Origin of the sequence: Pseudoalteromonas sp. NZS71 (assembly GCF_015864715.1) — a bacterium.
GTDB lineage: Bacteria > Pseudomonadota > Gammaproteobacteria > Enterobacterales > Alteromonadaceae > Pseudoalteromonas > Pseudoalteromonas arctica.
Genome location: NZ_JADYWS010000013.1, coordinates 1 through 115,343, shown reverse-complemented (window position 1 = coordinate 115,343; position 115,343 = coordinate 1). Strand labels below are relative to the sequence as shown.

Annotated in this window: 94 protein-coding genes and 3 pseudogenes (1 of these 97 running past the window's edge); 52 read left to right on the top strand and 45 right to left on the bottom strand. The window is 40.0% G+C overall.

Annotated features, from left to right (window positions below):
• The 3 genes from ubiD to I6E85_RS10535 all read left to right on the top strand — a co-directional run.
• Positions 1-1,023, top strand: partial view of a 4-hydroxy-3-polyprenylbenzoate decarboxylase gene (gene ubiD / locus I6E85_RS10545; RefSeq protein ID WP_024589659.1) — the 3' portion only. The gene continues 444 nt to the left of window position 1, outside the view; the window shows 1,023 of its 1,467 coding nt (coding positions 445-1,467); the start codon falls outside the window, past its left edge; its stop codon occupies positions 1,021-1,023.
• Positions 1,024-1,132: 109 nt separating this feature from the next.
• Positions 1,133-1,846 carry an NAD(P)H-flavin reductase gene (gene fre, locus I6E85_RS10540; RefSeq protein ID WP_024589658.1) on the top strand — a complete coding sequence of 238 codons (714 nt, stop codon included), beginning with the start codon at positions 1,133-1,135 and terminating at the stop codon, positions 1,844-1,846.
• 168 nt (positions 1,847-2,014) lie between these two features.
• Positions 2,015-2,425, top strand: a complete 411-nt coding sequence (locus tag I6E85_RS10535) for a CBS domain-containing protein (RefSeq protein ID WP_024589657.1) — start codon at positions 2,015-2,017, stop codon at positions 2,423-2,425.
• A gap of 58 nt (positions 2,426-2,483) precedes the next feature.
• Here the strand turns inward: I6E85_RS10535 and add are convergent, their stop codons facing one another.
• From add to cyaY, 8 genes are all read right to left on the bottom strand, one after another.
• Positions 2,484-3,485, bottom strand: a complete 1,002-nt coding sequence (gene add, locus I6E85_RS10530) for an adenosine deaminase (protein WP_007580566.1) — start codon at positions 3,483-3,485, stop codon at positions 2,484-2,486.
• Between the two features lie 130 nt (positions 3,486-3,615).
• Positions 3,616-6,303, bottom strand: a complete 2,688-nt coding sequence (locus tag I6E85_RS10525) for a CHASE domain-containing protein (RefSeq protein ID WP_024589656.1) — start codon at positions 6,301-6,303, stop codon at positions 3,616-3,618.
• Positions 6,304-6,354: 51 nt separating this feature from the next.
• On the bottom strand, positions 6,355-7,464 hold the full coding sequence (locus I6E85_RS10520) for a heme biosynthesis HemY N-terminal domain-containing protein (protein WP_024589655.1): 1,110 nt from the start codon (positions 7,462-7,464) through the stop codon (positions 6,355-6,357).
• Entirely contained in the window at positions 7,461-9,302 is a 1,842-nt protein-coding gene (locus I6E85_RS10515) for a uroporphyrinogen-III synthase (RefSeq protein ID WP_024589654.1), read from the bottom strand. Before I6E85_RS10515 ends, I6E85_RS10520 begins: the two co-directional genes overlap by 4 nt.
• The gene (gene hemC / locus I6E85_RS10510) at positions 9,303-10,241 is read right to left on the bottom strand and encodes a hydroxymethylbilane synthase (RefSeq protein WP_010554568.1); all 939 of its coding nucleotides are present in this window, start codon (positions 10,239-10,241) and stop codon (positions 9,303-9,305) included.
• A gap of 35 nt (positions 10,242-10,276) precedes the next feature.
• Positions 10,277-11,254: a DUF2914 domain-containing protein gene (locus I6E85_RS10505; RefSeq protein WP_024589653.1), complete on the bottom strand. Its 978-nt coding sequence runs from the start codon at positions 11,252-11,254 to the stop codon at positions 10,277-10,279.
• Positions 11,255-11,276: 22 nt separating this feature from the next.
• Positions 11,277-11,933 carry an alpha/beta hydrolase gene (locus tag I6E85_RS10500; RefSeq protein ID WP_024589652.1) on the bottom strand — a complete coding sequence of 219 codons (657 nt, stop codon included), beginning with the start codon at positions 11,931-11,933 and terminating at the stop codon, positions 11,277-11,279.
• A complete protein-coding gene (cyaY, locus tag I6E85_RS10495; protein WP_002960979.1) occupies positions 11,930-12,253 on the bottom strand; it encodes an iron donor protein CyaY in 324 nt (107 codons plus the stop codon). Before cyaY ends, I6E85_RS10500 begins: the two co-directional genes overlap by 4 nt.
• A 341-nt stretch (positions 12,254-12,594) precedes the next feature.
• Between cyaY and I6E85_RS10490 the strand changes: the two genes are divergently transcribed.
• The 8 genes from I6E85_RS10490 to I6E85_RS10455 all read left to right on the top strand — a co-directional run bounded on the left by I6E85_RS10490 (position 12,595) and on the right by I6E85_RS10455 (position 18,719).
• Entirely contained in the window at positions 12,595-12,789 is a 195-nt protein-coding gene (locus I6E85_RS10490; RefSeq protein WP_024589651.1) for a lipoprotein, read from the top strand.
• On the top strand, positions 12,790-14,043 hold the full coding sequence (gene lysA / locus I6E85_RS10485) for a diaminopimelate decarboxylase (RefSeq protein ID WP_024589650.1): 1,254 nt from the start codon (positions 12,790-12,792) through the stop codon (positions 14,041-14,043).
• Positions 14,044-14,107: 64 nt separating this feature from the next.
• Positions 14,108-14,938 (top strand): diaminopimelate epimerase, encoded by an 831-nt coding sequence (gene dapF, locus I6E85_RS10480; RefSeq protein WP_033017114.1) that lies wholly within the window; start codon positions 14,108-14,110, stop codon positions 14,936-14,938.
• Complete coding sequence (locus I6E85_RS10475; protein WP_197236941.1) at positions 14,935-15,549, top strand: DUF484 family protein; 615 nt, start codon at positions 14,935-14,937, stop codon at positions 15,547-15,549. Before dapF ends, I6E85_RS10475 begins: the two co-directional genes overlap by 4 nt.
• Positions 15,546-16,490: a tyrosine recombinase XerC gene (locus I6E85_RS10470; RefSeq protein ID WP_197236940.1), complete on the top strand. Its 945-nt coding sequence runs from the start codon at positions 15,546-15,548 to the stop codon at positions 16,488-16,490. Before I6E85_RS10475 ends, I6E85_RS10470 begins: the two co-directional genes overlap by 4 nt.
• A 10-nt stretch (positions 16,491-16,500) precedes the next feature.
• On the top strand, positions 16,501-17,208 hold the full coding sequence (locus I6E85_RS10465) for an HAD-IA family hydrolase (protein WP_121954373.1): 708 nt from the start codon (positions 16,501-16,503) through the stop codon (positions 17,206-17,208).
• Between the two features lie 28 nt (positions 17,209-17,236).
• The gene (locus I6E85_RS10460; RefSeq protein ID WP_024607736.1) at positions 17,237-18,340 is read left to right on the top strand and encodes a retroviral-like aspartic protease family protein; all 1,104 of its coding nucleotides are present in this window, start codon (positions 17,237-17,239) and stop codon (positions 18,338-18,340) included.
• Positions 18,341-18,362: 22 nt separating this feature from the next.
• Positions 18,363-18,719, top strand: a complete 357-nt coding sequence (locus I6E85_RS10455; RefSeq protein ID WP_024607735.1) for a HopJ type III effector protein — start codon at positions 18,363-18,365, stop codon at positions 18,717-18,719.
• Between the two features lie 12 nt (positions 18,720-18,731).
• On the opposite strand, the gene I6E85_RS10450 is transcribed toward I6E85_RS10455, so the two are convergent.
• Positions 18,732-19,139 (bottom strand): GNAT family N-acetyltransferase, encoded by a 408-nt coding sequence (locus tag I6E85_RS10450; protein WP_024607734.1) that lies wholly within the window; start codon positions 19,137-19,139, stop codon positions 18,732-18,734.
• Between the two features lie 40 nt (positions 19,140-19,179).
• Complete coding sequence (locus tag I6E85_RS10445; protein ID WP_024607733.1) at positions 19,180-19,485, bottom strand: DUF6482 family protein; 306 nt, start codon at positions 19,483-19,485, stop codon at positions 19,180-19,182.
• 90 nt (positions 19,486-19,575) lie between these two features.
• Between I6E85_RS10445 and I6E85_RS10440 the strand changes: the two genes are divergently transcribed.
• From I6E85_RS10440 to I6E85_RS10430, 3 genes are all read left to right on the top strand, one after another.
• A complete protein-coding gene (locus tag I6E85_RS10440; RefSeq protein ID WP_197236939.1) occupies positions 19,576-20,268 on the top strand; it encodes a pseudouridine synthase in 693 nt (230 codons plus the stop codon).
• A gap of 102 nt (positions 20,269-20,370) precedes the next feature.
• Entirely contained in the window at positions 20,371-20,745 is a 375-nt protein-coding gene (locus tag I6E85_RS10435; RefSeq protein WP_007580531.1) for a BlaI/MecI/CopY family transcriptional regulator, read from the top strand.
• 9 nt (positions 20,746-20,754) lie between these two features.
• On the top strand, positions 20,755-21,966 hold the full coding sequence (locus I6E85_RS10430; protein ID WP_197236938.1) for a TonB family protein: 1,212 nt from the start codon (positions 20,755-20,757) through the stop codon (positions 21,964-21,966).
• A 73-nt stretch (positions 21,967-22,039) separates the two neighbouring features.
• Here I6E85_RS10430 and I6E85_RS10425 read toward each other — a convergent pair whose 3' ends face one another.
• Positions 22,040-22,423 carry an MAPEG family protein gene (locus I6E85_RS10425; protein ID WP_002961011.1) on the bottom strand — a complete coding sequence of 128 codons (384 nt, stop codon included), beginning with the start codon at positions 22,421-22,423 and terminating at the stop codon, positions 22,040-22,042.
• A 239-nt stretch (positions 22,424-22,662) separates the two neighbouring features.
• Here I6E85_RS10425 and I6E85_RS10420 point away from each other — a divergent pair, with 239 nt between their 5' ends.
• Positions 22,663-23,541: a DMT family transporter gene (locus tag I6E85_RS10420; protein WP_197103186.1), complete on the top strand. Its 879-nt coding sequence runs from the start codon at positions 22,663-22,665 to the stop codon at positions 23,539-23,541.
• Positions 23,542-23,611: 70 nt separating this feature from the next.
• On the opposite strand, the gene I6E85_RS10415 is transcribed toward I6E85_RS10420, so the two are convergent.
• The 4 genes from I6E85_RS10415 to I6E85_RS10400 all read right to left on the bottom strand — a co-directional run bounded on the left by I6E85_RS10415 (position 23,612) and on the right by I6E85_RS10400 (position 28,774).
• The gene (locus I6E85_RS10415; protein WP_007580521.1) at positions 23,612-23,929 is read right to left on the bottom strand and encodes a multidrug efflux SMR transporter; all 318 of its coding nucleotides are present in this window, start codon (positions 23,927-23,929) and stop codon (positions 23,612-23,614) included.
• Positions 23,929-25,461 carry a bifunctional GNAT family N-acetyltransferase/carbon-nitrogen hydrolase family protein gene (locus tag I6E85_RS10410; RefSeq protein WP_010554553.1) on the bottom strand — a complete coding sequence of 511 codons (1,533 nt, stop codon included), beginning with the start codon at positions 25,459-25,461 and terminating at the stop codon, positions 23,929-23,931. Before I6E85_RS10410 ends, I6E85_RS10415 begins: the two co-directional genes overlap by 1 nt.
• A 99-nt stretch (positions 25,462-25,560) precedes the next feature.
• Entirely contained in the window at positions 25,561-26,409 is an 849-nt protein-coding gene (locus I6E85_RS10405) for an MBL fold metallo-hydrolase (RefSeq protein ID WP_007580517.1), read from the bottom strand.
• 79 nt (positions 26,410-26,488) lie between these two features.
• Positions 26,489-28,774: a penicillin acylase family protein gene (locus I6E85_RS10400; RefSeq protein ID WP_197236937.1), complete on the bottom strand. Its 2,286-nt coding sequence runs from the start codon at positions 28,772-28,774 to the stop codon at positions 26,489-26,491.
• A 156-nt stretch (positions 28,775-28,930) separates the two neighbouring features.
• On the opposite strand from I6E85_RS10400, the gene ycaO reads away from it, so the two are divergent.
• From ycaO to folX, 7 genes are all read left to right on the top strand, one after another.
• Positions 28,931-30,691: a 30S ribosomal protein S12 methylthiotransferase accessory factor YcaO gene (ycaO, locus tag I6E85_RS10395; protein WP_024589636.1), complete on the top strand. Its 1,761-nt coding sequence runs from the start codon at positions 28,931-28,933 to the stop codon at positions 30,689-30,691.
• 115 nt (positions 30,692-30,806) lie between these two features.
• Entirely contained in the window at positions 30,807-34,169 is a 3,363-nt protein-coding gene (locus I6E85_RS10390) for an ATP-binding protein (protein WP_197236936.1), read from the top strand.
• Between the two features lie 43 nt (positions 34,170-34,212).
• Positions 34,213-34,842: a YceH family protein gene (locus tag I6E85_RS10385; RefSeq protein ID WP_007580511.1), complete on the top strand. Its 630-nt coding sequence runs from the start codon at positions 34,213-34,215 to the stop codon at positions 34,840-34,842.
• Positions 34,843-34,910: 68 nt separating this feature from the next.
• Positions 34,911-35,741, top strand: a complete 831-nt coding sequence (nadE, locus tag I6E85_RS10380; RefSeq protein ID WP_197236935.1) for an ammonia-dependent NAD(+) synthetase — start codon at positions 34,911-34,913, stop codon at positions 35,739-35,741.
• A 224-nt stretch (positions 35,742-35,965) separates the two neighbouring features.
• Positions 35,966-36,685 (top strand): dihydromonapterin reductase, encoded by a 720-nt coding sequence (gene folM, locus I6E85_RS10375; RefSeq protein ID WP_197236934.1) that lies wholly within the window; start codon positions 35,966-35,968, stop codon positions 36,683-36,685.
• A 22-nt stretch (positions 36,686-36,707) separates the two neighbouring features.
• Positions 36,708-37,262, top strand: a complete 555-nt coding sequence (gene folE, locus I6E85_RS10370) for a GTP cyclohydrolase I FolE (RefSeq protein WP_007377310.1) — start codon at positions 36,708-36,710, stop codon at positions 37,260-37,262.
• Positions 37,263-37,266: 4 nt separating this feature from the next.
• On the top strand, positions 37,267-37,623 hold the full coding sequence (gene folX / locus I6E85_RS10365; RefSeq protein WP_007377309.1) for a dihydroneopterin triphosphate 2'-epimerase: 357 nt from the start codon (positions 37,267-37,269) through the stop codon (positions 37,621-37,623).
• A 16-nt stretch (positions 37,624-37,639) separates the two neighbouring features.
• On the opposite strand, the gene I6E85_RS10360 is transcribed toward folX, so the two are convergent.
• Positions 37,640-38,074, bottom strand: coding sequence for a YqaA family protein (locus tag I6E85_RS10360; protein WP_024605954.1), 435 nt, complete (start codon positions 38,072-38,074; stop codon positions 37,640-37,642).
• A gap of 228 nt (positions 38,075-38,302) precedes the next feature.
• Positions 38,303-38,668, bottom strand: a complete 366-nt coding sequence (locus I6E85_RS10355) for a DUF4870 domain-containing protein (RefSeq protein WP_007580507.1) — start codon at positions 38,666-38,668, stop codon at positions 38,303-38,305.
• Between the two features lie 184 nt (positions 38,669-38,852).
• Between I6E85_RS10355 and I6E85_RS10350 the strand changes: the two genes are divergently transcribed.
• The 4 genes and pseudogenes from I6E85_RS10350 (at position 38,853) to I6E85_RS10335 (ending at position 42,484) form a co-directional block, all read left to right on the top strand.
• On the top strand, positions 38,853-39,554 hold the full coding sequence (locus I6E85_RS10350; RefSeq protein ID WP_007580506.1) for a spondin domain-containing protein: 702 nt from the start codon (positions 38,853-38,855) through the stop codon (positions 39,552-39,554).
• 10 nt (positions 39,555-39,564) lie between these two features.
• Positions 39,565-40,299 carry a spondin domain-containing protein gene (locus I6E85_RS10345; protein WP_101163827.1) on the top strand — a complete coding sequence of 245 codons (735 nt, stop codon included), beginning with the start codon at positions 39,565-39,567 and terminating at the stop codon, positions 40,297-40,299.
• A gap of 62 nt (positions 40,300-40,361) precedes the next feature.
• The gene (locus I6E85_RS10340) at positions 40,362-41,087 is read left to right on the top strand and encodes a response regulator transcription factor (protein ID WP_007580488.1); all 726 of its coding nucleotides are present in this window, start codon (positions 40,362-40,364) and stop codon (positions 41,085-41,087) included.
• Positions 41,088-41,097: 10 nt separating this feature from the next.
• Positions 41,098-42,484 (top strand): annotated as a pseudogene (locus I6E85_RS10335) (sensor histidine kinase).
• A gap of 43 nt (positions 42,485-42,527) precedes the next feature.
• Here the strand turns inward: I6E85_RS10335 and I6E85_RS10330 are convergent.
• The gene (locus I6E85_RS10330) at positions 42,528-44,702 is read right to left on the bottom strand and encodes a S9 family peptidase (RefSeq protein ID WP_101163829.1); all 2,175 of its coding nucleotides are present in this window, start codon (positions 44,700-44,702) and stop codon (positions 42,528-42,530) included.
• A gap of 191 nt (positions 44,703-44,893) precedes the next feature.
• On the opposite strand from I6E85_RS10330, the gene I6E85_RS10325 reads away from it, so the two are divergent.
• Complete coding sequence (locus I6E85_RS10325; RefSeq protein WP_024589627.1) at positions 44,894-45,364, top strand: DUF2721 domain-containing protein; 471 nt, start codon at positions 44,894-44,896, stop codon at positions 45,362-45,364.
• A 74-nt stretch (positions 45,365-45,438) separates the two neighbouring features.
• On the opposite strand, the gene I6E85_RS10320 is transcribed toward I6E85_RS10325, so the two are convergent.
• Entirely contained in the window at positions 45,439-45,972 is a 534-nt protein-coding gene (locus I6E85_RS10320) for a hypothetical protein (protein WP_101163830.1), read from the bottom strand.
• 11 nt (positions 45,973-45,983) lie between these two features.
• The gene (locus I6E85_RS10315) at positions 45,984-48,317 is read right to left on the bottom strand and encodes a S8 family serine peptidase (protein WP_101163831.1); all 2,334 of its coding nucleotides are present in this window, start codon (positions 48,315-48,317) and stop codon (positions 45,984-45,986) included.
• A 225-nt stretch (positions 48,318-48,542) separates the two neighbouring features.
• Between I6E85_RS10315 and I6E85_RS10310 the strand changes: the two genes are divergently transcribed.
• On the top strand, positions 48,543-48,995 hold the full coding sequence (locus I6E85_RS10310) for a cytochrome c (RefSeq protein ID WP_197236933.1): 453 nt from the start codon (positions 48,543-48,545) through the stop codon (positions 48,993-48,995).
• A gap of 90 nt (positions 48,996-49,085) precedes the next feature.
• On the opposite strand, the gene I6E85_RS10305 is transcribed toward I6E85_RS10310, so the two are convergent.
• Both I6E85_RS10305 and I6E85_RS10300 read right to left on the bottom strand, forming a co-directional pair.
• Complete coding sequence (locus tag I6E85_RS10305) at positions 49,086-52,208, bottom strand: efflux RND transporter permease subunit (protein WP_197236932.1); 3,123 nt, start codon at positions 52,206-52,208, stop codon at positions 49,086-49,088.
• A 12-nt stretch (positions 52,209-52,220) separates the two neighbouring features.
• Positions 52,221-53,399, bottom strand: a complete 1,179-nt coding sequence (locus I6E85_RS10300; protein WP_007580481.1) for an efflux RND transporter periplasmic adaptor subunit — start codon at positions 53,397-53,399, stop codon at positions 52,221-52,223.
• 287 nt (positions 53,400-53,686) lie between these two features.
• Between I6E85_RS10300 and I6E85_RS10295 the strand changes: the two genes are divergently transcribed.
• A complete protein-coding gene (locus tag I6E85_RS10295; protein ID WP_197112618.1) occupies positions 53,687-56,194 on the top strand; it encodes a zinc-dependent metalloprotease in 2,508 nt (835 codons plus the stop codon).
• 69 nt (positions 56,195-56,263) lie between these two features.
• Here the strand turns inward: I6E85_RS10295 and I6E85_RS10290 are convergent, their stop codons facing one another.
• Positions 56,264-57,052, bottom strand: a complete 789-nt coding sequence (locus tag I6E85_RS10290; protein ID WP_197236931.1) for a PhzF family phenazine biosynthesis protein — start codon at positions 57,050-57,052, stop codon at positions 56,264-56,266.
• Positions 57,053-57,124: 72 nt separating this feature from the next.
• Positions 57,125-57,739 carry a PQ-loop repeat-containing protein gene (locus I6E85_RS10285; RefSeq protein ID WP_024589621.1) on the bottom strand — a complete coding sequence of 205 codons (615 nt, stop codon included), beginning with the start codon at positions 57,737-57,739 and terminating at the stop codon, positions 57,125-57,127.
• A 290-nt stretch (positions 57,740-58,029) separates the two neighbouring features.
• Between I6E85_RS10285 and I6E85_RS10280 the strand changes: the two genes are divergently transcribed.
• Positions 58,030-59,163 (top strand): PepSY domain-containing protein, encoded by a 1,134-nt coding sequence (locus I6E85_RS10280; protein ID WP_024589620.1) that lies wholly within the window; start codon positions 58,030-58,032, stop codon positions 59,161-59,163.
• 75 nt (positions 59,164-59,238) lie between these two features.
• Positions 59,239-60,399: a lipopolysaccharide assembly protein LapB gene (locus tag I6E85_RS10275; protein WP_197236930.1), complete on the top strand. Its 1,161-nt coding sequence runs from the start codon at positions 59,239-59,241 to the stop codon at positions 60,397-60,399.
• A gap of 16 nt (positions 60,400-60,415) precedes the next feature.
• Here the strand turns inward: I6E85_RS10275 and I6E85_RS10270 are convergent, their stop codons facing one another.
• The 4 genes from I6E85_RS10270 to I6E85_RS10255 all read right to left on the bottom strand — a co-directional run bounded on the left by I6E85_RS10270 (position 60,416) and on the right by I6E85_RS10255 (position 66,313).
• Complete coding sequence (locus tag I6E85_RS10270) at positions 60,416-63,232, bottom strand: hypothetical protein (protein ID WP_197236929.1); 2,817 nt, start codon at positions 63,230-63,232, stop codon at positions 60,416-60,418.
• 122 nt (positions 63,233-63,354) lie between these two features.
• Positions 63,355-64,902 (bottom strand): PH domain-containing protein, encoded by a 1,548-nt coding sequence (locus I6E85_RS10265; protein ID WP_024607264.1) that lies wholly within the window; start codon positions 64,900-64,902, stop codon positions 63,355-63,357.
• A complete protein-coding gene (locus tag I6E85_RS10260; RefSeq protein ID WP_024589616.1) occupies positions 64,895-65,428 on the bottom strand; it encodes a PH domain-containing protein in 534 nt (177 codons plus the stop codon). Before I6E85_RS10260 ends, I6E85_RS10265 begins: the two co-directional genes overlap by 8 nt.
• Before the next feature lie 36 nt (positions 65,429-65,464).
• Positions 65,465-66,313 (bottom strand): D-hexose-6-phosphate mutarotase, encoded by an 849-nt coding sequence (locus I6E85_RS10255; protein ID WP_101163835.1) that lies wholly within the window; start codon positions 66,311-66,313, stop codon positions 65,465-65,467.
• 427 nt (positions 66,314-66,740) lie between these two features.
• Between I6E85_RS10255 and I6E85_RS10250 the strand changes: the two genes are divergently transcribed.
• The 11 genes from I6E85_RS10250 to I6E85_RS10200 all read left to right on the top strand — a co-directional run bounded on the left by I6E85_RS10250 (position 66,741) and on the right by I6E85_RS10200 (position 82,447).
• On the top strand, positions 66,741-67,223 hold the full coding sequence (locus tag I6E85_RS10250; RefSeq protein WP_024589614.1) for a MarR family winged helix-turn-helix transcriptional regulator: 483 nt from the start codon (positions 66,741-66,743) through the stop codon (positions 67,221-67,223).
• 99 nt (positions 67,224-67,322) lie between these two features.
• Positions 67,323-68,648 (top strand): carbohydrate porin, encoded by a 1,326-nt coding sequence (locus I6E85_RS10245; RefSeq protein ID WP_197236928.1) that lies wholly within the window; start codon positions 67,323-67,325, stop codon positions 68,646-68,648.
• 128 nt (positions 68,649-68,776) lie between these two features.
• Positions 68,777-69,172 carry a YbaN family protein gene (locus I6E85_RS10240; RefSeq protein WP_197236927.1) on the top strand — a complete coding sequence of 132 codons (396 nt, stop codon included), beginning with the start codon at positions 68,777-68,779 and terminating at the stop codon, positions 69,170-69,172.
• A gap of 124 nt (positions 69,173-69,296) precedes the next feature.
• Entirely contained in the window at positions 69,297-69,929 is a 633-nt protein-coding gene (locus I6E85_RS10235; RefSeq protein WP_197236926.1) for a PepSY-associated TM helix domain-containing protein, read from the top strand.
• Complete coding sequence (locus I6E85_RS10230; protein WP_007580449.1) at positions 69,929-70,438, top strand: DUF2271 domain-containing protein; 510 nt, start codon at positions 69,929-69,931, stop codon at positions 70,436-70,438. Before I6E85_RS10235 ends, I6E85_RS10230 begins: the two co-directional genes overlap by 1 nt.
• Before the next feature lie 38 nt (positions 70,439-70,476).
• Positions 70,477-71,322: a DUF4198 domain-containing protein gene (locus I6E85_RS10225; RefSeq protein WP_197236925.1), complete on the top strand. Its 846-nt coding sequence runs from the start codon at positions 70,477-70,479 to the stop codon at positions 71,320-71,322.
• A 532-nt stretch (positions 71,323-71,854) separates the two neighbouring features.
• Positions 71,855-74,386 carry a TonB-dependent siderophore receptor gene (locus I6E85_RS10220; RefSeq protein WP_197236924.1) on the top strand — a complete coding sequence of 844 codons (2,532 nt, stop codon included), beginning with the start codon at positions 71,855-71,857 and terminating at the stop codon, positions 74,384-74,386.
• A gap of 288 nt (positions 74,387-74,674) precedes the next feature.
• A complete protein-coding gene (locus I6E85_RS10215; RefSeq protein ID WP_182672113.1) occupies positions 74,675-76,678 on the top strand; it encodes a methyl-accepting chemotaxis protein in 2,004 nt (667 codons plus the stop codon).
• A gap of 203 nt (positions 76,679-76,881) precedes the next feature.
• On the top strand, positions 76,882-77,775 hold the full coding sequence (locus tag I6E85_RS10210) for a DUF4097 family beta strand repeat protein (protein ID WP_024589607.1): 894 nt from the start codon (positions 76,882-76,884) through the stop codon (positions 77,773-77,775).
• 222 nt (positions 77,776-77,997) lie between these two features.
• Positions 77,998-80,394, top strand: coding sequence for a PKD domain-containing protein (locus I6E85_RS10205; RefSeq protein ID WP_197236923.1), 2,397 nt, complete (start codon positions 77,998-78,000; stop codon positions 80,392-80,394).
• Between the two features lie 163 nt (positions 80,395-80,557).
• Complete coding sequence (locus tag I6E85_RS10200) at positions 80,558-82,447, top strand: monovalent cation:proton antiporter-2 (CPA2) family protein (RefSeq protein WP_197236922.1); 1,890 nt, start codon at positions 80,558-80,560, stop codon at positions 82,445-82,447.
• Between the two features lie 119 nt (positions 82,448-82,566).
• Here the strand turns inward: I6E85_RS10200 and I6E85_RS10195 are convergent, their stop codons facing one another.
• The 8 genes from I6E85_RS10195 to I6E85_RS10160 all read right to left on the bottom strand — a co-directional run bounded on the left by I6E85_RS10195 (position 82,567) and on the right by I6E85_RS10160 (position 96,684).
• Complete coding sequence (locus tag I6E85_RS10195) at positions 82,567-84,522, bottom strand: ATP-dependent endonuclease (RefSeq protein ID WP_024589604.1); 1,956 nt, start codon at positions 84,520-84,522, stop codon at positions 82,567-82,569.
• Between the two features lie 288 nt (positions 84,523-84,810).
• On the bottom strand, positions 84,811-85,524 hold the full coding sequence (locus tag I6E85_RS10190) for a hypothetical protein (RefSeq protein WP_024589603.1): 714 nt from the start codon (positions 85,522-85,524) through the stop codon (positions 84,811-84,813).
• A gap of 139 nt (positions 85,525-85,663) precedes the next feature.
• Entirely contained in the window at positions 85,664-87,454 is a 1,791-nt protein-coding gene (locus tag I6E85_RS10185; protein WP_024589602.1) for an alkaline phosphatase, read from the bottom strand.
• Positions 87,455-87,465: 11 nt separating this feature from the next.
• Complete coding sequence (locus I6E85_RS10180) at positions 87,466-89,055, bottom strand: alkaline phosphatase (protein ID WP_024589601.1); 1,590 nt, start codon at positions 89,053-89,055, stop codon at positions 87,466-87,468.
• Between the two features lie 210 nt (positions 89,056-89,265).
• Positions 89,266-91,701, bottom strand: coding sequence for a TonB-dependent receptor (locus I6E85_RS10175; protein ID WP_024589600.1), 2,436 nt, complete (start codon positions 91,699-91,701; stop codon positions 89,266-89,268).
• Positions 91,702-91,906: 205 nt separating this feature from the next.
• Complete coding sequence (locus I6E85_RS10170) at positions 91,907-93,646, bottom strand: solute:sodium symporter family transporter (RefSeq protein WP_024589599.1); 1,740 nt, start codon at positions 93,644-93,646, stop codon at positions 91,907-91,909.
• A 102-nt stretch (positions 93,647-93,748) separates the two neighbouring features.
• Positions 93,749-95,809: an alpha-xylosidase gene (locus I6E85_RS10165; protein WP_197236921.1), complete on the bottom strand. Its 2,061-nt coding sequence runs from the start codon at positions 95,807-95,809 to the stop codon at positions 93,749-93,751.
• A 107-nt stretch (positions 95,810-95,916) separates the two neighbouring features.
• Positions 95,917-96,684, bottom strand: coding sequence for a sulfite exporter TauE/SafE family protein (locus I6E85_RS10160; protein ID WP_024589597.1), 768 nt, complete (start codon positions 96,682-96,684; stop codon positions 95,917-95,919).
• Between the two features lie 180 nt (positions 96,685-96,864).
• On the opposite strand from I6E85_RS10160, the gene I6E85_RS10155 reads away from it, so the two are divergent.
• The 8 genes from I6E85_RS10155 to I6E85_RS10120 all read left to right on the top strand — a co-directional run bounded on the left by I6E85_RS10155 (position 96,865) and on the right by I6E85_RS10120 (position 102,703).
• Positions 96,865-97,614 (top strand): GntR family transcriptional regulator, encoded by a 750-nt coding sequence (locus I6E85_RS10155; protein WP_024589596.1) that lies wholly within the window; start codon positions 96,865-96,867, stop codon positions 97,612-97,614.
• 215 nt (positions 97,615-97,829) lie between these two features.
• Positions 97,830-98,792 (top strand): aldo/keto reductase, encoded by a 963-nt coding sequence (locus I6E85_RS10150; RefSeq protein WP_024589595.1) that lies wholly within the window; start codon positions 97,830-97,832, stop codon positions 98,790-98,792.
• A 9-nt stretch (positions 98,793-98,801) separates the two neighbouring features.
• Positions 98,802-99,797 (top strand): TauD/TfdA family dioxygenase, encoded by a 996-nt coding sequence (locus I6E85_RS10145; protein WP_024589594.1) that lies wholly within the window; start codon positions 98,802-98,804, stop codon positions 99,795-99,797.
• On the top strand, positions 99,797-100,801 hold the full coding sequence (locus tag I6E85_RS10140) for a YeiH family protein (RefSeq protein WP_024589593.1): 1,005 nt from the start codon (positions 99,797-99,799) through the stop codon (positions 100,799-100,801). The genes I6E85_RS10145 and I6E85_RS10140 overlap by 1 nt, the downstream gene beginning before the upstream one ends.
• A 425-nt stretch (positions 100,802-101,226) precedes the next feature.
• The gene (locus I6E85_RS10135; RefSeq protein ID WP_006792548.1) at positions 101,227-101,436 is read left to right on the top strand and encodes a cold-shock protein; all 210 of its coding nucleotides are present in this window, start codon (positions 101,227-101,229) and stop codon (positions 101,434-101,436) included.
• A gap of 180 nt (positions 101,437-101,616) precedes the next feature.
• Complete coding sequence (locus I6E85_RS10130; RefSeq protein ID WP_010554515.1) at positions 101,617-101,826, top strand: cold-shock protein; 210 nt, start codon at positions 101,617-101,619, stop codon at positions 101,824-101,826.
• 187 nt (positions 101,827-102,013) lie between these two features.
• Positions 102,014-102,223: a cold-shock protein gene (locus I6E85_RS10125; protein WP_010554515.1), complete on the top strand. Its 210-nt coding sequence runs from the start codon at positions 102,014-102,016 to the stop codon at positions 102,221-102,223.
• A gap of 231 nt (positions 102,224-102,454) precedes the next feature.
• Positions 102,455-102,703: a DUF3297 family protein gene (locus tag I6E85_RS10120; RefSeq protein ID WP_002963088.1), complete on the top strand. Its 249-nt coding sequence runs from the start codon at positions 102,455-102,457 to the stop codon at positions 102,701-102,703.
• A gap of 298 nt (positions 102,704-103,001) precedes the next feature.
• Here I6E85_RS10120 and I6E85_RS10115 read toward each other — a convergent pair.
• Both I6E85_RS10115 and I6E85_RS10110 read right to left on the bottom strand, forming a co-directional pair.
• A pseudogene (locus I6E85_RS10115) lies at positions 103,002-103,875 on the bottom strand (alpha/beta hydrolase).
• Positions 103,876-104,021: 146 nt separating this feature from the next.
• Positions 104,022-104,438: a MerC domain-containing protein gene (locus tag I6E85_RS10110; protein ID WP_024589667.1), complete on the bottom strand. Its 417-nt coding sequence runs from the start codon at positions 104,436-104,438 to the stop codon at positions 104,022-104,024.
• A 140-nt stretch (positions 104,439-104,578) separates the two neighbouring features.
• Between I6E85_RS10110 and I6E85_RS10105 the strand changes: the two genes are divergently transcribed.
• Positions 104,579-106,987 carry a TonB-dependent receptor gene (locus I6E85_RS10105; protein ID WP_024589668.1) on the top strand — a complete coding sequence of 803 codons (2,409 nt, stop codon included), beginning with the start codon at positions 104,579-104,581 and terminating at the stop codon, positions 106,985-106,987.
• 32 nt (positions 106,988-107,019) lie between these two features.
• The gene (locus I6E85_RS10100; protein ID WP_024589669.1) at positions 107,020-108,435 is read left to right on the top strand and encodes a hypothetical protein; all 1,416 of its coding nucleotides are present in this window, start codon (positions 107,020-107,022) and stop codon (positions 108,433-108,435) included.
• Between the two features lie 97 nt (positions 108,436-108,532).
• Here I6E85_RS10100 and I6E85_RS10095 read toward each other — a convergent pair whose 3' ends face one another.
• From I6E85_RS10095 to I6E85_RS10070, 7 genes and pseudogenes are all read right to left on the bottom strand, one after another.
• Positions 108,533-109,834, bottom strand: coding sequence for a DEAD/DEAH box helicase (locus tag I6E85_RS10095; RefSeq protein ID WP_024589670.1), 1,302 nt, complete (start codon positions 109,832-109,834; stop codon positions 108,533-108,535).
• 77 nt (positions 109,835-109,911) lie between these two features.
• Positions 109,912-110,049 carry a hypothetical protein gene (locus I6E85_RS10090; protein WP_231388427.1) on the bottom strand — a complete coding sequence of 46 codons (138 nt, stop codon included), beginning with the start codon at positions 110,047-110,049 and terminating at the stop codon, positions 109,912-109,914.
• Between the two features lie 280 nt (positions 110,050-110,329).
• Positions 110,330-111,409, bottom strand: coding sequence for a hypothetical protein (locus I6E85_RS10085; protein ID WP_024589671.1), 1,080 nt, complete (start codon positions 111,407-111,409; stop codon positions 110,330-110,332).
• A 262-nt stretch (positions 111,410-111,671) separates the two neighbouring features.
• Positions 111,672-112,709 carry a virulence RhuM family protein gene (locus I6E85_RS10080; RefSeq protein WP_196812459.1) on the bottom strand — a complete coding sequence of 346 codons (1,038 nt, stop codon included), beginning with the start codon at positions 112,707-112,709 and terminating at the stop codon, positions 111,672-111,674.
• A 476-nt stretch (positions 112,710-113,185) separates the two neighbouring features.
• The gene (locus tag I6E85_RS21155; protein WP_269208787.1) at positions 113,186-113,308 is read right to left on the bottom strand and encodes a hypothetical protein; all 123 of its coding nucleotides are present in this window, start codon (positions 113,306-113,308) and stop codon (positions 113,186-113,188) included.
• The gene (locus tag I6E85_RS10075; RefSeq protein WP_024589673.1) at positions 113,305-113,709 is read right to left on the bottom strand and encodes a DUF6088 family protein; all 405 of its coding nucleotides are present in this window, start codon (positions 113,707-113,709) and stop codon (positions 113,305-113,307) included. The genes I6E85_RS21155 and I6E85_RS10075 overlap by 4 nt, the downstream gene beginning before the upstream one ends.
• 263 nt (positions 113,710-113,972) lie before the next feature.
• Positions 113,973-115,157 (bottom strand): annotated as a pseudogene (locus tag I6E85_RS10070) (alpha/beta hydrolase-fold protein).
• Positions 115,158-115,343 lie beyond the last annotated feature (186 nt).

Genomic DNA, 115,343 nt, shown 5'->3' with positions numbered 1-115,343 from the left:
CCAGGTGATGCAGCGCCATTAATTACTTGGGGCCTTACAGTTACTAAAGGGCCTTATAAAAAGCGCCAAAATTTAGGTATTTATCGCCAGCAATTATTAGGCAAAAATAAAATAATTATGCGTTGGTTGTCGCATCGTGGTGGCGCGCTTGATTTTCAAGAATGGTGTAAAGAAAACCCAGGGCAGCCTTACCCTGTCTCGGTAGCACTAGGTGCCGATCCAGCTACTATATTAGGTGCAGTAACGCCTGTACCCGACACATTAAGCGAATATGCATTTGCTGGTTTATTACGTGGTAGCAGAACCGAAGTTGTAAAATCTATTTCCAATGACTTGCAAGTCCCTGCCAGTGCAGAAATAGTACTTGAAGGTTACATTATGCCAGGTGAAATCGCACCTGAAGGCCCTTATGGTGACCACACCGGTTACTATAATGAAGTAGATGACTTTCCAGTTATGACTGTGACTCACTTAACGCATCGTAAAGATCCTATTTATCACAGCACATTTACTGGCCGACCGCCTGATGAGCCTGCGATTTTGGGTGTAGCACTTAATGAAGTGTTTGTGCCTATATTACAAAAGCAGTTTCCTGAAATAGTCGACTTTTACCTTCCGCCTGAAGGGTGCTCGTACCGTATGGCGATTGTAACAATGAAAAAACAATATCCTGGCCATGCCAAGCGCGTGATGATGGGGGTTTGGTCGTTCTTACGTCAGTTTATGTATACCAAGTTTGTAATTGTGTGCGATGACGATATTAATGCCCGTGATTGGGAAGATGTTATTTGGGCTATAACAACCCGAATGGATCCTGCTCGCGATACAACATTAATAGAAAACACACCTATTGATTATCTCGATTTTGCATCGCCAGTCTCTGGCCTTGGTTCAAAAATGGGAATGGATGCCACCAATAAATGGCCTGGCGAAACCACCCGCGAATGGGGCGAGCCTATTGTTATGGATAAAGACACCAAAGACCGCGTAGATGATATTTGGGAAAGCCTAAATATTCTTTAAGTGTTTATATGTAAGTACATAACAGGCTATAAAATAACCCTGCAGATATGCTAGAATCGAGTCATTCGATTGCGTATCTGCTGTTTAAAGCGCTGCTAAAAGGTAAAAAATGCAAACATTAAAAGCTGAAGTTGTAGCTATCAGCCCACTTACAGAATTTGTTCACAAAGTAATTTTAAAGCCACAACAACCTGTGACCTTTGAAGCTGGCCAATACATGCAACTCGTATTGGGCGAAAAAGACAAACGTGCTTTTTCTATAGCTAGTCGCCCTTCACAGTGCGATGCAATAGAACTGCATATTGGCGCGTCAGGTGCCGATTCGTATGCAATGCAATCGCTGGAACATTTACGAAACGCCCATACCACTGGGCAGTTAGTAGACATTGAAGCTGGCTTGGGTATTTCACAGTTGCGCCTGCAATGTGAGCGTCCTATTATTTTACTTGCCGGTGGCACTGGTTTTTCATACGCAAAATCAATGGCTGATCACTTAGCTGAAATTAAGTGCGACCGTCCTGTATTATTTTACTGGGGTGTAAAAGAAGAATCTGCTTTATACGCACATACAGAAATGCAAACATGGGCCGATAGCCACAAAAACTTTGAGTTTATCCCTGTGGTAGAAAACCCATCTGCTAATTGGCAAGGTCACACTGGCTATGTACATAAAGCGGTAATGCAAGATATTGTATCACTTGAACCATACGATATTTACATGGCCGGTCGTTTTGACATGATAGGTATTGTCCGTGATGACTTTATTACTCATGGTGCAATTCGTGAAAACATGTACGCCGATGCATTCGCATTTATCAAATAATTGAAATTAACTTTCAGTTATGAATAAAGGCACCTAATCGGTGCTTTTATTTTATATAACAACAAATACTTAATAGTTAAAACCTATCAATCTCATCAACATAAACAATTTCCTAAATCCCTATCTATAAACCATACTTTGTATAGAACATCAGCGGGAGAGACCCAAATGCTAAATACAAAAGTAAAAGATTTTATGCAACGCAAGTTGCCAAATATCACACCAGATACAGAAATGACGACAGCCATAGCAGAACTACAAAAATTTAAACTACTTGGCGCACCAGTATTTGATAAAGATAAATGCCTAGTCGGATTTATATCTGAGCAAGAACTATTAAAACCACTTACGCAAAGCAGTTATTTTTGTGATGGGATGGTTAAAGTATCGCAACTTATGCAAACAAAGGTAGTGACCGTTAGCGGCGATACCAACATTATTGAGCTTGCACAGCAGATGCAGCCTGGTAAACCAAAAAACTACCCTGTTGTAGAGGGTGCTAAAGTAATAGGCATGATCAGCCGAGCAGATGTACTTAAAGCACTTTACGATAATTACATAAGCTGCCAAACACACTAAATTGCAGATAACAAAATGCCGCTTATAAAGCGGCATTTTTAATGTGTATTAAATAGAGTTAACGTGCGCTAACGATTGCTGAAAGCTCTTTTTTATCGCCATCGCTTAAAAATGCTATTTCTAATGCATTTTTTTGGGCTTTTTCCATATCAGCTTGAGATAAGCCCGCTTTAGGTGCTGCAACGGTATATTCGTACTCAATTTCAATGCCTTCAACCGCAGGGTCATCAGTATTAATACACGCTAAAATACCGTGATCTAAAAACTGTTTAAGTGGGTGCTTAGCTAAATCGTTTACTGTACTGGTTTGAATATTACTTGTTAAGCACGACTCAATACCAATACGGTTATCGCGTAAGTAATCCATTAGTTTTGGATCTTCAATAGCTTTAACGCCATGCCCTATTCGGCTTGCACCTAGCTCATTAATTGCTTGCCAAATACTTGGAGCACCGAGTGCCTCTCCAGCATGAATAGTCGAAGCTAAATAAGCATTTCGTACTTGTTTAAAGTGCTCTACAAACAACTCACCAGGAAAGCCAATTTCGTCACCGGCTAAATCAACAGCGACTAAATCATTTTTAAATGCGAGTAATGCATCAAGCTCTTTTTGACATGTTTTTACGCCATAAGTGCGCGATAAAATACCAATCAAGTTAGCTTTTATATTTGCACCCTTTGTTGCTGATTTAATACCATCAACAACCGCCTCTACAACCCCTTCTGGGTGTAAACCTTGGCTTTGTGCCATGTAGTAAGGGCTAAATCGAAGCTCTACATAATCAAGGCCTTGTGCTTGTGCATCTTCAATGTTTTCAATCGCTATGCGTCTACACGCATCGTAGTCGCCAAGTACAGTGACACCCCAATCTAACTTTTGTAAAAAAGCCATAAGGTTTGGCTCAGGGTCAATAACTTGAACATGAGGAATTAATGCCTCAACGTTATCTGCAGGTAACTCTATATTAAACTGACGACCAAGTTCTAATATGGTTTGCGCACGTACATTACCATCTAAATGACGGTGAATATCTAGCAAAGGTAATTTTCTATTGATCATAATAGCAACCCAGTTTAGTTAAATTTGCGCGCATGATACGCAGATATAGTTATTTTTCAAGTCTATATGGTTTGCGTTAAGTTTAAGCGGTCATATGTCTGCTTTTTGTGCAAAAAATAACGTTACTTATTTATTTATTTGATAAATAATGCCAAAGAGTTTTAAAAAGCGTATTTGCATCAATAGGTTTGGTAATATAACTATTCATTCCAGAGGCTAATGCCTTTTTAACGTCATCGTCATGGGCGTTCGCCGATAGCCCTATTATGGGTAAATCAATTAACCCTAAATCACAACGAATTACTTTTGTTGCTTGGAGTCCATCCATTTTTGGCATCTGAATATCCATAAGAACAATGTCGTAGCTATTTTCGGTTAGCTTTTCTATGGCTTCAAAACCATCATTAGCAATATCGGCAATACACTCTTTTGTTTTTAAAATGGCACTGGCAACATGCTGGTTAAGTGGGTTATCTTCTACTAGAAGCAACTTATAGTTTGCGAATGATAAGGTACTTACATCTATTTCGTCGTATTGCTGCTGAATTTGCTCTGCCTTTGGTAAAGGCGATATAAGCGGCAAACTAAATGTAAATGTAGAACCTTTGCCTTCATAACTGACTAAATCAATTGCACCACCCATTAACTCAACCAGCTTTCTGCAAATACTTAACCCTAAGCCTGTACCACCATATTGACGTGAGGTTGAGCTATCGGCTTGCGCAAACGGTTTAAACAATTGTTTTTGTGCTTCACTACTAATACCAATACCCGTATCGTTAATACTAAAGTAAGTCATTTTTTTCGACTGCCAAATTTTCAGAGTGATCTCACCTTCCCCTGTAAATTTAACCGCATTATTGAGCAGATTCAGCAGCACTTGTTTTAAGCGGATTGGATCGGTATTAATGACCAAAGTTGATGTTTTATCAAAATCGAGACTTAACTTTATTGATTTAATGTCAGCTTCAAACTGAAGTAAATTAAGCATTTCATCCGCTAAACTCGCTACATTAATAGGCTCTTGCATTAAGTCTAGCTTGCCTGCTTCCATTTTTGAAAAGTCGAGCACATCGTTTAATACCCGCAGTAAAACACCCAGTGCTCCATCTGCTTGTTCAATGTAACTTCTTGCTTGTTGCCAATCATTCTGCTGCAGCGCTAAATAATGCAGCCCTTTTATACCGTTAATAGGGGTGCGGACTTCGTGACTCATGTTTGCTAAAAACTGTCCTTTAATATGACTCGCTTCATCTGCTTTTTGTTTTTCTTTGCGTAGTGTATGTGTTTGCTTGGCCACTTGTTCGCGAATTTGTATGTTTGTACCTGTAACTGAAATCAAAAATGTAATCAGTAACCACACAAACAACATACCTACTATTTGTGCAAGCCAATACATTAACCAAGACGTTCTAACTATTGGTTCATATAACTCGACCTGCCACATGCGCTTGCCAATCAACAATTGATATTCTTTAAATAGCGCCTGCGAGTTATCGGTATCGGCAATATAAATTGCCTGCTTTTTCCCTGGTATCGTTGTATCAAAAAAACTGGCTGAAATTGAGTTGTTGTGATCAAATAATAGTGTTTGCGATAAGCGTTTCAGGCTGATAATCGCTGCCACAAAGCCTTGAAAATCATCTTCGGTAGAGGACTCTCCAAAAACAGGATATAAAAAAAGTACACCGTGTTCGGCTGTATTTTGGACCAAGTTAATTGGCTCACTTAGTGCAAGTTCATTAAGCTCTTTCGCTTTGCTAAGCGCTGCACCTCTTACTTTACTAGAAGCTAAATCAAACCCTAAAACATCTTCATTACCTTTTAAGGGATATACGTACTTTACTGGAAAGTAATTACTACGAGTACCTGCAGGTTGCCAAGCTCCATCTAGTGACTTTTCTTTTATATATAGAGGTTGGCCGGAGGCTGGATTTTCATGTGTTTCAAAATCTGCGAGTTTATTTGCTGGTATATAAGGTATCCATTCAAATGCTAGAATTTCTTGGCTGTAGCCCAACTGCTTTGAAGTAAATTGTTTAAACTCTTTGAAATCCACGTCACTACTACTAGCAAAAAATGTAGCTAATAAGCCTAAATGAGCAGTAATACCATCAAGCTTTTGGCTTATAGCATTTTGCACAACAAGTATTTTGGCTTCTTGCTTTTGAATATCTTTTTCTTTTTTAACACTAGCAGCGCCATAAAAACTAACGCTAATCAGTATGTAAATTAATAGTGAAGGTAAAATTACCAACATACGTTGGCGTACTTGCGTGTAATTAAAGGCTGCGAGCATGAGTGGAGTAAATATAAGTACACCAATACTGTCGCCAATCCACCATGCTATAAAGTTATCAAAAATAGCATTGGTCGGAATCACATTATTCAATGCTAATAAGCTAGTTCCCACACCTGCAGCAATAACACAACATATTGGCCCCGCTACTATTAAGCTTTGAACACTGTGTTTTAAAGAAGATAAATCTAGCGGAGCCTTTATAACATTTACTATAATTTGACGACCAATCCAAGCCTGTAAAACAGAGGCTAAAGTGACGCAAATAGCTTGTAAAAGCACATTAAAATGAAGAATATCTACGGTGTTATCAAGGTGAATTAAGTTAGTACAGAAAGCACCAAGAATAAGGCCAATAAATGACTTACGTCCCCAAATTAAAAAGCTCGCTAAAGCAATTCCTGAGGGCGGCCAAGAGGCGACCGCATAGCCATCTACAGAAAGAAGTGAATTGCTAAAATACCCAGTAAAGAAGTAAGCACAAGCCAAGCTAAGGGTTAATATTAAAAACTTTCTCAATGCTTGTGCTCCTGAACTACAAAAAATGCTAAGTAGTTATAGTGTAGTCATTTATTGATATAAAACGAGCGCCTTTTCTGCTTGTGCACTATTTTTATAACTCAAAACAGCTTGTTCAGAGAACTGTTTTTTATTGTCACTATTCAGTGCTTTATCAAAAATTCTAGCTGCTAAGTCATAATCACCTTTAGCATTAGCAAGGCAAGCCAGCGCAAGTAATAGTGAATTATTTGAATCATCCTTTTTAAGGCGTTCTTGTATGTTTATTTGCAACTTAGGCGCATCGGCTGCTGTTGATTTACTTAATATATTGGCAAGCTCTAAGTGTTGCTCATTGTGCTTAACCATTTTAATTAAGTCACTTTCAATAACAGCCAATTGACCTGCTTGCGCCATTTGCATTAAATATGCGGTGTGGGCATGAGCTTGCAGCTTTTTAGGTAGCTGTTTATATTTTTCGCTCAGTTTGTCTGCATCTAACGCATTAAAGTAGGCACTAAATAACTGCGTCCACTGTGCATCAGTAAGTGCTTTTTTGCGCAGTAAACGCGGCAAAAAGTCTTCCAGCGCACTAAAGTGTTGTTGCTGTACTAATACTTCTGCATAAAGTTTTAACTCAAGTGCGGTGACTTTTTTAGCTTCTGCACTAATACGCATTTGTGACTCAATCGCGCTACTGTCGCCACTTGCCAACCATAGCTTTGCTACTTTTAATTGATGCTCTGGGCTTATTTCAAATAAACGCTCAAGTGCTTTATCTGTTTGATTATTAGCAAGCGCTGCTTTTGCAAGTAATGCTAAGCGAATATCTTCAAACTTATCTGGTACGCTATTACCCGATAAAGCCTGTTCTACGTGCTCGTAATCATCATTAATAGCACTCCACAGAGCCTGCTCAATAGCTACTTGTTTGCGCTCTTGGCTACGTGCAAAAAAGCCATGTTTAGTATTATGATAAATCGATAATAAGTAGCGGATTAGCTTATATGTTAAATATAAAACAACAGCGGTAATGACTGCCATTATACAAAACGATACTATCGTGCCTTCTATCGTCGTATTGTTAAATGAAATAAGTACATAACCTTTCTCATCTAGCACAAATGGAGTAACCGCTAGTACAACAACAATAGCTACAATTAAAATAATTAGCCCTATCATTGCGCCCACTCCTTAACCTTTTGTGTACTATTTAAGGTTATTTTTGGATTAAAATTAAGCTGCTCTTTTTCGAGTTTAGACAACGCTTTAAGTACCGTTTTGGTTGCATCATCGTCTTGCTTAAAGTACTCACCAACTAAACGTTTTGCTTCACTTAAGGCGCTAAAGAAAATACTCGCCTGCTTACTCATAAGTGCATCTTGTGCCTGAGTTATATTAAGCTTGATTCGTTGATTAATTAAATGGCGCTCTTGATCTGTAAGTAATGGCTCAATGGAAACACCTTCGTGCTGGCGAATAGTAATAAAGCTATCCACAATTTTATTCCAGCTATTACTCAGGTTTTGCTGCCAATCACTCACGTCATCACTTAAAGCATTTTCATCTATTGCAGCCGCTTCTTCTGGCAAGTTAACCGCATTAAAAACTAAATTATCAACGCTATTAAGTGCACTGTTTAGCTGTAAATAAATAGCCTCTGTTGCAACAGGTTTAAGGCTATCAAGTGTTTGTATGTCTTGCATAATAGCTTGGCGAACTTCAACTGTTCCTGGGTGTTCGCTAAGTAATGCATCTAAGCGCTTTAAAACAGCACTAGTGCCTTGGTAATCTTTTTCAGCCCATAGTTTAAATTCAGCCATACGCTGTAAGCTGGTTACTTCTTGTGGGTTTAAAGACGAGCCTTGTTGCTGCGCTTTTTGCAGGGCTGCTTTTAGCTCTTGCTGATTTTGAGCTGCACTTTCACTTAGGGTTGCGGCTACTTTTTTCTCACTATTAAACAGCGCTTGCTGCAAATTAGATTGCGCCGATTTAAGTGCTTGCAGCTCTTGAACGAGTAACTTATTTTGCTCGCTTAACTCATTAACGGCTAGGTTTCGCGCCTTACCAGCATTTAATTTTTGATAAAACTCGTATCCAACACCAGAGGCCACAATTAACGAAATAAGAAGCGCAAGTGCTGCAACCTTACTTACCTTTTGTTTGTTTTTTTCTGTCGTATTTTTTGTAGCTGCTGGCTCTTGCTTAGCTGATTTAGCTGAGGCCGTGTTAGCTATTGTTGGTGTGGCTTTTTCTGCCGTAACTGGCTTTGACTGTTCGCTCATGTTGCTACCTTGCTGATTTATGCAGGTAAACATAGCATTATCGCTAGCCCCTGCTGCAATGTGTATATTAGCCGAACTTACCTGTTGCAACTTTAAATAAGCGGCTATCCGCTCGCTTGCAACATAAAATCGGCACTGTTGTAACCATTGTAGTTGGTGTGCAGTAAGGCTTTTAAATATAGCATCAACTGCTGCATTACTTGTTATGACTATACCGTGTACATTCTGGCTTTTCCAGTGGTCTGTCCAGTTGGGGGTGATACTCTCTGTGGGTTCACGTTTGTACACAACACAATTATTTAAAAAAGCACCGCGCTCTTTCAGCGTTTTAGCTAACTCAGGGCGGCCACCTTGACCCTTAACTAACACTATATTACTGCCATCAACCTCGGCGAGTGATTTGAGCGCAAGTAACCCTTCTGAATCATACTGCTTTGGTACTGCTGCGCGCACACCAAATTGCTCATATATAATGTCGGCTGTTTGTTGTCCAACCGCATAAAACTGCGCCTTGGTATTTATATCGGGTTTTAATTGCGAAAGTGCACTGACTGCATCTTGCGATATAAATATTATTTTATCTGCATTTAACAGCGGACTAAGTTCAGTGCTGGAGGGTGTTAAATGCGTTATTTTTAATACCGGAAATAAAGACGCCTGATAACCCGCTTGCTCAAGTTGCTGTGCAAGGGCTGCGCCTTTTCCTTCGGGCCGAGTTATCAGAATATGTGTCATTTATGCGTCTCTATAAACTTCAGCTAATATTTTGTCTGCGCCTTGAGCTAGTAATTTTTTAGCAAGCTCAATACCTAGTTCTTCTGCGTCATTTACATGACCTGTTACTTCGTCACGTAAAATTTCGCTGCCATCAACAGCACCAACTAAACCACGCAAATGTACTTGCTCGCCATCAACTAATGCATAAGCACCAATAGGAACTTGGCAACCACCTTCTAAATAGCGGTTCATCGAACGCTCTGCATTTACGCGAATACGTGTTTGGGTATGCTCAAGTGGTGCAAGTAATGCTTTTGTTACTTCATCATCAATACGACATTCAATACCTACAGCACCTTGACCATTTGCCGGTAATGACACTTCTGGCTCAATGTAGTCAGCAATACGCTTACTCATTTTTAAACGAATAAGCCCCGCTGCCGCTAAAATAATAGCATCATATTGGCCATCATCTAATTTACCTAAACGCGTATTTACATTACCGCGCAAATCACGAATATCTAAATCAGGGCGAAGTGCTTTAATTTGGCACTGGCGGCGTAAGCTCGAAGTACCCACAATGGCGCCCTGTGGTAGCTCGTTTAAATTTGCAAAATTGTTTGATACAAACGCATCACGCGGATCTTCACGCTCACAAATAGTATACAGCTCTAATCCTTCTGGGAACTCTACTGGCACGTCCTTCATAGAATGCACGGCAATATCAGCTCGGCCATCTAACATGGCTTGCTCTAGCTCTTTAACAAATAAGCCTTTACCGCCAATTTTAGCCAATGGCGTATCTAAAATTATATCCCCTTGCGTCGACATTGGGACTAATTCTACGCGCACATCTGCATGAAAACGCTCAAGCTCTGCTTTTACAAATTCGGCCTGCCAAAGTGCTAAGGCGCTTTTGCGCGTTGCGATGCGTACTAATTTTGTTTTTTCTGTCATAGGGGTATCCAATTAATTACTGCGTTTAGCTAGTTTTAGTCAGCTAAAATTCTAAATTCTTTTTGGGCAATTAAATTGCCTTGCTCATCAACTACATCAACACGCCAATGGCCTGTCTGTGTGTCCATGATATTTTTTGTTGAGTACGTTCTATAGCGAGGCGAAGTAACATTAAGTGTAATTTCAGCCATAGTTTCACCTTCAAACGACCAAACATGCTTAACTTGCTGGCCTTGAAGGTTTTTAATCTCACTAAAAAACGAAAGCCCTTCATCAAACTGACTTAATCTAATATCAGCAGCAAACACATTAGTAGGTTCACGCTTACTTACTTTGCGAGTAAGTACTGCACGGCTAATTTTACCTGTATCTATTTGCGCCCCCAATGCCACACTTGCCACTTGTGCTGTAGGTGAAAAACCTTCAGTGCCACTCAATGCACCATCATCACTTTCTAAATCTAAAAGTAAGTCGCTTTGACTGGCTGGCTCAGCTACGTTTTGAGCTTCTGCGGTTTCTTCTTGCACATCATTATCAAGGTTTGAGTTTAACTCTGTATTAATACTCTCACTTTGATCAATCACAATATCGTTGTTAGCTAATAAAACTGTATCAGTATTTACAAGATCCGCTTTATCAGGTGCATTAATTGATATGCTTTGCTCAACCTCATTCTGCGCAAATAATAACGGTTCAATGCTCGGTTGCGTTATCTCTGCGGGCTCGTTAGGAGTGTTGTTTACTGATGATTGAGGCTCAACATCCGTTACTTCAACGCTTGTCTGGTTTTGAGCGTTACTACTAAAGCTTAAAAATTGCTCCTGCTCATTTGGATGCTCACCTTGCTCTGCACTGGCTGACGTTGTTAAGCCATACACAACTGCTGCAGAGGTCATTAATACCAACATAGCAATACTCACAATACGACGCCAATTCCACTCGTAGCTTACCGTTGGTACACTCTCTTGTAGTTCGCGTTTAACATTTGCTTTAATAACTATTTTTTGACTCATATTGACCTCAGCGGTTCCAAAATTAGCTTAAACGAGCAATTAACCATTGGCGAATAGCTTGCAATTCTTCTGCGCAAACTTGGTGGGCCATTGGGTATTCTTGCCAGCTTACATCCATGTTATGTGCTGTTAATACTTCAAACGCACTTCTTCCCGCACTATGCGGTACAACGTTATCTTGGCTACCATGAGCCATAAATACGTTTAAATCAGTATGCTTTGCTTCATCAGTAAATTTTTGCGGCACACACATATAAGTAGAAAGCGCCATAACACCCCCAAGCTTTTGCTCAAAGCGCGGTGCTAAATGCAGAGACACAACACCACCTTGAGAAAAACCAGCTAAAATAATTTTATTAGCAGGTATGCCATTAGCAATTTCTTTATTAATTAACTCTTCTACCTTTGCAGCCGAATCCCTTACGCCTTGTTCATCGGCACGCTTATCTAATTCTATAGATTTAATATCGTACCAAGAGCGCATTTCCATACCACCATTTATGGTGACCGGTTGTACTGGCGCATGCGGAAAAACAAACCGTATACCAAGCTCACTTGGTAAATTAAGCTGCGGAGCTACGGGTGCAAAACCATCCCCAGAGTCACCTAAACCATGTAACCAAATAACCGTTGCTTTGTGCTCACTTTGGGCTGCATATTCTACAAATTCTAAACTCATAGTGATGATTGCCACTTAACTTCTTGGCCTGCTTGGCGAGTTGAGGCTTCATTTATAAACGCCCAAAATTCAGCGCCAGAGCGGTTATCAATCCATAACCCATCACGCATTTCAAAATGATGTCCGTTAAACTTAGTCGCAACCCATACTTGATGAAGAGGTGCTTGCTTATTAATCACTATTTTACTTTTATCAGGAAAAATAATTTCTAAAATACCTTGTGCCGATTCGTAATCTAAATCAGCTTCGCAATCATCAACCTGCTCTTCAATAGTGAACATAAGAGCTTCGGCTAATTGGTGATATTCGTGTTCAGTCATTGTTATTTCCTTTGCAGGCGAGCCGCCTAATATTGGGTACGTTTTAGCTTTGAATTAGCTTTAAAAATGTGCAGCTAGGGCCTGTTAACCTTTCAGGATTGAAATTTGTTCTATCTAGGGACGATTTAATCGCGGCGCGAGGTTTGTAACCTAGTGGACTAAGTTAAAACCGAGCAACAAAGAGTAAATCGTTCCTAGGACGAACCCAACGGGCAGCGCAAATTCAACCTCGAGAGATAAACAAGTCCTAGTGTAACAGGAATAAAATCATCCGCGAATAGCTGCATTTTTTAGATATTCTGTTACTCTGCGATTATAAAGCCAGCAACCGTATTAATCTAATGAAAGCGACACATACCTTACAATTAAAAAAACTATTAATAAGCACTGTACTGTTAAGCGCCTTAGCTGGCTGCGGACAAAGCGGTCCGTTATATTTACCAGAGCAACAAACAGAGCAAAACCAACCTCAAAATACAGCTAAACCAGCCACTACCGCTGAGCAAGCCAAAACATCGCAAAGTCAGGAGCAATAAATGGATTATTTTAACTACAAAAACAACCAATTATTTGCCGAAGACGTAAGTGTGGCAAGCATAGCGCAGCAATACGGTACGCCTTGTTATGTGTACTCGCGCGCCACATTTGAACGCCATTACTTAGCGTTTGCTAACGCCACTAAAAATCATAAAAGCTTGGTATGTTACGCCGTTAAAGCAAACTCAAATATAGCCGTGCTTAATATATTAGCGCGCCTAGGATCGGGTTTCGATATTGTATCCAAAGGCGAACTTGCACGTGTAATTAAAGCGGGAGGCGATGCTTCTAAAGTGGTTTTTTCGGGCGTGGCTAAAACAGCAGACGAAATAGCGTACGCATTAAAATTGGGGATTAAATGCTTTAACGTTGAATCAGCCTCTGAGCTTGAGCGTATTTCTGAAGTGGCTTGCGAGCTTAACTTAGAAGCACCTATTTCTATTCGCGTAAACCCCGACATAGATGCAAAAACACATCCGTATATTTCTACCGGCTTAAAAGAGAATAAATTTGGTATTGATATACAAACTGCTGTAAGTGTTTATCAACAAGCAGCGGCTTTACCTGGTTTAAAAATTATTGGTGTTGATTGCCATATTGGCTCTCAATTAACTGAAGTCAGACCTTTTTTAGAAGCCCTTGATAAATTAATGGCGCTTATTGATGAGCTAAAAACCAACGGTATTGAGCTAACTCACTTAGATATTGGTGGCGGTTTAGGCGTGCCATATAACAACGAGCAACCACCGCACCCAAGTGAATATGCAGCGCAAGTTACCGAACGCTTAGCTAACTACAAACACCTTGAACTTATTTTTGAACCAGGGCGCGCTATTGCAGCTAATGCAGGTATTTTAGTTACTCAAGTTGAATTTATTAAACAAAACCAAGACAAATTTTTTGCCATTGTAGATGCCGGTATGAACGACATGCTTCGCCCTGCGCTTTATCAAGCGTGGCAAAAAATCATTCCGGTATCAGTTCGCGACGACGAAACACCTACTCACAACTTTGATATTGTGGGTCCGGTGTGCGAAACCGGCGACTTTTTAGGAAAAGATCGTGAACTAGCGCTTAAACAAGGCGACTTACTCGCACAACGAAGTGCTGGTGCATATGGCTTTACCATGAGTTCAAACTACAACTCGCGCCCGCGTGTTGCAGAAATAATGGTAGATGGTCAGCAGCATCATCTTATTCGTGAACGCGAAACTATTGAAAGCCTTTATCAAGGTGAGAAAGTTTTACCATAAACGTTTTTGTCTACTAGCTGCTCTGTGGCATGATTAGCACAGAGCAAAACCGAATTAGAGCGCTATGTTAGTTAATTTTTCCAAAATGCACGGCTTAGGCAACGACTTTGTTGTGATTGATAACATTACACAAAATGTTTTTTTGTCGCGAGATCAAATCAAAAAACTGGCAGATCGCCATTTTGGCATTGGCTTTGACCAATTGCTAATGGTTGAAGCGCCATATTCTCCTGATCTCGACTTTCATTATCGAATATTTAATGCCGATGGTACCGAAGTAGAACAATGCGGTAACGGCGCACGCTGTTTTGCCCGCTTTGTACGTATGAAGGGCCTTACTAACAAGCATAAAATTACTGTGTCGACCAAGTCGGGCAACTTAACGCTCTACATAGAAAAAGACGGTCAAGTAACGGTTAACATGGGTCATCCAAATTTTGAGCCAAGTAAAATCCCTTTAAAAGCGAGCAAGCGTGAGCTTACTTATATTATTAGAACCGAAGAACACACTGTATTTAGTGGCGCGGTATCTATGGGTAACCCGCATTGCGTGCTAGAAGTTGACGACGTAACCACCGCGCAAGTTGATATATTGGGTCCATTACTTGAAAACCACGAACGTTTTCCACAAAAAGCGAACATTGGCTTTATGCAAGTTGTATCGCAAGAACACATTAAATTAAGAGTGTGGGAGCGCGGCGTTAACGAAACCCTAGCCTGTGGCACAGGTGCGTGTGCAGCAATGGTGATTGGTCATCTACAAAATAAGTTATCAACAACCGTTCAAGTAGATTTACCAGGCGGTAGCTTACAAGTACGTTGGAGTGGCGAAGGTCACCCAGTACGCATGACTGGCCCCGCAGAGCATGTGTTCGACGGGCAAGTAGCGCTATGAGCGAGCTAAGTAGTAAAGAACAGGTTATTGATTACTTACATCAACATCCTGATTTTTTGGTTCAGCACCCGGAGCTACTCACACAACTTGAGCTGCAACAGCAAGCTCAAGGTGCAACGTCGCTGGTACATATTCAGCAACGCCAATTACGCGAGCACAACACGCTTTTAAAAAACCAAATAGACGCTATGAGCAAGCATGCAACGCAAAACGAGCTTGTATATCGTTTGTTTAGCCAGTGTCATCGCCAACTTTGGAATCATGACGATTTTGACACTCTTGCAAATAATCTACGCAATATAATTTGCTCAAGTGAAGATGTTAACGACTGCAAATTAGTAAAATATAATCACAAATACGACGAACTTATTGCGCATCGCCTTACCCATTCTGGGCATTATTTAGGGCGTATTAATCAGCAAGAGCGCGAATTATTATTTAGTGAAGATACACAATCTGTCGCTATTTATTTAATTGGCGACACTAAACACCCTATCGCTATTTTGGCGTTTGGTAGCAGTAACGTAAACCATTTTGAGCCCGCGCAAGATAACCTGTTTGTGCTCGACTTTATAAACGCATTACACCTGCGGTTGCAAAAACTAGCATGAGTGACGATGCGCCTAATACTACCCAGTTAAGCGATAATTGGCGTACACCCATAACGCTATTTAGCGATTATTTAAAGTTTGAAAAACAATATTCAGCGCACACAGTTAATCAATACGTAAGCCAACTTGGCTTTGCAGCCCTTTATTTTAGCAAACTATGTGATGACTGGTTTGGCGTACAAGGCGAGCATATTCGCCGCTACAGCATGGCACTGCGATCAAAACAATTAAGTGGCCGTACAATTAGCTTAAAGCTCAGTTGTATTCGCAGCTTATATAAGTTTTTAAAAGCAAAAAATATTGCCGAGCAATCGCATTACCATAATCCGGCGGTGGGTATAAAAGGTCCTAAGTTTGCAAAGCCCCTACCTAAAAATCTCGACGTAGATCAAATGGCGCGCTTACTCGAAATACCCGACGACGAGCCTCTCGCAATTAGAGATAAGGCAATGATGGAGCTTATGTATTCATCAGGGCTGCGTATAAGCGAATTAGTTGGCGCTAACATGCAAGATATTAGCGCTGCTAATGGCGAAATTTTAGTGCGTGGTAAAGGCAATAAAGAGCGATTAATTCCGGTGGGTAAAAAAGCGTTAGACGCATTAAAAAAATGGCTCACAACACGCCCTCAATTTACAAAGCCCGATGAAATAGCAGTATTTTTAAGTAGCCAAAAAAATCGTATTTCGATTCGCCAAGTGCGCCTACGCATGCAAGAGTGGGGAATAAAACAAGGCATTAGCTCGCAGGTTCACCCGCATAAGCTGCGCCACTCGTTTGCGTCACATATTTTAGAATCATCTGGTGATTTACGCGCCGTGCAAGAATTACTAGGGCACAGCAGTTTGTCGGCTACACAAGTGTATACGCATTTAGATTTTCAACATTTAGCCAAGGTGTACGACAACACTCACCCTCGCGCAAAAAAACGAACTGATTAGGAAAATAAATATGATCCGATTTAATCGTGCTATTAAGCCATTTTCTGTCATGAGCTTTGATTTAGACGACACGCTATACAGCAATCACCCTATTATAAAAGCAGCCGTTAAAGCCCAACAAAATTATTTAAACGCGCTACCGGGCTATCAAGAGCAAGGTCCAAAGTACTGGCAACTATGTCGCGAACTTGCCGTAATACAAAACCCAGATCTCGCAGATGATGTAACTAAATGGCGCAAACACACCCTACGTTTAGCGCTTTCTAAACTTGGGTTTACCGCAGATGATGTAGAGCGCCATGCAAATGCCGCCTATAACGCCTTTGCCGATGCGCGCAGCAACATAGTCGTAAGCGATGACGTACTAAACTTACTAGATAACCTAGCCAAACACTTTACGCTTGTTGCGATTACTAACGGTAACGTTGAAATTGAACGCTTTAACTTACACGATAAATTTGAACTCGTACTGCAAGCAGGTATGCACGGTAAAGCAAAACCTCACAGCACCTTATTTGATAAAGCAGCCACACATTTAAACGTTGCTAAAAGTGAAATTTTACACATTGGCGATAGCCTAGATACCGACGTACAAGGCGCAAATAATGCCGGTTGCCAATCGGTATGGTTAAACGATCAAGGCGCCAATTATGCTTATAAAGGGCTGGCTGATATTGAAATAGTCAACATCCATGCTTTAACGCACTTTATTAAATAACCTACTCGTTTAAAAATAAGAGGTCACAATGAGCCACTATACCAAGCTAATCACCTTGCTATTAATTGGCTCGCTTAGCCTTAACGCTTATTTATTATGGCCGCAGCCTGCGTTAACTACACCACAAAAAACGCAAAGTGCCCAGCAAAGCATATCGCCTAAACAGCAAGATACGTTACTAAATACGGCAAAGCAGCAATTTAAACAACACCAATTTGAAGCCGCACTTAGTAGCTATCAACAACTCAAAAACAGCAACCCAGAAAGTGCAAAAAAACTTTATTCATCGTGGCTAGTGCAGCTTAAAATATGGCTAAATAGCAATTTATTACTTAGCGAATCATCTCTCAATGCGCTATTAAATAACAGCCCTTATAACGTAGAATTACTTAACTTACAGATTGAGTATTTAATAAATAGCGAGCAAACACAAAATGCCATTATTGCTTTATTTGAGCTGAATTCATTACTGCCTGCTGATCAGCAAAGTAACGTAAATACACGTTTAAATACGCTCATTCAAAACAAGCTACGCACATTAACAGATCAACAAAATTGGCAAGCTATTATTGAGCAAACGCAAATTTGGCTTGATTATAAAAGCGATAACGCACCGTTTTTATATCCGCTTGCGAACGCCTACTATCAGCAAGGCGATTTAATTAGCGCACAAGCAACCCTTGATCGAATGCCAAGCCAGCACAATCTAAAAAGCCAAGTGCAAACACTGCAAGCTATGATCAATAAAGCGCAATCGCAAGACGACTTCGTTGCCTTAACGCCTTACGGCGTGCATTACTTAATAAACACCGAAATAAATAATAATCTATCCACCGAATTAATGATTGATACAGGCGCAAGCGTGACCTCGCTACCGACAAATGTTATTGAGCAAATTTCGCCACAACCTTTATATTTAGGTGATGTAACGGTAAATACGGCTAACGGTCAAATTGTTGTAAAACGTTATCAAATTGAGTCGTTTAAAGTAGGTTCGCAAATTATTTATGGTTTTGAAGTGTTGAGCATTGAAAACACACGCGGACAAGGTTTACTAGGAATGAACTTTTTATCGCGATTTAAATTTAATATAAATCAGCAGACAGATGAGCTAGAGTTAAGCGCTAAATAATTATAAAACATAAGAATAAAACATGACATTAAATGACTACTTAGCAATCCTTGCAGAAAATCCAAAAAGCATTCAATTTACAGATACTATTGCTGTTATAGAGGCAAATTACACGTTTACCGCGTGCGGCTTTAATAATCATGGATTACTAAGCTCTGCAAGTGAGAACAATGGCTCGTGTAAAATTTTTGCATTTGCTAAACTAAACGATTTAAGTAAACAAAATACCTTAGATTGCTTTGGTAAGTTTTACCGACAAGACGTGCTGCAAAACCCAAAAGGCGATGATCACATGAACATTCGCACCTTTATGTTAGCGCCAGAGGCAATACCTTTTTTAGGTATTACCTTTGAAGGCGAGCCACTAAAAGTAAAATAGCCAGCAAAAATATTAAAGTGGCTTTTCCATAAAGTAACGAGTTCCAGAGCGCGGATAATTATTAAGCTGATACTTAACACTATAACCGCGCTTTTCATAAAAAGGTTTTGCCTGAAAATCGAGCGTATCAAGTTGAGCAGTTGTTGCACCTAGTTCAATAGCGGCTTGTTCAAGTGCTGTTAGCAGTTTATCGGCAAGCCCTTGGCCTCGCGCACTATCGCTACACCAAAGCCAACTAATCATCAGCCAATTTCCAAACACACACCCACTAATACCGGCAACAAGCTCGCCTTGCTCATCAGTAAATTTATAGCCTAATGGCACTCTTTGCGCATCAAAATGCTGGGCGTTAAATTCAACCATTTGCGCGCGAAGCGCTACGTTTAACGCATCGGTATTATCTGCTGTTAATTGATACATGTGCCGCCCTTAAAGAGCTGATACTAGCAAACTAGCTCAATCAATACAGGTTATTTTTACCAAATGGGACTTCAAGCATATTACTGGCTGTTTTTTCGGGTTGACCGCACATTTCATCGTAAGCACTTGTATGGCGTAGCATCATTTGTGCATAGGCTATTTTTTCAAAACGCTTTTGAATATGCAGTGGGCTTAGTGCTTTTATAAACTCACCATTTTCCTCTGTCACGTAATATTCAACATTATTTATAATTACAGAGACTTGGTATAATGCCATTTCAAGAGAATGCGCAACCACCTTTTGTAATGGCTCATGTTTTTTTAATTCTGAGAATTTCATACCCATAACAACCACCTTTTTTAAAAGTAACCTCATAGATACGCAGCTTTGCTATAATCGCGATCAAATTTTTATTAGCCGCTGGCGTCACACGTTATGAGCACAAAAATCCGACTCGCTAAATATATTGCCCATGCAGGTATTTGTTCTCGTAAACAGGCATCGCGTTTAATTGATGAAGGTGTTGTGACTGTAAATAATCGCCCAGCGAATCATATAGATCACGTTGATGAGCAAGACACAATAATAGTGAACGAAAAAGAAATTAAAGGTGCTGCCGATTTAGTTTATTTTGCGTACCACAAGCCAGTAGGTATTGACTGTAAATTAAATATTGATGACCCAGCTAGCCTTATTCACCATTTACCTACACTTACCCGTGTTTACCCTATTGGTCGCCTTGATAAAGACTCTCGCGGTTTGCTTATTTTGACCAACGATGGGAATTTTTGTAATCAACTAATACATCCTGACTTCCACCAGCCTAAACATTATTTAGTCACCGTAAATAAGCCTTTAGACGATGCTTTTTGTAAAAAAATGGCAGCAGGCGTACCCGTTGATAAACACATAACCCTGCCTTGTGAAGTAAATAAAATAGCCAGCAATCAGTTTAGTATTGTTTTAAAACAAGGGCTAAACAGACAAATACGTAAAATGGCGCATTACTGCGGATACAAAGTAATTGATTTATTTAGAGTGCAATTTAGTGACCTCACCCTTTCAAAACTAAACCTACCTGAAAACCAATATATACAAATTAATAAAACCGATATTTCAAAAATATAATACCAAGTCACTTAACTACATCTCAAAAAGTTAAAAAATAAACTTGCAATTATAGATTACAGGTGTAGTCTTTGATTAAAGATTACATTTGTAGGCAATAAAATGATTGAATTATCAAAAGCAGAGTTTGACGTGCTCGACGCACTTTGGATTAACTACCCCGCCACCGCGAGCCAAATAATTGAGCGCTTAAGCGACGATAAGCAATGGCACGAAAAAACCATTAAAACCCTACTAGGTCGACTAGTAAAAAAAGGCGCACTTACATTTGAAAAAGAAGGTCGCCAATATATTTATATGCCCTGTATGGAGCGCGCCGACTACACCTTAAAAGAAAGCCAAAACTTTATTGAGCGCTTTTTTAGTGGACGTATTGCGCCACTTGTAAGCGGTTTTGCTAAATCGGAGCAGCTTTCTCAGCAAGATATAAACGAGCTTAAAAAAGTTATAGATGACTGGGAAAAAAACCAAAAGTAAGGGATTAACATGGTTATTCAAACTGGTTTTAATTGGTTGATTGAGCAGCAATTACTATTAAGCATTTTGTTTTGTGGATTTATTTTACTCGAGCGATTTGGTTTAAAAGCCCTTGGCTCGCGGTTTGTATATAAATTAGCATGGCTATTACCTGCGGCATTGGTGATTGCTAATTTACCAAATGCGATTAAACCACTGCAAAATAGCAATATTAGCCATTACTTAATCACCCCTAACCAGCCTTTTACACATGAAATGGGTATTAGCTGGGCGCTCATTTATGTACTTATTACCGCAGGGTTATTAATAGCTAGTTTTATTACGCATACCCGTTTTGTTAAAAGCCTGCAGTTAACTGAGTTAACACAATTTGAAGGCACTCTTACCGCTGATGTTAAAACCTACACCAGCCAACATGTAGCCACGCCAATGGTGGTCGGTATTTTAAACAGCAAACTGGTGTTACCGAGTAACTATAATACTCAGTTTGATCAAGCCACATTAGCGCTTATTTTAGAGCACGAAAACGTACACATTAAACGCAAAGACAACTTAACAAACGCACTTATATTACTGCCTACTATTTTACTTTGGTTTAACCCACTGGCTTGGGTTTGTTACGCAAGTATGCGCCGACTACAAGAGCTGACTTGTGATGAACGGGTACTTAGCAATAAAACCACACAACAACATATTTTATATAGCAAAGCCTTAATAAACTGCGCGGCAAATGCGCCCACAGGGCTTATGGCTTATTCACACTACGGAGATAAAAAAACCATGTTACAACGACTAATTAATATAAAACACAGCGGGGAGCGTTCAAAGTTTGCTAAAGGTGGCTTATTGCTTGTAGCAGCAAGTATGCTAAGCGGCTTAGCAATTGCAAAGCAACCTGAAGTAAATAAAACGCAAGAGGAGCATATCTCACCAACAATACGCATTGAACCTGCCTACCCAATACAAGCAGCTCAACAAGGGATCAGCGGCTCTGTTGTATTAAAATACGATATTGCAGCAAACGGTAAAACAAAAAACATTAGTGTTATTCAATCTAAACCTAAAGATGTTTTTGATAAATCAGCGAAAGAGGCACTAGCAAAATGGAAATATAAAGCATCTGATTCAGGTTTTGAAGATGTACTTGTACAACTAGATTTTGCGATTAATAGTGAAGTGGCACCTACCGATTTAATTGAGCGAATTAAAGTATCGCATTAACGCCACGAGTTGTTCAAGACTACAAAGCAAGCGCCCTTCTAGGCTGCTTGCTTTGTGGTTTTAAAGTATAAACCTACAAGCTCACCACAATCATGGCAATGGCTGTACCCAAACCAATAAACCACACTAATGAGCGAATTATATCTAGATTCATATAGTAAAATACGCAATACAAAATACGCGACACAATATGTGTAACCGCTAACATTTCGGTCACTGCTCCTACAGAGTTAGTGCCCAGTACAACTGCAATAGCGACAGCAAAAACAGCAAGCGATTCAAAACAGTTTTGATGAGCAGCGAGCGCCCGTGCACCAAAGCCGGTTAATTTTGTTTGTTGCGCCCTTGGATGTTTATTGTCGTATCGACCTAATTTTGCCATTGCTATAGCAACCGGCACTTTTGCAAAGTAAGGCATTAATACCGCAAGTAATGCACATACAACTAATGTTGTCATAATTTATCCTTTTGATGTTTCGGATAATTTAGCATAAGCGTAATAAAAAAGCCGCCAGATACGTTTTATGACAAACGCTGGCGGCTAACAATAACATCAGGCTTACTATAGCTAAATATATCCTCAAACCCATGCGACATAATGTCGCAGATGATGAATATTCAACATCATAGTTAATGCATCGCTTTACTTCACAAAGCTTGTTAACTTTACTGCCTTACATTTTAACGATGACGACCATGACCTGGATATTTTTCACTTTTTTAGCCGCCTTCATGCAAGCATGGCGTAATGCCCTGCAAAGTAAATTAAGTAACGATGTGAGTGTGGCTGGCGTAACACTCTCTCGCTTTATTATCGCAGGCCCTATTGCCGCGGTGTATTTATATGGTTTGTATCAATATCAAGATACAGCCATGCCTACGTTTAATAATGCCTTTTGGGGATTTATTGTAGGCGCAAGTGTGATGCAAATACTTGCCACTGGTTTAATGGTTAAGTTATTTAAAATGAATAATTACGCCGTAGGTGCTGGTCTTGCCAAAAGCGAGGCGTTAGTAGCAGCCATTTTAGGTGTATTATTTTTTGGCTCGGCACTTTCTTTGCTCGGTTGGCTTGGTGTGTTTTTTGGCGCTATTGCCGTATTGCTACTCAGCGGCATAACAAGCGTTAAACACTTTAATGCTAAAACGGCATTATTAGGCCTTGCTTGTGGTACTTGCTTTGCACTTACCTCACTGTGGGTACGTGAAGCGAGCTTAAATTCAGGATTATTATTCCCACACTCAGCCGCTTGGGTTTTGCTGTTTGTAATTAGCTTACAAACACTAATACTACTGGGCTATTTATTATTAAAAGAGCCGCAAACGCTCAGTAAATTGTGGTACTACAAAGGCACTACAGCCGCTATTAGTGTTTTTAGTTGTATCGGCTCTATTGGCTGGTTCAGTGCAATGAGCTTACAACATGTTGCTTACGTTAAAACACTTGGACAGGTTGAAGTATTTTTTACCATGCTAATTGCCGTACTTTGGTTAAAGCAGCCACTTAAAAAACAAGATACTGCAGGCTTAATACTCATAGCCATTGCCGCTGTTTTGGTTATGTTGCCGAATTAATGGCAACATAAAAAAGCGCAGGCTTTTATACCTGCGCTATTCATAATTAAGCGTTTATTCAAATTACCAATTAAGAGCTTATTTTAAGTGTTATCACACCGCTAATAATCATTAATACTCCCGCAATACGACCAAATGTAGCTGCATCGTTATAAAACAATATACCTACTAAAAACGTACCTGCAGCGCCAATACCTGTCCACACGGCGTATGAGGTGCCCATTGATATTTGCCTTTGAGCAAGCCACAACATAAAGCCACTAGCGACTAAAAATGCCACCGCTATTGCTATGCCTTGCCAGCGAGTATCTGAGTTTTGTGAGATTTTTAAACCTATCGGCCAGCCAATTTCAAGTAAACCGGCAATAACCAAATAAATCCACGCCATTAAACATCTCTCTTTTTCAATATAACTTCATATAAATCTTCGCGGCGATCTTTTAAGTTACGCACTGTACCTTCGCTATGAAGGATTTTAAGCTTATCCATATCAAGGTCACTAAATAACAGCATTTCTGTATTAGGTGTGGCTTCGTTAAGTGTTGCATCGTGCGGGAACGAAAAGTCCGATGGCGTTAACACAGCCGATTGTGAGTACTGCACATCAAGGCTTTCTACTTGTGGTAAGTTACCTACCGAGCCTGCAATAACCACATAACATTCGTTTTCTATTGCACGCGCTTGTGCACAATGGCGCACACGTAAGTAGCTGTTTTTAGTGTCGGTCCAAAATGGGACAAACAAAATATCTAACCCTTGTTTTGCTAATATGCGTGAAAGCTCAGGAAACTCTACGTCATAACAAATTTGAATACCTACACGCCCAGCATCGGTTTCAAATACAGCAATTTTGTCGCCGCCTTGAATAACCCAATCGTTTTGTTCATGCGGGGTAATATGTATTTTACGTTGCTCGTCTATTTTACCGCTGCGGTGGCATAAATAACTTACGTTATAAATTTTATCGTCTTCGGCAAGCGGCATAGAGCCGGTAATAATATTGGCGTTGTATTCTATTGCCATACGCGACATCGCGTTTTTAAACGTTTCGGTATATTCCGCTAAATAACGAATCGCTTCAGTTTGGTTGCTTTGATTTCCTAAGCCCATTAATGGCGCGTTAAAAAATTCAGGGAATAGTATAAAGTCGCTTTTGTAGTCAGATACGGTATCTACAAAGTATTCAACCTGTTTTAGCATTTCTTCAACTGATTCAACACAGCGCATTTGCCATTGCACAGCACCCACACGCACAATTGATTTAGTTGACTCAAGTACCGTGTCGGTTGGCTCATACATAATGTTATTCCACTCAAGTAAAGTGGCGTAACCAACTGACTCTTGATCCTCCGGTAGGTACTTTTTAAGTAAACGCTTTACCTGAAAATCGTTAGATAACTGAAAGCTTAAAATAGGATCGTATAGCTCTCTCTGATCTACTTTTGCAATGTATTCCATTGGCGTCATTTCACTACTGTGATTGTAATAACGTGGAATACGACCACCCGCTAAAATAGCGCGTAGGTTATATTGGCGGCACAGTTCTTTACGGGCATCATAAAGGCGACGACCTAAGCGCATGCCTCTGTGAGTTTCGCTAATGGCCACATCTAAGCCATATAGCGCATCGCCATCGGTATCGCTAAATACACGGTCGTGACCATCTGCAATGTCTTCGTATGTATGCGGGTTTGAAAAACGTGTGTAATCAACTTGTACGCTCAGCGCTAAGCCCACCAGCACGCCGTCATCTACAATACCGATTTGCCCTTCAGGAAATTGGTCTATTAATCTAAAAATGGTATGACTTGGCCACGCACCACCTAAGTCGGGATACGCTTGATCCATCAAGGTTTTAATTTGCGGATATTGCTCTCTGGTTAAGTTACAAATTTCAAGATGGGTTTTTTCTGCCGACATACACAACTCCTTTAGGCATAAGAAAATAAAAGCCGAATGTACGCTCGATTAAATCAAGAATACACTCAGCTTTGTATCATGTTTTTTACTTTAGATGTACTACTTTAAACTGCGATAAAAGAGTGTGGTTACTTTCTCTTTTGGTAACCAGCCTGCGTATTCAAGACCAAGTTCTGCCAATGGATCGGCTTTAAGTACTTGCTCTAAGCTTGCATTATTTTGCATTGCTTTTAGCATCACATCTTTCGCGTTTTGAACTAGTTTACCATACGCTATCAGTCCTGAACGGTCACTTACCTTACCGTGTCCTGGTATTACTTTAGTGTTGTCGTCAATTTGTTTAACTACATCGTCTACTGCCGCTAAAATACCATCAACGCTACCGCCACTATCTACATCAACAAACGGTAAGCTGCCAAAATTAAAGTAAATATCGCCCATGTGCACTATGTTATCGTTACTAAAAAAAACAACCGAGTCGCCATCGGTATGTGCATGTTCGTAATGCACTACATGAGCGTGTTCGTTATTAAAATGCAGTTTTAAATCGTGACCAAAACTAATGCGTGGTAAAAAGTCTGACCCTTCTCCGTGCTGCTCTTCTAGACGTTTGTGTACATTATCGTGCGCTATAACGTGCGCACCTGCTTTAGCAAAGTTCTCGTTGCCACCGGTATGATCGCCATGATGATGCGTATTAATAACAAACTCTGCACTGCCTGGTTTTAAATCGCTAATCGTTTTTTTTATGTCGTCTGATAACTTGGCAAACTGATCATCAATAATATAAATGCCATCATCACCTACACTCGCTGCAATATTACCGCCTTGCCCAAATAGTACGTATACATGCTCACTTAGCTTTTGTGCTGTTACTGGACCTTCATCTGCTTGCGCTGCTGTACTTAGTAATAAACCTGTTATTAATGCGGGTAGTATTTTTTTCATTTTTGTTCTCTGTTGTATGAAGTAATTAATATAGAACGTTTTTATCACTATTTAAGCTCACTCACTTATCACTTAAACGTTATTTAATAGGACTTATGACTATTTGATGCATAAGTGTTTGCGGCAATAAAGGTGTATGTTTACCCTCTACGTAATCACTAAACCCCGCTCTATAAAATTCAGAAAGAGGATGCCCCGATTGCCCACCGGGAATAGCTAAAATCGCATGTTCTAAATGCCCTGGTTGCGCAATAAAACGCTGTGATGCACCAAAACTACGCCCTTGTACTGCGGGCATATAACTATCACCAAAGCCCGCTGCTGTGGGCATATTTAATAACTTAGCAAGTAACGGTATTTGCTTTGCAAACGGATGCTCTATCACTAACTCATTTACCTTGCCCCACTGCCAGCTTTGAAGGTTATTACCAAATTGTTCTGTAAGTTTAGTGATAGTTTGGCTAAACGCACCGTGTAATTGTGCATCCCAGCTTTTAAATTGTGGGTTTATCCACGTGTCGGGTTTGTTGTTAATAAGCTGCCACACTGCGGGCTCTAAATCTCGTTTTACGTATTTAAGTGTGCCTTGTTGTTTATTTAATTGGCTTTCAATATTACTAAATAAAATATTAATCACTTCATCGCGGTAGCGCTTAACTAAGGTATACCCTATGGAGGTTGAACACGCACATTGCTGCCAATTTTCGAGCGCTGTTATATATTGCTGATTTTTGGTTTGATCTGTTTTTAATTGCTTTAATAGCAAAGCATGCCAAGGCATTAAAAAGCGAGCTTGATTATCGAGCTGTAGTGCGTAAAAGTCGCTCTCTGCAAATGTTTGTTTTTCAAATAATCTATCGCGAATTTGGCTCGAACGTGCACCGAGTGCATAGCCACCATTGCCAAAACGGGCGTTATCTTCAGCCGATACCACGCGAGAATTACCAGTCCATAATCGACCGTTTTGTGGGTTTTTAATAAAGGGACGTTCTAATTCATTTTGCTGCCAAAGCGCTGAGTAGTCATCGGCATTTACGCCAAGCTCACTTGGCGTTTTACGCGCCGGTATACCGCCCATGTTTTTCCACGCGGCGTTACCAAGGCTGTCTACCACCATTAGGTTTTGCACAGGTATTCCTACATCGCTTGCTACGGCAAGTGCATCATCTACTGTTTTGGCTTGCTCTAACTTTAATAGTTGCATATTAACGGCGTAAGGCTGATGTGCAGCCCAGCTCAATGCATAAGGTTTTCCGTTAATGTATTTTACAGGGCCATACTCGCTGAGTAGTAATGAATAGTTTTCAACCTCCCCATCGGGTAATGCAATAGGTTCATCTACTTGCCATGTTTTACTATCATCGTTTAATGCAATCCAATCGGCTGTATCTAAATAACCGTTAGTAAATCCCCATGCAACATTGTTGTTAGTGCCAACAACAATGGCCGGCGCCCCGGGCAGCGATACACCGGTTACCTGAGCAGGTTTTCCATTTTGTATATAATTTAGCTGAGCTCTGTACCAAATTACAGGTACTGCCATCGATAAATGCATATCATCAGACACCATACCGGCGCCTGTTTTAGTTAGCGTTCCCGTAACAGCCCAGTTATTACTGCCGCGCTCTTGGTTGGCTTCAATACTTTTAACTGTATGCTGTGTTTGAGTTGGCAAAGTAGGTATGCCGCCGCTATAAGGCGCTAATTTACTGCCATCAAGTGCGGCTTGGTACTTACTCGGTTGCGTTAAAAAATCAACCATTTGCTTTGTGTACGCTTGCTCAATTTGAATAAGTGCTTGGTCGCGCTCAAATGTGGCGCTTTGTAAATCAAGGTACATGCTAAATATCACAAGTAAGCTGTCTTCACTTTGCCATGGCTTTTGTGCTGCACCTGTTAGTAAATATTCAAAGCTTGAATACCCTACTTGCGCTAAACCTTCGTTTACACCTTGAGCGTAACTTTTAAGTAATTGCTTATCGGTCTCAGGCAGCGTTTGTAAAATAATTTGGCTGCGTTTACGTAATTGATGAAAACGCATCTTTTTATCGAGTCCCAACGCGGCTTCGCCAAATAATTCACTTAGCTCGCCTGCGGCATTACGTCTTAGTAAATCCATTTGAAAAAATCGGTCTTGCCCATGCACATAACCTAAACCATAGGCTGCATCGTTTCGGCTATTTGCATTTATTACTGCTTGCCCTAGTGCATCGCGCGAAATTTTTACAGGATCTACTACCGCGTTACTACGTCCGTTTCCATCAAGGGCAGGTAAACTTAAACTAAGTACCCCATAAACAACGGCGGTACTTGCCAGCCCTAAAATCACAATTAATAATAACAAGCGTTTGATTACTTTAAACATCAACCTTTCCTTTGCACGTTTTGACCAAGCGTTAAGGACATATAATAACCACAGTTTTATTAAATAATAATGTTCTTGCTCGCAAAGGGTGAAATAAACATCAAAATCCACGATAATGTCAGCTCCACACATCGTGCAGAACTAGTTGAGATCAATATGACTGAAAAAACATTTATCAAAGGTAAAGACCGCGACCTAGAATCGTCAATCTCTACCATGCAAAACAAGCTTGAAGCCCTACACATTAATGTTGAAGAAGCGCTTTGGCTTAACCCTGTAGCTAACTGTTATTCGGTTCATATAAAAGACAGTGACTGCGGTGTTATGTTTACCAATGGTAAAGGCGCAACCGACAAAGCCTCTATTGCCTCAGCACTCGGTGAATACTTTGAGCGTTTAAGCTGTAACTACTTTTTTGCAGACTTTTATCTAGGTGAAGAATTTGCCAATGGCGAGTTTACTCATTACCCAACCGAAAAATGGTTTAAAGTTGAAGGCGACGAAGTACCACAAGGTATTATGGATGAAAGCTTATGGGATTACTTTGACCCAGAGCGCGAACTAAACGCATCACACCTTTTTGATTTTAACTCTGGCAATATTGATCGTGGCATTTGTACCCTACCCTACACTCGCCAACGCGATAACCAAGACGTATACATTCCGGTAAACGTTATTGGTAATATTTTTGTATCTAACGGTATGAGCGCAGGTAACACAAAATTTGAAGCTCGCGTACAAGGTTTATCAGAAGTATTTGAGCGCGCGATTAAAAACCGCATCATCGCCGAAGGCATTTGTTTACCAATCGTGCCTGAAGACGTTGTTAAGCAATATCCTAAAATTCACGAAGCGTGTGAAGAGCTTCGCAGCCATGGCTTTCATTTACGTATTGCCGATGCATCACTTGGGGGGATTTACCCAGTAATGAGCGTAACGCTTATTAACCCAACTGATGGTTCTGTGTTTGCCTCTTTTGGTGCTCACCCTTCATTTGAAGTAGCGCTTGAGCGTACCGTTACTGAGTTACTACAAGGTCGTCGTTTAGATCAACTAGATGTATTCCAACCTGCAACATTTGATAACGATGAAGTAGCAACACCAGAGAACATTGAACTGCACTTTATTGATTCAAGCGGTTTGATTTCGCATGATTTCTTCCGTGCAAAACCTGACTTTGAATTTGTACACTGGGACTTTAGCGGCACAACAGAGCAAGAATATAACTTCTGTACTGACCTGATTCACAGCATGGATCATGATATCTACATCATGGATTACACGCACCTAAACGTATACGCATGTCGTATTTTAGTACCGGGCATGTCAGACATTTATCCAGTTGATGAGCTTATTTGGCGCAACAACAACGAAGGCGCAAAATTTCGCGAAGCATTCCTATCGCTTGATCAGTACGATGCAGAGCAATGGATGGAAATTTACGACAGCCTAGAAGAAGCCGGTCATAGCGATATTATCCGCGCCGCAGAATTTATTGGCTTAGCAACTGATGCCGACACACCATGGCACACACTGCGTATAGGTGAGCTTAAAGCGCACCTATGCTTAGCCGCAGGCAGCGAAGAAGCCATTGATTGGGTTGATTGGATACTTCATACGGGCCAAGTAAACGAAGATGCAATGCGCCACTTCCGCTGTTTAAAAGCGATTCTTGAAATTAAATACGATGACGAGCGCGAATACGCTGATTACCAAGATGCATTAGGCTTAATGTTTGGTGCTAATAATGTAGCGCTGGCTATAGAAATTGCCGAAGGTAAAAAGCAATTTAACGGTTTAACTTTTCCAGGTTTATCGCTTGAAGGCTTTAAAAAGCATGCGGCACTACTTGATGGTTACCGCAAGCTACACGTAGCAAAGCAAAATCATTGGGCACGTGAAGTTAGCGATTCGTAGCTCGCTAAACTACTAATTATAAAAAATAAACGGCGCATTTGTTAATGCGCCGTTTTCATTTATGTCATAAATTAGCTATAGTTAATTTGCCTAAATTAACGCCACGATGTAGCTAATGCCACCGTCTAGTAATAACAAAAAAACGAATGTTCATAACTTTAAGCTGACCTTTTGGTTATCGCTTACGCTAACTGTACTAGTTGGTGTTGTTCTTGATCGTATTAACTATAATCGTGTAAAAGATGCTCACCGCCTACAAATTCTTTCAGAAGTAAGTACTTATAGAGCTCAACTCGAATCAACCTTAGTTTCTAATATTCAACTAGTACGGGGTTTAGGTGTTGCCGTTGCCGCAGAACCGGGTTTAGAACAAGAACGCTTTGAACAAATCGCAGCTCCTCTTTTTGATACATCAAATGAACTTCGTAATATTGGTGGCGCTCCCAATATGGTCATTCAAATGACCTATCCTTTAAAAGGGAACGAAAAAGCAATTGGCCTTAATTTTTTAGATAATAAAAATCAGCGTACTGATGCACTTAGAGCCCGCGATACCAACACAATTATTATGGCAGGACCGCTAACATTAGTTCAGGGGGGGGAAGCATTAATCGCCAGGGTTCCGGTGTATACCCCTCCTAATAATGAGTTTTGGGGGTTGTTGTCGGTTGTACTCGATATTGACAAAGTTTATATCAATTCTGGCGTTTATGAATTAGAAAAACAGTACAACGTTGCCATTCAAGGGCGTAATGGTTTAGGTAAAAAAGGCGAGTTTTTTTTCGGCAATCAAAATATTATTCAGCAAGATCCTCTTGAGTTCACTCTAAATTTTCAAGGCGGCAGCTGGCAGTTATATGTAGCACCTAGAATAGGTTGGAGCCCACCAAATTCAGCTGTGTGGCCACTTCGGTTATCAATTATAATTATTTGCGGATTATTAATTTGGGCCTTTTTATTCTTTTTGAAAATGCTTAATCGTCAGCAACAAAATGAAAAAATGCTTGAAGCAATGAGTGATCTAGCTCAAATAGGCGCATGGTCATTTAACTTAGAAACTAAACAAGTGTATTGGTCTGATATGACCAAAAAACTATTTAAATACCCATTAAATAACCAACCAGAATGGCCTAAAGATTTAAATTACTTTAAAAAAGGCACTAGCAGAGAAACAATTAAACCTTTAATTGAACGAGCCATAAAATATGGTGAAAGCTACGAAGTTGAATTAGAAGTAATGGATGCAGAAGGTGGATCTGTTTGGGTACTCGTACATGGTGAAGCAGAACAAAAGAATGGACGATGCACACGTATTTTTGGCTCATTACAGAATATTGATACCCGTAAAAAGATTGAATTAGAAAGTAATAAAACCGCATTACATAACGAAATTTTAGCTTCTCTTACCGTTAATAAATTAATATTAAATGGGCAACTTAGCCAATCGAAAGATATTATCACTGAAGCAATCTGCCAAGCATTCGATATTAAACGTGCCAGTATTTGGTTTTTTAATGAAGACAAGTCTCAACTAAGCCCCTTTGCCATACATAGCAAACATTCGTCTAGTGACAAAATTGACTCTATTTGGCTAAGAAAAAACAACCCCAGCTTTTTTAATGCAATAGATCATCAAGCAGTATTTAATGCACCCGATGCACTAGAACACCCAATACTCGCACCAATTAAAGAGCAGTATTTAATGCCACTCGAGATTAAATCAATGCTGTGCGTAATTATTCCTGCGGGAAGTGGTGCTATAGGCGTTGTTTGCGCCGAGCAATGTCAATCCAAGCGCCACTGGTCTAAAAACGAAGAAAGCTTTTTAATTGCCGTTGCAGCGTTAATAGGCAGCTTGCACTCGAGCCAGCAACGAATTGAAACTGAACAAAAGCTGGTTGCCGCCAAAGAAACTGCAGAACAAGCTGTTGAAGCTAAAAGTGAATTTTTAGCGAGTATGAGCCACGAAATTCGCACACCAATGAATGGTGTTTTAGGCATGCTTAATATAATTAAGCAAACGCAACTAGACCTACAGCAAAAGCATCATATCGAACTTGCTCAGTCATCAGCTCAATCTTTACTTAATATAATTAACGACATATTAGACTTTTCTAAAATTGAAGCCGGTAAGCTCGATATTGAAAACGTGCAATTTAACCTACCTCGGTTATTAGGAGAAGTGGTTGAGTCGTTTGCTTTAAAAGTAGAGCAAAACAATACAAAACTTATTTTAGATGCCACTCAAATTACAGTTAGCGAAATAATTAGTGATCCGAACCGCTTACGCCAAATTTTGAATAACTTAATTGGCAACGCCGTTAAATTTACTATTGATGGTGAAGTAGTTATTACCGCCAAAGTGGATGAAACAACAGATGGCTCGTTCCTACAATGTTCGATTATTGATACTGGCATTGGTATTGACCCTAAAAAACAAGCGTCATTATTTGATTCGTTTACACAAGCAGATGCCTCAACTACACGCCAGTTTGGGGGCACAGGGCTTGGCCTTGCCATAGTAAAACAACTGTGTGAGCTGATGAACGGTGAAGTAAGTGTAAACAGCATGCAAGGCGAAGGAAGTACATTTTCTTTCACAATACAAATACAGCCTCGCTTAAGTAAAGAACAAGATTTACCGAGTCATTTAATTAAAAACAAACATATTTTAATTATTGATGAGTGTTCGTTAAATGCAAATACAGCCAGTAAACAACTCACAGTATGGGGCGCAAAAGTTAATTGCGTACATGACTATCTTGAGGTTGATGATTATTTAAATAATGTAACCACCCACCCTGAAGCTATTTTAGTTGATTACTACTTTTTTGAAAAAGCGCCGCAAACGCATATAACTGCGCTTAAAAACTTTATAAATATGCATAGTTGCAAGTTAGTTCTTATGGCGCCAATGAGTTATTCACCTGAGGAGTCTAAAGTAGGTATGGAAGTCGACTGTATGATTTTCAAACCACTCACACCTTCTGATTTGTTTGACTCACTCACTAACGATAAATACATTGAACAACAGCAGCAACAAGCACAACTACAAAATAAACTAACTAAAGCACCAGTACTCGATTCATCAGAGCCACAACTACTGCTCGTTGAAGACAATAAAATAAACCAAGTAGTTGCCTCGGCGCTATTAAAGCAAGCAGGTGTGACTTTTGATATTGCTGAAAATGGGCTTGAGGCAATTGTAAAACTCAATGCAAAACAAGGTAAGCCATATAAGCTAGTTTTAATGGATTGCCAAATGCCTGAAATGGATGGCTACCAAGCCACTAAAGCCATTAGAGAAGGCGATGCAGGTAAGGATAATGAAAATATTACTATTATTGCACTTACAGCCAATGCCATGCAGGGCGATAAAGAAAAATGCCTAGCAGCAGGCATGAACGACTATTTAAGTAAGCCGCTCGATTTAGCCGCACTAAAACCTAAACTCCAGCAATGGCTTGGTATCCAATAAAGGTGTAAGCTAATAAAATACGCTTACTAATTTGAGATTATTTATGCAGTTATCAGCAAATCAACAACGTATTCTTGGTTGCTTACTAGAAAAACAAAGCACAACGCCAGAACATTATCCGCTATCGTTAAACGCTCTAGTGAACGCATGTAACCAAAAGTCTAATCGCGATCCTGTGTTAAATCTTACAGATAGTGACGTGCAAAACGCACTTGATGAACTAATAGACATGCGTTTGGTAACTATAGATGAAGGGCTTTCTGGTCGCGTAAATAAATACGACCACCGCTTTTGCAACACTGAGTTTAGTAATCTGCAATTTTCTGCTCAGCAACGTGCCATTGTTTGTTTATTACTTTTACGTGGTGCCCAAACCCCAGGTGAATTAAGAACTCGCAGTGCTAGGCTTGCTGATTTTAATAACGTAAATGAAGTAGAAACAGCGCTCAATAAACTGATTGAAAGCGATTACGCCCGTAAATTAGAACGAGAAGCAGGTAAACGCGACAGCCGATACATTCATTTATTTGGCGAACAACAAAATAATCCCGCCGATGCCTTTGTTGCTCTACCAAGCGAAGTAATTAAAGATAAAGAATTAAGTGATTTACTGGCAGAAGTGGAAGAATTAAAAGTAGAGCTTCGCAAAATAAAAGCTCATTTAAAACTTTAATTAATTAAGACTAAATCACATAATAAGTTTATTGCGTATCACATATTAAATTTTATAAGGAGCTGGCAATGCGCGCCGAAATTATGGCTGAAATGAAGGTTCAGCCAACTATTGATGTAAATGCTGAGATAACTCGCCGGGTTGCTTTTATTAAAGCACGTTTAGTAGCAGCTCACTCACGATCACTAATATTGGGTATTAGTGGTGGTGTTGACTCATCAACTTGCGGCCGCTTATGTCAACTTGCCGTAAACGACCTAAATAAAGAACACGATACTGACAAATACCAATTTATTGCTGTGCGCTTACCTTATGGCGTACAAGCCGATGAAGACGAAGCGCAAATGGCGGTTGATTTTATCCAGCCAAGTAAACGTATGACCGTAAACGTACAACCGGCTGCTGATGCACTGCATGAGCAAGCGATAGCTGCTGTAGTTGGCTGTGGTGAAGCACTGCCTGAGCAAGCTCAGATAGATTTTATTAAAGGTAATGTTAAAGCACGCCAACGTATGGTTGCTCAGTACGAAATTGCTGGCTTTTGCCAAGGCTTAGTAGTGGGTACCGATCATAGTGCTGAAAACATTACTGGTTTTTATACTAAATTTGGTGACGGCGCGTGCGATTTAGCTCCGCTATTTGGTTTATCAAAACGCCAAGTGCGTGCACTTGCTACTGCACTCGGTGCCCCAGCTTTATTAGTAGATAAAGCACCTACAGCTGATTTAGAAAGCGACCGCCCAGGCTTAACAGATGAAGAAGCACTTGGTTTGAGCTATGAGCAAATTGATGACTTTTTAGAAGGTAAATCTGTTTCTAAAGACATTGAACAAAAGCTTGTAAGTATTTACATGCGTACACAACATAAGCGCCAACCAATTCCGACAATTTACGATTAATGTTTTAGTAAATAAAATAAAGCAATTAACGCCTTTGAGGATTAATTGCTTTTTTGATCGACAGATTAAGAAACTGCGTATATTTTAGTAAATTAACGCTTTAAATTTTATAATACCAATTGCGTTAAATTAGTGATCTATTATAGCCCTATGAAAAAGCGATAGAACGATGATATTTTTAATAATATTGGTATAACTACCCGCCAAAGAGAACACTGCCTTATATGACATCGCCCATTTTAATTACCGGCGCAGGCCAACGTATTGGTTTAGCGCTCGCTCAGCATTATATAGCCCAAGGGCAGGCTGTTATTATTACGTATCGTACTCGCCACAACGCTGTTGATAAATTAGAGCAACTAGGCGCTGTATGTATTTATGCCGATTTTAGTACCGATGACGGTATAAGTGCATTTATAAATACGCTTAAAGAGCATACAACATCGCTGCGCGCTATTGTTCACAATGCATCAAGCTGGGACTGCGAAGCTAACAATCCTGACTTTGCAGTACTGTTCGATAATATGATGCGTATACACGCCAAAACACCGTATTTAATTAATTTAATGTGCGCTGAGCTGCTTATAAACTATCAGCAAAGTGAAAAAGTACCTGCTGATATAATTCACCTTACTGATTATGTAGTTGAAACAGGCAGCCCTAAACACTTAGCTTATGCAGCAAGTAAAGCAGCTCTCGATAACTTAACTAAATCGTTTAGCGCTAAATATGCGCCAAACATAAAAGTGAACTCGGTTGCTCCATCACTCATTATTTTTAATGAACATGACGATGAGCAATATCGAGCTAAGACCCTTAAAAAATCATTAATGGGCATTGAACCCGGATGCCTAGAAATTATCAATAGCATTGATTTACTATTACAAAGCCACTACATCACAGGGCGCTCTTTGCCTGTTGATGGCGGCCGTCATTTAAAGTAAATATAAATAAACTGAGATATTTATGCACAATGAATTAAAAGAAAGTTACCAAAAAATCATCACCGCAGTAGGCGAAGATGCTAACCGCGAAGGCTTACTTGATACACCAAAACGTGCTGCAAAAGCAATGGAATATTTAACGCAAGGGTATCGTCAAACGCTTGATGAAATAACTAATAAAGCGGTATTTACATCTGACGCTGACGACATGGTGTTAGTGCAAGACATAGAGCTTTACTCTATGTGTGAGCATCATTTACTACCTTTTATTGGCCGTTGCCATATTGCTTATATTCCAAACGGTAAAGTATTAGGCTTGTCTAAATTTGCACGTATTGTTGATATGTTTTCACGCCGTTTTCAAATTCAAGAACAGCTAACGCATCAAATCGCTAAAGCAGTTGAAGAAGTTACTGGCGCTAAGGGCGTAGGCGTTATTGTTGAGGCAAAACACATGTGTATGATGATGCGTGGTGTAGAAAAGCAAAATTCAAGCATGCGTACATCAGTAATGTTAGGTAACTTTAGAAGCGATCCTAAAACACGTAACGAATTTTTGCAGCTTATAAAAGGTTAACCCTATGGCTAATGCAATTATTAACGTTACTAATTTGCGCCTGCGTACGTTTATTGGCTTTAACCCCGATGAGCGTGAAAAAAAGCAAGATGTAGTGATCAACCTAGAGATTCACTACCCTGCTGATGACGCGTGTAAAACGGATGAAGTTGACCAAGCACTTAATTATAAAGTGATCACCAAAGAAGTAATTAGCTTAGTAGAGCAAGGCCACTTTTTACTGCTCGAAAAATTAGTGGCTGAAATTCTTGCGGTTTGTCACTCACACCCAAGTGTTCATTATGCTAAAGCACGTGTTGATAAACCGCATGCACTGCGTTTTGCCGACTCAGTGTCGTTAACGCTTGATTGGGCTAAATAAGGCCTTAAAAACTTATTTAAAAAAGCTTTTCGAATCCTACGGCAAGGGCGATAACCGCTAAATAGCGAGCGCCTTTGCCTAGTGTTACTAGTAATAAAAACAGACTAAAGCGTACTTTAAATATCCCTCCAATTACAGTTAGCGGATCGCCTACTACTGGCAGCCAAGCAAACAACAAACTATACACACCGTATTTATTAAATTGCTTTTGTGCGTTATCAAGCCCTTTTTGCGATACAGGAAACCATTTTTTATCTTTAAAACGTAATACCTGCGTGCCTAACCAGTAATTAACGCAGCTTCCCAATACATTTCCAAGTGTTGCTACACACCACATAAGCCATAAATTAACTTTACCTTGGGCAATCATCCCCACCATTATCACCTCAGAAGAGCTAGGCAGTAATGTGGCAGATATAAATGCGCTAATAAATAACGTGAGATAAAGCATAATGCCCTTATGGCTAAACGTAAAAACCCAGCCTATAGCTGGGTTTATAATACCAATTTTATTAAAAACATGATCATTCTAGCGTATTAAATAATTCACTAACTACGTTAAAAATTATTTATATAGAACAACTATGTATCATAATTTTAGCCTTGTTATTGAGCTATTTTCTTATCGCTATAATAGATCACTAATTTAATGCAATTGGTATAAAAATAAACTGTGTGTTTATTTTATCAAATTTAAACTAAACGGGTAATTAAACTCTTTACCTTCATTAGCTTTAATACTTGCCATTACAACCATTACAAACCCAAAAATTGCTACTATAGGTAGTAATATTAAGCCTACTGCTACAAACATCAGTAAAAAACAAACTACATATGCAATTGCCATCGTTATTTGAAAGTTAAGCGCCTTTTTACCGTGCACGTCAACAACTGGCATCTCATCTCTTTTAATTAACCACACAATTAATGGCCCAATTATTGAGCCAAACGGCACAATAAATCCGGCAAGCGCACTCAAATGGCATAACATAGCCCACATACGGTCATCTTTGTTAACTGGTTCAACCTGTTGATTTTCTTCCATAACACTCTCCTTTTTGTTTCATGTATGTTGCCTCTTAACTAAACAAATGTCTACAAATCAACCAACGTATTTGTATTTAAAAATCACAGCGTAAAATCTTGTGATAAAAAAGTGATAAGTTTGTGAGAGTTTCTGGAGACGATTATTCAATACTAAACTCGAATCATCACTTACAGGAATAATAATGAAAACTTCTACATTAACAATTGCAATTCTTTTAGCGGCAGCTAGCCAATCGACTATGGCCGCAGAATTAGACCTAAAAGTTACTAACCTAACCAAGGGTATTCACTTCACTCCACTGTTAATTACAGCACACAACAGCGAAGACACACTATTTGAAGTAGCAACGCAAGCATCTACAGCATTACAAACAATGGCTGAAGGCGGCAATATTGCAGAGCTAGTTGCACAAGCAACTGCAGCGGGCAGTGATATGGCTGCAAATCCAGCTGAAGGCTTACTTGCACCAGCCGCATCTACAACGGCAACACTTACCACTACCGACGGTAACGAGTACCTATCTTTAACTGCAATGATGCTACCAACTAATGATGGCTTTGTAGGCTTAAACAGCTGGAAAATCCCAACAGAAGCGGGTACTTACACAATTAATTTAAATGCTTACGATGCAGGCACAGAACAAAACAATGAGCTTGTAGTTGAAGGCTCTGGCGCTCCAGGTACTCCGGGTATTCCTGCGGCTCCAGGTGGCGACGCTGGCACTGGCGGTACAGGTATATTAAGTGGTGATACAAATACAAGCATCCATATTCACCCAGGTAGCTTAGGTGATGACGATTTAGAAGCGGGAAATAGCGATTTAAGTAATACAGTACACAGATGGTTAAACCCAGTAGCGCAATTAACCGTTACAGTTAAGTAGGAGCATGATTATGTCATCTGCTAACAACCTTAAAAAAAGTCTACTAGTGCTTGCACTTGCAACCACACTTGCAGCGTGTAGCGATAATGATAACGACCCAGTTGTTGAAGAGCCGGTCGTTGTTGAGCCAATTGTTGTAGAACCTGTGATCAGTGAGTTTACTATTACTTTTAGTAACTTAACTGCAGGACAGCCTTTATCACCACTCTCTGTCATTGCTTTTGAAGATGAAGCACCTTGGGAATTCGGCACCACAGCTTCTGTTGGTTTAGAAATGCTTGCAGAAAGCGGTGCAAATGAAGAATACCTAAGCTACGAAAGTGCACTTGCTGCAGTTTCAGCCGAAGGCGCTATTGGCCCTGGTGAAACCACCACAGTAATCATTACTGTTGAAGAGCAAGAAACGCTTAATTTGTCATTTGCTGCCATGCTTGGGAATACAAATGATGCTTTTACCGGTCTTAGTTCTTTAGATGTATCAACATTAGAAGTTGGCGGTTCGTTATCACGCACTACGACTGCTTATGATGCGGGTACGGAAGCAAATACAGAAACAGCTGAAACTGTGCCAGGTCCTGCCGCTAGCGGTGAAGGGTTTAACGAAATACGTGACGATACAGCCGATATAATAACAATGCATCCGGGCATTGTTTCAAATCAAGATGGATTATCTACATCAGCACTTGGTGTTGAACATAAGTTTGATAACCCAGTATCGAAAATAGTAATTACGCGCACGCAGTAACGTTCCAGCTTGTAATGGGGAAGTAAGGGAGCACGGATGCCCCCCTTTTTACGAGGTAATACATGCGTCACGAAAAAATATTAGTAGTAGAAGATGACAGAGAAATAGGTAAGTTAATTACCACGCAGCTAACGTCGCTTAACTTACATGTTGATCATGTTGTAAGCGCAGAACTTGCCTTAAAAAAAATAGCTAAGCATCCCTACGGACTTATTTTACTCGATATAAACTTACCCCAAATGGATGGTTTGAGCTTATGCCGAAAAATAAAAGAGCATTACCCAACTACCTCCGTAATTTTACTCACCGCGCTTAGTAGCGATATGGATAGAGTTATTGGCCTTGAAATGGGCGCCGATGATTATATTTGTAAACCCTTTTTTGCACGCGAATTACAAGCCAGAGTAAAAACCCAATTACGCCACAGAGCACAACTACTCGCTAGCCAAAACAACGACAACTCCCCCGTTGATAGTGAACAAACACTAAATGTAGGCTCACTCAATATAGAATTTAGTTCGCACCAAGTGTATTTAGGCAAGCAAGCCCTTAACCTTACCGCCACCGAATTTGATTTACTCGTTTACTTTGCACGCCATCCTAATCATGTTTTTAGTCGTCAGCAATTACTCGATAAAGTATGGGGTTACCAACACAGTGGTTACGAGCACACGGTTAATTCACATATAAACCGCTTACGTGCCAAGCTAGAAGAACACCAACAAGCGCCTATCATCGAAACCGTTTGGGGTGTTGGTTACAAACTAAACCCTAGCCAACTCAATTAAGACACCTATTATGAAATTATCTTTGTATCAAAAATTAGCTATATCGCTAGTCGTGATTTTTTGTTTTATTTGCGCCCTTGTTTACGGCTGGAGTAAGCAATTAGAACTGACTTCAAAACACCACGCCGAACAAAATCTGCACTTAGCGTTAGCGGAGCATTTAGTACAAGATAACCCATTAATAAAAGAAGGTGTTTACGACTATAAAGCGCTTGAAAACCTCTTCCATACCTTAATGTTATTAGGCCCTGCGTTTGAATTTTATTTTGTAGACGAAACCGGAAAAATTCTTACTTACTCAGCAAAGCCGGGTAAAGTTAAACGCACGCATATTAGTTTAACGCCTTTAAAAAGGCTAATTAACGACCCAAGCGCTGCACCTATTTATGGTGATAATCCTCGTAATAAAGAGCAACAAAAAATATTTTCAGCCGCGCCAGTATTTAATCAAGATAAGCTACAAGGTTATTTATATGTAATTATTGGTGGTGAGGCTTACGATACCTCACTAAGCACTGTAAAAAATAATGATAAGTTATGGCTAGCTGCTTTATGGCTTGGCTCTGCACTTGCATTTTTATTTATTGCGATGCTAATTTTACTACGTTTTTTTACCAACCCAATTCAGCGCTTAGCACGCGATGTTAGTAATATTGAAGCCGCTAACTACAGCCTTACCGACACCAAACTAAGTAACTATTCAACGCAAAGAGTTACTAACTCACTTATCGCACGACCTACGTACACCACTTGCTTCACTGCAGGGATTTTTAGAAGTATTAAATCAGTCAGGCGAGCAGCTAAGTAAAAAAGAGCAGCAAGAATACTTGCAGGTATCGCTTAATAATTGCGGGCAATTAAAGCTACTCATAGAGCAAATATTTGAGCTTGCTCACTTAGAAAATGGCGAAATAAGTATAAATAAAGAAACCTTTAATTTAGGTGAACTCATTTACGATTGCATGGCAAAATTTAGTTTAGCCGTTGACAAAAAAGGCATTAGTTTGTCGGTAGAACCTGCGATTTGTGATTTTCCTGTAGTTGCCGATATAGCTAAATTAGAGCGCGTGTTAAGTAACTTAATTGATAATGCAATTAGGCATACACCTCGCGGCGGCAGCATTGCAGTACATGTAAAACGCAGTGACGATAATCAACTATTTGTGCATGTATCAGACACGGGCGTAGGCATAAAAGAAGATGAGCTGAATGCTATTTTTGATCCGCACTACCAAGCAAGTAATTCTAATAAAGAAGGGCGCCAGCAAGGTGGTTTAGGATTGGCTATTTGCAGAGGGTTATTAAAACTGATGGATAGCGAAATTTACGTACAAAGTGAAATTGGTAAAGGCACTATGTTTAGCTTTAACTTGCCACAAAAAAAGGTGCCTTCTTAAAAAGCACCTTACATTTTTTGTTTATTTTAAATATATAAATTAATTACTTTTTAATACCCGCTAAATCAAGCATAAATGCATAGTTTAGCGCGGTATCTTCTAAACGTTTAAAGCGACCCGATGCGCCGCCGTGCCCTGCTTCCATATCTATTTTAAACAATAACTTATTGTCATCAGTTTTATAGTCACGCAGCTTAGCAACCCATTTTGCAGGCTCAAAGTATTGAACTTGTGAATCGTGCAAGCCAGTCGTTACTAACATATTAGGATATGCTTGCTTAGATACTTGGTCGTATGGCGAGTAAGACAGCATGTAATCGTAATACGCTTTTTCGTTCGGATTACCCCATTCGCCGTATTCATTTGTTGTAAGCGGAATGCTCGCATCAAGCATCGTTGTTACTACATCTACAAACGGTACCGCAGCAACCATGCCTTTATAAAGCTCAGGTGCTTGGTTTGCTACTGCGCCCATTAATAAGCCACCAGCACTGCCACCTAACGCAAATATTTCATCTTTTGCGCCATACTTTTGAGAAACCAATGCTTTGGTTACGTCAACAAAGTCGTTAAATGTATTCTTTTTAGTTAGTAGCTTGCCGTCTTCGTACCAAGGACGACCTAGCATTTGCGATCCACGTACATGGGCAATTGCAAATACAAAGCCACGGTCTAACAAGCTCAAACGTGAGCTTGAGAACGTTGGATCCATGGTTGCGCCATAAGAACCGTAACCATATTGCAGTAGCGGGTTAGTGCCATCTTTTTTAAACGCATCTTTACGGTAAACTAAGCTTACCGGTACTTTTATGCCATCACGTGCTGTTACAAAAATACGCTCTGAAGCGTAATTGTCAGCATCAAAATCACCTAACACAACCTGTTGCTTAAGAAGCGTTTTATCGCCAGTCGCTAAATCTACATCGTACGATGAGCTTGGAGTGGTCATGCTTGTGTAGTAAACACGTAACGTGCTGCTATCTATATCGTTATTGCCATAAGTACCAATTGTATAAGCGCTATCGTTAAAGCTCAGTGGTAACTCTTTACCTGTTTTTAAATCACGCGCAATCAACTTTGATTGGCCCATTTCACGTTCTTGGTAAACTAAGTAGTTATTAAATAAATCAATGCCTTCGAGTTTAATATCATCGCGTGCAGGGATCACACTTTGCCAATTAGCCTTGTCGCCTGCTTTATCAATATCAACTTTCATCAGCTGAAAATTTACAGCATCTAAGTTAGTTACAATGTAGTAAGTATTCCCTAGCTTCGAAATATCATATTCAAGCCCTGCTTCGCGCTCAATTAAGCGTTTTGGCATTGCCTTAGTATCATCAGCACTTAATACCGATACGCCTGATGCAGCCGTGCTACTGTGCCAAATATAAATCTCTGACTCATCTTTGCTTTTACTCATACCCATGTAGTAACTGGTATCAGTTTCTTCGTAAATTAGCTCATCATCAGCTTGCGATGTACCTAATGTATGACGATACACTTGGTAACCTAGTAGAGTTTGTAAATCTTTTTTAATGTAGTAAACCGTTTTATTATCGTTTGCCCACACAATGCCACCGTTGGTGCCTTCAAGTGTGTCTTCGAGTAATTTACCGGTAGTTAAATCTTTTATTTTTACGCTATAAATACGACGGCTAACAGTATCTTCGCCATAAGCCATTAAATTGCCATTAGGGCTTACATCTAAACCACTTACTGCATAATAATCATGGCCTTTAGCAAGCTCATTTACATCTAAAATAACTTGCTGATCGGTACCTGCAAAATCGCTGCTGCGTAAGTAAGTAGTGTACTCGTTATCGCCACGTGTTTGTGTTGAGTAAAAATAATCACCGTTTTTAACTGGGACTGAATCATCGTCTTTTTGAATACGCCCTTTTAGCTCTTCAAACAACTCACTTTGCAGCGTTTTAGTATGTGCGAGCATTGCATCAGTGTATGTATTTTCAGCTTCTAAATAGTTAATTACCTCTGGTGCTTTACGTTCATCATCACGCAGCCAATAGTAATCATCTATACGTGTGTCACCATGAATAGTCATTTCATGTGGCACTTTTTTAGCAACCGGGGCAACAGCTTGGACTACTTGAACCGTTTTAACTTGTGTATTACTTTTTTTGGTTTCTTCAGGGGCTTGATTACAGCCACTTAAAATAGCGAGTGATAGTGCTGCGAGTGCGAATGGGGTACGTTTCATCAGTCAAAGTCCTTGTTGTATTTTTATTTTTTATTAAGTAATTAAATATACCTAAAAATAACCTGTGTTGTGATTTAGTTTGTGAAGCTATGTAAAGTAAATCAACGTAATTCCTCTTTTCTTAATAAGCCTACATCAGGTACTCTGTAGATATATAAATCACTTTTAGGCTCAACTGATTAAGGGTAGTAATGAATAGCGAAGTAATTAACATTTTAACTATGGCAAAAGTAATTCAAACGGCCGTTGCTCCCGTATTTTTAATCACAGGTATAGCAGCAACTTTAGGTGTTTTATCTAATCGCTTAGCACGAATTACCGACAGAGCGCGCTTATTGGAGAGAAGATTAAAAGTAAATACAGATGATGATTTTAATAAGTCGCTAGCAACAGAACTCCGCGCTTTATTAAAAAGATCTCGATGTATACATATTGCTTTTAGTTTAAGTGTATTAAGTGCCTTACTTGTATGTGCTGTGGTTATGTTTTTATTCTTGTCGCACATTCAATCAATTAACTTAAGCGTGACCATTGCTTGTTGTTTTGTAGCAGCAATGGCATTACTTATATGTGCATTTATGTCGTTATTAGGCGAAGTATTTTTAGCAACGCGCAGCATGCGTCGCGGGATGATATTTGCAGATATTGATATAAACGATTAATTTTTTATAAAAAAACCCCGAGCAACTAATGTTGCTCGGGGTTTTTATTAAATAAGCTTATTTAATAAAATAACTTATTGTGCAGTATAAATCGTCTCTAGCACTTCAATTCTAGCTTCTTTAGCATAACCTGAAGCATTTAACTGCTCTGCTGCAACTAAAATATCTTGTCCATCATTCACTGCTAAAACGGCAATCTTAGTACCAGGAAATACAGACACCACTTTTAATCCAGCCGCTGCAGCAATGTCGCTAGCAGTAATACCATCTTTTAAAAGTACCGTAATATTACCTGATAAAGAACTTAAGTTATTAGTAAGAATATTACGAACTAATGACCCTTTAGTTACTACATCAGATGTACTTGCAACATTAACAACCGCCATGTCGCCTTTTTGCATAACTACATGCTCATCGGCAGCAACACTTGATGGCACTAAGCGTAAATTTTTCTCTACTTTATAAGAACCAAAATCAGCTTTAGTATACTTTAAGCTAGATGCTTGCTTCTTTGGTAGTTGAAGCTCTTTATCAAAGCTTGTGTTTGCCGTAGCGCTTAAAGAAATACACGCAGCAGCACTTAATACGATTAATTTATTAACTTTCATTTTCATAATCCTCACTCTTGACCTGCGTGACCGAATGCGCGTAAAGACACACCCTCTAAAACACTTGCTGAACTATTATTGCTAATACCTACTACACCTAAACCATTGTCATCACCTTTACTAAGTGCATAGCTATCTGCGCTCGTATCTAGTAAACGAACTGTCCAAGTGCCTTTAGTCGACTCACCATAAAACGCATTTGAAAGCATTACTGCATCTTTTAGTATATAGCCAACACTCCAACTGCTAGTGAAACTATATGCTGGGTAGAATAAAGCTTGCTTAGATGACAGTAATACACTTCTTGTACCCGCTGGCGATGTAACTTCTATAGCTAAATCTGTTCCGGCTGAAGTTTGTGTACCATCGCTTAAGCCAAAGCCCATTTCAGCATTACTTACATCAAACTTAAACTGCATTGCTTCAATGCTTAGCTCTTCAGTCACTTCAATTTCTTGTGTAAGACCCGTTGCATTGTTATCTGGAATTTCTAGTGCAAGTGCGTCTTCAGCAATTACTGAACCAACACCGCTCCACTGAGTAATAACTTGTTCACCTAAAGCAACATCATAAGCCTTCGCCATAGAAACCGCAGCTCCAGCATCAGCACGGCCAAAACCATATAAGTTATTGAAGTTATAACCGGCAGAGTTTTCAATCCAACCGTCGTGAGCAACAAATTCGCCTTCACCAACTGTTAATTTAACAGCAGCATTATCTGCATCAATTAAAGTGCTAGTTGATGCAAGGATATGGCGAACGTCACGCCATGTTAAATCTGGATTAGCCGAAAGAATTAACGATACCACACCCGATGCATTTGGCGCAGCAGATGATGTACCATTAAACGTTGAAGTATAGTTACAGCTTGCATTGTCTGCATGGCCTGGGTAGTTAAATGGATATTGACTTGCAGCAAACTCTTCACCATAAGCAGCAGCCCATGCTGCAATAGAACCACCATTGAAACCTGAATAACCATTAATACAAGTCATTTGATCTGTTGTTACCATTGCAGGTGCAAAACGACCATACTCACCCGCTGGAGCCGACACCATTACGTTAGCACCCGCTGTAGAATAGCTAGTATGTTTACCATTAGCATTTACTGCAGCAACACTTAAATAATAAGGGTGGCCTTGGCTTGGCTCAAAAGCGCCATTATAACAAGTTAAACCTAAGTCATTTGCACCATTGTCAGCACATAAAGAACCTTCATCGCCACCGTCTTCAAATGAGTTACCGCTAGATTTCATATTTAGCGCACCTTTACCGTCACGAAGGTTAAGGTTAGGGTAAGACTCAATTGCCTCATCTAGCTCTGAATAACCGATAAACGTAGGGAACGTAATACCGTAACTACGGTTAAAGGCTGAAATATTTTCAGACGTACTAATACCACTACCAGGGAAGCCATGAGCAAGTAAATCAGTTTGTGCTACTTTATCTCCACCAAGGTAGTTCATACCGATTAAGCCTGCATCAGGTGCAACACCACGGCCGCCTTTGCCATTCCAACCTTTTGCTGCAATTAAGCCGGCAACACTTGTTCCGTGGTCACCACTGTTTGATGTACTTGTAGGGTCTGTACGATCTAGCGCTTCAGCGTTAAGGTTTAAAGAACGATTTGGTAATACGTTATCTACTAAATCTTCGTGGCGAATTTCCATGCCCGAGTCAACAACAACAGCAGTTACACCAGCTCCTGTAACGCCTTGAGCATAAGCGGCTGTTACATTCATATCTTCACCAGCAACCAAACCTGTAGCTTCTGCATTAGCAAAACTAGCATCAACACTTGCTTGCGCTTCTTCTTCTGTATCGCCAAATAGATTTACATATAAATTAACTAAGCCCTGCTTCATTTCATCGCTTAATGAGTATGCTTTTTGGCCTGTATTATTTAGGTGCCATTGTTGATTTGCTAATGGGTCACCAACAACTCCTGAAATGTTTATTTGCGCAGAAGCCGTTTTACCATTTGCGTTTACAGTGTAATCAATAACTGCATCATCATCCGTCATTGGAACATAAGTAAATGATGTTCCCTCTACAGTTAGAGTACCGTGACTAAATGTAAATACGCCATCTTCTGCAATCACTTCTTCACCGTTTTCAGTGAAGCTAAATGTAAGTGCATCGCCATCGTTATCGCTGGCTTTAAATTCTGCAGTAACAGGGATCCATTGTTTTAAATCTACAACAACTACATCGCTCGCTTTAGGAGCTACGTCAGTAACTAATGGTACGCTACTTTTATTATCGTCATCACTACTTCCACAACCAGAAAGTGATACCACTATTGCAGCAGACAATGCTGACATTTTAAAAATATTATTTTTCATAAACTCTCTTTGTTAGTTATTTTTATGATGGGGGGGAAGTTACACAACAGGAATCAAAATAACAACGAGGTGTTTACAGTCATTAACAATAAAGACAATAGATGTAACGATAGGGTAATCGTTGTATGCTTAGTTAAAGAAACAATTATTAAGCACATATATTAACTTGAACATTCAAAGAAGCTAATATAGAACAGGATTAACAATTACTTTAAAGGGGCAAACATGAAATTGAAAAAAGTATTAGCAGGTATAGCATTAGCTACATGTGCACTTAGCGTATCGGCAAATTCTGCATTTAAAGAACCAAGTGACGCGATTGAATACCGCCAAGCTGCGTTTTCAATGATTTCAGTGCAAATTGGTGACATGGGCGCAATGCTAAAAGGTAAAGTACCTTTTGACGCAGATCAATTTAAAATGCGTGCTAACAACGCTGCTGCACTTTCAAAAATGCCATGGGAAGCGTTTTACGAAGGGACAGATAAAGGCGATACAGCTGCACTTGCTGCTGTTTGGGCCGAAAATGCAACCTTTGTTGAAAAAGCGAATGCTTTTGCAGCAAATGCAGATAAGCTAGCGTTAGCAGCCCAATCGGGCGATAAAGCCGTAATTGGTAAAGCTTTTGGCGCATGGGCTAAAGGCTGTAAAGATTGCCATAAGCAATTTAAAGATTAATTATTGTTGTAGCCAGTTTAACAACAATAAATAGATAATAAAAAAGCACTGAGCGTTAATAACGGTCAGTGCTTTTTTTATGCTTTATATTTACGAGACTTTAGCAGCTCGGCTTTTAAAAGGGCGCTTAAATAACGCACCAATATCGCCTAGAATAATATATAAACACGGTACTAATATAAGCGTTATTAACGTTGCAAACATAACAGCAAAGCCAAGTGCTACTGCCATAGGTATTACAAACTTAGCCTGCAGGCTTGTTTCAAACATAATAGGTAATACACCAGCAAAGGTTGTTATAGACGTTAATAGTATTGCTCTAAAGCGGGCACAACCAGCTTCTATTACTGCATTTTTAACGCTAACACCTTCGCGGCGAACTTGGTTTACATAATCTGTCATTACAAGTGAATCATTTATAACAACACCTGCTGCGGCAATTAAGCCAAATCCCGACATTAAGCTCATATCTAAATCAAACCAGTAATGACCCCAAATAGCCCCGGTTAAACTAAACGGAATAACCGACATTACAATAAGCGGTTGTGAATAGCTTTTAAGCGGCACAGCTAGCAGTATGTATACTAAAATCATTCCGCCAATAAAAAACATTATTTGCTCATTAGCTTGAGCTTGCTGCTCTTCTATTGCGCCACCAAGCTCTGATTTAACACTTGGGAATTCTTCCATTAGCTGTGGCAGTAGATTTTCTTTTACTTGCTTAACCACTTCGCCTGGCTCAATTTGCTCTTCATCAATATTGCCATAAACATACACGGTACGGTAACCACCTTCGCGGCGTATATAGCTAATACCTGGCGTTTCTGTTAGCTCTACTACATCACCAAGAAGTACTTCTCGCCCTTGTGGGGTAGTAACAACGGTGTGTTTAAGCGATGAAAATGCCTCACGAGTCAGCTTAGGGTAACGTACCATTACGCGTACTTCTTCGCCGTTTCGGATTACACGCTGTGCCTCGCCACCATAAAAACTAGCACCCACTTGATTTGCAATACCGGCTAAATCTAAGCCTAAATCGTAAGCAACAGGTTTAAGGCTCATTTGCACTTCTTTGCTCGCAGGATCTATGGTTGAGCTAATATCAAACAATCCTTTTTGCTGTTGAAGTAATTGAATAAAACGACGACCCGCTTGATTTAAAGTATCTATGTCTGAGCCATACAGTAAATAGCCAAACTCGCCGCCGCCATTACCACCGCCGCCACCAACATCGTCTTGAATAGTTAACGACTTAATACCAGCAATAGTCGGCATAGCCTCACGCCACCGTCGAGAAAGCTCAAATGCATTGTATGGACGTGAATCTTCGTCAACTAATGGAGCTAGTAACTGCGACTCGGTTCTGCCTTGATTAAATACCAATACATCACGAATAATTTTTTGACCAAACTCACGTTCAGTCTCTTCATCGACTCTAAGTACCATAGCTTCTATTTCACGAATAGCAGCAATGGTTTGTAAGTCAGAAACGTTGTCGTTCATTTCTACTTGAATTTGTGGAAAGTCGTGCGGCACTTTAGGAGTTGGAACTGTACGTACTTTATTAGACGTAATAAGTGCAATACTGATTATAAACATTGCAATAAAAGCAAACAAAACAGTCCAGCGCCAATCAACACACTTAGCAATAAAACGTTTGTATGGGCCATTTACGAAACCAAAAAAGCGTGTATTGAAGCGATCGCGCCAGCCACCTTTTTTAATCGGCGAAAAGTGCGTATGAGCAATGTGAGCTGGCAGTATCAGCTTTGATTCAATCAAACTAAATACTAAACACAGCATTACCACAACGGCTATACCATAAAAGAAGGCACTTTCTGGCCCGCTCGACATTGTGAATGGTGCAAATACAGCAATCGTTGTTAACACACCAAAGGTCGCAGGGGTCGCAACTCTGTTAGCACCACGCACAACATTTTCTACACCACCGCCGCTTTTTTCAACTTCGGTGTAGGCAGCTTCCCCTATCACTATGGCATCATCCACCACTATGCCGAGCACCATTATAAAAGCGAATAACGAAATAATATTAATGCTAATGCCAAATAGTGGCATCATCATCATGGCCCCTAAAAAACAAACAGGTAAGCCAATCATTACCCAAAGCGCTAGTTTAAAACGTAAGAATAACGACAACATAATTGCCACCAAAATTGCACCTTGAAACAGGTTAGCTTTCATCATATCAAGGCGAGCATTTAGGTAGTAGGTCATATCCATTAATGGCTCTAATCGAATACCCGGCGGTAGTTGCTTATTTTTTTGATCAATAAACGCTTTAACCGAATCCGCAACGGGAATCATGTTTTGCTCTTGCGTTGCTTTAACCGATAAATACACCGCGTTTTCGCCATTAAACTTAAAGTAGCGCTCACCTTCGATAAATTGATCTTTAATCACGGCAATATCTTGCAGTAAAACTTTAGCGCCATACTCGCCAATTTTTACCGGAATTTGCCTAAACTCTTCACCCGAGTAAAACTGATTCTCGACGCGAACAGAAATAACACCTGCGTCTGTTTTTAGCTGCCCCGCCGAAAAGTTAGCTGAATAACGACGCACTGCATTCATTACATCACTAAGGGTTAGGTTATATTGACGCAGCGTATCGGGCTCTATTTCAATTGCTATTTCATCAAGAGGAACATCGTTTACCACTAACGACACGTTAGATAACTGTAGTAACTCATCCTCTATTTGGTTTGCTATAGGCTTAAGCTCTGTAAGTGGTAAGTCAGCAACGAGCGTCATACCTATTACGTCTTGCCTAAACTCAACCTGACTTATGGTGACCGGTTCCATACCCGCCGGAAAAGTCGCAATGCCATCAACACGCAACTTTACTTTATCAAGCACATCGGTAAGTTTTGCATCGGTATTTATTTCCAGGCTTGCTGTACCGCCATTTCTAAATGCGCGATACACGCCTTTTTTAATTTCGGTTATATCTTTAAGTGACTCTTCAACTTTTATAAGAATACTTTCTTCTATTTCCTGAGGAGAGGCACCTGGGTAATTAGCCTCAATATTAATGTAGTTAATCTCTACATTAGGAAACATTTGACGCTGAATCGTAAAGTAACTTATAGCCCCCATAATAATGATAAAAAACATCATTAAATTAGCGGCTACTGAATTATTAGCAAAGTAGGCAATTAGCCCTGTTTGTTTTTGTTGTATTGACTCGCTCATAACTATTACACCCTACAGCTGTTGCGTGTTTGAAGTGCTCGTTTCTGAGCTTTCAGGTTTTGCAGCTACACCTGCAATTTTAACCTGCATTCCTTTTTGCGGGTATTCAGGTAAAGTAATAACGAGTTTGTCATCGGCATTTAAACCACTGCTAATATAAAAATACTCACCCTCTTCACGAATAACCGTTACTTTACGTGGCTCTAGCTCTTGGTTTTCGTTTACTACCCACACAGTTTGGTTGTTAACCAAAGCTTGCGGTAAACGGTAAATATTATTAAGCATTGCACCTGCAAAATTCACCTGTACGTAGCTGCCAAACTTAATGGCTGGTTGTATATTCTTAAGACCGTATGGGTCTTCTATACGCACTACTAGACTGCTCATACGCGTAGCGTTATCAACAATCCCTAGGTCGCGGTCAATTACACCTTCACGCGTGAAGCTGTTTAGACCTTTTTGAATAATCGTTGCGGTAATGCCTTTAATACGTTCTGGCAAAAAAACGCTATCGAACCCTGCTATAGGAATAATCACTTCAGCAGTTTCAATATTATTGAGCTCAGCAACTTGCGAACCCATAGTGACAAATTGACCAACACCTACATTTCGGCTAATAACCAATGCATCGTAAGGGGCTGTTACTTCACAATTATCTAAGTCACGTTGTGCACGTTTTAATGCAGCTTGCGCCGACTTTACAGATGCCTGCGCACTTAACACTTGAGGCTTACGTAAAAATAAGTCGGTACGCGCTTTACTTGGAAAACGCTTTGCTTCATCTGCGGCTACTTGAGCTTGGGCCTGCTCTTCAATTAAGCCTGCTTGTGCACGAGCAATTTCTGCCTCTGCAACAAGTACTGCTGCTTCGTAGTTGTCTTTTTCGATAGTGAATAACGTTTCACCGCGAGCAACGATGCCGCCGGCTACAAAATTAGGATGCCAACTTAACACTTCACCCGACACCTGCGCCGAAAGCTGTGTACTTTCAAGAGGCTTTACTTCACCGTAGCTATTAATAATAACTTGATGATCGTTTGCAGCCACTGGCTCAACTTGCACTGTTGGACGAGTATCAATTACTTCTTTTTTTTCTGGCTCTTGTGCAATGGCATTTATTCCCATAAAGCCAACAACACCAACAATTAGCGCTACAAATGGAAAAACCCATCTAAGTGAATTTGTTTGCATATCCTATTATCCCCAAAATTCTATTAACGTCATAATACCAGAGCCATATGAAACATTAAGGTGACATTTGTAAGCAACTGTTGCAAATACATATAAACCACTGCTATTTAGGGCTATAAAAATAACTTTGCATGCAGCTCACCTCATTCGTTATATTTTGTTACAAACTTTTGTTTATTAATATCAGTTAATTAGCGTTGTACACTTAAATTTCGTCGCGAAGATGTGCGAAATTAAATTAATTTACGTACAGTCCAATTAAATTAACAAATATTAAAAGTCTCAAAATGAAATTAACGACCATCACCCTTGCGCTTAGCTTAGCGTTTGGCAGCCATGCATTTGCAGCCGATAAAAAAGACGAAAAAGAGCCAAAAACACTTAGCGAAATGATCAAAGGACAAACCGAATTTGCCGGTATATTTAGCCTTTATCAAGATGAAAAAACCGGTAAGCACCTTATGGTGATTAACGAGTCCCAACTTAATACGCCGTTTGTATATTTTGCGCACACTGTCGATGGCGTTACAGATGCAGGCCATTATCGTGGTTCGTACCGTGAAACTAAGTTAATTGAATTTAGAAAATACTTTGATCGTATCGATATCATTAGCAAAACACCTCGCTATAAATTTGACGAAAACAGTGCAATTTCAAAAGCGAGTGATGCCAATATTAGTGAAGCGGTACTTGCGAGCATTAAAATAGAAAAAGAAGAAGACGGTAAAATAGCATTCAACGTAAATAAGTTATTTTTAAGCGAAGCACTTCATAAAGTATCACCTACGCCAAATCCAGCTGATAAAAACGCTAAAAAGCGCTTTAAAGTAGGCAAGTTAGACGATAAAAAATCACGCATTATTAAACAGCGTCCATACCCTAATAATTTAGACGTGGTTGTTGATTACGTATTTACTAACCCAAGCCCAACGGTACGTGGCTCAAATGCAGTAAGCGACCCACGTAGCGTATCTGTAAAAGTTCAGCACTCGTTTGTTGCTCTACCTAGCAATAACTACGCACCACGTATGGACGATGCGCGCATTGGTTATTTTACAAATCAATTTGATCAAATGACATCTACCGATTGGGCACCTTATGAAGATGTTATAAAACGTTGGGATCTACAAAAGAAAGATCCTAGTGCAGCACTTTCAGAGCCAGTAAAACCAATTACTTGGTGGATAGAAAACACCACACCTATCCAATGGCGCGATACTATTCGTGACGCTGTTTTAACGTGGAATACTTCTTTTGAAAAAGCCGGTTTTAAAAATGCCTTAGAGGTAAAAGTACAACCTGATGATGCAGACTGGGATGCGGGCGATATTAATTACAACGTACTGCGTTGGACTTCGTCACCTAAGCCTCCATTTGGCGGATACGGTCCAGCACTTGCTAACCCATTAACAGGCGAAATACTGGGCTCAGACATTATGCTTGAGTTTGTATTTATGAAAAACCGTTGGATTTACGACACACTTTTCACTCAAGGAACAATGAGCCACGGTGAAACAACAAATACCGGTGAGCTAAATTGCTCACTAGGGCATGAGATTCAACAAAATCTAATGCTTGCCAAAGGTCTTGCTAGCGGCGACAAAATTGAAGATAAAGAAATGCTTCGCCAAGGTCTAACGCAATTGGTACTTCACGAAGTTGGCCATACTTTAGGTCTTAACCACAATATGAAATCATCTATTTTGTGGGATGAAAAAGAAGTACACGACAAAAACAAAACCCAAGGCATAGTAACCGGTTCTGTTATGGATTATGCACCGGCTAACATTGCCCCAATTGGTATGCAGCAAGGTGATATTTTTCAAACAAAACCAGGTCCTTACGATGATTGGGCAATTAACTACGGCTACAGCGTAGCACTTGCAGATGAAGCTGCTGAGCAAGCTAGACTTGAAAAAATACTTGCTCGCTCAAGTGAACATGCCCTTGCCTTTGGTAACGATGCAGACGATATGCGCGCACCAGGTCGCCATATCGATCCACGTGTAATGATTGGTGATTTGTCGTCAAACCCTGCTGCCTATGGCGCAGATCGTATGGCGCTAATTAATAAACTATTTACTGAGCTAAAAGATAAAGCAACAGTTAAAGGCGAGTCTTACCAACAGCTTGTTACCTCTGCTAATAGCTTGTTTGGTCAGTACCGAGCTCAAGCGGGTGTTGTTTCTCGCCAGATTGGTGGTGTGTACGTTGAGCGTGCTGTAGTGGGTGATGCAAACGCAGATAAACCATTTACACCGGTATCTCTTGAGCGTCAAACACAAGCGATGGATATACTCGCAAAGTTTGTATTTGCACCAGACGTACTACAAAACATGCAACCTCTATATAGCTACTTGCAACTGCAACGTCGTGGCTTTAATCACTTTGGTAAAAATGAAGACCCTAAAGCACACAAAATGATTTTAGGTATGCAAAAATCTGTACTTGCGCAGCTATTACACCCAGCCGTATTACTGCGTATTTCTGATACTGCTTTGTACGGCAATGAATATAGCCTAACTCAGTTTATGCAAGATTTAACCGCTAATATTTTTGTGAAAAGCAAAGACACAAATTCTATTAGTCACAACTTACAAATTGAGTATGTTAATCAGCTAATCGCAATTGCAGGTCTTGGCAAAGCAAGTAAATACGATAACTTAGCTAAAACAGCTGCGTTATATCAGCTAACTCAAATAGCCGATACCAGTGTTGCTTGGGGTGCAGATACTGCGACTAAAGCGCATAAAAAATATATTGATCGCTTAATTGCAAAAGCGCTAGAAGCGTAAAATATCTCTGCTAATTGAGTAAACCAAGGCCACGTTTAACGTGGCCTTTTTTATAACTTAATTCACAGATCAAATATAAATAGTGCCTTTTAAATACCTTACAGCATGCCCCGTTAAGGTGACGGTTGTATCACCCACTTCACATAGTAAATGCCCGCCTCTGCTTGAAGCCTGATAAGCGCTTAACGTAGTTTTACCCAATTGCTGCGCCCAGTAAGGTGCTAAGCCAGTATGAATAGAGCCTGTTACATAATCTTCGTCGCCACCGCTTGCAGGCCAAAAATAACGAGATATAAAATCATATTCAGCACTTGCAGCAGTGGCCACTACATCAAGTGGATAAAGTGTTTTTAAAAGCTCTGAGCTAGTCTTTAATTCAAGTATTTGATCGGCGTTTTCATAAATAACAAAATAGGCTTGGCGATTTTTAAGCACTTTACTCGGTTGTATAGACAGGCCGTCAAGTAGTTGCTGAGGCACATTTTGCACTTCAACCGGTGCTTGTTTTGGAAAGGTCATTGCAAAGCTACCATCAGCGTTTTTATTAACGATTAGCTCGCCCACCGCATCAGCAATAAAGCGAATTTGCGATATGTTATGCTCTTCACATAAAACATAGGCAGCCGCAAGTGTGGCGTGACCACAAAAATCGATTTCCATTAACGGCGAAAACCAACGAATAGCAAAACTGCCATCGTCTTGCAGGCAAGTAAAAGCAGTTTCAGATACGTTATTCTCAGCGCCAATCTTTAGCATTAAATCGTCACTTAACCACGATTCTAGTGGGATCACTGCCGCATAGTTACCTTTAAATAACTCATTCGTAAACGCATCAATTTGATGAATAGCTAATTGCATTGTTTAAACTTTGTAATGATTAATAGCTTAAAACTGCCATACCTAAACTAAATTAGCACTTTTATTTTGGCTTTAAGCCATTACAGGCCGCATTCTATAATATTGCATACAACCAAATTGCACAGCATTGGTAAGCAACAGCATAATAAACATAAGTAAGTGCGCCGTGCTTGGAGCCGCTGTTGTAAGCTCAACAACTAAGCCGCAAATACCAGCAATAAACTGCAAGCTAAAGTAGCGCGCGCTTAAATTACTCACATTACCCGTACGCAATGTTTTATAAGTTTGCGGCATAACACGTACCGAACTCATCACAAGGCCAACATACGTTAAAGCGCTTAATACCGTTGCAGTATCAAGGCTTGAATTTAAAAGCAGTGAAAAAGGCAGTAACGAAAAACCTAGCATAGTAACCAGCTGTACACGTTCTCGTTTAGCTGCGTTATAACGTGCAAAAAAATATAAAATAAGCCCGCTTAACGCACCGGTTACAATAAATGGTAACGCAATATAAAAACGCTCAAAATAAATATTGTAGGTTATAAAATAAAGGCTTTGTGCTAACCCAAACGTCATCATCAATAGTGATAAACCTGAGACACTACGATTTTTTCGAATTTTGTTTAGTAATGGTAAAAAACTAAAAACCAGAATAAATGAAGACAATATAGGCAAATAATGCGCCAAAGCAACCTCGCTCGTTACATAAATGTTAATTAAAAGCAGAAATAAAAACATTTAATAAACATTTGTTTTAAAAGGCTTTTACTATGAGCGCGGCATTGTAGAGCCGCGTAAATTTAACTCAACTAAATAAGATATTCTTGTTTTAGGTACTGGCAAGCTAGGTATACAAAAACCGTAGAATTAAGTTCACGGTTTACCGGTTTAATAGAAAGCCTCACCGCTAAACTATTAAATAAAAATGATAGTTGTTATCATGCGCAAGTCATTAGCTGCTGTATATAAAACTACCTATGAGAAAAACTCTTTTTAAAATTCACAGTTGGATCGCTCTAATAGCTATCATTCCATTGATTGTTATTAGTATTACAGGGAGCGTATTAGTTTTTAAAAGTGAAATAGATGGCTTACTTATGCCAAGCAGCCACTTTGTTGTAAATGCACTGCCAGAGCGCATGCCAATCGACACGTTAATTGCCAAAACAGAGCATGCTTACCCTGAATATGTAGTAGGTAGTTGGGAAATATTTAACGATGATACAGCTGATCGGGTTTACTTAGTCAAACGCGGCACAGAGCAATGGTATAAGTTTCATTTAAACCAGTATACGGGTGACATTTTGTCTGAACCTGTTGGTACCAGCCATTATTTTACCGATTGGTTTTTAGAACTACATTACACTTTTTTACTGAACGACTTTAAAAACCTGCCAGGGCAAACAGGCACTGTACTAGGCTTCTTTTTTGCTCTGTTTTTATTGGTATTAGGTATTACTGGGCTTATTATTTATCGTAAATTTTGGCAGCGTCTATTTAGTGTGCGCTGGCGTGCAACACTGCAAATTGTACTTAGCGACATTCATAAAATGACGGGGGTTATAGGATCTCCCATCATTATTATTTTAGCTATCACAGGTGGCTACTTTAACTGGGCGGTGTGGTATCACGAAGTTATTGAACACGCAGAGGAAGAGCACTTTGTACTAACCAAAAACCTACACAGTAGCGATATTTCATTTCAACACATACTCAATGACAGTAAAAAACAAATACCCACTTTTAACGGCACGTTTTTAGTTATGCCACTCGAGCCTGACGAAAACATTACCTTATTCGGCGAAGTCGATACCGCCAACCCACTTGCTAGTGAGTATGCCAATACTGTTAGCTATAACAAGCTAACAGGCGAGCACATAGCTAACTGGGATATTCGCGAAGTAGGCGTTGGCTGGCAGGTAATTGATAGTTTTAGAAAGCTTCATTTTGGCTACTTTGCAGGGCTAATAAGTAAAATACTGTGGTGCGTAATTGGTTTAAGCCCAGTGTGGCTAGCAGGTACTGGTTTTTACTTATGGTTTACTCGCCGAAAACGTAAAAAACAATCACAAAAAAACCGCTTAAGTAAACGCAGTACAGCAAGTGCTTGATTAAAAACCCACCACATTGTAATGTAAAATTTAACAATGGAGTGGGTTTATGATGTTTTATAAAGGAGTGGGTTTATGATGTTTTATAAAATAGCAGTCTGTATTACTTTTTTATATTTAGTTGGATGTAACACAACCAAGGTTCAGCAAGTAGAACAACAAATAGAGCTTGAACAACTATTAAACCATTCTTTGTTTAATAAACTCGACACTCCTTCTGAGTACAGTATTTTCGAGCTGCCAAATGCTGAAAAAGAAAAATTTTTAGCCTATGCCGAAAAACAAAAACAGTCTGAAATCCGTCATGACCGCATTATTTACAACTACCTCGAAAGCAACTTAGCTAACTTTAAATACCACGGCGATACACTTACTTCAGCCCAAGCCTTAAAACTTTCGCAAGGCAACTGTATTAGCTTAGCTGTTTTAACACAAAGCTATGCACAAACTCTCGGACTAGAAACGAGCTTTCAAGAAGTAACAAGTCAGCCTGTATACGCAAAAGAAAATAATGTTGTTTATGTAGCAAGCCACTTTAGAACAAGAGTATACGCCCCAAAAGTAGAGAAAAAAGATGATAATATTGTTGAATTTTTCAGAGCGGGCACCTTAATCGACTACTTTCCTACCCGTCGCAGTTTTTATTCAAGCAGTGCAGATTATAACGATTTAGTTTCGAAGTTTTACAGTAATTTAGCTGCAACAGCGCTAGCAGACAAACAGCTGGATATTGCTTACTCGCTTATTTTACAAGCAAACAAATACACTCCCAATGATCCTGAATTATTTAATATAGCGGGCATTTTGCATCGTCGGACTGGTGATTTACAAAGCGCTAAAAACATCTATCAAACAGCACTTAGTAATAATGAAATAAGCATTAATTTAATCAGCAACTATCAGCTTTTAGCTAAAAAATTAGGCGACAAAGAGCTTGTTAAAGAGCTCACTTCACAATTAGTTAATAAAGAAAAAGACCCATACGAATTACTAGTAATCGCTAAAAACGACTTACAAGCTGGCCACGCTCATCAGGCTAAAGCACACCTTGAGCAAGCTATTACTAAAGCGCCTTACATTGCTGAGCTATACTTGGAACTCGCAAAAGTTCGCTATCAACAAGGTAATATTAAACAAACACAAACCTTACTTGAGAAAGCAATTGAACTAGAACGTGATAATCAAAAACTCGATGTATATCAAGCTAAGTTACTATCCTTGCAGATGGATAAGTAACTTAGCCAATTGATATTTATAACGAATAATAAAAGCTCAGCCAAGCACGCATTTCATCATCAAAGCTACTGCCCTCAACCCGCGACACACCCATATTAAATGTTAAATCATTTACGCCTGCAGGCCCCATTCCAAAACTAAAGTCACCTTGGTATTTTAAGCCGTAGCTTTGTGCGTATACGGTGTCGTCGAGTTGATGTTGCTTATAATAAAGCCACGGCATGCCTTCTTTAAAGCTAAAGCCGCCACCGTAGCCTTGATAGCGCTTTGCAGTTGCACTGTAAAAAGGCAGCTCAGATGAAAGTACATATTCACTATTTTGCTGCTGATTAATAAGATTTGAGCTAAAGCCCCCTAATGCAAGGCTCCTGTCGTCACGTTGCTTTTGAGAAAAGTTTGCATAAAGAGGAATACCAAATGCTTTACCAAAAATTTTTGCTGCTAAATCATAACCTTGCCAATTATTACTTTTGCTACCGCCATCGTACCAACTCGCATAAATACTTTGGCCTATAGCAAAGTCTTGACGATCATATTGCCAATTTTGAGCAATACCTAAACGCGTCCAACTTTTATGGCTTTGCTTATAATCAGTGTAATTGTAGGCAAGCTCTGGTGTTAAACTTAACTGTCCAAATTTAACGGGGTAACTTATTGCGGCAAAACCACCACGGGCATCCATGTCTGCACTTAGACTTTGCTGATACTGGCGCGATGTATCTAAATTGTAGTCAAACAGTGCAAGTTTCAGTTTTACATCAAGCGCATTATATTTTGCCTGCACATAACCACCGTGCAATGCCCCATCGTGTAAATCAGTGCTATAACCCGCTTGTAAGTCGAGCTGCTTTAATAAGTCGCTACTTTTAATGCTTAAATCTAACAAACTGGTAGAAGCCGAATAATACTGGGAGCCAATCGCGAAAGTAGCGTGCTGGTCGAGCACGTTGTAATTTGTTTGCTCTGTAGTTTCGTGCTTATATATTTTAGCTTTTGGAAGTGTATGTTCGTTTACTATTAGCAGCGGTGCTTTTTTGTTAGCTGCAAACTCAGTAACTACAGTGCTTTTTATAGCTTTTGGCAGTGTTTTTACATTTGGCCCATCTGCAGTTATCGAAAAATAGAGTAACGAGCCATCGGCCATTTCAATTGGGTGGGCAACGGCATCTTGCCCTTGGGTTAACTTGGTGAGTGTTTTACTCTCTATGTTGTAGTTATAAATATCAGTAGCGCTATTTAAACCTGCAACAAAGTAAATTGACTCGCCATTAAGACTAAAGCTCGGCTGACTTAAATATTGATACCCGTTTGGCATAGGTACTAATTGCTGCTGATTGCCGCCTACATCTTGTATATACAATTGCCAGTTTTCATTTAATGATGTTGATAAATAAGCTAATTTAGTTTCATCAGGATTGAGTATTGGGTAATCGTAAGTTGTCTCAAGGCTTTTTGTAAATAATGGTGTGATGGTTTGCGTATTGAGATCAACCTTTACTAATTCAGAGTAGCCATCTCTTATTTGCTCGCCATACAAGGTTTCGCCGTTACTGGTTACGTTAAAACGACGTATACCAGCAAGTTCGGTAAGTTGTGTAATATTTCCAGTGTCAGTGTTATAGCTAAATATGTCAGACACTTTGTTATAAATACCCGACTCTTCATTGCTGTACGCATTGAAATATAACGTTGTGCTATTTACCCATTGAGGATTTGCAATACCGGCTCGGTTAATTTGATTAAGTACTTGTTTTTGTTCGCGCTTAAACACACTGGGCGCTGTATCGGGAATATCTTGTGCATCGTTTTCGAGTAGCTCTTTTTGCGCTTTAGTAAACTCTTCTTGCGCTTTAATGTTGTCATCAGTGCTATAAATTATAAGCTTGGTATTACTCTCTTTATCTCGCTCAACAATCGCAATTTTACTACCATCTTTTGAAAGTACTGGGTTACTTGCATATAAGTTAAGCTCAAGCCAAAGTTCACTATTAAGTAACGGCTCCCCTTGCTCTATTTGCATTGCTTTATAGGTATATTCAGCTATAAATCGGCGATATAGCTTGGCTGCACTTTGCCCAAACACACCGCTAAATGCCTCATCAAAATTCCGCGTTTTTACGCCTTGCATTCGCGCCCAAACACTATCGAGTGTTTGTTCTGAATAGTTTTTCTCTAACCAATTTAAAAAGCGACTACCCATTAAATACGCCATTGAGCCGCCCATAAAGCCCTGCTCGCCATTTAACTGCCCATAGGTTGGCAGTGCGCCCTGTTGAGCAAATTCTCGCAGTATTGACTCTGAGTAGTTATCAAACAAACGTCCACGACCCGTCATTTTAGACTCAATCAATGTGGCATAACCTTCGGCTACCCAGCGCGGCGTATCACTGTAGGTTAAGTCGTATAAATCCCATATACCACGTACTTTCTGCTGCCAGTCATTGCGTGTAGGCTGTGCTAAATGCACTAAGTGAATATATTCATGCAACACAAGCAACTGCTGCCAGCCAGCGCTGTTTGATATAACTGTGTCGGATTGTGGTGGGGTTGTAAAAAGTGCCATTACAGGGTTACTTGAGGTAGGTAGCGCAAAGCCGTTTGCTGCATTTAGGGGATCAAACACCACTACATCAACTGTTTTATCAAGTGCTCTGTTTTGCTGCTCAAGCACTTTGGTGCGTACTATTTCAAGCTCTGTTGCAGTTGATTTAGCAAAATCAGCATGCTCAACACTGTAGTGAATGTTGAAATGTTCAGTATGAATAGTTTGCCAATCGGCTGCAAAGCTTGGTGCTACTAGTAATAAAGCTGATGCGATAAGTGTTTTTTTCATGAGCGTCCCTAAAAGAATTCCTTAATACCATCTAGGGTATTATTAAATGTCTTTCATGGGCAGTAAGAAAGTGTAATAAAGCATGTGCAAATGTGTATTTACACATGTTTTATTAGGGGAGTTTACATCCAGCTGCGAGTATCTGACTCAATCTGCTTAATTGTAAAATCAATAATAAAGTCAGCATCTTGCTGCTTTATGTAGGGCATAAATGCAAAGCCAGAAGCAAGTTGTATATACAGGCTTTTTAAGCCTGACTTTCTCATTAAGTACGTGCTTATACTGCGTGCACTTTGCGCTTTATAAAGCTCAAAAACACGGTAATGAACGCCAACCATACCTTTGCGTACAACCATGTAAAATCGACCATTATCCTCATGCATGTAATAACCATAACGCTGATACGATAAAGTTACCAAGCCAGAAAACACCACCAAAACACCAAGGCTTATCAAAGTATTAATATCAGCAATAAAACAAAAGCCAAACACTAATGCACTCGGTAACAGTGAATAAAAGCCTAAATTTTTATACAAAAGCGCTCGCTCTGCGCGCTTAAAAGCGAGTTTTTTACTATTAAACCACGGGTAAATCCATTGGCATACACTATCAACTTGTTCGCTATTTAATACGGGTAATACCAAGGTTTGTTTATTTTTTTTAGCCGCAACACCGGCTGCTATTCCCCCGCTACTTGCTTGCAAGCACTCAACGGTAAATCGCTTTAGTAATCGCCCCATTAGGTTTTGCTTAATAACAATAGATTGCACTTTATCCATGCTCATTGAAAGCTGATGGCGCTCCAACAAGCCAGCAATACGTTTAAACTTTTGACCTTTAAAATAAAGCTCAAAGTTATAAAAACGAATAAGCGACATAGTCACCGATAGCATTACAGCCACCAAAACTAACAAAACAATTAAGGTGATCATCGCAAAGGTAGCAGCACTTGCCAGCATACCAAGCTCTTGTTGGTAAAAGCCTTCTACTTTCGCAATAATTTGCTTCTCTAAAAAATCAACAATCAGGTTTATAAAAGGGGCCAAAGCAGCGATTGCTAAAATAGCCATATTCGACATTAAACCAAATTTAGCTATTTCTTTATTGCTAATGCTTAGGCTGTTTTCGATAATGTCTGTTTTGCTTTGTTCAGTATTTTGTATTTCTTGCTGTTGCTGTGCTTTAAAATCAAATATTTGTTTACGCATTTGCTGTGCATAATCTTTAGTGACGCCAGGTAAAACAACTTCTTGTGACACACTGCCAGCTGCATCAAAAATACAATTAACTAAGTTTACGGGGGTAAAATAAAATGGCTCGGCAATATTAACGTTTTGCACACGACCAAATTTAAGCGTAAGTCGCTCTTTTTTAAATACACCTTTGTTAAGCAATATTTCGTTGTCGCTACTAATACAAAACTTAAAATTTAAATAATATAAAAATGAGTAAATAAGCAACGAAATTAGCGCAATCCCACCTGCAACCTGTGCCCAAAACAACTTATTTTCTACTTGAGTAACAAACACGACAAGCATAGGTAGTAAGTTTAAAAGGCCATCTTTTACAAAGCGCACACTAAAGTGCACAACAAAGTATAAAAGTGCCCAGGGCGATACTTTCTGCCAGTAAATAGGGCTCGCTTTATCTTCGATAGTTGTATTACTCATCGACTAAAGCTGCCTGAGTAGTTGCGTCGTCTTGGCGGTAGTTTTGTACAAATTGGCGCATATTTTTACAATCATCATGGGTTAGCCCACTAATTTGTAAATCGGCACTTACACCACCAGCGCTAAATAATTTAATACTCGCAAGGCTAAGTTTTCGCTCTATTGGCCCTTGGTGTATTTCCATATGCTGTACACGCGCTAAAGGTAATACCGTCACTTGTTGCCAAATAACGCCTTTTTTAAAAGCAATGTCATGATTTCGCACTGCAAAACCTCGTAACCTCACACTTATCATGTTGTACAGCATAGATACGGCCACCAAAATAGGCATACCAATTAGCAAATACGTTTGTGCATTATTAGCAAAGGCTTCATTAAAATAACAAACAGCAATAAGCGCTCCAATTAGCGGTATATAAAACAGAAGCGAGCTAAGCTGTGTATGTAATAAGGCTTTATCAGCCAATGGCTTAAAGCTAATATCACTATGCTTTGGTAAATCCATTATTTGTTGATTGTTAAACACTATTTGTCCCTATTCCTGCTTTTAATTATGACTAGCTTACCAACTAATGGTGGTTATTAAGGTGTGGCTTTGTTTTGGCTCAAGCGTTACTTTATCTGTCAGTACATTAGCAGCCTCTAAGCAGAGCATTGTTTTATATTCATCATCAGCAAAGTTAGATAAGCGTTTTGATTTTTCTATCCATGGATTCCACAGTACACACGAACTTGAGTTTTCGCGGCTCACATTAATAACACCTTCTGGCGTATTAATAGTTTGCATTGTATTTGCTTGTGTATAAACCATGTCGGTTTCGCGATTAAAGCTTACAACATCGTTTTGTACAAATGGCCCTTCGCTAAACTCAATATATTGGGCGCCTTGCAAACCATTTACATGGGTCTTTGTAATGTCTGATGTAGGAAAATAGGTATGCAGCGCTTGGGTAAAGCTAAATGGCGCACTCCCTAAGTTAGTGGTCGTTAAGCTAACCTGTAATTTATCGCTTAATACAAACTCAACTTTTAATGCTGACTGATATGGCCAATACGTTGTATTAACAAGCTTCATGGGTAGCTTTAAACTAACTGTAATTTTCTCATCAGATTCGTGTACTTCATCAGCTTGCCACACGCTTGTGCGCGCAAAACCATGGGCAGGCCACCCATCATTAGCGTGTGTACCAAACCACGGCCAACAAATAGGAATACCACCTCGAATACTTGCCTTTTCTTGATAAGTTTCGTCTTGTGATACCCATATAAGTGGCTTGTTATTTTTAGGGATAAACTCGGTAATTTGCCCACCTTGCAAAAATATTTTTGCATCGCACTTTGAGCTAGCTATTTTAATAAACTCAAGACCGGTTTCGCTTTGCTCAATGCTAACTGATGGCGATAATTTCATACCTTCCCCTATAATACTGATACTAAAGATTTTTAATATTTGTGCAGAAACAATAATGCATGCTTAAAGTATACGCTATTGATATTAAATATTGATTGCTAAATTTGTTCATTGCCGATTAATACATATACAGTAAACTCACAAACAATTACTTTGTACTAACAGCTGTAAATGAATAATACTAAAGTCTATACAATAAGACTTGCCAATTATTCACAACATACGTACTGTGCGCAACTTAATGCATACAAGATGCTAAGAAAATTTACTATAATTTAAACAATATAATTTTACATTAGTTACTGCTCTAACTATTAAAAACCAACAAAAGCGGCCTAATGTGCAATATATTGTTTGAATTCAATTTATTTGATGTGTAACATTTCGCGATTACGGCAAACTACCGCCCCATCGATGAGATAAGCAAATGCAAAAATATGACGAGTTATTGGTTTCTTTACGTAAAGTGATCCGCGCGATTGACTTACATTCTAAGCAGCTAAATAAAACTTCAGGTTTAACTGGGCCACAACTGCTTATAATGCAAGAAGTTGAAAAAACCGATGGAATAACAGCGAGCCGTATAGCTCAGAACGTAAATTTAAGCCCGGCAACGGTCACCAATATTCTCGACAGAATTGAAAGCAGAGATTTAGTAACACGCGTACGCAGTCAAATGGATAAACGCAGAGTGAGCTTATACCTCACCGAAAAAGGAAAAGAGTTACTTGATAAAGCACCTCAGCCATTGCAACAACACTTTATTGAAAAGTTTTCTGCGCTTGCTGAGTGGGAACAGAGCCTTTTACTCTCATCAATGCAGCGTGTAGCCGCGATGATGGATGCAGATAAATTAGATGCATCGCCCCTTCTAGAAGTTGGTGCACTTACTCAAGCTCCTAAAGAATAAACAATAAAAAAAATACATAGTTTTGTACTTACTCTAAACGTAAGGCGTTTTTTGACGTCTTGAATTTTTTATTTTTTAATCACAAGCAGAGCGGCTATTATGACTAAACTCTCAAAATTAACACTAGCACTAGTCCTAGGTGGTGTTACAAGCACTTCTTATGCGTCTGATGATCTAGACACACTACAAAGCCAACTTAAACAGCTAAAGCAACAAATGCAATTGCTTGAAAATAAGTTAGCTGATGAAAAAACAAAACAACAGCAAATTAATAAGCAGCACGAACAACAAGTTGCAAACATCAGTAAAAAATCTGATCAAAAAGTAGTTGAAGTTGCCGCAGCTGAACCTGAGAAAAAAAATGAAGGTATTAAAGTTGGTGGAGCAATACGCTTTAATTACAGCACCAACACATACGATGAAGATACCCAAGATCGCGGTGGCGATTTTGATTTTGATATTTTCCGTATAAATGTATCTGGTGAAATTAACGATATTTCACTTAACGGTGAAGTACGTTTTTACGATTACATGACCGTTGTTAAGTATGCTTACTTAGGTTACGAGTTTGCAGATGGCTGGGAAGGACAAGCAGGTATTGCACCCGTGCCTTTTGGTAATGGCCCATACAACTCACACAGCTACTTTTTCAGTACTAATTATTACGTAGGTCTAGAAGACGATTTTGATTTAGGTGTAGTAGTAAAACGTAAACTTAAAGATAACTGGAAACTAGACCTAGGCTTTTTCAAAAATGATGAGCTAGGTGGTATAGACGGTGGCTCTTCAGATATTAACCATCGTTACTCTTACGACATTATTGGTAGTCGTTCAGCAGAGGAAGATACATACGATGCACCAGGCTCTCGCATAGGCGAATACAATACGTTTGCCGGGCGTGCGACGTATCAAATTGAGCACAGCAAAAATATAACTACCGATGTGGGTGTATCATTATTAAGTGGTGGCTTACATGACGGTAACGATCGTGCAGGTAACTACGGCGCATGGGCATTTCATGTTGATAGCACAATTAACAACTGGAATATCCAATTTCAACACGGTGAATACGACTACGATCTAGACGACAGCAGCGACCGTTTTGTTGTTGGTGCGTATGCTTATTACGATACCGTATCTAGCGAAGCAACTATGACTAACTTTAACGTTGCTTATAATTACTCGCTTGATTGGGGCCCAGTTACCGACATTCAATTTTACAACGATTACGGCATTATTTATGACAAGTCTGACGATAGTGCAGATACATGGATGAACGTAACGGGTATGAGTGTTGCTGCAGGTGGTTTCTTTAGTTACTTCGACTTTATTCAAGCACGTAACCAGCCATTTATTGGCGGAACAATTATTGGTGATGGCGATACAGAACGTCGCTTCAACATAAATATTGGTTACTACTTCTAAACTGTTAACCGCATTTATTTTTTAAAAGGGCAAACTTAGTTTGCCCTTTTTTATTGATTTTAAGCTTCGAATTAATAGCTATTTAGCCTACAATTAGAGATACCATAACACGCCTAAAAAGAGCCTAAGTGAATATAAAAGCAGTGTTTATTTGTTATAAAAACTTATGGTTTAAAGCGCTTGGCTTAATACTTGTAGCCTTTGGTATTATTGGCATTGTGTTACCGGTCATGCCTACCACTATATTTTTTATTTTAGCGCTCACCTGCTTTACTCGCTCATCACCCGCGCTTGAACAATGGCTGTTAAACCACCCTCGTTACGGTGTAACTCTGCAGCAATGGCAAGCCCATAAAGTAGTGCCTGTTAAAGCCAAATGCTACGCCGCCATTGGCATGTTAATTGGATTTATATTTTTACTGTATTCAGCCGCCCCTATTTGGGTTATTTATCTAGTTGCAGTAATAGAAGTATCGGTAATGATTTACCTTATTTTAAGACCTTCCAGCCCCCCTAAGCATTAAATATTCATTTTTTACCTGCATACCACCTCTGTTTTAAAGTTTTTATGTAAAGATAAGTAAGTAAATTTGTAATAGCTAATGCAAATCATTATCATGTTGTAAATTTAATTTATTTACTGTTTTTATGTCGTTTATTAATAAGCGGGCTTTGTATAGCACAAGCCGTGCTCTACATATTTATATTTCTACAGCTTTGTTTTTTTTGCTTATTTTATTTTGCGTTAGCGGCATTGTGCTCAACCATATTGATTGGCTTAAAAACGACAAAAATAACGGCCAAGTAACGGCGGTAATTCCAGCTGAGCTAGTTACCAAAGCAAATGAGCAGCTAAATACCTTGCCAACGCTTTACCCAGAAATAGAAGCTTACTTAGCCGAGCAATATGCACTTACAAAAGTAAAAAGCATTGAGTGGGAAAAAGAAGACGCGCTTGTCATGCTCGACTACCCACTGCCTGCTGGGTTTGCTTACGCAGAGCTTGATTTTACAACTGGCGAGTTAAACCTTGATTACCAAACAGGTGGCTTTTTAAGCCTCATTGGCGACTTACATAAAGGCCGCCACAGCGGTGAAGTATGGAGTTGGGTGATTGATATATCTGCCGTACTAATGATTTTATTTGCCATCACCGGCATGATTATTTTGTTTCAAAATAGAAAAAAACGCTTAGCAGGAATATGGATAACCTTACTAGGAGTCGCAACTCCACTGGTTATTTATTTATGTTGGGTTCCACAAATAAAAGGAGTGCCTTAATGGTTAAATTTAAATTATTTATAAGCGCCGCATTACTGCTCGTAGCTGCGTTTTTTCAAACAACAGCGCATGCACAAACACCACAGCTAGAGGTTGAATTAACGCTTCCCGACTTAGAAGTACAACCGTATCACCGTCCATACGTTGCAGTTTGGCTTGAAACACCAGAGCGCAAACACGTTACAACGCTTGCACTTTGGGTACAAAAAGCAGAATGGTTTAAAGACTTACGCCAATGGTGGCGTAAAGCCGGTAAAAGCGATGCCAACTTTGACGGCATTAGCGGCGCAACAAAACGCGCGGGTACTTACACTATAAATTGGCAAGGTAACGATTTAGACGGTAACCCAGTAAAACCAGGTAAATACTTACTAAATATTGAAGTTGTACGCGAAGAAGGCGGTAGAGATTACGCCCGTGTTGAGCTTGATTTAACAAAGTCGGGAAAAATTACAATTGATGGTAAAAACGAGTTTTCACAAAGTTTCGTCACTGTAAGCACTAAGTAGCACCTATTTATTACTAGAATTTAAGCAAAGGAAAAATAATGAAAATTAATTTATTAAAAACTGCATTAATCGGCGCATTGAGCTTATCTGCTTTAGTGTCAACTTCAGCAAGTGCACACGGACGTTGGTTACTACCTTCGCATACATCTTTATCAGGCGATAAAGCGCATTACGTAATGATTGACGCAAGTATTTCAAACGAAATTTTTGCACCAGACAAAGCCTTTAAACCTAAAGAAAAAGGCGCCGAGTACGACGACACATTATTAATGGCACTTGCGCCTAATGGTGAGCCAGTATCTGAAACCATCCGTGCTTATTACTTAAAACGTAAAAGCTCAGCTGCGGTAAGCTTAACAGAGCAAGGCACTTACCACATTGCAATGACCCAAAAGCCAATGTATATGACCTTCTATAAAAACGAAGAAGGTAAGCGCAAGCGCGTATTTGGTAAAAAAACAGAAGCCGAGTTACCAAGCAACGCTAAAGATGTAACTACAACGAAGGTTATTTCAACAGTAGATACATTTGTAAGCCGAAATGGCACCTCAAAGCCTGCACAGTTAGGTTTAGGCTTAGAGCTTAGTGGACCAACGCATCCAAATGACTTATTTGTAGGTGAAAGCGCTAAGTTTCAGCTTTTACAAGATGGTAAATCTGCCGGTGAAGGCATTGAAGTAAGTATTTTAAAAGGCGACACACGCTACCGTAACGACCGTGGCGAAGTAAAAGTAACGACCGATAAAGAAGGTATGTTTACAATTACGTGGAAAGAACCAGGCCTATACCTAATCGAAACCTCTAACAAGGTTACCGTAAATGAAGAAGGCGTAGATGCAGGACGTTATGCATTATTTACAACGCTTGAAGTTGCCCCTGAATAATTTAAATCACTAAATTTAAAAAATTGAAAGGCCAAGCATTTGCTTGGCCTTTTTACGTCTTACTAACTTTTATCTAAAATTCCCTTGAATTCGCAACCATTCGACACAAGATTGCAACTACAACGATCCAAACGCCTATATCGCGCGTAAACACTGGGGCGTGTTGGCCTTTGTGGATTGAAATTTATTCAATCTAGGAGCGATTTAATCGCGGCGCGAGGTTTGTAACCTAGTGGGCTAAGTAAAAACTGAGTAACAAAGAGTTAATCGTTCCTAGAAAGAACCCAAAGGGCAGCGCATGTTTGGCATTTATGCTGCGTTATCGCCTATTTATGGGGAGTAACCACACTACATAGGCTCTGCCTTGCCTAAAAGCCAAACATACTGCTGCAAATTCAATCACCAAGGCAACACGCCCCAGCTTCACGTGTTAACAACTTAGAATATCTTAGATAGTTTTTATCTTTGCACTAGGGTAGTCGCTTCTATATGATGCGCTCCTTTTCGACTAGCAGCTCTTGGGGAACAATTAATGACTTTTAAGCGTTTATCTGCAAATAAACTAGCACTTAGCTTGGCCGTTACCACTGCACTTAGCACACCTTACTCTATGGCCGTTGCCGCAGAGCAAGATAATCAAGCAGAAAAGAATATCGAAGTAATTTCGGTTACCGGTACTCGCAGAAGCTTACGCAGTATTGCCGAAAGTACGGTACCCGTAGATATTATTACCAGCGGTGATATGCAAAGTACGGGTCAGCTAGAAATAAGCCAAATACTAGCAAACCAAGTACCTAGCTTTAACTACCCAAGTGCCACTATGGGTGATGGTACTGACCATGCAAAACCAGCTGTTTTACGTGGATTAGCACCCGATCACACATTAGTACTTATAAACGGTAAGCGCCGCCATGCCGGTGCGCTATTAAACTTAGCGGGTGTTGTTGGCCGAGGCTCTACAGCTGTTGATTTGAACATGATCCCAACCTCTGCAATTAAACGTGTTGAAGTACTACGTGATGGCGCAGCCGCACAGTACGGTTCTGATGCAATTGCTGGGGTAATTAACATTGTACTTAAAGATGCCTCAGAAGGCGGTAGCGTAAGCGTAACGTACGGTAAATACGATACTCAAATGGCTGGTGTATCTCAGCTAGAAAGCACCTATGCAGACGCAAACGGCGACTTAGCCTTTAATACCGGTGGCGACAGAGAAGTAAACGACGGTGCGACACGCACTGTTAGCGCAAACTCTGGTTTTGCGTTATCTGATAACGGCTTTGTAAACGTATCAATTGAATACCGCGATAACGACTCAACGCAACGCTCAGGCTTTGACCCTCGCGAACAATACAGTCGCCTTGATGATGGCAGCCTAGACCCACGCGAATTTACTATCGATCGTTACAACCACCGCTTTGGTAAAGCAGACCTTGAAGATTACGCGTTGTTTTACAACATGGGTTACGATTTAGATAACGGCTTAAACCTTTATTCATTTGGTAGCTACTCAAAGCGTGAAGGTAATTCAGGTGGTTTTTACCGCCGAGCAAAAGACAGCCGTAACGTTTTAGAAGTGTACCCAGATGGCTTTTTACCGCAAATTGAAACAGACGTACAAGACTACTCATTTGCATTGGGCTTACAAGGCGAAACTAACGACTGGACATGGGATGTAAGTACCAACTACGGCCGCAACGACTTTGGTTTCGGTGTTGTAAATAGTATTAATACATCACTAGGTGCCGACAGCCCAACCGAATTTGACAACGGTGCATTGGTTTACGATCAGTTTTTAGTAAACGCAACGGCCAATACCACTCTCGATTTAGGCTTACCTGATGACGTATTTTTTACCGTAGGTACTGAATATCGCCACGAAAGCTACAAAATAGAAGAAGGCGAAGAAGCGTCTTACATCACCGCACTTGATAGCGATGGTAACCCAATTGCAGCCGGTGGCGCGCAAGTACTTGCTGGTTTTGGACCAGAAAGTGCGACTGACGAAAGCCGTCATAACATCGCTTTATTTGTTGAGTTTGATACCTACTTAACAGAAAACTGGAACGTCGTTTTAGCGGGTCGTTATGAAGATTACAGCGACTTTGGTGACACATTTACTTCTAAGCTTGCTTCGCGTTACAGCATTACTGAAAACCTATCACTGCGCGGTGCAATTAGCACAGGTTTCCGTGCGCCATCTTTAGCGCAAAGCTCGTACCGCCAAATATCAACCGTACTTGAAAACAACCAACCATTTGAAGTTGGTTTATTCCCAACTGATTCTGCAGCAGCGCAAGCGCTAGGTGCCCAGCCATTAGATGCTGAAGAGTCAGTAAACGTTACAGCTGGCTTTATTTACACTCAAGGGAGCTTTAGCTTAACCGTTGATGCATACCGTATTGATATTGATGACCGTATTGTATTGTCTGAAAACCTAGAGGGCGATGCAGTTGTTGAAATACTACAAAATGCCGGTGAGCTAAACACCGAAAGCGTACGTTACTTTACCAACGCTATCGACTCGCGCACGCAAGGTGTAGATATAGTGGCCACTTATAACCTAGATTTAGACAACTTAGGTGATTTACGCCTAAACGTAGCTGCTAACTTTAACGATACCGAAGTAACACACGTAAACGACAACCCAGCACAGCTTAACTCACTAGGTGACGACTACGTAGTGTTTGCACGTCGTGAAGTAGGTCGCTTTGAAGAAGGCACGCCAGATAGCAAATGGAACCTATCAGCAGTGTGGAACTTTAACGAATGGCAAACAACGCTTCGTGCCACACGTTATGGTGAAGTCGCTGATATATCAACTACAGCCGATCGCGATGAATACCTAGACCCTAAATGGATCACCGACCTAGAAGTGGCATACCGTCCAGACGAATATTGGAAATTTGCCGTTGGTGCAAACAACTTATTCGATCAGTACCCACAAGCAACCGTGGATAACATTGGTTACTCTGACTTTGGCCAAATATTCCCGTACACACCGTATGCACCTTACGGATTAGACGGGCGTTTCTTATACGGTAATATTACTTACAGCTTTTAATTTAAATTTAAATTTAATGAGTTAAATTAAAATCCGATATGGCATGCCATATCGGATTCTTTATATTTAAAAAATAGTAATAAAAATAACCATCCTAGCTATAATCAAATAAATTCAGCAATAACACCTTCAACATAAATTGCTAACTTTTTATTATTATTAAATTTTTTTTATATGATAAATTGATTATTAGGTTAATTTAGTTGCTAGTAAGTCATCAAAAAACAACTTAAAACGCCTATAATTAAACTAAGTACGCATAAATACCGTCTTTCTTTGGAGTGAAGTATGAGCTATAAAAACTGGTCAATATCAAAACAAATTGGTGCCCTAGCATTCACTTTAACGTTATGTATTTTTAGTTTAGTGGGACTATCTACCTATTTAATCTCGGCTAATACACTTTCTGAAAAAAGTGAAACTGCGATTAAGTCTGAAATAACCGCTATTTCAGATCTTTTAGAACTCCAATACGACAGCCTACTTGCAATAGCAAAACGCAATGCGACCGTATTTAAAGGTATGTACCCTGGTGAATTTAAAAAAAGCGATCAAAAAGTAATGGTCGTAGATACTATGGTTCCTATTCTTTTACATGATGGTGAACAGGTTAATAACAATATCGATATTGTTGAAAATTACGCTAAATTAACCGGAGGTAACGCCACGGTATTTATGCGAGATGGGGATGATTTTTTTCGTATTACTACCTCTTTAAAAAAGAGTGATGGGCAACGGGCTATTGGCACATACCTAGGAAAAAAACACCCAGGCTATCAGCCTCTTATGAACGGTCAAAGCTATGAAGGTTACGCTAAATTATTCGGCAACGAGTATATGACTGTTTACCAACCAATTAAAAATAAACAAAACCAAGTAATTGGTATTTTATACATAGGTTTTAATATAAACGATGCACTGGCATCGCTGAGAGAGTCTGTTAATAAAATAGTAATTGAAGAAAGCGGTAACTTATTTGTTTTCAGAAATACAAATGATGTAGTTATAGCGGGTAAAGAGGCCGCAGTTGACTCAAAAGTGAACTCCAAAGCACTTGATGGGCTTAATCTAGAGGCAATTAAAAAGGGTCTGTCATTAAAATACAATAGTGAAAATAACACCCCGATGTTTGCTTACAGTAAAACGGTACCTGGGTGGGATTGGACCTTACTTGGTCGTGTAAAAGAAAGCGAACTCACTGAAGAAAGCATAAAACTAATGGTAGTTAACAGCATAACGTCTGTTGGGGGGATCCTTGCTATCTCAATTTTACTTTTTTGGGTGCTAGTAAAAACACTTAAACCATTAAGACAGTTAACACGTAGCGTTGATGCATTAGGTAAAGGTGATTTGTCACAACATTTTTTAAATACCAACACAAATAGTGAAAATGAAATAGACCAAATTACCGCGAGTGTAAGCAGCATGTCGGTTGAACTCAAAAAACTAATACTCGCCTTACAAAACTCTGTAGTTGAGCTGGAAAAGCAAGCGGGCATCTCCAAAAAAATTGCACTCACTAACGGCAAAGAAGCACATGCAATGATGGGGCAAACAGATCTAATAGCCACCGCCATCGAAGAAATGTCAGTATCCATTAAAGATGTAGCCAATAACGCAAATGAAGGCGCTCAACGAACCCAACAAGTTGATGCAGAAGCTCAATTAGGTCGAACACAATTAACCCAAGTTGTTAATGATTTAATGCAACTAAGCCAACAGTTAAATGATAGCCATAACTCTGTAGAAAAAGTAAACACCGCGAGTAACGAAATAAGTAAAGTAACCGAAGTAATTAATGGGATTGCTGAGCAAACAAACTTACTAGCACTTAATGCAGCAATAGAAGCGGCAAGAGCTGGCGAACAAGGTAGAGGGTTTGCAGTTGTAGCCGATGAAGTTAGAACATTAGCGCAGCGCACTCAAAAATCAATTTTAGAAATTAGCCAAACAATTGAACAGCTACAAATACAAGTTACCGCCGCAACTAAACAAATGGAACAAAGCCGTCAGTTGGGTATTAAATCAGCTGAAGAGGGCGAAAAAACAGGAGAGCAACTTAACTTAATCACTCAAAGTATTGGTGATCTAACTCGCTCATCAAATAATATAGCTGAGGCAACAGATCAACAAAGCACCGTTGCAGCAGAGATTACTCAAAATTTACACTCTATAAGCCAACTCGCTAAAGAGGGTGAGTCTCGCACGCAAAGTACTGTAAATTCGGCAAGTGAACTAATGACATTAGCTGAAAAAATTAAGCAACAAATAAGCTACTTCAGAGCACATTAATACCACAGTTAAAGTTTCTAAATTAAACAAAGGATGCATCGCGCATCCTTTTTTATTAATAGTTAGTTACTTTAACCACTTATTAGTATTTCAACTTTCATAAAAAAACACCACCCTATATAAAACAATAACTTACATTTCGGCCTCATTTTTGCTCTATATTGTTTATATAAATACAAACAATAAATACCAAAGGACTAAACATGAGCTCATCAACACAATTAAGTATTGCAAAACCACTTTCACTTATTGGCGGCATTTTATTATTAAGTGGCTGTGTATTTCATATATCGCCAAGCGTTGCGTCGGTAAAACAAACTAAACAGCTATCACTGCCAAGTAATAATTTAGAATATTTAAATGTGTTAAGCGGCGCAGGTAGCCTTGAAATAAAAGGCTCAAAAACGGCCACCAGCATCAGTGTTGATGCCACTATTTACACAGCCGACATTGAAGACGAATACGAGCTAACGCTCGAGCAAGACGGTAAACAGGCAAAGCTTGTTGCCCAAAATAAAAGCCGTAATGGTATTAGCTTTTACAGTGGTCAATCTCCAAGTATTAATTTAGTGGTTACTGTGCCAAGTAATCTAAATTTAGATATTGATGATGGCTCTGGCGACATTTTAATAAATGCTATGCAAAGCAATATTGATGTAAAAGACGGCTCAGGAGATTTAACAATAAGCGGTGCTAAAAACCTAACTGTTGACGATGGCTCAGGTGAAGTAAACCTTGAAAACATCGCAGGTAATTTAGAACTAACCGACGGCTCTGGCAGTATTCATATAAACAACGTAACCGGCAATGCAACTATTGACGATGGTTCTGGCGAAATGCACGTGAGCAACATAAGCGGTTCGCTAAACGTTGAAGATGGATCGGGTGATATAACAATCAATAATATAAGCGGTGCTGTTAATGTTGATGATAACTCTGGCGACATGATCATTGAGCATATTGGCTCAAGCGTAACAATTGAAGACGGTTCGGGTGATATTCGCGTTAATCATGCAAAGGGGCTGACTATTACTGAGTCGGGCTCGGGCGATGTAAGTATCGATAATATTAGCGGTTCAGTAAAAGTAGCAGACTAACTTTATTTAAGCGTTATTCAACTGCCATTTAATATACTTTATGCCCTCTCAATCTGGGCATAAAGCACTCCTCTCAAAGTATAAGTTATTTAAAAGCAGCACTGTTTCACGTTAACTATTTCCTAAAATAATATAAAAAGTACTTATTTGATTTATTTTTTTGCTTTATAGCTAATTTCGGTACATATTAGTATTCGACTTTATTAAAAGGATATTAATACTATGAAATGGAAGCTCTTAATTCTAATCACGACTCTATTCACGCTTGTTGCATGTGGCTCTGGTGGTTCAGACTCCAAAACAGTAACTAAACCGCTCAGCACTAACACAAAGCCTGTTGCGGTTATCACCACCGAGCAATCGGGGTTTAAAGTAAATACCACCCTCGTTTTTAGCGCAGCACAAAGTAGCGACCCCGATGGCGATGCACTCACCTATCAATGGCAATTAACCAGCAAAAACGAACAAGTAGAAATACCGATTACGGTTAATAACGAAAGTACCGTTGAGTTTTCGGTATCTGAAGCACAAGAGTACCAATTAGTATTAACCGTGAGTGACGGCAAGCTTTCAAGCACACCTGCACAAAAACAACTCACCGTTACTGCAAATACCCAACTAATTGCTAACGCAGGTAGCACACAAACCGTTAAACAAGGTGATGTTGTGCTTTTAAATGGCGCGCAAAGTAGCACAACCAGCGGCGCCATTAATCAATACAAATGGCAATTTATTACCAAGCCCGTAGCAAGTAATGCAACGCTTGAAAATGCGACTCAAGTAAAAAGCCAGTTTGTTGCCGACGAAATAGGCGAGTTTAAAGTTGAGCTTACCGTTACTGATTCACAAGGTGATACGGCAAGCACTGTCGTACTCATAAAAAGTGAATCACTTAATTCTAACTCATCGCCACAAGCGGTTATAAACGTAGAAAATCAAACAATTGCCCAAAATGAAGTTGTTACACTTTATGGTAACCAAAGTACTGATCCCGATAAAAACGATACGCTTAGTTATGCCTGGGCAATTACATCAAAACCCCAGGGCAGCACGCCAGCTCTTTCAAACATGCAAAATCATACCGCTGGGTTTTCAGCGTCAACAGCTGGAGATTACACGCTTTCACTCACCGTTACCGATCAACAAAACGAAAGTGATACCGCATCAGTTACTTTAACTGTTACCACAAGTAATAAAGCCCCAGTTGCAACACTTGAATCCGAACGTGATATTACGTTAAACGAATCAACCACTTTGCAGTGCCAACAATGCAGCGACCCAGACGGAGATACGCTGAGTTATAACTGGCAGTTACAAGCCAAGCCTGTAAATAGTGCATCGCAACTGACTAACAACACATCAACAACGCCCTCTATTGTTGCCGATAAAGAAGGCGACTACGTTGTAGTGCTTACAGTGTCTGATGGGCAATTAAGCTCAAACCAAGCAACCTCAGTACTGCACGCCAGTAGTAATAAAAAGCCTATTACTTTGGTAACTTATGCAACCTCCATAACGGTTGATGAACAAGTTTTACTTGATGCCTCAACTAGTTACGATCCAGAGGGCCAGCCACTAAGCTACCAATGGGAAATCATTTCGTCGCAAGGCCAAGCAACGCTTAGCAGTAATACAATATCAAAACCAACGTTTAGCGCATCAGTAGAGGGACAAGTGGTTATTTCGTTACGCACTAACGATGGCGTGCAGTTCTCTGACACAAAAACCCTAACAATTGATGTAATACAAAACGCATTGCCAGTAATTAGCTTCACGGGGGAGCAATCACGCTACGATGTAGTGGGCAATGCAGTTACATTTGATGTAAGCCAAAGTTACGACCCAGAGGGAACCTCTCTCGATTACGCTTGGACGCTATCAGCCCCTTCAGGCTCGAGCACCGGTTTAAGCAATACAAACCAAAGTATTACCGAATTTATCGCCGATATGACAGGTAGTTACACGCTAACCGTTGTCGCAACTGATGCTGATGGCTTTTCAAAAAGTGTGCAATTTTCAATTACAGTAACTAACTCTGCACAACTTACCGGTCGCATTAAAGGACAACTCACTAATGTGCAAAAAGCGGCTATAAGCAATGCACAGCTAACAATTAATGGACAACAGTACAGCACCAACACAAATGGCTTTTTTGATGAAGAGGTTAATTTAGCGCAAGGTGAAAAAATAACGATAAAAACAGCAGATCAAAGGATTGCAGTTGGGGAATATAACTCTGTAGCAATTACGCAAAGCAACTTTACTGTGGATATAGGCCAAAATAGCATGCCCGTTTTACAAGCTGTTGAGGTTTCGGTATTTGTGTGTGCTGAGTTTTCAGGCCCCGACACAGTTAACCTACGCTTTAACATGGTAGATACACTTTTAGCGTCAGATAGCTTTCAATTTAGCTTTGATCAAACAAAACCACTTACTTTGCAAAAAAGCGGAAGCACTTACCTCGATAGCGAATTAGATATCGACCTACCTGCATCAGCCGAATTTGAAGTAACAGTAATTGAAACAAACGTTGAAAATACAATCAGCTCAAACATTACTATTTACCATTCTGATTCAGGCCAACCAAGCTCAGCAATTATAAGTATTTGTAATATTTAGCCCCCAAATAAGCCCTTTAACATAAGGTGCTATTTTTAGCCCAGTAGTTATAACCATTAGTGTTATAACTACTGATAAATAAGCAACTTTGAGCCATATAATCCATTGTATTTTATAAGCAGCTAAGCCATTCTAAAAGCCTTGATGTTATTAGGATAAACGCGTGTTAGAAATTGCTTTAATTTACTTAGCAGCAGCCATTGTAGCTGTCCCCATTGCAAAACGAGTCGGACTGGGCTCAGTGTTAGGTTATTTAATTGCCGGCATACTCATTGGCCCTTATGCGCTGGGTGTTGTGGGCGATCAAACCGATGTAATGCACTTCGCTGAATTTGGCGTAGTAATGATGCTGTTTTTAGTGGGCCTTGAGCTACAACCTTCGCGTTTATGGACATTACGCCACTCTATTTTAGGGCTTGGCGGCTTACAGGTTGTGTTATCGGCAGCGGCTATATTTGCATTTTGTTATTGGTTTTTTGCCATGCATTGGCAAACCGCACTCGCCATTGGTTTAATGCTCGCGCTCTCCTCTACCGCTATTGTACTGCAAAGCCTTGAAGAAAAAGGTTGGCTAAAGCAAGAAGCCGGACAAAACGCTTTTTCGGTATTGCTGTTTCAAGACATCGCAATTATCCCTATTTTAGCCCTATTGCCACTGCTCGCATTTGCCCCGCAAACTAGCACAAAAGAAATCAGCGATTCGATTATTGCAAGCTGGCCTGTATGGCAACAAGTATGTGTATCGGTTGCGGTTATTGCCGCTATTATTGCCGGCGGTAAATATGTATCGGCGCCGTTATTTAGATACATTGCCCAAACGCACATGCGTGAAATATTTACTATTTTTGCACTGTTTTTAGTGGTCGCTATTGCACTGGTTATGCAAAGTATTGGTTTATCGCCTGCATTGGGAACTTTTTTAGCAGGCGTTGTACTTGCCGAGAGTGAATTTAGACACGAATTAGAAGCCGATATAGAACCCTTTAAAGGCTTACTTTTAGGATTGTTTTTTATAACTGTTGGCGCATCAATTAACTTTGAACTGCTATTTAACGAGTTTAGTACTGTTATTGGCTTAGTGGTTTTACTTATTGTAGTTAAAGCCTGCATTTTATTTGCCCTTGCCGTTACCTTTAAAATTAACAGTAAACAGCAGTTATTATTTGCCTTAGCGCTTGCCCAAGGGGGTGAGTTTGCCTTTGTACTTTTAAGCGTAACCACCACCTTAAGTATTTTAACGCCCGAGCAAACCAGCCTTGTTACCTTAGTTGTAGCGGTATCAATGCTAATAGCGCCGTTACTACTTATGGTTTATGAGCAAATACAAAAACGCAGCAGCAGTGCTCCGCCTGAGTTTGATAAGCCAGAGCAAATTAGCACCGCTAAGCACGTAATTATTGCGGGCTACGGACGTTTTGGCCAAATTATGGGGCGTTTACTGCACGCGCAAGGCTACGAAATTACCGTACTTGATCACAGCCCTAGCCAAATAGAATTACTACGCCGTTTTGGCAATACTGTATTTTATGGCGATGCAGCACGCCAAGAACTCCTTGAAGCCGCAGGCGCGCACACAGCGCAAATGCTAGTAATTGCAATTGATAACCCCGATAAAACCATTGAGATAATTAAACTAGCGCATAAAAACTACCCGCAACTTAAAATTGTTGCTCGCGCAATCGACCGCCGCCATGCGTATCAGTTACTTAATTTAAAAGTAGATGCGTTTAACCGCGAAACAGTCGACTCAGCTATTAACCTTGCCGTAGAAGCACTCGAGTTACTAGGTAACACTAAACAAGATGCAGAGCGCGCAGGTAAGCTGTTTAGAGACCACGACCGCGCTGCAGTACTGCAACTTGCAGAGCTGTGGGGCGACGACGCCAGCTACGGCGTAGCCGTGCGCCAACGTATGGAAGATTTAAAACAAGTGCTGCAACAAGATAAACAAGCACAAAGCGATTTAAATACCTGCGACAGCGGCGATTGCGAAAACGGTTTAACAGAAGTAGCGAGTAAACCTAAAAAGCCTGATGATGCTCATCTTGAGTAGTGTCTAAAAACTGATATGTGTTATTGACGTGAGTTAATAGCACCGCTCAGAATGAAATATGGTTGTCTAAAATTAATGATGATGAAATAGAACCTACGTTTTTCAATTTAGAGAATACGTTATCTGCCATCTATGAAATTAGCTAGTTGCTGCCAAGAATCTATATGAATTGAGTTATCATAATAATTAAGTAAATACTCAAATACTGACAATGGCGTGTAATCAATATCCAACCCAAAGTGCTCAAAAATCTTATTGGTTATTTCAGATAAATCATTTTTTCCCATCATATGCGTGCAACAATTTCTTTGTAATAAAGGTCTTGCATAGCTTTGATAGTTAATTAGATGGTTTTGAACTCCGCCAGGAAATAAATTATTAATACCAACACAGGAGCTCCACTTCTGATTTCTATTTAAAATTTGGCCTGATATTTTTCTTTGCAGCTCCTCATTTTCATTAAGTAAGCCTAATGTTTCTATACAGTGTTGATTTACAATTCGAGTAACTTCTTGGCTCACAACTCCGATTTCTATGTTAGCTCCATTTTCAAGCAGCGCCCTATGAATTAATTCACAAAATGCGTTTATATTTGAAAGTATAGATGCCTCAATCGTGTACTCACCCCAAATGAATGAAGGCAAACTAACCCTCTGATTTAATTGTAAATGCAAGTTTTCCCTCTGACTTTGAGTCATATAATCAGCATCAATAACTGAAATTGTTTTACTCCACAAATCATGACCATTTGCAATAATCTGGAAAAAGCCTTTGTAGTGGTTTATGCACTCGATGAATGTATCTAAACCATTTAAAGACCAAAATACGTAATCATCTAAAGACTTATTTCTTACCTTTTCATATATATTCCTAATAAAAAGGGCATCATCTTCACCTTCCACAAAAACAATTTTTTTTGCCTCTAAACAGTCTAGGATATCTAGTGAATCACTGTTACCTAATGCCTTAATAACTTTAGATTTTCCAGATGGTTGAATACCGACTTTTAAACTTTCAGGATTGCTATCATTAATGGGCTTAATTTCTAAAGTATTTAAACCATCACCAGAATCACTAATATGAAATATATTTTTAGGTTTGGTAGCTCGAATCAAGCTTTCATTATGTGTGGTAAGAAAAACTTGTGCCTTCAATGCATTACGAACCAATACATCAATAAGTCTTTTTTGAATATCTCTATGAATGTGCGAATCAGGTTCATCTAACATAATTAAATTCAGGTCAGATCTTTCTTCATAAATAGCTAACATCAGCTCTATTATTTGTAATGTCCCACTACCAAGTAAAGAAATATCTTTTGCCGTACTTTGATTTCCAAAATACACATTCACATTTACTTTAACGTCTTGATTTATGTCACCAACAACTTCAAATACAACACTATGTTGAGATTCAAACAAAATATATGAAACGTCATTTTCAAAATCTTTATAATTAGGATATGGCGTTAATTTAGCAATTCGATTTCTTAATACTAAAAATGATTTTCTCGATAGTATCTGTTGGTTAACTTGCGGATGTGTAACATATTTTTCATCTGAAACTAGTGTAGCAACAGGCGAAGCATAGATTGCTGTAAAAGGAGTCGGCAAATTTAGATTAGAATTAAAGGTCGGAAAATCGAATTCATCATGCCGATCAAGATAAATTAGATAATTCCCACCATTCGCTGACTTTATACGAATAGGAATTTTTAACTCAAAATTATCACCAACAAGCTTTACAGAAATTACAATTTGATTAGTTACATCCATCTCATAAAAAATATCTTCATACCTAGAAGTTCTAACAGATGTAATAGAACGATGATCAATATAATTATTGTTTTTCTTGCCTAATCGAAAATCACCTTTTCTTATATCATTTTTGGAGTCTGCTTTTTGTGCTTTAGTTATTAATGCTCTGAAACATTCATTCCATAGAGCTAGCGCCTCAAGAACTGTTGTTTTTCCCGCATTATTTGTACCAGTGAAAACGTTTAATTCATTATTTAAATGAATTTTAACCTTTCTCAGAGTTTTAAAATTATCGATATATATTTCACTAAAGTACATAAATTTCCATTTGTAGCGCTGAGAGTATTTTTAGTCGTAGAACAACAGGACATTTTCTTACTTCCACAAAACGTCCCTATTGTGTGAACTTCTATTAATATCAAATAGTATAAGTTAATACCAACTATAAATATTATGCGGCTGATAGTGTGTGTTTTATAAAAATAGGGAAGCGTTTGTTGTATTACTTGGTTGGGAATGGCTTAAATTAATCTACTTTTGAATACTAACTTGTAGCTCATAGCCGCCTGTCATTCTTTCAGCTATGAGCTACAACATTTAAAAAACCTAGTGGTGATGTCCGCCTTGAATAGCCTCGCCCTGCTGGTTATAAAAGCCAGTTGCGCCGTGCTCTATAAAACCAAGGTTTATCATTTTAGCTAAAAATGGGTCGCCTTCGTTATCGCCAATGTCGGCGTAGTCGGTGGTTTGAAAGCGATCCCACTGTGCAAATTGAGCACTAATTAATGGCTCATTAGTGTTTACATTATTAAGGCTTAGCAATGTACTTGTTTGGCTTTTTTTATTACTAATACTAAATGTTTTAACTAATTTTGAATGCGTAATAAAGGCAAGGTTAAAGTCGTTGCCATTTTCGCTCAGTGTATAGTTTTTTACTTCATCGCAGCCTTTGCCTTGTGTGCTTACTAAGGTCATTTTTTCGATTAAGTGGTTATCCACCAGCTGACTTTTAGCACTCCAATTTTGTACGCCGCGTACCTCAGATGGTTGATATTCAATACCGCGTTGCTGGGCATTAAAATAACGTATTGGTCGTATTTGATTATTGGCTAAGTGCTGCCAAAGCTCGGTTATTACTTCACTTTGATGCGCTACTTGCTGGTTGTTTCGCCAAAGGGTAAGTGACTCGCTACTTTGCTGCGCTTTATGGCTGTTGGTAATTTTATAATCCGCTTTTAATTGCTTGGCATCAATATCACATTGCGAGGCAAAGCTACTTGTACTTACAAGCGTGGCAATTATTAATAACGCTTTTTTCATTTAGCTATCTCTTATTTATATTTCAAGTTTATGGCAATAACATAACGATTATAAATGTCAGTTTAATGACAAAAACCCCGCACAGTAGGCGGGGTTTTTTATTTAGATATATTTAACTAAATTTATAACTAGGCGGTATTTATTGCGCTAGTTTTTCGTCTGCTGTTTTTACAAAGTCAGCGGCAAAGTCCATTACATGGAATAAAAAGCTTTGCTCGTTTGTGCCTGTTACCAAGTGTGCACCTGGCCCCATTGCATAAACGCCTACGTCTTCACCGGCATGTGTTTCTGAGCCCATTGGTACCAGTGCTTCTTGATGAAAACCAGGTGTTGTTGTATCAACATCAGTTAAATCAACACGCCCTGTAACAGGTGCAAACGCGTAACCTGCATCGGCATCAGTCTCGCTACCTAGGTTTCTAAAACCACCACCATTGGTGTAACCAACCGTTGTATAAGGCATATCGTCGGCAGCTAAGCTTGGCTCAGTAGCGCCTACTGCAACCACTTTACCTAAAATTGGGTTACCGCGTTTAGGGTAACCGGCAATGGTAAATACATGGCTGTGATCGGCAGTTACAACTATTAATGTTTCTTCTGGGTTGGTGTTTTCCATCGCCACTTTAACGGCTTTGGCAAGCTCAATAGTGTCGTTTAACGCGTTATAAGCGTTACCCGCATGATGCGCGTGGTCAATTCGACCCGACTCAACCGTTAAGAAAAAACCTTGCTCGTTGTTATCAAGCACGTTTATTGCTTTTTCGGTCATTTGTGAAAGCGAAGGTTCGCCTGCAACATCGTTTGCGCGGTCAGCTTCGTACTGCATGTGGGACTCGTTAAATAAGCCAAACACTTTAGTGGCATCGTCACTTATTGCATCAAAACCGGTTTGATCCATTACGTAAGTGCCATTTGGATATTGCGTTTTCCACTCTGCGGTTAAGTCGCGGTTATCTGTTCGATCCCCTTCAACAGCGCTTACTGCATCGGCTGAATTAAACGCGGCATCTTTTGGTAAAAAGTGACGACGACCGCCGCCCATTACTACGTCAATACCGTCTACATCAACACCACTAAAGCGTGCTTCTAAGTTGGCTTCAAAGTTAACCAGTTGCGATGCAATGTCTTCACACGTTGCAGCACTTTCTGGCATATCGGAGATATCTTCCCAGTTACGCTCTGCCGATTTAGCATACGTTGCAGCTGGTGTTGCGTGAGTAATACGCGCTGTAGAAATAATCCCTGTTGCTTTGCCTGCAATTTCAGCAAGCTCTAACGAGGTAACAAGTTCGTGCCCTTTGCCTGATGCACAATTACCACGCTCAACCGCTTCATCAATACCAATAACGCCTGCGTCGGTTTTAACACCCGATGCCATTGCGGTCATAGTGCCTGCCGAATCTGGCGTTTGCGCATCTACGTTGTATGTTTTTACAAAGCCTGAAAAAGGCATAGTTTCAAAGCTTAACTGGTGATCTTCACCCATTTCGCCCTCTAACTGACCCGCTAAAATACGTGCTGCGGTTATGGTAGAAATACCCATACCATCGCCCACAAATAAAATTACGTTTTTAGCTTTGCCTGATTCAGTAACAATATTGCTACTGGCTGTTTGTGCAGCACCTAATTTTGTTTGTGCTTCACTAAACCACGTATTGCTAGTGAGCGAGGCTAACTGCTCGCTTGTTAACGACGTTGCAGGTGCATTACACACTAAATTAGTTGAGTTAACTTCGTCGCTGTCTAGCACGTCGTTATTATTGGTATCTGTGCCTACTTGCGTCTCTACACCGCCATTAATGCACTGCTCAGAGCCTACTGCAATAGCGTTATCTACTGCGATAATATTGTTTTCATTTTTGTTATCGTCACTCGAGCAACCTGCTAGCGCGACCATTACTGCCAAAGAAAGTACCGTTAATTTGTTCATGTTAGCCGCCATTATTGCTGAGTTAGTTCAAGAGCTTGATTAATTAAATGAAATACAACGTTTTGTTCAATTACGCCCTGTGCTAGCTGAGCACCAGGACCTTTAGCATGTAAAGATATGTCTTCACCTGCGTGTGTTTCTGAACCCATTGGTACAGTTGCTTCTTGATGAAAGCCTGGGGTTGTTGTATCAACGCCATTTAGCTCAACACGCCCTGCTACAGCAGCACTTGTGTAACTTGCATCGGCATCGGTCTCACTGCCTAGATTTCTAAAACCTAAGCCATTTGCGTAACCTACGGTGGTGTACGGCATATCGTCGGCGGCTAGGCTTGGTGTTGTTGCACCTACTGCAACTACTTGACCTAATATTGGATTACCACGCTTAGGGTAGCCTGCAATAGTAAATACATGGCTGTGATCGGCGGTTACTAAAATAAGGGTTTCTTCTGGATTGGTGTTATCTACCGCTGCTTGCACGGCTTTAGCAAACTCAATGGTGTCGTTAAGCGCGTTGTATGCATTACCCGCGTGGTGCGCGTGGTCAATTCGACCCGACTCAACCGTTAAGAAAAATCCGTTATCGTTTTTACCAAGCACTTCAATTGCTTTAGTGGTCATATCGGTAAGTGAAGGCTCGCCCGCTACATCGTTTGCGCGGTCAGCTTCGTACTGCATGTGGGATTCGTTAAATAAACCAAATACTTTAGTGGCGTCGTCTGCTATTGCATCAAAGCCTGTTTGATCCATCACGTACGTAGCATCTGGGTATTGTGTTTGCCACTCAGTCACTAGGTTGCGCTCGTCTGTACGGTCGCCTTCTATAGAACTTACTGCATCTGTTGAGTTAGCTGTTTCGTCTTTTGGTAAAAAGTGACGACGACCGCCACCCATTACAAAATCAAGGCCGTCTACGTCGGTACCTACAAATCGTGCTTCTAGGTTTTTTTCAAAGTTAACCAGTTGCGATGCAATGTCTTCACAGCCACCTGTTACTGCATCTTCTGGCATATCTGATACGTCTTCCCAGTTACGGTCAGCCGATTTAGCATACGTTGCAGCAGGGGTTGCATGAGTAATACGTGCTGTAGAAATAATACCGGTAGATAGCCCTTTAATTTCAGCCAATTCGGTCGCGGTAATTAGCTCGTTACCTGCTACTGTTGAACACACGCCGCGTTCAATATCTTCGTCTACACCAATAACGCCCACATCGGTTTTTACACCCGAAATAATAGCCGTCATCGTGCCTGCTGAATCGGGCGTTTGAGCATCTACGTTATATGTTTTAACTTGTGCAGAGTATGGGAACTCTTCAAAGCTTAAATAACCTTCTTCGCCAGATTGGTTATTACGCTGCCCTTGTAAAATACGCGCAGCGGTAAGAGTAGATATACCCATGCCATCGCCCACAAATAAAATGACGTTTTTAGCTTTAGTGGCTTGTGTAGCCTGCGCTTGTGCTGTTTTTGTTGTTAGTTTAGTTTGCGCAGCGCTATACCAGCTGCTGTCTTTTTGGCTTTGCGGTAGTACATCAGCATGGCTAACTGCGCTAAACGCAAATGTTAGCGCGATTGCTGCAGCGACTTTTTTAATTTTCATCCGTAATTCCCATTGTTTAGTGGTTATTTTTTGAAATGTGTAAACACAAAAAAGATCAACCGCTGCACTATAGAAAACAGATGTGACTGATAAAGGTAATTTTGATGAAAGTAAGATGACTAAACTATTACAAAAATAAGTCACAAAAAAAGCGCAACGTGTTAAACGTTGCGCTTCTAAGGGAAATTATTGAGGGAATTATTGAGGGAATTAAAAACGTGCTTTAAACGATACCCCAAAGTAGCGCTCTGCATCGCGCGGTATTTGGTAACGGAAGTTATCGCCACTGTAGGTAGTTACGTAGCTTTCGTCGGTTAAGTTTTTAGCAATAAGCGATACTCTAAACGCGTCATCTTTAAACGATAAACCCACACTTGCATTTAAAATACCGTAATCTGGTAATAAAGCAGCTGGATTAAATTCGCCTACGTTGTCTGGTAGGTCTGAGTATTGCTCATCGGTGTAAATGTATGAGCTGTTTATGTGTACGTTAAAACCATGGTCGGTTTCAATAAAGTAATCAGCCGTTAGTGAATATTTAAGATCTGGCGAAAATGGGACATCTAAACCTGAGCGGTCAGTACACGAGCCAGCGGCTACCTCTGCCGGACAATTAAACTCGTCAATTTCAGCTTTAATGTAAGCAACACCACCGGTAAGCGTTAGCGACTCTGTTGCAGCCCACATAAAGTCAACTTCAACACCTTGTGTACTTACGTCGCCCGCATTGGTTAAGCGGGTAATACAGGTGCCGTCTGAACAGTCAAAGTTGTTAGCTTGAAAGCCTTCAATTTCGGTTCTGAAAAGAGCCATGTTAAATACAAATTCGCGGCTTGCGTATTTGTAGCCTATTTCATAAGCGTCTGACTCTTCAGGTGCTATTTCGCGGCTGTCGTTATCTGGATTAAAGTTATAATAAATATTAAAACCAGGGCCTTTGTAACCTTGCGAGTAAGTGCCGTATACCATTTGGCCATCGCCTAAATCGTATTGCATACCTAAACGACCCGATACGTTGGTTTCTTCGGCTTTGCCTTCATCATCTGTATTAAGTGTTGCTGGGCGCACGCCTACACCGGTGCGGCCATATACATCGTTACTTACACGGCGATGCGTGTAAGACACTTCATCGTCGGTGTAACGAATACCAAATAAAACGCGTAAATCTTCAGATAAATCGTAGGTACCATCGGCAAAGGCTGCCCAGTTATTAAATTCTGTGCTCATAAAAGCGGTGGCCGATACAATATCGTTTGCGTTACAGCTAATGCCTAGGCCTTGTGTGTAACCTTCTAAATCAGCAAGTGCTGTATCAAGCTCAGCGCCCGATAAGTTATTTTGCGCGTAAAAAGCCATTGCGCTATCAAGCTGGCCAGCATTATTTTGGCAACTTGCATCGCGAGTAAAGTTACGTTGTGAATCCATGTTCCAATAAAATAAGCCGGCAACATAATTAAATGGCCCAGCTAGGTTTGATGTAACTCTAAACTCTTGTGAAAACTGATCCCATTGCTGTGCACCAATATCATGTAACTGAAACGGCGCGCCAAATACCGGCTCACTGCTGTCGCCAGCAATAGAGGTAAAGTCGCCTTCGCGGTATTCTGTGTTATCCCATGAACGCTGTGCAGTAATTGAAGTATACGTATAGTCGCCAATTGTTTTATCAACTTGCACCGAAAATGCGCTATGTTCGTCAATTGTGCGCGACTCGTAGTCATGGTCAACTTTGCGCTGGTCTAGGTCAATATCGGCTACACCATCCACAATGCCGTTACTGTTTGGCGCTGCTTTTGAATCAGGATTACGACCACTTGGCAGGGCTTCTAAATCGGCACAACAGTCGTCATCTGCGTTATAAAACTCAGCTATAAATTTTACGCTTAAGTCGTCCTCTGGCTCATATTTAAATACAGCACGTGCACCTTCGCGGTCATAACCGTTTACTTTTTCGTTGTTGTAAACGTTATCAATGTAACCGTCAAACTTGCCTTTAAATACCGTTAAGCTAGCGGCTAAATCGTCGGTTAAACCGCCGCTTATAACACCTTTAAAACGGTATTCGTTATCTTGATAAAACGAGGTTTCTACGCTGCCGGTTGTGTCGTACGACGGATCTTTAGTGGTAATATTTACCACACCTGCTGAGGCGTTTTTGCCAAATAACGTACCTTGTGGCCCGCGTAATACCTCAATGCGGTCTACGTCGTATAAATCGGCAAATGCTTGACCCGAGCGGCCAAGTACCACGCCATCAACAACAGTTGCCACACTTGGTTCGGCAGCAATACTAAATGAAATAGTACCAATACCGCGCACTGTTAGCGCTGAGTTACGTGTTGTGGTGCCTTTTCTAAAGCTAACCGAAGGAACAAGTGACTGTAAGCCTTCCATGTTATTAGCAAAAGCTGAATTAATTTGATCGCTATTAAGCACCGATACCGCAACAGGTACTTCGTTTAAACTTTGCGTTCTTTTTTGTGAAGTAACGACTATTTTTTCAAATGTATCGTTTTTAGCTGTTTCTGTTTTTTGTTGTTCTTGTTCGGTTTGCTCTTGCTGTGCATGTACCTGCGCGCTAAGCGCTAAACCGGTTGTCATTGCTAACGTGACTGCCAAGCTTAAGACGGACTTTTTAGCTCTCATGTCATTCTCCATATTGTGCGTGTGCTGTGTGGTACCGCGCTAGCAATTGTGTGAGTTGCTAAAAAGCGGTGTCAGTGTGTGATGCTTTCCTTAAAGCTCTTATATCTTATATAAGAGCTTTAAATTTAAACAAACTATCTTACTAATGCAAACATTATGTGAATTAAATGTGATTTAAGTTTGGTATACAGAATATAGCCGCACGTTATGCGGCGTTTTTAGCCCCAATACGCGCCAAGCTATTTTCGTAACGAACCTGCCAACGACGTACACTCCACCAGCTAAGCACTAAAACAGTAGACCAAACAGCAACTAAACTTGGTACAAAGTACACACTGGTTCCACCCACTAATCCGAGCGGCGAAAACAATATATACAAGCTAACAATCAAGCCTACTAATACAATTGCGCAAGGTAATGCGTATTTCCAAGGATTAAGGTCTACCTCGGCTTTGCGTGTAAATTGCCATGGTGTTTTAAGTGGTTTGTAGTAACCAATACCCAGCATTATTGCCAATTCAATTAAGAACAAAATGGCGTAAATATGAATAAAGTTAATGTCTACATCCCATACAAATTTAAGCAAGGTGTAGGCAATAATATGGAATATAATCGCGACTTTAGCGCCCAGTGCAGGCACTTTTCGAGTAAATAAACCAACCAATACAATTGTGATGACCGGAATGTTGTAGAAACCTGTAAACACACGAATAATGTGCCATAAACCTTCAGGCGCAAACATCAATAATGGCGCAGTTATAAACGACAATATGGCAATAACAATACTGGTAATTTTGGCTACTTTTATAAGTTGGCCGTCTGTTACTTTATTTTTTTTCATTGGCTTATAAACGTCTAAGCAAAATAAGGTCGCCGCGCTATTGAGCAATGAATTAAATGAGCTAAATACAGCACCTAGCAATACGGCCAAAAAGAAGCCAGATAAATACTGTGGAAGTACTTCTTTTACCAAATGTGGGTAAGCTAAATCGATAGTTGGCAGGCTTTCGTGTTTATAAAGATGGTAAGCAATAACGCCTGGGATCATCATCATAAACGGTACTAGCACTTTAAAGTACCCTGAAAACAACACCCCTTTTTGACCTTCAACTAAGTTTTTAGCGCCCAATGTACGCTGGATCACATACTGATTAGTGCCCCAATAAAACAAATTAGCTAAGATCATCCCTGTAAAAATAGTGCCAAATGGCACGGGATCATCGCTACTACCAATAGCATTGAGCTTTTCTGTGTCGGTGTTTACTAGGGTGCTTAACCCTTCTGAAAAACTACCATCACCCAATGCAATTAAGCCCAGTGTTGGCACTAAAATACCAATAATTAATAACCCAACACCGTTAATGGTATCTGATACCGCAACCGCCTTTAAACCACCAAATACAGCATAAATAGCCCCAACTGAACCCACTGTAATAATGGTCACAATTAGGCTTGCTTGGTAGCTCATATTTAATAAGGTGGGTACATCAAAAAGTCTAAGTACGGCAATTGATCCTGAGTACAAAACAGAAGGGATCGTTATAAAACAATACCCTACCATAAATAAGATCACCGTCATGCGTCGTACGGTATCGTCAAAACGATCCCGTAAAAATTCAGGTAAGGTAGAAAACGCGCCCGCTAAATAACGAGGCAAAAAGATCAACGCCATAATAATGGTTGAGATCCCTGCGGTTACTTCCCACGCCATTGAGCTTAGGTTGTAACCATAAGCTGAGCCATTAAGGCCAATTAGTTGCTCGGCCGATAAGTTAGTGAGGATCATCGACCCTGCTATAAATGTACCTGTTAACCCACGACCCGCTAAAAAGTAGCCATCTTGGGTGTTAACTTCCCCTTTGGTTTTTTGGTACGAGATATATCCCACCAGCGCCATAAACGCCAAGCACGATAGCAGTGTCATGGTAATGTTCATACCTTCCATCTTGCGCCCCTTTTAGCTTACTTTACTCGGTAAAAAGTAAGCTAATATCTTTATTATTGTGTGTTGTATATGTGTTGTGTGTGTTTTTTATTAAGCCGAGTTTTATTTAGGCCATGCTGTTAATTGGCTCATGTCTTGTTCTGTGTGTTGAACCTCTGGGCCAAGCATTAGGCTGTCGCCTTCGCGTACAAATACTGCCATTTCTTCAAGTGCGAGTGTGTGCTCGTAGTACTTACTCCCTTCGTAAATTTGTTTATCGGGGAAGCGAATCCAATTGCCTTGCGGTAAATAAAACTTAACTTTACCGTTTGGTACTACACACGGCACAACCAGTAATTTTTCACCGCACATAAATTGCTGATCAAAACTATGTGCCAGTACATCATCAGGAAATGCCAATGCCATGGCACGCTGAATCGGCAAGCCTGTTTGCTGCGCTTGCTCTGCACATGTTTGTAAGTACGGAATTAACTGGTAGCGTAATTTAAGTGCTGCAAATACCGCATCACTTGCTTGCTCGGTGTAAGACCACGGTTCGCGAGGACCAATACCGTGTAAGCGCATATGTGCGCTAAATACCGACGCTTGTGCCCAGCGCACGTAAAGTTCTGCGTCGCGGGTGTCTTTGTAAAAACCACCAATGTCAGTTGCAAAAAATGGCCCACCCGACATACCCCACGCTAAACTGCCACGAATGCTTGCCGCTAAACCCTGCCAATCGGCTTGCGGGTCGCCGCCCCACTGTGCAGGAAAACGTTGGCTGCCCGTCCATGCTGAACGGCTAAACAAAAATGGCCCAGTTTTACAGTATTTTTCGGCGGCCTCAAAAACGCAGCGGTTGTACAACATGCTGTAAACGTTGTGCAGCCTAATACCGCTATCACCACTGTGAGATATCATATTGTCGTCTTCTAGCTGCTCGCCAAAATCCGCTTTTATCATATCTACGCCAAGCTCAAACAAAGGCTTATGCGATTCGAGCCAATATTCGTAAGCATCAGGGTGCGTAAAATCTAAAATACCCGATTCTGGCAGCGGCGTAAGTACTTCGCCAAATGGGCTTAAATCCCACTCGTATTGATACGCTTTACCTGTGCGTTTATCTTTTATAAGCCAACCGTTTTCGGCCGCTTTAGCAAATAATGGGTTATTTACCGAGATCATCGGGTATTCCCACACACAAATTTTAAAATCCATCGCTTTTAATTCATCAAGCACAGGTTTTGGGTCGGCGTAGCGTGTTGGGTCCCATTCAAATGCAAAGCGGGTGTCGGTGTCTTGCCATGCACGGCCATCAAGAGTAATTACGTCGCACGGCATATTTTTAGCGCGCACTTCGCGGGCAACACTAAGTAATTCGTCAGCATCTTTGTAATACGCTTTTGATAAAATAACACCAAAGCTCCACTGCGGTGGCACCGGTGCAAAACCTGTTAGCTCGCAGTAACGGTTGATGCTTTGGGCAGGTGTTTGTTCTTGATATAAAAATACATCTAGCGCGTCATCTTCAACTAAACATACATATGCACGTTGCGACCAAAGTGCATAACCTACGCCATGAGTTACCGGTGCGGGTGTATGTACAAATAAATTCCAGCCTTCTGGGCTCCATGCATACGGGGTATTTTTATAAGACTTTTCGGCGTTAACACCTAGCGCATCGTGGTTGTATGAACGAATAAGTTGGCCGCGTTTATCAAGCTTGCCCCATTTTTCGCCAAGACCATACACGGCTTCGTCGTAGTTAAGCTCTAGGCTTAATATCCAGCCGTTATCGGTTTTAGCTAGTGGCGGTAAACGGTGCTGGCGTACAAAGTGACCATCAGTTGCTGATTGCTGTACTAGCTCATCGTTTTTATAAAGTTTGAAATGAAAAGGGTCGCTGTAAAATTCTAGGCGGTATTCGCCACCACTTACGCTGTAATCATTATTGTTTTTGCTAAGTGTGAGGGGGTATTCTGATGGGGTTGTGGTTAATATTTTAAATTGCTCGTCATGCGTGGTGCCTGCATTTAAACGTAAGCCAAACTGGCTAATCGTTACGCTAATATCACCAAACTGAGTGGGCAAAACCAGCACATTACCTTGTAACTTTGGCTGTGCGGTTAAGCGTGCTGGCTCTATTGCGTTCCAGTCTGGCTCACGTAATTCAAATGCATTCATGGGAGTTCCTTAACCAATTATTAGTCTTGTATAAGACACAAGTTAAATAATTGTAATCCCCATGTCAACGTAAATAAACTCAAGATGAATTATTTACATCGCGATTTTTAAAATATCCCCGGCGCCGATGTTGCCACCAGCGATATACCACTTAGGCCAAGCAATGCAATTGCTATAATACGTACCCATTTAGCGTCAACGTAGGGCGTTAATTTACGAGCAAAATGCGTAACTAGCAACACTAAAGGAATAGCCGCTGCAATTAAAAACATAATGTCGAGCCCAGGCAAAGTACCAAATAAAGCAATACCTACACGTACTAGTCCACCAATAGTAAATACCGCTAATAACGTACTGCGAATAGCTTCAATAGACCAACTTTGCTTATAACATTGAAACACAAGCGGCGGCCCTGAGGTTGAAAACAACCCACCAAGTAACCCACTTACTCCACCGGCTATTAAAAATGAACGAGGACGACTTTGTTTATTTGTACGCTCGCGGCCAATCAGCATTAAAGCGCAGCAAAGCAAAATGCTTACACCTAAAGCAAAGTTTAAATAGTGTGTTAAATGTGACGACATATATTCAAGTAGTACAAAACCTAACAGCATTAGCGGAATACCGGTATACAACATAAGTTTTAGCTCGGGTACTTTTACCGAACTGCGGTTTTTAACGACCACGGTTGTTGAATTAACTAACCCCAGCAAACTCACTAAAAATGTAGTTGCCGTGAGTGGCAATACATCAAGTAACGTAAAGCTTGCAACCACCAGCAACCCAAAGCCAAACCCGCTAAGAGTTTGCATTACAGTGGCAAGGCTTAGGCACAGCGCCATAAGCAAAATGAGTTCAAAAGAAATACTGAGCACTTTTAATTTCCTAAGGGTGAGCTATTGTAGTGTAACGATTTGTTTTTAGGCATAATGTATATTTTGCGCCTATTAAACATTACAGCAGTAGTTCACGTTTAATTGAGCTAGCGCAAATATGCGTAAAAGGTTTCACCTATGCTATAACTACAGGTGGATTAAATTTAATGGTAAATAATAATGAGTAACTCTATGTTTGATCACAAATTAAGTGGCCCAAGCTTGGCTTTTCAACCACTTTACTTACAAGTGGCTGATTATATTAAACAGCTCATTGTTGAAAGACGTTGGGTACCTGGCGAAGCACTACCAAGCGAATTTCGCCTTGCTGAAGAATTTAACGTAAGCCAAGGTACAGTTCGTAAAGCACTAAACTTATTAACCGACAATAAAATAGTAACTCGTCGCCAAGGCGTTGGTACGTTTGTATCGCAACATACTGCGCAAGATGCCTTATTTAGGTTTTTTCCGTTACAAGCAGACGGTAAAGGTGCCGATTTGCCAAAGGCTGAACTGCTATCGGTTGAGCTTTGTGCAGCGCCAGTTGAAGTAATAGAAGCGTTACAACTCAATAAAAAAGACAAAGTTACCAAGCTTGTTCGTAGGCGTATTCTTGATAACGAATTTTGCATGAGCGAAACTATATACCTACCACAAAGCTACTTTCCTGATATACATCAAAGTAGTGATATTCCGCATACATTGTACCATTACTATCAGACCAAATTTAACCAAACTGTACACAAAACCCAAGACAGTATTAAAGCCGTACTTGCTACAATGGATGATGCCAAAATGCTTGCTATAAAAGCTGGCGATCCACTGCTGTTGGTATCACGCATTACCGAATCAATCGAAGGTAAACGTATTGAATACCGCCAAAGTAAATGCCGTAGCGATCATTACCACTATCAAATTGAACTTGATTAATTAAAAGCGTGTTTAGTGCTAAAAACCCACTTTAGCGCATAATAATTAAATATTTTTTAAAGGCAGCAAACGCTGCCTTTTTGCTGCCTGTAGGTTTTTTAACTGAACCATTTACTGCTTTGCTGTTAACACAGTATTGACACTGTTTGATTCGTATAATAACTTATGTCTTATACAAGACCTAAGTCATTATGCATTTTTAACAGGAATTCCCAATGAGTTCATTAAATAATATCCCTCCAGTAGGGTTCGGTTTATGGAAAGTCGCGCAAGAAGATTGTGCACAAACGGTATACCAAGCCATTAAGGCAGGTTACCGCCATCTTGATTGCGCATCAGACTACGGTAACGAAGAACAAGTAGGCGATGGCATCGCCCAAGCAATAAACGATGGCTTATGTACCCGTGAAGAATTATGGGTAACATCAAAACTGTGGAATACCTTTCATGCACCAGAGCATGTTGGCCTCGCGATTGATAAAACACTGAGTGATTTAAAGCTAGATTACCTAGACTTATACCTAATTCATTTTCCGATTGCGCAAACATTTGTGCCAATAGAAACCCGCTATCCACCAGAGTGGTTTGTTGACCCTACAGCGCAAAACCCACAAATGGAGCTTGCAAAAGTACCACTGTATTTAACGTGGCAAGCAATGGAAGAACAAGTACACAACAACAAAGCAAAACGCATTGGGATATGTAATTACTCAAGCGCACTGCTTCACGACTTAATGACCTACGCAAATATCAAACCCGCTATGTTGCAAATTGAGTCGCACCCTTATTTAACGCAAGAGCGATTAGTAAGACTCGCAAAGCAGTACGATATTCCGGTTACTGCGTTTTCACCACTGGGTGCGCTTTCATACCTTGAGCTAGAAATGGCTGATAAAACTGAATCAGTTCTTGAGCAAAGCGTTGTTAAAGCGGCCGCACACAATCATGGCAAAACGCCAGCACAAGTAGTTCTTCGCTGGGGCGTGCAACGCGGCACTGCCATTATTCCTAAAACCTCAAAACTTGAACGCATGAAAGAAAATCTCACACTGTTTGATTTTGAATTAACAGAGCAAGAAATGGCGCAAATTTCTGCGCTTAACAGTAATCGCCGATTCAACGACCCTGGGCACTTTTGTGAAGCTGCCTTTAACCGCTTTCACCCAATTTACGATTAGGAACATACAATGTCAGCTACCGAAATTAACTACGCCTCAGTGCCAACTCAATTAACATTCGATGATTCGGTTTTTCCGTGCATTGTTGTTAATAACAATAACGCCAGCACCGTTGAAGAAGCGGTAGCTTTCATTCGCGCAAATAAAAGTGAATTGGCTACAAAACTTCGCAGCTCAGGTGCTGTGTTGTTTCGTGGCTTTCCTGTAAATAGCGCCGAAACATTTGATACTTTTTCAGCCGGGTTTGATTATGACAATTTTACTTATAAAGAGTCACTGTCTAACGCGGTACGTATTAATTTTACCGAACGTGTATTTACAGCTAACGAAGCGCCAAAAGATGTAGAAATATACTTACATCACGAAATGGCGCAAACGCCTATTTCGCCAAGTAAATTATTCTTCTTTTGTAAATCGGCCGCAGAAGAAGGCGGTGCAACACCTCTTTGCCGATCAGATAAATTATTTAGTGCATTAAAAGAATACGACAGCAAGCTTGCCCATGACTTTGAACACAAAGGCCTAAAATATACCACCTATATGCCAGCCGCTGACGACGCAACATCAGGCCAAGGCCGAAGCTGGAAAAGTACGCTAAGTGTAGAAACCAAAGACGAAGCACATAATAAATTAACCGAACTTGGTTACGAGTGGGAATGGCTTGAAGACGGCTCACTAAAAGCCGTTACACCAGTACTGCCTGCTGTAGTAACTCTTGAAAACAACGTACAGGTTTTTTATAACCAACTGATTGCCGCTTACATGGGCTGGAAAGGTGTACGCGATAATCCATCAATTGCCATTACCTTTGGTGATGGTAGTGCGATTCCTAAAGTTGGACTTAATAAAATTGTGGAGCTTTCTAAAGTATTTACCTTTGATCTTGCATGGCAAGACGGTGACGTTGCTTTAGTTGATAACGAAATGGCTATGCATGGTCGTCGCCCTTTTACAGGTGAACGTAAGCGCCAAGTATTAGTAGCACTTACCGCAGCTAAAGCGTAATGCAGCGCTTAAGTAGTAAATTAAGCTGTAAAATATCACCTTTATGGCAAGGTGCCAGCATTGCTGCAATGACTGGCCTTGCCGCCTTATTTTTAAGCGAACATTATGGTGCGCCAGCCATGTTGTTTGCTTTGTTACTGGGTATGGCAGTCTCATTTTTGTATCAAAGCGATAGCCCTTGCGCCAAAGGTATCGATTTTACCGGCACCACGGTTTTGCGTGTAGGTATAGTACTGCTAGGCACACGCATTGCGCTGGGAGATTTAGTAACACTGGGTTGGCAAACAGCACTTATGTTAGCGGGCGCCATATTTACCACTATTATTTTAGGCGTAGTGCTAGCGCGCGCATTTGGCCTACAAAAACGCTTTGGTGCACTAACAGGTGGCTCGGTTGCTATTTGTGGAGCGTCTGCTGCGCTGGCTATCTCGTCTATTATGCCAAACAGCGAACATAAAGAGCGCGACACCTTATTAACCGTTATTGGCGTAACAGCTATGTCGACCCTTGCTATGATCCTCTACCCTATTGTGGTTAATTATCTTGAGTTTGACGCCCATAATGCAGGCGTATTTTTAGGTGGCACAATACATGATGTAGCCCAGGTAGTGGGTGCAGGTTATTCGGTATCACCAGAGACAGGCGATATAGCAACTCTAACTAAACTTGTACGTGTTGCCATGCTACTACCTGTTGTACTTATTATGATGGTCGTTATTAATCGCTCAAACAAAGAAAAACACGGAGAATTACCTAAAGTACCTGGCTTTTTAATTGGCTTTGTAATACTCATGATAATAAATAGCTGCTTTTCACTTCCTACAATAGTACTTGAAACCGCTAACGAACTTTCGCAGTTCTTTTTAATTGCGGCTATTTCAGCCATAGGAATGAAAACTAATTTAGGAAAGCTTACCGAAGTAGGTATGAAACCCATTATTTTAATTGTGGCTGAAACACTTTGGATTGCATTATTAATACTTGGATTTGTAATTTGGAGCTAATGAATCAAGTTATTTAAGGTATATATCAAAAAAATCAGTAGGTAATTAGGTCATGTTTTAACCACTTAAAACTTGCATTTTACCTACTCTAGAACCGCGTTCTAATACAAACATAAAGCATTGATTAAATTAAAATTAACTCAAATTAAGACGCAAAAAAGATCACCTTAATCATGACTGGTTAGTTAAAAAACAAACAAACTAATAAAGCACTTACTCTAAAATAAATTTACAATAGGGCTTGGTATATAGCTCAATTTACTGTTATCCTGCTTGGCATCGGGTTGACAGAAAACCCTATTTATTTGTAAGTACCACGTTGTTTTAGTAATAATCCTTCGCGTTATCCTCAGTTAAATGTATGTTTTCTTCCTGTTAAATTGCCTAATTTAAGGCGCACTTTTATTAATTCTTAGGATACTATTATGTCTAATACTACAACTGGTACAGTTAAATTTTTCAACGAAGCAAAAGGTTTTGGTTTCATCGAGCAAGAATCTGGTCCTGACGTTTTCGCACATTTCAGCGCAATCTCTGGCGACGGTTTCAAAACTCTAGCTGAAGGCCAACGTGTACAGTTTACTGTTACTCAAGGTCAAAAAGGTCCACAAGCTGAAAACATCGTTAGCATCTAATTGCTTTAATGGGTTAGCAATAACCCATTTTGAATACTAGTTTGAAAGAAGTTTTGTTTTATTTGTTAGTACCCCGTTGTTTTAGTAATAATCCTACGCGATATCCTCAAGTTAACTATTTTTTCCGGCTCAATCGCCTCTTTTCAGGCACACTTATATTAATTTTTTAGGATACATATTATGTCTACTACAACTACTGGTTCAGTAAAATGGTTTAACGAAGCAAAAGGTTTTGGTTTTATCGAGCAAGAATCTGGCGCAGACGTGTTCGCACATTTTAGCGCAATCTCTGGCGACGGTTTTAAAACTTTAGCTGAAGGCCAACGTGTACAGTTTACTGTTACTCAAGGTCAAAAAGGCCCACAAGCCGAGAACATTGTTAGCATCTAATTGCTACACAATTTAATGGGTTAGTAATAACCCATTTTGAATACTAGTTTGAAAGAAGTTTTGTTTTATTTGTTAGTACCCCGTTGTTTTAGTAATAATCCTACGCGATATCCTCAAGTTAACTATTTTTTCCGGCTCAATCGCCTCTTTTCAGGCACACTTATATTAATTTTTTAGGATACATATTATGTCTACTACAACTACTGGTTCAGTAAAATGGTTTAACGAAGCAAAAGGTTTTGGTTTTATCGAGCAAGAATCTGGCGCAGACGTGTTCGCACATTTTAGCGCAATCTCTGGCGACGGTTTTAAAACTTTAGCTGAAGGCCAACGAGTACAGTTTACTGTTACTCAAGGTCAAAAAGGTCCACAAGCCGAGAACATTGTTAGCATCTAATTGCTACACAATTTAATGGGTTAGCAATAACCCATTAATATATTTACCTTTATAATTATTTAGTCGAATATCTTCAAAACCTCCTCTGTAAATATTTTCCAAGCGCAATCTCATTTGTATACACAACTCATTAATTAGTACATTTTTAAACACATTTACTACTATCTCTCTTGAGCGAAAGCTTTGTATTGCCTACAATAGCGCATACTTCATTCAATATAGAATATGACCATGAACGACACTACCGCAAAACCTGCTTTACCAGATCGCCTTTCTATTAATCCACGTAGCCCACATCATGTGGAAGAAGTTTTTGAACACGATATTGGTATCACGTTCAACGGCAAAGAGCGTTTTGATGTTGAAGAATACTGCATCAGCGAAGGTTGGATAAAATTTGCATCTCCAAAAGGCCTTGATCGTCGCGGACAACCACTTTTACTTACAAGAAAAGGCACTGTTGAAGCCTTTTATAAATAAGCTAATACTACTTACTAAAAAAGCGACACCATATTGGGTAGTCGCTTTTTTTGTGCTTGTTAAAAATCATTTAATTATATTAATTTTCGCTTTACCTAGGGCCTGTTTATCTTTCGAGGTTAAATTTGCAGCAGTATGTTTGGTATTTAGGCAAGGCAGAGCCTATGTAGTGTGGTTATTCCCCATAAATAGGCGATAACGCAGCATAAATGCCAAACATGCGCTGCCCTTGGGTTCTGCCTAGGGGCAATTTACTCTTTGTTGCTCGGTTTTTACTTAGCCCACTAGGTTACAAACCTCACGTCGCGATTAAATCGCCCCTAGATTGAACAAATTTTAATCCTGAAAGGTCAACAGGCCCTAGCACCCAATCTAAGCCTTGGATTGCTGTTGTTGGAAATGCGGTTGCATGATTAGCGCCGTCAATAACAACACTTTTTAATTCTATATTGTCACTTTTAAGCGCATTAATTTTTTGCGTTAGCTGCTTAGCACCTTCAACCATATTTTGCCCTTCGCCGAAAGCTGGCGTTTCCATAGATCCAACTGATATATATACCCTTATAGGCAATTTTGGCTTATTCACTTTTAACGCTAATAGTGCATTGTTATCAAACCAAACCGATGGGCTGCCAATAATATAATTGCTAAATAAATCGGGTGTCGTTAATAAAATAGTCGCGCCAAATAAACCGCCTAACGAATGCCCCATGTAGGTTCTTTGTAAGTTACTGGCCCGATAGTTTTTTTCAATAAAAGGGAAAACTGTACTTTGTAAAAACTGAATATGCCCTTTGGCATTACCTGTTTGCTTTTTCCAATCTTTTGCAAAGGTAGGCGTGTAATCTCTAATTCGGCTGTTAGAGCCAGCGGACCCTTTTTCATAGCCAATTGCTACAATAATAGCCTGTTGCATTTTGCCACTATTCATAGGGAATCGTGTAGCCCCAGCAATGATGGGAAAGGTATACGGTGCATCGGTTACATAAATAACTGGATACGTTTTATTAGGCTGCTTTTGGTATGATTTAGGAAGCTGAATATACACAGGATACGCCCGCTCGCTAACGGGCTCAATGAGCTCAACCACGTTACTTCGGGGTATTGAATAAGGGGAATTTAAAACACATTAAGGCGCTTAAAAGCAAAAGAGATTTTAAAATAAGAGGCACTGTATTGGTTAACCTAAGCTAAAAATAAATTAAGTACCTACTTTAAAGTACTTTTAGCGAATATTTAAGCTATCCAAAAAAACAAAGTTTAAATAAAAGATAAAGTGCCAGTATAGCTTTCGTTTAAACCACCAGCACTTATAGCATTAAACCACTTGATCTGGCTCAATGCCTGAACACGGGCAGTTGTCGTCATTCTGTTTAAGACATTGCTGATAATTAAACCAATGGGCTACAGCAATAAACGCTGAGCCTATTAAGGTTAGCGCTTTTTCGACCACTTCATGGCCTAGCAATACGGCAAATATCATAAAAGCTAAGCCTGTTACACCAGACACCATATAACGTGTACGTTTATGTTTTTTACAGCCTAAACTCAATGCCAACAAACTGGTTGGCATTACCGCCGCAAGAATCCATAAATGAAATTGCTCACTATCTATTTGCAGTACAGCAAAACTTGGCAATAACGCTAAAATAACCGGGGTTGCAAAACAATGCACTGTGCACATTACCGATAACCCAATTGCCATACGATCCATAACACTTTGACTCGACTTCATTATTTCCTCTACTAAATCAGTGTCTCCACTCAAAAACGTTACTTTTAATGAGACATTTTAATAACATCAGTTAATTACTATTGATATATTATAACATTACCCCATAATTGATATAATATAACATCTAACAAGGTAGTCAAATGAAACGTAGATCGCAATTAGCTGTTCTCATAGCAGCTTTATTGCCGGCTAGTGTGCTTGCATCCACAATAGAAGGCGTTGTTTTAAACAACAAAGGTAAAGCAGTTAGTAATGCAACGGTAGAAGTTGAAGGCTCAGACCTTAAAGTAACCACCGATGAAAACGGTAAATTTTTTATAACCGAGCTAAAAAATGGCTTAAAAGAGCTTCACGTTGTAGCCCCTGGTTATGCGCATCTTCATCGCGATATAACAATAACTAATGATGAAAACCAATCGGTTACTTTTAATTTAAAGCGCTCGCCTATTGAAGTTATTGATATTGAAGCGACCCCTATTCATATGTCGGCAATGGAATCTGCATCGCCTGTTAGTGTTTTATCTGGCGAACAACTAAGACGACAACAAGCTGCAACCCTTGGCGACAGCCTTGAAAAACTCCCAGGCGTTAATACAAATTTTCACGGTAAAGTAGCCAGCACACCTATTATTCGTGGTTTAAGCGGCCCTCGCGTACTTATTACTCAAAATGGCCTTGATGTAAGTGATGTTTCGCGCGTTGGCCCCGATCACTCTGTTGCATCGGAGGCGTCTACCGCACAGCAAATTGAAGTATTACGCGGCCCTGCAACGCTGTTTTATGGCAGTGGCGCAATTGGTGGTGTGGTTAATGTAGTAGATAACCGCGTACCCACCGACAGCACCACGCGTGGTGAATGGAACCTAGAACATAACTCGGTAGATAACCAAAAAGTGGCCTCGTTTAATGCCACCACAGGTACAGACTCTATGGCTTTTTATGCCGATGCATTTTGGCGTGAGGCCGATGACTACGGGGTACCTGTAGCTGCCGATATAGATAGCGACGGTGAAGGCCATAGTAGCGATTACAAAGTTGAAAACAGTAATGAAGAGTCTGACGGTTTTACTGTTGGCGCTAGCTATTTAATGGATAACGGCTTTATTGGCTTAGCAGTAGAGCAATTTAATCGTCAATACGGTATTCCTGGTCATACGCACGGCGAGGAAGAAGAGGAAGAACACAACGACGAAGAAGAAAGCGTATTTGCTGATTTAGAGCAAACTAAAGTGCAGTTATTAGGTGAGTACAACCTAGATAATAAATGGCTAAACAAAATAAATCTCCGCGCTGGCCATACCGACTACGAACACGCTGAAATTGAGAGCGGAGTTGTTGGCACTACCTTTAAAAACGAAACCAACGAATTACGCATAGACCTACTGCATAACCAATTTAACGAATGGAATGGCGGTATTAGCTTTCATTACAAGCAAAGCGATGTTGAAGCACAAGGTGAAGAGGCCTTTACTCCTCCATCAGAGACCGAAAGCTTTGCTGTAGCGTTAATGGAAGAAAGCCACTTTGGTGATTTTTTAGTGCAGGTAGGTGGGCGTATTGAGCGAGTAACAATTGAAGCAGGCGACGTATTACTGCCAAATATTGACGCTCACGCACACGATGAAGCAGAAGAAGCCGACGAGCATGATCATGACCACGAAGAAAGCGCAGAAACCACTCGCGTATTTGATGTAGAGCATGAATTTACGCCAGTCAGTTTATCGGCAGGGGTAGTATGGGATTTTACACCTAACTATAACTTAGGGCTTTCGGTATCGCGCTCTGAACGTGCACCTTCTGCCTCTGAGTTGTTATCGTTTGGGCCGCATATTGGTACTGGCACTTACGAAGTAGGCGCACTATTTGATTTAGATGAAGATGGCCATTTGGGTTTATCTGAACAAGCAATAGATCTGGAAACAGCCAATAATATCGATTTAACCCTACGTAAAACTCAAGGCGATGTTGGCTTTATTTTAAATGCCTTTTACAACCAAGTAGATAACTACTATTACCAAATAGACACCGGTTTATACGCCGAAAGTGGACACGACCATGGCGATGAAGAAGGCGTTGACGAGCACGACCATTCATCAGAGCTACCCGTTTATTTATTTAAAACAGATGATGTAGTTTTACACGGCTTTGAAGCGCAAATTGCGTGGCAATTAACAGATGAGTTTAAGCTAGATGTATTCTCTGACTACGTTCGTGCACGCCTTAAAGACGGCGGCGACTTACCCCGTACACCACCGCTTCGTTTTGGCAGCGAGCTAAGCTATCAAACAGATAAACTCAGTGCGCATATTCATGTAACTCGCTATCAAAAGCAAGACCGCACAGCCCCACAAGAAACAGCCACAGACGGTTACACCTTAGTTGATGCGAGCATCTCTTACGACCTTTCAGTGTTAAACCAAGATATGTCTGTGTACCTACGAGGCACTAACTTAACAGATACAGAAGCACGCGTGCACAGCTCGTTTGTAAAGGATATAGCGCCACGTCCAGGACGTAGTTTTGCGCTAGGTATTCGCGGTTATTTTTAAGCGTTAAAAAATTATAATTAAAGGAAATAAACATGAAAAAACTATATCAATTAAAGCTTATTACACTCGCTATTAGCGCTATATTTATTACGGCCTGTGGCGATGCCCAAACCAACATTGTGGAAAAAGATCCTATTGTTGTAGAAGACGAGCACGAGCATGATGATGATGATGATGATGATGATGATCACGACCATGACGACGGCTATACCATAGACTCACTTGGCAGACTTGCCGTTCTGGCAGGTGACAGTAACGAAGCTAACTTTTTTGATTTAGACAACAACGAATTACTTGATACATTTACACTAAACAATGACTCAAACACGTTATCTGCATCACCAGGCTTTCGTTATGCTGTTATTGCTAATCGTACTCAAGATTACCTAGGGTTTATAGACGGCGGTATGTGGCGCGAAGATCACGCAGAGCACTTGCATGATTATGAGCAAGGCCCTGCGTTTAGCAGCTACGAGCTAACAAGTGGTAGTCGCCCTACACACTTAATAACTCACGACGGCCAATTAGCAATATTTTACGATGGCGATGCAGAAACCGGTACGCCTGCCTCAGTAGAAGTGCTAACCGATAACGATATTACCAATACAACAGCTAAACTAACGGGCATTAACTACGACATTAACATGCATGGTGTAGCTGAGCCTCGCGGCGAGCATTTACTCTCAACCATTCGCCGCGACGATGCAAGTAATACATCTAATGCCAAAGTACTTCCCGATCAAGTGGGTGTTTATCATCTTCACGATGGTAATTACGAACTAGAGCAAACGTTAGAAATAACCTGCCCCGATTTACACGGCGCAGCACAAAATCACGATTATGTTGTATTTGGTTGTGGCGATGGTGTATTGATTGCCCATCAGCAAGGTGATGTATACAGCGCTCAAAAAGTTGTAAATATAGATGCCGTAGGCGATCAGCGCATTGGTACTTTGTACGGCCATAAAAACAACGACACAATTTTTGGTATTGCCGCAGGGCATGATGGCAGTGGCTCAGTATTACTGAGTATTCATTCTGAAAATGCCGAAATGGAAGAAGTAGAATGGCAACTTGCTGATGGCGCAAGTGCTGTTTCTTATTCTTTTTCAGCCAGTGGTGAACACTTTTTAATACTCGACAGCCTAGGCTTTTTAAATGTACTTACTGGGCATGAACATGACGGTGAAATGCACTGGGAGCTTGCAGGCCAAGTAGATATTACTCAAGCAGACGTAACCAAAATGCCCGAAGGAATGAGCTTTAGTATGACAGTGGCGCAAAGTGGTCAGTTTGCTTATATTGCCGACCCAATTACTCAACACATAGTGCAAGTGCACCTAGAAGACCTAGAAATTGAAAGTGAGCTAGAGTTAACTTTTCCACCTGCAAGCATTACCTGGTTAGGGATTGCACAAGAAACAGAAGATGAAGATCACGACCATTAATTTAAAACTAACGCTTTAAGTTAAAGCCACAAAACAAAAAACCCGTAATTAGGTTTACTAATTACGGGTTTTTACAGCTATTTATTTAGCTCTATTGTTACTTACGGCGCCAGCCACTCCATACATCATCTACATCATCGGCTTTATTTTTTTTCTTTTTCTTGCCTGTGCCTTCTGGTTTTGCCATTGGCTTTTCATTTTTAAGCGCATCAGCTGCATCAAGATTAGCTTGGTTTACAGCAAAACCGGTTACTTCTTCACGTTCAAGACGTAGTTTGTTTTTCTTCTCGATTACTTTAAAGTGATGCAAGTCTTCATAATCAACCAATGAAAGTGCTAAGCCTACTTCACCAGCACGGCCGCTTCGGCCAATACGATGCATGTAATCAGCAGGACTGCGTGGTAGATTAAAGTTTATTACCACTGGCAGCTTTTCAATATCCAAACCACGTGCAGCAATATCGGTTGCGATAAGTACTTCGATTTCGCCCGCTTTAAATTTTTCTATTACACGAGTTCGCTCACTTTGGCCTTTATCGCCATGGAAAACTTGTGCATTAACACCGCGTTTTTCAAGCTTAGCCGCTAAATGCTCACAGTCTTTTTTAGCGTTCACAAAAATCAGCGCTTGGCGCCATTTATGCGTTTTAATTAAATGTGCTAAAACTGTGGTTTTTTCACCTTTGTTTACGGTAAAAACACGCTGTACTAAGGTGCTTTCATCTTTGTTTTGTACTTGTATTTCAACTGGGTCGTTTAAAATCTCTTGCGTTAATAGCTTAACTTGCTCAGGGAAAGTTGCTGAAAACAACATGGTTTGTTTTTTAGCAGGCATTAACGCTAAAAGGTCAGCCAGCTCTTCGGTAAAGCCAAGGCTTAGCATACGGTCGGCTTCATCAAGCACAAGCGTAGTTACATTATCGAGCTTAATCGCATTGCTTGAGATTAAATCAAGTAAGCGACCAGGTGTTGCCACAATAACATCGGCGCCGCCGCGCAGTGCCTGCATTTGTGTATTAACCGACACACCACCAAACACGGCCACCGTTTTAATTGCACCATTAAAGTTAGCAGAATACGATTTAACGCTATCGGCCACTTGCGTAGCAAGCTCACGCGTCGGTACTAAAATAAGCCCCGTTACAAAATTACCTTTGCTGGCAGTATTTTTAGCGCCCTGCTCAAGGAAAGCTTTTTGCAACATAGGTAATGCAAACGTTGCTGTTTTACCCGAGCCAGTATTTGCCCCTGCAATTAGGTCACTACCCGCAAGCACGCTAGGTATAGCCTTAGCTTGAATAGGTGTTGGCTGGGTATATTCCAAATCGGTTAATCGAGCTAATAGCTCTGGAATAAGGCCAAGTTCGGAAAAAGTGCTAGGGCTTGTGGCTGAGGTCATAAAATTGTGGGCTTATTGCTAAAAAAGTAGCCTGTAATTTTAGCGTATTTGGCGCTTATTAAGTAGGGGTTAGTGATTTAAATATCTTTATCGACTAATTGCTTGAACACACGACCAACTTGATCATAACTTGCATAATTGTCAAAATCTTTACGTTCAAACACATAGCGGCGAGAACGCTTTATTTTTTGATAAATACGGTCAGTTGCAGTCATGGCTAATTCTCCTACGTTATGATTTTTTAATATAGCTTGAATCAAACACTGTTTAAAAATAATACGGCATAAATAAAATAAAAAACACGACAAAAACCATCAATGACATACACATAACTTCATGTTTAAAAGAATTATAAATACATCCTCTAATACAGACATGAATTTATAATTGCAATCGACCTAATTATTTACAAAACGTTATTAAGCACCGTAATAATGATCTTTGAAGTTACAATATCTAAATTAACTATTTCCTTACAAAATTAGGGGATAAAAATTAAAGTAATTGGGCTGATTTAAATCTACTCTTTAGTGCTGAACGGTTTGAATAACGTGCCAGCAACTCATTTGTTTTCACTTTAAATTCAGCACTGTGATGCTGCATTTGAGCTAACTCAGACAAATCGACTAATATCATAATCGCTTGGTCATAGGGCTTGGCTTGCTTTTGCTCTATCAACTCCAGCACCGTTTGCCAAAGCTGCGTTTGTTTAGGTATAAGAGATGTAAGGTATGCCAAGCGCTCTTGCTGCTTAGCTTCAGCTATCGCTGCTACACGCTGCGATTTTATTTGCTCCGCTTGCTTTAATAAAGAACTCACTGTTACGGGATCAGAAGATGCAACTTCATCGGTATTGAGCGTCAAACGCTGGGTGAGTTTTTCCACTAACAATGGTTCTGCATCCAACAATCGTTGCAACCAGTCGGTGCACTCTTGTGCTGATAAACTACCCAAGGTCATTAACTTAGGCACACCTGAAAGCTCAGGGCTACATTTAGCAACAGCAGTAATCAAGTCTCTCTCTAATTCAAATAACTCAGCTAATGCTTGCAACGATGGTTCAAGAGAGTTAAAACCAGCAGGTATCATCATGCTAGCGGCAGCAACATCACTTTCCCATTGCACTACTTTTAGCCACATTAAATACAATGGTCGATAATCACCATTAAGTATCATGGCACGGATGTCTGCTATTTCAGCCAGCTCACACCTACCTTCAATCCAACGACCACCTTCTTCATCAAAACTAATATCAAGCACAATTGAATCTGGCTCTTCGTACACACTAATCAAATCAGTAATGCTAAATACCCGTAATTTATCTACATCCACTAACCCTGCGGGTAACCGAATTAATAGCTGCACAGCTCCCCAATTGGCTTGATACAGCGCCAAATCAAAACCATACAATAACACCGTGTTTATATCTTCGGGGAAGTCACTATAGTGATATTGATATTGCGCGCTATAAGCGGTAACTTGCGCCCGTGAAGATAAACCTTGCATGTGCTGTTTTTGTTGATGCGTTAAAGGGGCATCAATGGCTTGAAATTGATATAACTGGTATTCACTCATAACAAAAATCACAGAAAATAATAATGCACCGAGGCTAACGAGAAATACTTTTTAAGGCAAATATATTGGTCTCATATACCTAAATAATCATTCGCCTCAGCCGACTTTTTTATGAAGAAAATTAAAAATCAGATTCCCAAAACGTACTTTTATCCTTCATAGTTCTACTACTTAGTGTGCTTTGTAACTCAGAGCATTTCGATAAAAAGTTAAAGTTCGACATCCTTGATTGGAAATAGTGAAATGTATCTGCTAATTGCTACTATTGCTTTTTCGTTATGGCGCGCAACGCGGCGATACTGTCTTGTAGCCCTTGTTCTTCTTTTAAAGCTCGGCGCTTTGCTTCATAGTTTTCATAAGCCTGTTTAGCTTTAATATCTGCCTGTTGTTTCGAAATATGCCCTTTGCCTTGCAATACATTTCGATCATTAAATTCAAGAAAGCTATCTAGTTTTTCATCCCAATCATTTAAAAACACTTGCTTACGACGTAGTGCTTGATCTTCAGCAAAATCAAGCCACATAGTAACAATTCTATTTAACTCGCTAACTTCTTCTTGGGTCAAATAATTTTTAGCGATGGTCACATCGCCTTTACGTACTTCATCACCTTTAAAAACGGTTAATCCTGCATTGGGTTTATCGGCATCTACGCGTGTAACAATAAGCTCAGCTGCGGTCATACCGGTTGTGGCATAGTGTAATTTGTTTTGAATACTTTGAAAAAAATGTGTTGTTTCTTTATTGCTGGGCTCGTAATCTGCAGCCATCGCAAATATCTCACGCACCCGTAAATACACTCTACGTTCACTGGTGCGAATATCACGAATGCGTTCAAGCATTTCATCAAAATAGTCTGGCACTAAAGAGTTATCAACGGCTGGGTTCTTTAACCTTTCATCGTCCATTGCAAACCCTTTAATAAGGTACTCTTGCAAGGTTTGCGTGGCCCAGCGTCTAAATTGGTTACCTCTATTTGACCTAACTCGGTAACCAATGGCAATAATCATAGCAAGGTTATAGTGCAGCTTGTTGCGCTCCACAGATCGACCGCCTTCCATTTGAACTTGTAAGTAATGCTTACAAGTTAAATTTTGTTCAAGTTCGCCTTCATCAAAAATAGCTTTAATATGCTGAGTAATAGCCTGAGGTGTTACTTGATACAGCTCTGAAATTGAAGCTTGTGTTAACCACAAGGTATCAGATTCAAAACGGCACTCAACCCTTGCTTTACCATCTTCAGAGGTAAAAAAAAGAAACTCACCATTCGGCGCTTTTTCATCCGATATTAATTCAGTCATTTTTTATCCGTTACATTCAGTTAAACTAAGTTTGCCTGTTAACATGTTTTTCCTAGTTTTTTCAAAACCTAATTGAATTAGCTGCTTTGCTACTTCTCAATCGTGTTCAAATTTTACTATGATCTTTAGATGTCAGGTCCACAGCCTCTGATTGCAATCTTAGTAGAACTACCTTTGTAATTACAAATAATAAAATTACGCACTCTTATTTTCTTCAACCACCGCATTAGCGAAAATGGCCAACCCCAAAAGGGCATTCATCTGCGGCTCTATCAAGTAGGTTTTTCATGGTTGGATAAGTTGAAAAATACAGCCTGCAATTTTAGCGTATTTAGAGCTTATGAAGTAGGGGTTAGTGATTTAAATGTCTTTTAGGTAACAGCAGCAAGTTTTGAGCTACAAGTTACGAACAGGTTTGTGATATTTATAGGCTTAGGTTTATCCCGCGCTTAATTAATGTGTTTAGAACAATCCTTTTATTCTAGGTGCTTGAATGAATTAAAGGTTACCCAATAAGCTTTTTCTGGAATCGATGGATTACCTAAATCCAATGCATCAGATGCCTCAATAAACTGTTTTGTCAGTTTTGGGATACTCATTTACGATAACTCAATACCCTATTGCCAACTTTAAGATTTCGGTTAAATTGCTTAGAGTTCCAGCTGTATTTGATGGACGCAGGTATTTGGGTAGATTTACCGTTAATGCTCCTCAATGACATCGCATCCATCTCAAAGTCTACACCGCGTAACTTTAAAATTTCACGCATGATCGCATCAGTGCCGCCAGGGCTTGTTGGCATCGGACTGTTAGTAAGACTATTAATCATTGCTTTAGTATATAAACCATAGCCAATTTTCATCAGTATGCCTTTATCGACTAATTGCTTTAACACACGACCAACCTGATCGTAGCTTGCATAATTGTCGAAATCTTTACGTTCAAACACATAGCGGCGAGAACGCTTTATTTTTTGATAAATACGGTCAGTTGCAGTCATGGTTAATTCTCCTACGTAATGATTTGTTTTAGTATAACCCAAATCACCTCTGCCTAAAAATAATACGGCACTGAAAAAAGAAAAAAAACGGCAAAAAAAATCAAGATAAAAACATAAGCTGTTGTTTATAGGAAGATATAAATAAGTTAAACAAAACTGACATAAACTATAAATTGCAACCGACCTAACTATTGATAAAGCCTTAGTAAGCAACGTAATAATGTTCGTTAAATAAGAATCCATCAACTAAGTTGACAATATTATTAGCTCTTACTCAGTCCTGCTTGCAACCTAGCTTTTGTTTCTTTTAAGTAATTTATATAAGGATATGAGTCGTCTGCAATCTCTAAAGCAGACTCCATCTGTTCAAGCGCTTGGCGAGTATCACCCTGCATTTCATAGCCATAAGATAAGGCTGAAAACGCATCGACTGATTTTGGGTGATTTTTTATATTGTACTTAAACACTTCAATAGCACGGTCAAATTGCTTGCTGCCCGTTAAGTTATAACCGAGTGATCTAACAGCGCGATCCGGTGGCGCAATCTGCTCGCCCCATTGTTGAGATAAGTTTTGATAATAAGCATCAATAGAGGCTACATCGTCAGTTAAATCACTTATGGGCATTTGTTTGGGTAAAAATAAATGATGGTAAGCATTAAAGGCCCCAGCGGCAGATGTTAAGTTATGCGATACATTTTCAAATGCGTCACTGAAAAAGCGTAAATTTGGCAAGCTATTAGATTGTAAAGCTTACTGCAGCTCATTATATCGCTCACGCATTAAGCCAGTTTCTTCGCCAATATTTATATAAACATAGTTATTCAGGTCTTTTGATTTATTGATAAACGACTTAGTCGCTTTTACCGGTGCGCCATAGTTCCACCAAACGGCAGGGCTGTAAGCAATATGCGCTTGGAAAAGCTCAGGGTTAGCTTGCATAGTATAAAGTGCAAACACGCCTGCTGCTGAGCCTCCAGCAATCACATTAAAGTTGTGCGTACGATAGCTTTTATTAATCAAGGACATAAGCTCTTGCTCAATAAATGCTAAAAACTTTGCTGCGCCTCCGCCTTCACCTACCGGGCCTTGTGGCTCTTTATTAACTGTGGGGTATAAATCTCTTAAGCGATTAGTGTTTTCAATAGCGACAATAATAACCTCAGGCGCACGATTATTATTTTGCAGCCGATCCATTACAACACTTATAAGCGGTATATTACCCGCGCCATCTAGGCGATAAATTACAGGATAAACTTTGTCTGCATTAGCTTGGTAACTCTTTGGAAGTTGAACTACAACGGTACGTAGCTCATTTAAAATTACTGAATTGATAGTATGTGTTTGTTGCGTATAGCTAATGGTTTGCTGTTTTAAATCAGGCTCAGCTGGTGTGTTATTAGAAACTATAAATAAGCTACATATAAAAATAGCAGTGAATAAACGCATAGCTAATCCTTTAGAAAATAGTGTGTTATTTAATCTAACAGGCTTTGAGGTACAAAAAAAGGCGCATTGAGCTGTCTCTTATACACAAATCCCTGCTAAGAAATTAGCGGGGATTTTTTTGAACTAAATCTCAATGTCATGATCAGATCTTCAAATCTTGTTTGAGGGCACATTATGATTAACGAA

Excerpts from the sequence above, each read along its gene's own strand:
- fre (WP_024589658.1), top strand. The coding sequence starts at position 1,133 with ATGCAAACATTAAAAGCTGAAGTTGTAGCTATCAGCCCACTTACAGAA.
- I6E85_RS10535 (WP_024589657.1), top strand. The coding sequence starts at position 2,015 with ATGCTAAATACAAAAGTAAAAGATTTTATGCAACGCAAGTTGCCAAAT.
- add (WP_007580566.1), bottom strand. The coding sequence starts at position 3,485 with ATGATCAATAGAAAATTACCTTTGCTAGATATTCACCGTCATTTAGAT.
- I6E85_RS10520 (WP_024589655.1), bottom strand. The coding sequence starts at position 7,464 with ATGATAGGGCTAATTATTTTAATTGTAGCTATTGTTGTTGTACTAGCG.
- I6E85_RS10515 (WP_024589654.1), bottom strand. The coding sequence starts at position 9,302 with ATGACACATATTCTGATAACTCGGCCCGAAGGAAAAGGCGCAGCCCTT.
- hemC (WP_010554568.1), bottom strand. The coding sequence starts at position 10,241 with ATGACAGAAAAAACAAAATTAGTACGCATCGCAACGCGCAAAAGCGCC.
- I6E85_RS10505 (WP_024589653.1), bottom strand. The coding sequence starts at position 11,254 with ATGAGTCAAAAAATAGTTATTAAAGCAAATGTTAAACGCGAACTACAA.
- I6E85_RS10500 (WP_024589652.1), bottom strand. The coding sequence starts at position 11,933 with ATGAGTTTAGAATTTGTAGAATATGCAGCCCAAAGTGAGCACAAAGCA.
- cyaY (WP_002960979.1), bottom strand. The coding sequence starts at position 12,253 with ATGACTGAACACGAATATCACCAATTAGCCGAAGCTCTTATGTTCACT.
- I6E85_RS10490 (WP_024589651.1), top strand. The coding sequence starts at position 12,595 with ATGAAAGCGACACATACCTTACAATTAAAAAAACTATTAATAAGCACT.
- lysA (WP_024589650.1), top strand. The coding sequence starts at position 12,790 with ATGGATTATTTTAACTACAAAAACAACCAATTATTTGCCGAAGACGTA.
- dapF (WP_033017114.1), top strand. The coding sequence starts at position 14,108 with ATGTTAGTTAATTTTTCCAAAATGCACGGCTTAGGCAACGACTTTGTT.
- I6E85_RS10475 (WP_197236941.1), top strand. The coding sequence starts at position 14,935 with ATGAGCGAGCTAAGTAGTAAAGAACAGGTTATTGATTACTTACATCAA.
- I6E85_RS10470 (WP_197236940.1), top strand. The coding sequence starts at position 15,546 with ATGAGTGACGATGCGCCTAATACTACCCAGTTAAGCGATAATTGGCGT.
- I6E85_RS10465 (WP_121954373.1), top strand. The coding sequence starts at position 16,501 with ATGATCCGATTTAATCGTGCTATTAAGCCATTTTCTGTCATGAGCTTT.
- I6E85_RS10460 (WP_024607736.1), top strand. The coding sequence starts at position 17,237 with ATGAGCCACTATACCAAGCTAATCACCTTGCTATTAATTGGCTCGCTT.
- I6E85_RS10455 (WP_024607735.1), top strand. The coding sequence starts at position 18,363 with ATGACATTAAATGACTACTTAGCAATCCTTGCAGAAAATCCAAAAAGC.
- I6E85_RS10450 (WP_024607734.1), bottom strand. The coding sequence starts at position 19,139 with ATGTATCAATTAACAGCAGATAATACCGATGCGTTAAACGTAGCGCTT.
- I6E85_RS10445 (WP_024607733.1), bottom strand. The coding sequence starts at position 19,485 with ATGGGTATGAAATTCTCAGAATTAAAAAAACATGAGCCATTACAAAAG.
- I6E85_RS10440 (WP_197236939.1), top strand. The coding sequence starts at position 19,576 with ATGAGCACAAAAATCCGACTCGCTAAATATATTGCCCATGCAGGTATT.
- I6E85_RS10435 (WP_007580531.1), top strand. The coding sequence starts at position 20,371 with ATGATTGAATTATCAAAAGCAGAGTTTGACGTGCTCGACGCACTTTGG.
- I6E85_RS10430 (WP_197236938.1), top strand. The coding sequence starts at position 20,755 with ATGGTTATTCAAACTGGTTTTAATTGGTTGATTGAGCAGCAATTACTA.
- I6E85_RS10425 (WP_002961011.1), bottom strand. The coding sequence starts at position 22,423 with ATGACAACATTAGTTGTATGTGCATTACTTGCGGTATTAATGCCTTAC.
- I6E85_RS10420 (WP_197103186.1), top strand. The coding sequence starts at position 22,663 with ATGACCTGGATATTTTTCACTTTTTTAGCCGCCTTCATGCAAGCATGG.
- I6E85_RS10415 (WP_007580521.1), bottom strand. The coding sequence starts at position 23,929 with ATGGCGTGGATTTATTTGGTTATTGCCGGTTTACTTGAAATTGGCTGG.
- I6E85_RS10410 (WP_010554553.1), bottom strand. The coding sequence starts at position 25,461 with ATGTCGGCAGAAAAAACCCATCTTGAAATTTGTAACTTAACCAGAGAG.
- I6E85_RS10405 (WP_007580517.1), bottom strand. The coding sequence starts at position 26,409 with ATGAAAAAAATACTACCCGCATTAATAACAGGTTTATTACTAAGTACA.
- I6E85_RS10400 (WP_197236937.1), bottom strand. The coding sequence starts at position 28,774 with ATGTTTAAAGTAATCAAACGCTTGTTATTATTAATTGTGATTTTAGGG.
- ycaO (WP_024589636.1), top strand. The coding sequence starts at position 28,931 with ATGACTGAAAAAACATTTATCAAAGGTAAAGACCGCGACCTAGAATCG.
- I6E85_RS10390 (WP_197236936.1), top strand. The coding sequence starts at position 30,807 with ATGCCACCGTCTAGTAATAACAAAAAAACGAATGTTCATAACTTTAAG.
- I6E85_RS10385 (WP_007580511.1), top strand. The coding sequence starts at position 34,213 with ATGCAGTTATCAGCAAATCAACAACGTATTCTTGGTTGCTTACTAGAA.
- nadE (WP_197236935.1), top strand. The coding sequence starts at position 34,911 with ATGCGCGCCGAAATTATGGCTGAAATGAAGGTTCAGCCAACTATTGAT.
- folM (WP_197236934.1), top strand. The coding sequence starts at position 35,966 with ATGACATCGCCCATTTTAATTACCGGCGCAGGCCAACGTATTGGTTTA.
- folE (WP_007377310.1), top strand. The coding sequence starts at position 36,708 with ATGCACAATGAATTAAAAGAAAGTTACCAAAAAATCATCACCGCAGTA.
- folX (WP_007377309.1), top strand. The coding sequence starts at position 37,267 with ATGGCTAATGCAATTATTAACGTTACTAATTTGCGCCTGCGTACGTTT.
- I6E85_RS10360 (WP_024605954.1), bottom strand. The coding sequence starts at position 38,074 with ATGCTTTATCTCACGTTATTTATTAGCGCATTTATATCTGCCACATTA.
- I6E85_RS10355 (WP_007580507.1), bottom strand. The coding sequence starts at position 38,668 with ATGGAAGAAAATCAACAGGTTGAACCAGTTAACAAAGATGACCGTATG.
- I6E85_RS10350 (WP_007580506.1), top strand. The coding sequence starts at position 38,853 with ATGAAAACTTCTACATTAACAATTGCAATTCTTTTAGCGGCAGCTAGC.
- I6E85_RS10345 (WP_101163827.1), top strand. The coding sequence starts at position 39,565 with ATGTCATCTGCTAACAACCTTAAAAAAAGTCTACTAGTGCTTGCACTT.
- I6E85_RS10340 (WP_007580488.1), top strand. The coding sequence starts at position 40,362 with ATGCGTCACGAAAAAATATTAGTAGTAGAAGATGACAGAGAAATAGGT.
- I6E85_RS10330 (WP_101163829.1), bottom strand. The coding sequence starts at position 44,702 with ATGAAACGTACCCCATTCGCACTCGCAGCACTATCACTCGCTATTTTA.
- I6E85_RS10325 (WP_024589627.1), top strand. The coding sequence starts at position 44,894 with ATGAATAGCGAAGTAATTAACATTTTAACTATGGCAAAAGTAATTCAA.
- I6E85_RS10320 (WP_101163830.1), bottom strand. The coding sequence starts at position 45,972 with ATGAAAGTTAATAAATTAATCGTATTAAGTGCTGCTGCGTGTATTTCT.
- I6E85_RS10315 (WP_101163831.1), bottom strand. The coding sequence starts at position 48,317 with ATGAAAAATAATATTTTTAAAATGTCAGCATTGTCTGCTGCAATAGTG.
- I6E85_RS10310 (WP_197236933.1), top strand. The coding sequence starts at position 48,543 with ATGAAATTGAAAAAAGTATTAGCAGGTATAGCATTAGCTACATGTGCA.
- I6E85_RS10305 (WP_197236932.1), bottom strand. The coding sequence starts at position 52,208 with ATGAGCGAGTCAATACAACAAAAACAAACAGGGCTAATTGCCTACTTT.
- I6E85_RS10300 (WP_007580481.1), bottom strand. The coding sequence starts at position 53,399 with ATGCAAACAAATTCACTTAGATGGGTTTTTCCATTTGTAGCGCTAATT.
- I6E85_RS10295 (WP_197112618.1), top strand. The coding sequence starts at position 53,687 with ATGAAATTAACGACCATCACCCTTGCGCTTAGCTTAGCGTTTGGCAGC.
- I6E85_RS10290 (WP_197236931.1), bottom strand. The coding sequence starts at position 57,052 with ATGCAATTAGCTATTCATCAAATTGATGCGTTTACGAATGAGTTATTT.
- I6E85_RS10280 (WP_024589620.1), top strand. The coding sequence starts at position 58,030 with ATGAGAAAAACTCTTTTTAAAATTCACAGTTGGATCGCTCTAATAGCT.
- I6E85_RS10275 (WP_197236930.1), top strand. The coding sequence starts at position 59,239 with ATGATGTTTTATAAAATAGCAGTCTGTATTACTTTTTTATATTTAGTT.
- I6E85_RS10270 (WP_197236929.1), bottom strand. The coding sequence starts at position 63,232 with ATGAAAAAAACACTTATCGCATCAGCTTTATTACTAGTAGCACCAAGC.
- I6E85_RS10265 (WP_024607264.1), bottom strand. The coding sequence starts at position 64,902 with ATGAGTAATACAACTATCGAAGATAAAGCGAGCCCTATTTACTGGCAG.
- I6E85_RS10255 (WP_101163835.1), bottom strand. The coding sequence starts at position 66,313 with ATGAAATTATCGCCATCAGTTAGCATTGAGCAAAGCGAAACCGGTCTT.
- I6E85_RS10250 (WP_024589614.1), top strand. The coding sequence starts at position 66,741 with ATGCAAAAATATGACGAGTTATTGGTTTCTTTACGTAAAGTGATCCGC.
- I6E85_RS10245 (WP_197236928.1), top strand. The coding sequence starts at position 67,323 with ATGACTAAACTCTCAAAATTAACACTAGCACTAGTCCTAGGTGGTGTT.
- I6E85_RS10235 (WP_197236926.1), top strand. The coding sequence starts at position 69,297 with ATGTCGTTTATTAATAAGCGGGCTTTGTATAGCACAAGCCGTGCTCTA.
- I6E85_RS10230 (WP_007580449.1), top strand. The coding sequence starts at position 69,929 with ATGGTTAAATTTAAATTATTTATAAGCGCCGCATTACTGCTCGTAGCT.
- I6E85_RS10225 (WP_197236925.1), top strand. The coding sequence starts at position 70,477 with ATGAAAATTAATTTATTAAAAACTGCATTAATCGGCGCATTGAGCTTA.
- I6E85_RS10220 (WP_197236924.1), top strand. The coding sequence starts at position 71,855 with ATGACTTTTAAGCGTTTATCTGCAAATAAACTAGCACTTAGCTTGGCC.
- I6E85_RS10215 (WP_182672113.1), top strand. The coding sequence starts at position 74,675 with ATGAGCTATAAAAACTGGTCAATATCAAAACAAATTGGTGCCCTAGCA.
- I6E85_RS10210 (WP_024589607.1), top strand. The coding sequence starts at position 76,882 with ATGAGCTCATCAACACAATTAAGTATTGCAAAACCACTTTCACTTATT.
- I6E85_RS10205 (WP_197236923.1), top strand. The coding sequence starts at position 77,998 with ATGAAATGGAAGCTCTTAATTCTAATCACGACTCTATTCACGCTTGTT.
- I6E85_RS10195 (WP_024589604.1), bottom strand. The coding sequence starts at position 84,522 with ATGTACTTTAGTGAAATATATATCGATAATTTTAAAACTCTGAGAAAG.
- I6E85_RS10190 (WP_024589603.1), bottom strand. The coding sequence starts at position 85,524 with ATGAAAAAAGCGTTATTAATAATTGCCACGCTTGTAAGTACAAGTAGC.
- I6E85_RS10185 (WP_024589602.1), bottom strand. The coding sequence starts at position 87,454 with ATGAACAAATTAACGGTACTTTCTTTGGCAGTAATGGTCGCGCTAGCA.
- I6E85_RS10180 (WP_024589601.1), bottom strand. The coding sequence starts at position 89,055 with ATGAAAATTAAAAAAGTCGCTGCAGCAATCGCGCTAACATTTGCGTTT.
- I6E85_RS10175 (WP_024589600.1), bottom strand. The coding sequence starts at position 91,701 with ATGAGAGCTAAAAAGTCCGTCTTAAGCTTGGCAGTCACGTTAGCAATG.
- I6E85_RS10170 (WP_024589599.1), bottom strand. The coding sequence starts at position 93,646 with ATGGAAGGTATGAACATTACCATGACACTGCTATCGTGCTTGGCGTTT.
- I6E85_RS10165 (WP_197236921.1), bottom strand. The coding sequence starts at position 95,809 with ATGAATGCATTTGAATTACGTGAGCCAGACTGGAACGCAATAGAGCCA.
- I6E85_RS10155 (WP_024589596.1), top strand. The coding sequence starts at position 96,865 with ATGAGTAACTCTATGTTTGATCACAAATTAAGTGGCCCAAGCTTGGCT.
- I6E85_RS10150 (WP_024589595.1), top strand. The coding sequence starts at position 97,830 with ATGAGTTCATTAAATAATATCCCTCCAGTAGGGTTCGGTTTATGGAAA.
- I6E85_RS10145 (WP_024589594.1), top strand. The coding sequence starts at position 98,802 with ATGTCAGCTACCGAAATTAACTACGCCTCAGTGCCAACTCAATTAACA.
- I6E85_RS10140 (WP_024589593.1), top strand. The coding sequence starts at position 99,797 with ATGCAGCGCTTAAGTAGTAAATTAAGCTGTAAAATATCACCTTTATGG.
- I6E85_RS10135 (WP_006792548.1), top strand. The coding sequence starts at position 101,227 with ATGTCTAATACTACAACTGGTACAGTTAAATTTTTCAACGAAGCAAAA.
- I6E85_RS10130 (WP_010554515.1), top strand. The coding sequence starts at position 101,617 with ATGTCTACTACAACTACTGGTTCAGTAAAATGGTTTAACGAAGCAAAA.
- I6E85_RS10125 (WP_010554515.1), top strand. The coding sequence starts at position 102,014 with ATGTCTACTACAACTACTGGTTCAGTAAAATGGTTTAACGAAGCAAAA.
- I6E85_RS10120 (WP_002963088.1), top strand. The coding sequence starts at position 102,455 with ATGAACGACACTACCGCAAAACCTGCTTTACCAGATCGCCTTTCTATT.
- I6E85_RS10110 (WP_024589667.1), bottom strand. The coding sequence starts at position 104,438 with ATGAAGTCGAGTCAAAGTGTTATGGATCGTATGGCAATTGGGTTATCG.
- I6E85_RS10105 (WP_024589668.1), top strand. The coding sequence starts at position 104,579 with ATGAAACGTAGATCGCAATTAGCTGTTCTCATAGCAGCTTTATTGCCG.
- I6E85_RS10100 (WP_024589669.1), top strand. The coding sequence starts at position 107,020 with ATGAAAAAACTATATCAATTAAAGCTTATTACACTCGCTATTAGCGCT.
- I6E85_RS10095 (WP_024589670.1), bottom strand. The coding sequence starts at position 109,834 with ATGACCTCAGCCACAAGCCCTAGCACTTTTTCCGAACTTGGCCTTATT.
- I6E85_RS10090 (WP_231388427.1), bottom strand. The coding sequence starts at position 110,049 with ATGACTGCAACTGACCGTATTTATCAAAAAATAAAGCGTTCTCGCCGC.
- I6E85_RS10085 (WP_024589671.1), bottom strand. The coding sequence starts at position 111,409 with ATGAGTGAATACCAGTTATATCAATTTCAAGCCATTGATGCCCCTTTA.
- I6E85_RS10080 (WP_196812459.1), bottom strand. The coding sequence starts at position 112,709 with ATGACTGAATTAATATCGGATGAAAAAGCGCCGAATGGTGAGTTTCTT.
- I6E85_RS21155 (WP_269208787.1), bottom strand. The coding sequence starts at position 113,308 with ATGAGTATCCCAAAACTGACAAAACAGTTTATTGAGGCATCTGATGCA.
- I6E85_RS10075 (WP_024589673.1), bottom strand. The coding sequence starts at position 113,709 with ATGACTGCAACTGACCGTATTTATCAAAAAATAAAGCGTTCTCGCCGC.